Here is a 104,549-nt window from a genome sequence, read left to right on the forward strand (position 1 = left end):
TAAGCCCACCAGCGTTCCGGGGAGTACTGGAGTGCGCGAGCCTCTGGGAAATCCGGTTCGCCGCCACCATTCATACCTTTCACAGCCCACTCAGGAGAGATATCTCTCCCGAGTGGGCTTTCTCTATTTATACAGCGTCAGCGTGACGAGTGAGTATGCAGGGGGACAGCGGCAGCACCATCCGGTGCGGATGGATATGAACTATTAATACTCCAACAGCGTCGAGTTAATACATGGGCGTTGTAAGTATCTCGATGCCGGACGAGTTGGAGGAGCGAATCGACACGTTTGCGGATGAACACGGGTATACGGGTCGCAGCGAGGTCGTTCGGGAAGCGGTTCGGAATCTGATGGGGGAGTTCGAGGACAAGCGACTGGAGGATCGCGAACTGATGGCGATCGTCACCGTGTTGTTCGATTACGAGACGACCACGGTCGAGGAGAAGATGATGCATCTCCGTCACGACCACGAGTCTATCGTCGCGTCGAACTTCCATAGCCACGTCGGTGATCGGTACTGCATGGAACTGTTCGTGCTGGAGGGTCAGCTGGAGGACATCTCCGCGTTCGTCGGCAAAGTCCGTGCCACGAAGGACACGCTCTCGGTCGATTACTCGGTGTTGCCGGTCGACGATATCAACATGTTCTCGTAAGGCATCGGCGACACTGGAAAGCCTTGCCGCGTGTCGGGACTCCGCGAACCGTTTGAGACCTTCAGTAGGCGTTTAAGTCGGGGCCGCGTAGGCGGCGGCGATGAAAGACTCTATTCTCGATACAATCGGGTCCCCACTGGTCTCGGTTCGCGCACCGGAGGGGGCGACCGTTGCAGCGAAGATCGAGTCGTTCAACCCTGGCGGGTCCGCGAAGGACCGGCCGGCGAAGTACATGATCGACGACGCCGAGCAGAACGGGACACTCGAACCGGGTGATACGCTCGTCGAACCGACGAGTGGCAACACCGGCATCGGGATGGCGATGGTCGGGGCGACAAAGGGGTACGACGTGGTGCTGGTGATGCCGTCCTCGAAGTCGCCCGAGCGCCGCCAGATAATGAAGGCCTACGGTGCGGAGATAGAGTTAGTCGATGGCGACATCTCCGACGCGAAAGAGCGCGCGGACGAACTGTGCGAGCGCGACGACTACGTCCAGCTCCGGCAGTTCGAGAACCCGGCGAACCCGAAGGCCCACTACGAGACGACGGGTGAGGAGATTATCGAGCAAGTGGGCGACCGGGCGGTCGACGCGCTGGTGGCGGGCGTCGGAACCGGCGGCACGATCACCGGCACCGGCCGTCGACTGCGCGAGGCGTTCCCCGAGATGGATATCGTCGCGGTCGAACCGGCGGACAACGCCGTCCTCTCGGGGATGGAACCGGGTACCGGCGAGGACAGCTTCCAGGGGATGGGGCCGGGTTTCATCAGCGACAACTTGGACACCGACCTGCTGGACGACGTGGTAACAGTTGAACTCCCGGACGCGGAAGACGAGTGCCAGCGGCTCGCTCACGAGGAGGGCATCCTCGTCGGCCAATCCTCGGGTGCGTCGAACCTCGCGGCAAGAGAGGTCGCTGAACAACTCGTCGCGGATGGCGTCGACGACCCGCTTGTGGTCACCGTCTACTGGGACAGCGGGGAGCGGTACATGTCGACCGGGATGTTCGACTGAGAGCGGTCTGTTCTACGTGAGCGATGTGACCCGAATCAGGCCCCGAACTCCGATTCGGTCACTCTGACGACGAGCGTGTCGTCCACGTCCCGCAGGTCGTATTCGGGAATCGTCTCCCCGGTCCGCGTCAGGAGCATCGGCTCAACGAGTTCGGGCGGGCGCTCGGTTTCCACCGCCTGTGTGTCGGACGTTGATTCTGACTCTCTTTCCGACGAGGCTTCGTCATTAGAGTCACTGTCGACGTCCGACTCGACGATACCGTACACTTTGAGAAAGCGACCGGTCTCCTCGGGCGCAACGTCGTCGTCCCGGATCGCTGCAGCGAGGTTCCGCGAGAGCCACTCCGTCTCGCTGATCGAGGGATCGCGGACGAACGCGGCGTCGGCGAAGCGGACGAGATACCAGTTTAGGTCGTTGAGCAACGCAACCGCCGCCCCGAGACTTACCGTGTCGACGGTGACGGTGTTCGCGAACGGTTCCTGCAGGTCGTAGGTGGCGAGCGCGTTCCGCGCGGTCTCGCGCGAGAGGAGTTCGTACCGGAGGTTCACGCCCTCGCTCCCGACGAGACAGACCTGCGTCATGGCTCAACCCTCGCCCGCCCCGGAAATTTAGCTTTCGATGGGGATGACAGCACGGCCCTGTGCACAGGCTTTGGCGCGTTCGAACAGGTCGTCGGGTTCGGCCGCTCGAACCGCTTCGAGCGAGGCGTTCGTCTCCGGGTGCGACGGCGCGACGCGGTTACAGCCCGTGTCTATCGTCGAGTCCTCGAAGGTCCCGATGGTCCGCGCGTGATTGGTTATCTCGGATTTGTCAACGGTGAGGTTCGGGCGGTGCACCGGGAGCGTCGTCGCGGCGTCCGTGACGGCGATGTTCGCGCTCGTCTGGCTGGATTTCTGTCCGATAGCCTCGCCGGTGACGATGCCGACAGCGTCGTATTCGTGTGCGATAGCCTCGGCGACTGCGAGCATGAACCGGCGGAGAACGAGCATTCGGAGCGATCCGAGGTTTTGAGAGAGGTCGGTGACGACGTCACCGGCGTCAACGACGCTGATGGACAGGTCGTGTCCGGGTGCGTATGAGGCGAGTGTTTTGACTGTCGAAACGGCTCGTGCCCGGTGATCGGGGCCGCCGTAGTCACCGAGGTCGACGTAGACCGGGATCACGGGCGCGCCGCGCTTCATCAGTTTCCAGGCGGCGACGGGCGAGTCGATACCGCCGCTGACGAGGGCGACAACGGGCCGCTGGGTCCCGAGCGGGAGGCCGCCGGGCCCCGCGCGTTTCTCACAGAAGACGTACGCCTCGTCGGCGCGACACTCGACGAACAGTTCGAAATCGGGGTTGTCGAGGTCGACAGCGGGCTTGTCGCCCAGTTCTTCGATTGCCTCCCAGACGGCGGTGCCACCGTCGGACTCGATATCCGTACTCGAAAAGGGGTGTGCCTCTGCTGGTCCTGCCCGGCGGGCGTTGACGGCGAAGGTACCGCCGTCGTACTGCTCTCGTGCGGTTGCAGCCAGTGCATCTCCGATTGCGGATAGCGTCGGGTTAACGGTCGTGACCGCCGAGGCAGAGGTGACGCCGAACGTGTCGGCCGCGGCCGCGGTCACGCCCTCCGGTTGGTCAGTATGGATGAACAGCCGGTTCCGTCGCTGTTCGAGGTCTCCTGACAAGTCGCGCGCTTCGAGCATTGCTCGGAGGTTGTCCGCCAGTTGTCCCTCCATCTTCCGGCGGACCTGATCGCTCTTGACGCCGAGTTCTCCGTGGCGAACGAGCACGCTGTCGGCGTCTGGCGGATTCATACCCGCGAGTTGACTATCGGTGAGTAAAGGGGTGTCGCCTCGCTGTCTCAGAACGTCGAGAGATTGCCCTCAATGACCTGCCGCGTGATGTCGGTCACGTCGGCCAGTTCGTCGTCGATTGTGGCCTGGATGTCCGCTTCGACGTCACCGACTGCGACACCGTCTTCGGTGATAACCGTCGCGTCGGCGACGTGGGGCTCGTCGATCGGCGAGCCGATCTGGGAGAGCAGGCGCATCTGGACCTGCCGGATACCGTCGACCTCGCTCGCGACGGACTGGGCGATCTCCGTCGAGAGGAGGTTGTATATCTTCCCGATGTGGTTGACGGGGTTCTTCCCGGATGTCGCCTCCATGCTCATCGGCCGGTTGGGCGTGATGAGGCCGTTCGCGCGGTTCCCGCGGCCGACGGAGCCGTCGTCGCCTTGCTCGGCGCTGGTGCCGGTGGTCGTGAGGTAGATCGACTCGGCGTCGTAGTCGTCGGCCGTGTTGACGTGGACCGTTACGTCCCGGTCGGTGTACTCCTCGGCGAGGTCGGTGACGAACGCTTCCACGTCTGAGACGGCGGATTTGTACGCCTCGAGGTCCGGAACGTGTTCGTCGACCATCGCAACGGCCACGGTCACGTCGATGTGGTCACCCTCGCGTTTGCCCATCACTTTCACGTCCTGACCGACGACCGGGTTTGACTCGGCGTACTCGCCGGTCAGTTTCTGCTCGGTGTTGCGGACGATCTGTTCGGTCTCCGTCAGCGGGGCGTGACCGACGCCGTAGCTCGTGTCGTTTGCCATCGGGACTGTCGCTTCTTCGCCAAACACGGTCTGGAGGTCGCCTGACCCTTCGCCGAACTGCACGTCGACGATGACGTCGGACCCGAGGTCGAGGTGCGGGAACTGCTCGTCGAGGTAGTCGCGAGCGGCCCGGAGGGCGATGCTTTCGGCCGGGATACGCTCGCCGTCGAACTTCTTCGTCGCCCGACCGACGACCAGAATGTAGATCGGCTCAAGCACTTCGCCGCCGCCGTATGCGGGGGCGGCAGTGCCGGCGACGAGTTGTGTCTCATCGGTGTTGTAGTGCAAGACTGTGCCGAATCGGTCGATGTACGTCTGTGCCAGCGCACGCGACACTGTCTCCGCGATACCGTCACAGATAGAGTCCGGATGGCCGATACCCTTGCGCTCTACGACTTCGATATCCTGATCTTCGACGGCGAGCCCGCTCGCAGGTTGGACGTGGATGTTCCGCTCGGTCATTGCCTCGACTTCGTCTGGCCGGGTTCTATAACTTACGGGAACAGATAGCGGCTGAATGATTACTCGTTCGCATCGCTAAGTAGCATGCCGAGATAGGAGGTCTGCTGTTGATCGTTCGGGTCCAGACCGATGTCCCGAAGTACCTCGTATGCCCCCTCTCGAACCGGTTCGATGTCGCCGTCGGTTTCCTGTTCGACTTCGACGAACTCGCCGACATCGTCGACAGCGTCGAGCGTGACATCGTACTCCCGGACCTCGTAGATCCGGCGGTTCTTCCGAACGGTCGCCGCCGGCTCGAAGCCGAGGTGCTGGACGATAGCGTCGATGTCATCACCGTTCTCGACGCCGGTTTCGAACTCCTCTCTGCTCTTGGACTCTGCTTCGAGCAGCGGTCCTTTGTATGTCACTTTCGCGTTCGTCTCACCCTTCCTGGTCTCGCGCCGGACCCGGAATGCTTCGTCTGTCTCGGCGAAATTCCGGTGGGGCGCATCGTAATACGTGTCCGTCTGGATCACCGTGTCGACTTGTTCGGCCCCGAGTTCGTCGAGTCGCTCCGCGACAACCTCGATGTCCGCTGGCACTTTCACCTCGACTTCGTACATACTGTGGCGCTGGGCCGGGCCGCTGAAAAACGCTCCCGTCGACCGCGCCATTTACTGTGTCCGCTCTCTCGGGTAGTAGTATGGCCGGTCGCTACGAACCGATCGATTCCCCGGATGAGACGACCCTCTTTCCGTACCATGACCTGACGCCGCCGACAGTTGCAACGGTCGCGCGCGCCCGGCAACGCATCCGACAGCACCTCCCGGAGACGCCCCTGGTCCGCAGCGAAGCCCTCTCCGAAGCCCTCGACGCGGATGTTCTGCTCAAGCGAGAGGATACCCTCCCGACCGGCGCGTTCAAAGTCCGCGGCGGCGTGAACCTCGTCTCGTCGCTTGACGAGGAGTTCCGCGACGCCGGCCTGCTCGCTGCGAGCACGGGCAACCACGGCCAGTCTATCGCCTGGGCCGGCCGCGAGTTCGACGTGCCCGTCACTATCGGCGTCCCGGAAGAGGCCAACGCCGGAAAGGTCGACGCGCTGGAGCAACTCGGTGCAGAAGTCATCCAGTACGGCGAGGACTACGACGAGGCCCGCGAGCACATCGAGGACTTGGCGGCCCAGCGTGCGGCGCGCTACATCCACTCGGGCAACGAACCGAAGTTGCTTGCCGGCGTCGGCACAGCAGGCCTCGAAATCCTCGATGAACGACCAGACGTTGACCGCGTGTTCTGTCCTGTCGGCGGCGGCACCGCCGCGGCCGGGTACTGCATCACGCTCGGGGCGATGACTGACGCCGCTGTCGTCGGCGTGCAGGCCGCGGGCGCGCCCGCGGTGTACCGCGCCTGGCAGGAGGAGACGCTGGAGGCTCTCGACAGCGTCGACACCATCGCCGAAGGCGTCGCAACCCGGGTTCCGTTCGCGCTCCCGACCGAAATCCTGCAGGCGGGGCTCGCCGATTTCCGGCTCGTGTCCGAAGACGCCATCACCGACGCTGTCGCTCGCCTGTTCGAAACAGACCGCATCGTCATGGAGGGTGCCTGTGCGACGGCTGTCGCTGCAGCGCTTCAGGCTGGTGACGAACTACGGGGTGAGACGGTCGTTCTCCCCATCTCAGGGCGGAACATCGACCGCGAGAAGTTCGACCGATTGTTGGCTGAAAGCGAGTACTGACTGTCTCCTTCCGAAGTTGCTTGGCCGCTGCTGACCGGGAAACGTTGTCCTTAAGAGTGCCACGACTGACGAACAGGGTATGAGCAACGAGTCTGAGACTGACGTAGACGAGGAGACCGCAGACGAAGAAGAACAGGCGGAGGGACTCCAGAAGGGCGATGTCGTCAAGCTCGCCTACACTGCCCGCACCGTTGACGGCGGCCAGCTTGTCGATACGACTGACGAGGAAGTCGCCGAGGACGACGGTATCGACACCGAACAGCAGGAGTTCGGCCCGCGCACCATCGTACTGGGTGAGAACCACATCTTCCCGGATGTCGAGCAGGACATCTACGGGAAGGAGGTCGGCGACGAGGGCAACGTGACCGTTGCGGCCGCCGATGCCTTCGGCGAGTACGACGAGGAAGAGGTCCGGACGGTCTCGAAGGACAAGATTCCCGAGGACGACCGCTACCCCGGTGCGCACGTCGACATCGAAGGCGAGCACGGCCACATCGAGACCATCATCGGCGGGCGCGCGCGAGTGGACTTCAACCACCCACTGGCCGGCGAAGACGTCGAGTACGACTACGAAATCCTCGAAGAGGTCACGGACCGCGAGGAGAAGGCCCAGGGCATCATCCAGATGATGCTCGACATGGAGCTCGACGTGTGGTTCGAGACTGACACCGTCGAGGAAGAACAGCTCGTCGAGAGCGAGGACGACGAAGACGAGGACGAAGAGTCCGAGCCCGAGTACGAAACCGTCGAAGTCGAGAAGGAGACGCTCTACATCGAGGCGACGCCGCAGCTGACGATGAACCAGCAGTGGATGATGGGCAAACAGCAGATCGCCCAGCAGCTGACCCAGCTGCTCGACATCGACCGCATCATCGTACAGGAGGAGATCGGTGGCGGCGGCATGGGCATGCCCGGCATGATGGGCGGCATGGGCGGTGCCGGCGGCGCTGACATCGAGGACGCGCTGGAAGACGCCGACGTTGACGCCGAAGAGATCGTCGAAGAGATCGAAGGCGCTGAAGAGTAACTGCACCGCGAACACGCCCAGCGGTTCTGGAGTGCTGAGCGACAGCGATTAGGTCCGCGATACCGCGGTTCCACGCGATAGCGGCCGCTACTTCCTGACGGACAGTACGGGAGAACCATTATACGCACGACACGTCATCACTACCCATGCGAGTGTCGCTGGTGTACCCGTCACTGCTCGCGCTTCCGCCGGGAATCGCGTTCGGCATCGGCACAGTCGTGCTGACTGGAAGCACCGGAACCGGACTGGCAGCGGGCATCGGCGTCGGCCTCGGACTATTCTTGTTGATACTCATCGGAACGGAGTTCGGGTCGACGGACAGAGAGCCACAGCCCGGCGGCGAATAGAATCAGGCGATGTCGCGGCTGGTGTCGATGCTGACCTCTTCGACGAGATTGAGTTTGATGATGTCAGTGGGGGCGCGCCCGCCGCGGAACTTCGGAATCGCGAGGCGGTTTTCCACCTCGTCACCGGCCGTCGTGGTGTTGAGCTGGAACACCACGTCCGCGAAGTGCTCGGTCGTGTCCCGAAGCGGTGGCACCTCACGGCCGTCCAGACAGTGGACGATAGCGAGGCTCCCGGTGTTGACGATGTGGTTCTGCAGGTCGTTCATGAACGCGCGAAAGCGTGAGTGTGGCTCCTGGGCTTCCAGCACGTCGAGGGGGTCGACGATGAGGTTCGAGGTCTCCGGCAGCGCCGAGACGAGCTTACCGGCGTTGTCCAGGGGTGCCTCGCCGGAGATATGCCGCACCGTCGGGTCGCCGGTGTTGGCCGGCGTCTGTTCGATGCTTGCGATGACAGATTCGGCAGTCCGGTCGAGTGACAGCCACAGTGTCCCGCGCGTGGCGGTGAGTTCGTAGAGGAACAGCTCCGCCTGGCTAGCCGGCTGGGCAGAGAGCACGACGATACTCCCCGCAGGGATACCGCCATCGAGCTTTCTGTCGAGGACATCGATGCCCGTTCGCAACCGGTTGGCCATACCACTGAAGAATTATTTAGCCACGAGATTAAGTATTCCGCTTGGCGAGAACGTTCGCTATCTCGACGTATTTTGCCGCCGCCCGGTCCGATTCCAGCGGCTTCGACACCGACGGAACGTGAACGGTCTCTGGGCAGGACAGCAGTGGCGATGGGTCTACGGACCCGTCACTGCCGACCAGTACCGCGATGGCGGGTGGGGCGCCGAGTGAACGAGCCATCGCCGCAGTCTTGGCTGCGTCGGTGAGGCTCTGACGGGTTGGTTCGCTCACGAGCACCGTCCTGTCAGCCGCCCGCAGGGGCCGGGCAGCGTCCGGGCCCGCTCCGGCCGGACAGTCGAGTACCACGGGGCGATCACGCCGGGGCAAGCTGCCAATAGCGTTGTCGACGACGCCCTCGGGTGCAGTCTGACAGGGGAGTACGTCGACGTTTTCGACGGCCGTCGCGCGCTGGGCAACTGCCGTTGGCTCAGTCGAGGCCGTGATATCTGCGATTCCGGGTGTCGGATCGACCCCAGCACGACGGTGGAGGTTCGGCATATCACGGTCGGTGTCTACGACCAGCGACGGTTTGGTCGGCGTCCCCAGTGCCTGACCGACGCCGAGGGCGATGGTCGTTTTGCCACAGCCACCCTTGCCGCCAGCGATTGCGAGCATACTGTGGATGGACCGGCTATCGGTATTGAAACCTTGTACTGGAGTCGAGAACATTGACAACCGAACTGGGCCGAAAGGACTGGCTTACATCGGTTGCCCGTTCCCTACTCTTATACGGTGATTATACGCTGTACTCCCTATGTCCGCAGCAGGCCTGTGTTTTCAACGGCGACGGTTCCAACAGCCGAACCGTTCGAGCCCGTTCTCAATAAGGCCTGATAGCGTGTGTGTAACAATATTGGTGACACCGCGACTGTGAGTATGGGTAGTGGACCGAACACAGCCCTTCAGTTATACAGTATCCGCACCCTGTCCGAACCGCTCCCCGAAATCGTCCGCCGTATCGGCGCTGCAGGCTACGACGGGGTCGAATTCGCTCACCGGTTCCACGAGGAACCGCCCAAAGATATCGCAGCAGCGCTTGATGACGTTGATCTCGAACCGGTCGCCGTCCACGCAGACCTCCCGGAGATTGAGGCTGCGCTGGACGGAGAGTCAGACCTGCTGGTCCGGTGTCGAACCGTAGGGTGTGATACACTCGTTATCCCGCATTTGTCGGCGTCCGAGTTTCGAACTCAAAGCGACATCCGCTCGCTCTCCTACCGGCTTCGCGACGTAGCAGCCGGCCTCGAAGCGTGTGATATGCAGCTCGGGTATCATACGGGACGACGGACGTTCCGACCCTTCCTTCCGGACGCGGTGGGCAAACTCATCGACGAAACGCCGATACCCGCAGCCGTCGGGGAGTACACACACCAGGTGCTGACTAACCTTCGGGTAACCGACCAGACGACGATACCGAGCGAGACGCCCATGTGGAACCTCCTTGCTCGAACCCCGCCGGCGGCGCTCACGTTCGAACCGGAGGTCGCTGAGATCCGCGAGGCCGGCTGCGACCCGACCGCGCTCTTCTCACTCGGCGGTGAGCGTATCGAGATGGTACACCTCCGGGATGTCGCTCCAATCGGGCCGTTCCGGGGCTACACGAACGTCCCACACGGGGAGGGCGTTGTGGATATGGAGGCAGTTCTGGACGCCGCCAGCGACGCTGGCGTTGACTGGGTGATCTACGAAAACGAACTCGACAGCGACCCGACGGCGAAGATCGATCACGGGAGGGAAACGCTAGAGCATCTCCTCGACGAGAGCAAGCCGTCGCACAGTTCCACACGGCTGCCCGCCACGAGTTCGTGACCGCTGTCAGTCGGTGTTAGCCCGGCTATAACAATACCGATGCACCCGAACGGCTGGGACATGAACCTCCATCACGAGCGCATCGAAGCCTCGCCGCCGGCGAGCACGATGAGCTTCTGTCTCACGACCGACCTCACGGGGAACGGTCGGCCAGATGTTATCGTTGGAGCGCTCGGCGACGAGCACGAGGTCCAGTTCCCACTCGTCGACAAGTCAGTCGACTTGCTGTCCGTGTTCGGTATGGGGCCGCTGGCCCGCTGGCTCCAGACGAACGTGTTCTGGTACGAAAACCCCGGCTGGGAGCGACACGACGTTGCCAGCGCACCGGAACTCTCCGTCGGCGGCTCGCTCGGCGATATAACGGGGAACGGTCGGCCGGACATGGTTGCTGGCCAGAACATCCACCAGCACAAACTGTGGTGGTTCGAGATCCCGGACGACCCGCGAGAGCAGTGGACGCGGCGGCTCATCACCGACGACTTCGAGAAGTATCACGACACCGCCGTGGCGGACGTGGACGGCGATGGCCAGAACGAGGTCGTCGGACTGTCTCAGGAGTCCAAGACGGTGTTCTACTACGATATTCCCGAGGACCCGACGCGGGAACCATGGCCGGTTGCGAACCGCCATGTCGTCGCTGAGGACCTCGATGTCGAGGGTGTCGCTGTCGAGGATGTCGACGGGGACGGCGAGGTCGAAATCGTCGCCGGCCCCAACGTCTTCCATCGGACGACCGACGGCTGGGATAGAGAGCCTATCGCCGACGACTGGCAGTGTACCCGTGTCGCCATCGAGGACATCGACGGCGATGGGGAGCTTGAGATTATCCTTGTCGAGGGCGACGAACCGTATCTCGACGACCGCCCGGCCAGGCTGGGTGTGTTCGACCCGCCCGGGTGGGATCTGACGCTGCTGCACGACGACCTCTCGAACCCGCACAGCCTCGACGTAGCGGACTTCGACGGCGACGGCAACCCCGATATTTTCGTCGCGGAAATGGGGCTAGAAGACGGACACGAACCGCGACAGTTCGTGTTCCACAACGACGGGGCGGGGCACTTCGAGCAGAAGGAACTGAGTGCCGGCATCCCCACCCATGAAGCGAAGGTCGTCGACCTCGACGGCGATGGTATCCCCGACATCGTCGGCAAAGCATACACCGAGCCACGCGTCGATGTCTGGCAGAGCAATCCCTGACTAGTCGTCCCGTACTGCTATTTCGGCCGCTATGTCTTTCTGACCCGTTTTCGAACCCGCTGCCGCTGCTCCCGGAGCCGAACTTGCTGATGTAAGCGACCGTTCAATTCCCGTGTCGGGGGATTCAAGACCGTCCGGAGCGCGGTACCGAGTGAAATGCGGCACGACCACATCATCAGCGCGAAACAACTCTCGCGGGGCGACATCGAGACGGTGCTCGACCACGCGGCCGACATCGCGGCTGACCCGGGAGCGTTCGCGGACCGGCACAGCGACACGCTGCTTGGGCTCCTCTTTTTTGAGCCGAGCACCCGGACAAAGATGAGCTTCACAACGGCGATGAAACGCCTCGGCGGCGACATCGTCGATATGGGCTCTGTCGAGTCCTCCAGCGTGAAAAAAGGCGAGTCACTGGCTGACACTGTCCGCGTCGTTGAGGGGTACACCGACGCGCTCGTGCTCCGGCACCCGATGGAGGGCTCCGCGAAAATGGCGAGCGAGTTCGTCGACGTGCCGCTCGTCAACGCCGGCGACGGAGCCGGTCAGCACCCCACACAGACGCTGCTCGACCTCTACACGATCCGTGAGAACGCGGGCTTCGACGACTTGACTATCGGCATCATGGGCGACCTGAAGTACGGGCGAACTGTCCACTCGCTGGCCCACGCACTCACGACCGTCGACGCCAGCCAGCACTTCATTAGCCCGGAGTCGCTCCAGCTTCCGCGCTCGGTCCGCTACGACCTCCACGAGGCCGGCGCGGGCATCCGAGAGCACACCGAACTCGACGAGATACTCCCGGAACTGGACGTGCTCTACGTCACCCGTATCCAGGCCGAGCGGTTCCCCGATGAGAGTGAGTACCGCGAAGTCGCCGGCCAGTACCAGATCGACGCCGACACGCTGGCGGCGGCCAAAGACGACCTGACTGTGATGCATCCGCTCCCGCGCGTCGACGAAATCGCCCACGACGTCGACGAGACCACCCACGCACAGTACTTCCAGCAGGCCCACAACGGCGTCCCGGTACGGATGGCGCTGCTCGACCTGATGCTCGGAGGCGACCAATGAGCGACAAGGACCAGCAACTCCGCGTCTCGAAGATCCAGAACGGCACCGTCATCGACCACATCGCGGGTGGACAGGCGTTAAACGTCCTGGCAATTCTCGGCATCGACGGCACCAGCGGCGACTCCGTCTCCGTCGCGATGAATATGCCCTCTGACCGTCTGGGGCACAAAGATGTCGTCAAGGTCGAGGGCCGCGAGCTCTCCCAAGACGAGGTCGACGTGCTCTCGCTCATCGCCCCCGCGGCGACGATCAACATCATTCGCGACTACGATGTCGTCGAAAAAGGCCGTGTCGAGCGACCGTCGGTCGTCGAGGGCGTCCTCGAATGTCCGAACCACAACTGCATCACAACCGAGAACGAACCAGTCGACTCACGCTTTGCTGTCGGCGACGACGGCGTCCGCTGTGAGTACTGCGATACGATCATCCGCGACGACCTGCCGGCACACATTCTCGCAGAGTAGAGGGCCGGGTCTGCCCCGATCTGGCTACTGCAGCCAGATGCTCGCAAACGAGTCGAAGTAGTCTTCGCCAGTATCGACCAACACATGGTCCGCACCCAGTGCCGTAACGCGGTTTGACACCGAGTCGATGTGGGCATCGAGCCGTGACTGGTACGTTTCGGCTAGCGAGCCGCTGAAATACGACCGGCGTTTCTCGTCGCTTTCGGAGTCGGCAAACAGCACGTCGCCGACGACGCCGGGATCCCGTTCTGCTGGGGCGACCACGCGGACAAGTAACACGTCGGCATCGTTGCGTGCGAGCGCGGCGATACCCGATTCGAGTGCCTCCGGGTCGGTCAGGCAGTCGCTGAACACCACGACGAGCGAGCGCGAGCGGATCCGTTTGGCGTACGCCTCCAGCGCGGATTCGAAATCTGCCGTCCCGTCGGGCGTTATCTCGTTCAACTGGTCGATGAGTGAGAGGAGTTCCCCCCGGTTCGACTGACCTGTATCGATCCGGTCCACTCGGTCACGGAACGTACAGAACTGGAAGTCGTTGTTCTCCTCTGCAGTGAGGTAGGCGAAGCCGAGCCCGAGCTTGGCGGCGTACTCGAACTTGTGACTCGATGCGTCGCCGTAGTCCATCGATGCGCTCGTGTCGACGAGCAGGTGGACGGTCAGGCTCCGCTCTTCCTCGTACTGCTTGATGAAGTATTCCTCGGTGCGGGCGAACAGCTTCCAGTCGATACGGCGCGTGTCGTCCCCCGGCGAGTACCGCCGGTAGTCGCTGAACGTGAGCCCCTCGCCGACCCGCGGGGACTGCTGATCACCCTGCCGAATCGAGGTCGTCTGGCGGTTCAGCGCCGCGGTGAACCGGCCGAGTTCGTCCAGAAAGTCCGGCTCGATAGTCACGGCTGTCCCTCCCACCCTCGCTGGCCCGCCGCCGACTGAGCTGAGGTCACTGGGTGTCTCATTCCAGCAGGGCCGCGATGAGGTCGTCCGCCGTCCGTCCCTCCCGCTCGGCCCGGAAGTCAACGATAATCCGGTGGCGGAGCACGGGCGCGGCCAGCGCCTCGATATCCTCGCCGGTGACGTGCGAACGGCCGTGGAGGAACGCCCGCGCCTTCGCTGTCTGGACGAGCGCCATGCTCGCTCGCGGGCTGGCCCCGAATTCGATGTCGTCGGCCTCGCGGGTCCGGCGAACGAGCTGGACCGCCCGGTCCCGTAGGTCGTCGGCGATAGGCATCTCGCGGACCAGCTGCTGGATCGCCTGAATCTCCGTGCGGCTCAGCGAGCGCTCGACGGGGACTTGCTCCGCGCCGGCGGTGTACATATCGACGATTGTCCGCTCCTCGTCGTAGTCGGGGTAGTCGACCAGCAGCTTCAGCATGAAGCGGTCGGTCTGGGCCTCCGGGAGTGCGTAGGTCCCCGACTGGTCGATGGGGTTCTGGGTGGCCAGAATGAAGAATGGACGCGGCAGTTCGTAGGTCTCGCCCGCGGCGGTCACCTGTTTCTCCTGCATCGCTTCCAGCAGCGCGGCCTGTGTCTTCGGCGTCGCCCGGTTGATCTCGTCGGCCAGCACGACGTTGGCGAACACCGGCCCCTTCTCGAAGACAAACTCACGCCCGCTGTCAGTCTCGCGGATGATCTCGGTCCCCGTGATATCGGAGGGCATCAGGTCCGGAGTGTTCTGAATCCGGGAGAACTGGAGGTCGGTCACCTCCGCGACGGTCCGGACCATCGTCGTCTTCCCCAGTCCGGGGTTCGATTCGAGCAGGGCATTGCCGTCAGCCAGGATACAGATGAGTAGTTGCTCCAGTACCTCTTCCTGGCCGACGATTCGCGTGGCGATCTGTTCACGTGCGTTCGCGATCTTCTGCTGTAGTTCGTCGATGTCTTGCTCTGGGCTCATGGGTCGGTGTCCTCGTCGTCTGTGTCTTGGTCTCGAATCCTGAGATTGTACTCGCGGATGAGGTCCGCGTCCTCGACGTCTTCCTGGCCGGCGAACCCGGCCTGCTGGCTGTCGACCGTGCCGCCGCCGCTCCCCGGTTCCCCGGCGTCCGGCGACGATGGGAACGACTGGTCCCGGTCGATTTCCTCGTCGCCGCCCGTCGAATCGATCTGGGCGGTAAGGTTCTCGTCGCCCGCCTGCACGTCCTCGCTGTCGCCGAGTATCGCGTCGCCGTCTTCGAGGCCCTCGTACTCGCTGGGCCGGTCGTTCGGCGATTCCGTCTCGACCGGGTCGCGGTCGAGCAGACCAATGTCCACGACGGCTATCTGCACTGTCGCCAGACTCAGCAGGATAACGACGATAAGCGTGCCGAGCAGTCGCCGGCTATCGACAAGGGCGACGCTCGAACTCTGTTTCAGGCCCGAAAGCACGTCTTCGTAGAGCCTGGCCGCCATCCGCGTTTCGGCCCCGTCCTCGACCGCGTCCCGTGCCGTCCGGAGCGCATCGGTGATGTTCTCGTTCGCCGCCTCGAACTGCTCGACGAGCGGCTGGCGGACCCGGTATAGGTACTCGCCGACGAACCAGAGCACGCCGGCGACAATGCCGACGACTGCGCCCGTGGGGAACGATAGCGCAGGTATCGAGCGGCCGACAGCCGCCCCGACCGGGTCCGTCACAGCCGTCGGAACTGACAGCTGTGTCGGGAGTTCAGTCGGCGAGAGGACAGTCAGGAAGATGTTTACCAGGAGAAAGATCAACACCGCGTCGACGATGGCGTAGACGAACGCGGCCTTCTTGCCCTCGCGTCTGACCTCGGCGATGGCGTCTGCCATGCGTTCACGTGCCTGTGCCCGTCCGTTTTCAGGCGGCTCTTCGTCGCCGTTCTCTCCGGTATCTGTGTCGGGATTGTCCATCAGTAGTCCTCGCAGGTCGGGTCTGGTGTCTCCATCCTGTTACAGATGGTCTCGATATCGTCTCTCAGCGCCTCGTTCTGCTCTTCGAGTTCGGTGATGTCGCTTTCGAGAGAGGAGATCCGTGATTCCAGACTGTCGATTTCGTCCTGCAGGTCCGACACTTGGTCCTCTAGCTCGTTGCGCTCGTCCTCCAACTCCTCGTTTTCGCTCTCCAGGTCGCCGATTGTCGACTCGAGGTCATCAACCTCATCTTGGAGATTGTCGCGTTCGTCCCGAAGGTCGTCGACTGCCCCCTCTAGCTCTTCGACGCGGTTCTCGCTCTTGCGGAGCGACTGCCGGGTCTCTGACAGTTGGCTCTCCGTGGCGTTCAATTGCTCCTCCGTCTGGTTCAGGTTGGTTGCGACCTGATCGACGTCCTCCGACCGCGTCTCCAGTCGCTCTTCGAGTTCATCGACACGGGTCTGGGTGGATTCCAGCTCATTTCTGGTGTCGTCCAGATTCCCCCGAAGTTCGGCGTTTTCCTGCCTGAGATCCTGGTTCTGCGAGCGCAGTTCGCTCGCGGAGTCCTGGTACAGTACCGTCGTTCCGCCGGTGCCGACCATCGAGAGGACGATGAACACCACGAGTCCGAGGTTGATTCGGCGGCCGATTGCGCTCACGGGAGACCACTCTCCAGGGAGGTGCGACCGCGGTACACTTGAACACGCCGGGCGACCACCTCGCCGGTGAACAGCAGGAGCGCGCCGAGCAGGGCGAGCCAGTCCCAGGTGTCCCGAACGGTCCGGACTCGGGTGGACTTCTGGCGCGCCTCTCTGGCTATCTGTTCGCCCTGGTTCGGGCTGAAGGTCTGCCCGCCCGTCGTTTCGACGAGTGCATCGAGGCTGTCACTCGGGCCGAAGGACGCGTACTCGGCGGGATAGTTCGCCGCGTACTCGGTGTCGAGTGCGGTCTGATACCCTGCCTCCCGAGGCGTGAACTCGCCGCGATACCGGCCGTCGCCGATCTGGCGGAAGGAGATGTTCGCCGCCTCCGGGCGGCTATCACCCTGGTAGGTCAGCGTTGTCGGACGCCCCACACGGGCGTCACCGACCGCTGTGACGCCGGTCTGCGTGCGCATGGGATCGCCTACCGCGTAGTTGACCGACTTCGTGACGACCAGCGAGTCCGGCCGGTCGAGCAGGCCGCCCATCGTGTTATCCGAATCGTAGGCGGTGATCGAGACCACGCGGCCCAGCCCGAACCGCCAGGAGGTGATGGCCGGCTTCCCGTCGGCAGTGGCGACCTGGTAGTCGGCTCCGGGCTTGACCTGAACGTTGTTTGCCTGGCCGGGGTTGGCCGTCAGCTCCACACCGGAGGTGATGAAGGTGTCTTCGGTGACGATTGTGAGATTTTCCCCCTGGTAGCGCCGTGATGAGCCGCCAAAGAGGAGCCGCAGCCGCTCGGTCTCGTCGGCCGCGAAATACGAGCCACCGGACTCGCTTGCGATCTGGCGCATCGTCGGGACGCCGACGCGCTTGCCGACGCCGACCGAGACGACGCGGGTCCCCTCACGGCCCAGTTGGTTGGCGACGGCCGCCGGCGGCCCGAGCCGGTCCTGTCCGTCACTGAGGAGGATGATCGTCCCTTCGCGGTCGCCCAGCAGTTCGTCGGCCCCCTGGAGGCCGACGGCGATGTCCGTCGCGCCGCCGCTGTTGAGCCGGCGTATCTTGTCGGCAGTCTCCTCGCGGTTCTGGCCGAGCGCTTGCATCTCCGAGACGCGATATGCGTCGTGGTTGAATGCGACGACACCCACCTGATTCTCGTCGCCGAGCTGGTCAAGCACGTCAAGCGCGACGGCTTTCTGTATCGAGAGGCCACTCTCGGCGCTACCGGACACGTCGACGAGGATGACGATGTTCGACTCGCCGCCGGTCGCATTCCCCACCCGGACCGGGAGCATCGAGGCCACCGATGAGGTTTCGTACCCACCGTTCTCGTAGGCGTTGTCGCCGCCCGCGACGACCAGCCCGCCACCGTTGATGACGAAGTCCTGCAGGGCGGTGGCGTTCCCGATATTGCCCGACGGTGTGTCTTGCATGACGACGGCGGCGTAGTCGTCGAGGTCCGCCGGAACCGATGAGGCCGTCGAGACGTTGTACAGCGAGTCGAGATAGTTTCGCAGCGGGTACTCGCCCTGTGAGACGTACAGCACGTCGGGCTGTTCGACGACGCGAACGCTCTTGTAGAACACGTCGTTTCGCGCGTATTCGTCGTCGCCGGACAGCGTCGCAGTCACGCGGTGTGACCCGATTTCCTCGAACGTGTGGTCGACGGTGAGCGTCCCGTCCGACCGGAGTTCGCCCTCAGTGACCGTCTCGCCGTCGATGGTCACCTCGACTGGCACCGCTTCGATGACACTCACGCCCTCCATCGAGACGGTGTATTGGGACTGGACGCCGCGGCTCACCGTCGACGGTCCCGCTATCGCCACGGCGCGCTCGGTCCGTGGGGACTGTGGGGCGACGCTGTGGACGGTCGCGTTGAGCCCGGCGGCGTCTTCGGCGGCCGTCGCCAGGCTTCGACCCTCCGTGACGCGCCCGTCGGAAACGACGACGACCGTCCCGTTCTCTTGAAGATTCGCCGCCACGCCGTCGCCGAGCCGCGAGTTCGACCCGCTGCCGATCGTCGCTCGCGTCACTGGGACCCCCTCACCTTCGATGTCCTGTACCAGTTCGTCGGTCGTGTTCGGGTAGATGCCCATGCTCGCGGATTCATCTGTCAGCAGTGTCACGCCCGGTTCGCCCGGTGTCTCGCGGGTCTGGACGGTGTACGGTCCCATCGCCCCGAGGACGAGCAGGCAGACGATGAGCACGCGGGTGGCAAGGAGGAGCCGGCGGCTCCGGTTCGAGGCCGACCGTGGCCCGCCGTCGCCACGCCGGATGAGATACGCGAGGAGGCCGACGGCGACCGGCAGGGCAAGCAGCGGCCAGAGGTGCTCGACGCCGACGGTGAGTCCCTCCGCGAGGGTGTATGAAACTGCCATCAGAGATCACCTCGCCGGCGCAGATAGCCGACCTCGACTAGCGCGAGCACTAGTCCGCCCAGCGCGAAGTACTCGGTCAACGGCTGTGGCACCGACCGCTGTTCGGTCCGGGTGAGGTTCCCGGCCGTTCCGGCGCGCTGGTCGAGTGCCTCGACGTTGGTGTTTGACTCGCTCTCGTCCAGCAGTGACGCACTCACCTGCCGGCTTTCGCTCCGGTAGAGGCCGGCCCGCTGGAGCCAGACCGAGTTCCCGGAGACACGGCCGGCCGGCCCCTCAACGGTGGTGTTACCGAACCGGACGGTCTCACCGGTTTCGTGGTTCAGCGCCGGGAGCGGTTCCCTGTCCGCGAGGTAGTACACTGCCCGTTTCCAGAACACGGGGTACTGGTAGTTGAACTTGAAGCTGGACCGGTCCTCGATGTAGCCGTAGTACATGATGCGGCCACCATCTCGGTCCTCGGTCGCGATGAGCGGCGTTCCGTCGCCCAGTTGCACCTGTGCCGACCCGGAACGCAGTGAGCCCGAAACGTACTCGTCCGGAGGCTGGAAGTCAATGCCACGTGTGAGCTGTGTCTGTGCCGTCTGGCCCACCGTTGCACCTCCCTTGGTCTCGCCGGGTTCGATGAGGAGGAGGTCCCGATACCGCTGTGGAAGGTTGTCCTGTGCCAGCACCGCGACGCCGCCACCGTCTTCGACCAGCTCGCGCCCGCTTTCGACGTTGCCGGGCAGCAGTGAGTTCGGGTCGACGTTGCTGTACAGGATGACGTCGTAGTCGCCCTGAATCGTCGTCGGCGGCTGCCTGACCGTCACGTTCACCCGGTCGACGACCGACAGCGCGGTGGTCAGGTATTGGTTCCGGTCGTTTGTCAGCACCAGTACGTCGACAGCCGTGTCCGCCGGTGCGGCGACGTGGACGCTGTTGTCCGTCGCGAAACTGTCACCCGGACTAAGCCGGGCTTCACTCCCGCCGGCCGGGACCGGTAGCGTCACCGAGCCAACGTCATCGGGTCCGAGCTGTAGTTCTCGCTGGGTGTTGCCGAGCTGAACGGTCCGGGTGACGGTCGAGTCGCCGTAGTTTTTCACCGACAGGGTCACCGCCGAACTGGAGAACCGCCGGTCGATGAACCCGACGTTCGCGTCGCCGCCACCGTCGAACTGCTGGAGATCGACCGAGAGACCGCGCCCGCGCGCCGTCGTGACCGCGGTGGTCCACTCCTCACCAGCGAAGTCGCTCAGAACGACGATTCTGGCGTTTTCGCCGGCCAGCGAAGCCGCCTGCGAGATAGCACCGCTGAGTTCCCCCGGCGCGTCCGTCGGAGTAAGTCCGTCTATCGTCCCCTGCGCTGCTGTCGGCGTCCCGCGCTGGAGCACCACATCGCCACCGTTGGTCGTGGTGACGATAGACGTCGTTCCCGTCACCTCCTCCCGGGCGGCCGCGACGGCCCGCTGGAAGCGCGTCTGTCCGTCGGCGTCTGTCTGCATGGACGCGCTCGTGTCGACGACGATGACCGTCTCCTCGACCGTCGCCCGCTCGGAGACGGTAACGTACGGTGTCGCCAGTCCGACCGCGAGCACTAGCACGACCAGCACCTGCAACAGCAGGAGGAGGCTGCGTGAAATCCGTTCGAGAAACGGCGTCGCTGACTGCTGGCGCTCTCCGGCGACGAGAAACTGGAACGTCGGCAGCGTGAGTTCCTGTGGGTCCGGTCGAATGAGGTACAGCACCACAATCGGCACCGAAAGAAGGAGGGCAGCCAGTCCCAGGGGGGCAAGCAAAACGTCCGAGAGGACCATTGTTGGTGTATCAGGCGGAGGAGGCATTTATCTTGTGACTTTGGTGACACCACTGCACGGGCACCAGACGGCGTCGTCTATTTGCGTCCCGGCGTCGAACGCTCTGTATGCGTTTCAGTCGTGCCCGCACGGAGGAGGTTCTGCGGGCTCTCGTTCACGAAATCAGGGCGGAACGGCTCACGTTTATGGCTGGCTCGATAGCCTACCACGCGTTCCTGTCGATTCTCCCGCTGTTATTGCTGGTACTGACGTTCGTCCAGCGGACGGAGAACGTCACGCTACGGGCCTCAATCGTCGGTATCATGGAGGCCGTCCTGACGGTACAGGCCAGCGGCATCATCCAGCAGGGGCTGACCGAGGCCGATGCGTCCGTGTCGGCGTTGGGCGTGGGCTTTCTCCTCTGGGGCTCGCTGCGAATCTTCCGGGGGCTGGACACAGCCTTCTCGGATATCTACGAAACGGGCGCGTCCAATACGTTCATCGACCAGCTCGGCGACGGGCTGTTACTGCTCGTGACCGTCGCCGTGGCAATACTTAGCGCCAGCGCGCTCGGCAGCGTCCTCCCTGCGCCCGGCAGCGGCTTGCTGTGGGCAGCCGTTGGTGGGCTTGTCCGGGCCGCCGGCCTGTTCGTCGTCTTCTATCCGATGTACTACGTATTTCCAGACACGGATGTCTCACCGCTTGAGGTCGTCCCGGGTGTCGCCTTCGCTGCCGGTGGCCTCACGATTGCACAGGTCCTCTTCACGGCGTTCAAATCCGGCTCGACGGGCGGGAACATCATCGCCAGCATCCTCGTCCTGCTGAGCTGGCTGTACATCATCGGCTTGGTGATACTGCTCGGGGCGGCGATCAATGCGGTCCTCTCGAACCGCTCCGAGGATGTCGATATCGACCCTGTCGTCGGCGAACATGGCCAGCAGAACACCGTTCGGATGACGACAATGTCCCGGGAGGCGCTGCTGGCCGAACTTGATACACTCGCGGACCACTTCCAGCAGGGACAGGGTACAATCACCGTCGAAGTCGGGGACGAGCAAACCGAAATCGACTGCCCGGAAACCGCGACTGTCGACCGGTCGTCGGACGTGTTCGGTCTGGACCAGTCGGTCGCGCTCACGCTCAGGTGGTGGCCGAACGAGAAGTAGCGCCGGTCTACTGTGCGTCGCGGCGTTCCCACGCCTGAATCGTCGGGAGCGACCATCCGCGGCCGATGCCCAGCCCTCGGGCCAACAGCACCGCGAGTGCACACCCGGCTGATGCCATGCTGACCGTCACGCCAATCTGTGCCAGCGCCCAGAAGGCGAGGCCACCGATGACGGCACAGGACGCGTAGAAGTCCTCGCGGAGGATAAAGGGCGTTCGGCCCAACAGCAGGTCCGATATCGCGCCGCCGCCGGCCGCGTTGACCGTCGCCAGCGCGACGACGGCGAACACCGGGAGGCCGGCCTGGTGGCCCAGCAGCGCTCCGGTGGTCGAGAAGGCCGCCAGCCCGATGGCATCGGCGGTCAGGACGACGGGGTGCTGGTGGCCGTCGTCGAGGAAATGCACCAGCAGAACGGCGGCGGTGACACCGAAGAGCGACAGGGCGACTTCGCCGGGGGACTGCAGGGAGTTCGGAACTCTGTTCAACAGCAGGTCCCGCGTCGTCCCGCCGCCCAGCGCCGTCATCACGCCGACGACCGTGACGCCGAACACGTCGTAGCGCTCCTCGATGGCTTTCGCCGCGCCGACGAACGCGAACCCGACCAGCCCGATAGCGTTCATCACCGCAAACGCGTCTGTCACACTGCCCCTCCAGCCTGTCGGGACCTGCCACGTGAGCGACCACGCGCGAGCCGGGCCGCCGCCACGAGTATAGCGGTCATTACCGTACTACTACGGGTGGGGATAATTATGCCTTTAGTCCTGCTCCGGCGGCCTGTTATTGATTGTCAATCCTTGCTGCCGGCGACCATACCCTACGGCTTGACCGTCTCCAAGATCCAGGCCTCTGGTGTTTCCCGGCGGACCTCAAACGGGTCGAAGGCCTCCCGTGGGGCCTCCGCGAGCCGGCCCAAGAACTGCCCGACCGGCGTCGGGTCGCGGTCGCTGACGAGGACGAACGGCTCGCCGCTGTCCAACGCGGTGAACCGTTCGCGAACCCGGTCCTTGCGTTCCTGTGGGGGCAAGTCACGGATATCGACCGTGGGGTCGACCGACACCTCGCCGGCGGTGGCGAGGGCGGACTCGACGGCGCTGCCCAGTTCGCTGACAGCGTCGGGCACGCTGTCGGGTGCTGGCGTCCCCTGCAGGTCGTGTGAGAACGGCAGTTCGGCCAGCACTTCTGCATCGAGGTCGGAAAGCGCATCGCCGGTGAACAGGTCGTTCGGCTCGCCACAGCAGTCACAGACGTATTCGGCCATGTTGACGACGGTTCCGAGAACCGGCACGTCGTTGTCCCGAAACAGCTCGACCGTCCGGCTGGTGTCGCTGACGCTCGCGTGAAACGGCGTCGTGACGACGACGACGCCGTCGACGGGGACTTCCTGCAGCGTCGTCAGCACCACGTCGCCGGTCCCTGGTGGCAGGTCGAGCACCAGTATCTCATCGTTGCGCCAGGCGGTGTTCTCGAACAAGTCATCGAGCGCATCGTGGGCCATCGCGCCGCGCCAGGCCAGCGGCGCGCCGCTCTCCATCAGGCCGACGCTCATCACATCCATCGAACCCGCCCGAACCGGGAGCGGGTCGCCCTCTTCGCTGGAGTGGACCGGCCCGCTCACCTCCAGCAGTTCGGGCACGTTGGGTCCGTGGATGTCGGCGTCGAACAGTGCCACGTCGTTGTCGGCGGCCAGCGCACAGGCCAGATGCGTGGCGACCGTGGACTTGCCGACGCCGCCTTTCGCGCTGGCGACGGCGATAACGTGGTCGAAGGACTCGACACCGGCCTGGCCCTCGCTCGTCGGTGTCGTCCGCTCGACGTGGACACTCTCGACGCCGTCTACGTCGTCGACCGCGTGGAGCATTGCCTGAACGACCTGCGTGCTCGTCTGGCCGTCCAGTGCGGTCAGGTCGGCCTCGATTGTCACCTCGCCGTCGGCCGCGTCGATGTTCTCGACGAAGCCCGCGTCGAACACGGAGAGGTCGGCGTTCGGGTCGCGCACGTCTCGCAGTGCGGCTTCGATGCGGTCGGTCAGTGTGGTGGGCGTTCCGTCAGTCATCGTCAGAGGTCGGGCATCCGATTGAGTCTGTCTTCGCCGGGCAGCAGTCGAGCGTCGTTCTCCAGCGCACCGCCGAACTGCCGGCGGAACCGTCCGGGGTCCGCTTCGAGTGACCGCTCGGCGGTCTGTCGGACCACGGTGGCCGGGTCGTCGGTGAGTTCGCGCAGTCGCTCGCGGGCGCGGTCCTCGTCGACGCCACCGAGCATGTGAGCGGCCCACTCGCGGACCCGCTCGCTATCGTCGCGGCTCTGTTCCAACAGCAGGTCGGCCATCGCCTCGCCGCGGAGCTTGAACAGCGAGATGGCCGCGTTGCGCCGGACCGCGTGGTGGTCGTCGTGGACAGCGCCTTCGATGTCGTCCTCGTGAGCCTCGCGGTCGACGTTGTCGAGCGTGACGACGGCCTCGGCCCGGACCCACGGGTCGGGGTCGTCGAGCAGTTCCACCGCTACTGCTGCGGCCCGCTCGCCGCCATGGGTGGTCAGCGCCTCGACGGCAAACTGGCGCACATCGCTGTCGTCGTCGGTCGTCGCAGCGCGGGCCAGCGCCGCCACGATATTGTCCGTGGTCGCGCGGTCCTTGAGTTCGAGAGCGGCGCGGCGGCGGTCGGTCTTTTCACCGTGTTCGATGTCGGACAGCAGCGACGCCACCGCGTCGTCCTCGACGGGTTCGGTGTCGCTGGCGGCCAGTTCCTCCGGGGTCGCCTCGCCGATTGTCACGTCCTCGCGGCTCACCTCGATGTCTTCTAGCGCTTCGATATCGGTGTGCAGGCCCGGACTCCGTTCGGGGTCCAGTTGCGGGTCCGGGTCCTCTTCGAGGTGCTTCTCGAACTTGTCGTCGTCGTGACAGCCCGTCATTGCGCTCCCTCCTGTGCGGTGAGTACGGCAATGCCGAGTGCGAACGGGAGCGCCCGCGGAAGCGACGCCGGGACGCCGGCGAACGCGACCAGCGCGACGCCGGCCAGCAGCGGCCACCGCCGCGTTCGACTCGCGGCGCTGGCCGTCGTCACCGCACCGGCAGCGGCCAGCGCGATGACCGGCAGGCTCGTTCCGACGACACCGGTTCCTGTGAGCGTGACCGCGCCCGTGACGAACGGGACGGCGCGACCGACGCTCAGGACGACAGCGAAGGCGGCGAGGCCGCCGAGTATCGCGCCCCAGTCCGCCGTCGACAGCGAGCGCCAATCCGTCGCAGCGAACGACGGCGTCGACGCGATTCCGAGCAGCGCCACGGTCGAGGCCGCCGGTCGGAGGCCCGTCCAGCCACCGACACCGCTCGCTAGTCCAATGCTCAGCGCCGCGACGAGCAGGGCGACCGCGGTGGCTGAAACGAGGTCCAGCCGCCGTCCCGCGACGGCAGCGATGGTCGCCGTCCCGAGGACGACTGCGGCGGCTGCCGGCAGCGCCGCTGCGCTACTGAGTAGCGACAGCAGACCGAACACGCCGACGAACAGCAGCCCGATGCCGGTGAGTGGGTCGGCATCGGTGACGGCCACGGCAATCGCCGCGGCGGCAACGACGGCCGTGGATACACCTGTCGCCAGGCCGGGCGAGACCGGGACGCCACCGTACCCCGGCGCGTTGACGAACAGGACAGCAAAGTACCGGACGGCGACCGCGACGGCCGCAGCGCCGACCGCCAGGTTCGCGAGCGAATGGCTCCCACCGTGTAGCAGCGGTCTGACTCGTTGCTGTAGCGCCGCTGTCATCGTCGGTCCTCCAGCCGGTCCGCGAGGTCGTTGCGGTCGGCCCGGACGAACGCCTCCAGCAGTTCGCCGAAGCCGCCGTAGATGTCGGTCCCTGGTTCGTCGGCCAGCCGGTCCGCGACGCCCGCGGCCGCGTGGCCGAGGTGGCGGTCGTGGAAGTCCAGCCGAGCGATCGCAGCGTCCTCGCCGACGGCGGCTTCTCGCCGGGCGAGGTAGCCCGCGAACTCCAGTTCGTAGGTCAGGGCGTCGTGGTTGTCCCGCTCGTCCTGGTCGATTTCCAGGCCGTAGTGGCTGTAGGCTCGCGAGAGGTCTAGGTTCACGTCGTTCCAGGAGTGGTCCGGCCGGTACTTGGACTCGTACAGCGGGACCGGCGGCCCTTCTGCTTCGAGTGAGCCGTCAGTCCGGTCCGTGTACTCGCTGTAGCCGAGTTCGAAGATGTCGTTGTAGCGAGCCGCGAGCGTCTTGTAGTCGTCGTCGGTGGTCAGCGACGGGACGGCCACGTTGAGGCCAGTCCGGTCGAGACACGCTCTCAAATCGGCTTCCAGCGTCCCGTCGGCCGCTGCGCTGTGGAACGATTCCTCGGGGTACTCGAACGCCTTGGCGAGCGTCGCGTACACTGCGCCGCGAGCGGCGGCGTCCTCGTCGATGTCGTCCATCGGGTCAGTTGGCGTAGTCGCCATTACTCGGCCCCCCGCGTACGGTAGATACCGAAGCTGGTGACGCCGACGACAGCGACGATGGCGATGCCGGCGAGGGTCCACAGTAGCGTCTCGTAGGGTGGTCCTTGCGGGCCGCCGCTGAACGGGTAGTAGTGCCACTCGCTGACCGCTTTCTGCCCGGACCGCTCGCCGTTGGAGCCGTTCCAGACCGCGAAGGCCACGTCGAGGTCGCCGTCGGTCCGCAGGTCGGTCCGGTTCTCGCTCGACGCATCAAGCTGCCGCGAATACACCACCGTCCAGGTAGCGTTCCCGCCCGTACCGCTGTGACTCGTATTCGCCTGCACGGTTGGGTTCTGGAACGGCGTGGTCGAGCCAGCGCCGCCGGCCAGCAGTTCTTGCGTCCCGGTCGACCCGCTCCAGTACCAGACGTTGACGCGGTTGTCGGGACCGCCCATCGCTATCGGCGGCCGGGAACTCGTGTTGACCGGGAACTGGACCGCGACTGCGTCGGCGAACTCCCGCGTAGCGCTGGCGTTCATGTCCCGGGTCGCGTCCTGCCACTCCAGACGGACGTACAGCCGCTGGTCAGTGCGAGCCGCCTGCACGTCGACCGTCTCGATCGACGTGTCGTCGGCGTTCGGGACGCTACTCGGGGCGCTCGAAAGCGGCACGTCCGAGGCCGGGACCTCCTCCCAGCCGTCGGCGTCCGGTTCGGCGAGGTCGGCCGTCGATACCTCCGAAACCGGGATCTCGTGTGCTGGCCGGGCGCTCACCATCGGGGCGGCCACCGTCGAGACGACGATGAGCGCCGAAAGCACCGCCGTGAGTGCGAGCGTGCGCCGGTGGTCAGCCATCGTTGCCCACCCCCTGAGCACGCTCCGGCGCGGTCAACTGGGGCCGCTCGCGGGCATCGCCCGCTCGCGTGTCCGAGCCGCGTAGCGGCTCGCTACTCATCGTCGAACACCTCCAGCCGGTACTGTTTAGCCGGGTTTTTGTCCTGAAGCAGTTCCATCAGTTCGCTATCACCACCCTGTCGAACGCGCTGCCGGTGGGCGTCGATAGTGTCGAGCGCTTCGTCGACGCCGTCGCCGAACAGGTTCCGGAGGTACTGTCGGGGAATCCGGTCGATGTCGACCGTCTCTCCGTCCTCCGTGTGCTGGCCGGGGGCGAAGGGTGGGATGTAGTAGACGTTTGGCTGCGTGCGGAACTCCGGATGCAGCGGCAGGGCCACCTCGTACTCATTGACGAGCTTGTGAATCGGTCCCTCCTCGTCGTCGAGGAAGCCGACCAGCCGGAGCTGTGGCGGGCACTCCTCGGCACAGGCCGGGGCGAACGTCTCCCCGTCGGGGCCTTCCCCCTCGATACGGGGGTAACAGAAGATGCACTTCTCGGATTTCTTCGAGACGGTGTTGTAGTACACCTTCTTATACGGACACCCCTCGACGCAGTAGCGGTAGCCTCGGCAGCGGTCCTGATCGACGAGGACGATGCCGTCCTCCTGGCGCTTGTACAGCGCTGAGCGCGGGCAGGCCTCGACACAGGAGGGGTGGGTGCAGTGGTTGCAGATGCGCGGCAGATAGAAGTAGTAGCTGTTGGGGTACTCGCCGGCACCCTGGTCCTCGTCCCAGTTCGGCCCCCACTCCGCGCCGTCGCGGGGCCGTAGCGGCTCGTCGCTGCCCTCGTACATGATTTCCTCGTGGTTGAACTCCCAGGCGCGGCCGTAGTCCTCCTCGTCGGGGATCTCGCCGGGCGAGCGGTCCGAATGCTCGCCCGATTCCCAGCCGCCGCCGGAGTCCTCCCAGCCCCGCGGATACCCCTCGCCGGGCTTGGTCTCGACGTTGTTCCAGTACATGTACTCGCTGCCGCCGTCCTCCGTCCAGAGGTTCTTGCAGGCGATCGTACACGTCTGGCAGCCGATGCACTTGTTCAGGTCCATCACCATCGCGACCTGGTGGTCGACGCCGTCGGCGACGTTGACCAGCGTGTCCTCTTCTCCTTGGTCGTCCTGTTGATCGGTACTCATTCGGTGTCACCTCCGCTCGGTCGGATATCGACACGCACGTCGCTGTTGACCCCGGTCGGCCCCCAGTAGTTCGGGAAGAAGTGCAGGTGTTCCCCGGTGTCTTCCGGGTACTGGACCAGCTGGGTCGGCTTCATGTACATCGGGACGAGCGTGTTGAAGTTGTCCCGGTCGGGGTACTGGAACTTCTCCCAGGAGAAGAAGTGCCGGACAGTCCCCGGTTCGCTGGAGGGGTAGATCTTCGCCTGCACCTCGACGCTCCCGAGGTCGTTGTACACCTCCACGGTGTCGCCGTCCTCGATGCCCCGCTCCTCGGCGTCCTCGGGGTTCAGATACACTACGGGTTCGCCGCGCTGGAGCCTGAGCATCTTCGTGCTGTCACGCCAGGTCGAGTGGATCGACCAGCGACCGTGTGGCGTGTTGTACGAGAGCGGGTAGTCACCGCCGGTGTCCTCCGGCCCTTCCTTGTGGGTCGGCAGCTCCTCGCCGAGTTCGAGGTACCAGTCGTGGTCGATGTAGTACTGCTGCCGGCCGGTGAAGGTTGGCCATGGGTTCTTGTCGTGGACGTAGTCCTGCCACGGGACGTAGGCTTCACCGTCTTTGATGTCTGAAGTCCAGTGGTCGCCAGCTTCGAGGAACCGCTGTGGTTGCTCGTCGATGTCATCGAAGGTTATCTGCTCGTCGCTGCCCTCGGGGTTGGTCTCCTCGGAATGTTCGAGGATGAACTCCGCCGCGGCTTTGTCCTCGACGAGCCCTTCTTCTTCGCCGGTCTCCCAGTCACGGACGTAGTCATCGTAGATGGTCGTGAGGTCGATAGTCCGGTCGAATTTGCGGTCCTCGACCGGCTCGACACCGCGTTCCTGAGCGCGCTCCTGTATCTTCTCGGCGAGCAGGCGGAATATCTCCCAGTCGGTCTTGGCCTCGCCGAGCGGCTCGACGGCCGGCGTGAACGGGTGCACGTACGTGTGCATGTCCGTTTCCGAGAGGTCGTACTTCTCGTAGTGGCTGGCGGCCGGCAGGACGATGTCCGAGTACATCGCCGTCGAGTCCATCCGGAAGTTGATGTCGACGACGAGGTCGAGTTTGGGCCAGAGCTGTTCTTCGAGGGCGACGTTGCCCTTGGCCTGGTTGAAGTAGTTCCCCCGCCAGACGAACATCGTCGATGGGTCCGGCCGGTTCCCGTCGTCCCGTTCCTCGGGGTAGACCGGCATCCATCCCTTGTCGATGGACTCGCGTATCTTCTCGGCGGTGTCCGGGTCCGTGTTGTCGAGGATGCCCGCGTGGAAGTACGTCCACAGCGTCGTCGGGACGCCGCGGACGTTCCCGGTCGGGAACGAAAGCACCTGCCAGCCGTGGAACGACCAGATCTTCTCCTGGCCGACGTAGTGGTCCAGCCCGGTACCGGGGTCGCCGAGGTTCCCCGTCAGCGTCACGAGCAACTGGATTGCGCGGTTGCCAAGGTCGTTGTGATACCAGTCGTTGACGCCCTTGCCGTGGATGATTTTGGCCGCGTCGGCCTCGGCGAACTCGCGGGCGATCCGCTGGTAGGTGTTCTCGCCGACGCCGGTCTCCTCGTGGACGACAGCCGGCGTGTACTGGCTGAGTTCGTCGGTGAGGTTCTCCCAGACTGAACGGACTGCGACGCTACCCTCGTCGGTGTCGACGCTTCGCTCGACCGATAACTGTGGGTCGAAGTCGAGTTCGATGCTCTTCGAGTGGTCGTGCTGGCCGTCCCGCTCGCCCAGCGAGCCGGGAGCACGACGGAGGTTTCCGTCGGCGTCGACCATAACGAACACCTTCTCGGGATCGTCGGCGTCCTCCGCGAGGCCAACCTCGCTGGCCCGGAGGAACTTGCCGGTGTCCTCCCGGACGAGCAGCGGCATGTCGGTCTGCTCTTTGAGGTGTGCCTCGTCGTGCAGCCCTTCGTCGACGATGGTCTGGGCCATGCCCAGCGCGAGCGCGGTGTCGCTGCCGCCGTGGGGCGAGAGCCACTCGTCGGTGTGGATGGCCGTCTGTGAGTAGTCAGTGAAGACACCGACACGCTTTGCGCCCTCGTAGCCGGCGTCGAGGAAGTACTTCGCGTCGGGGATGCGCGTGACGTTGATGTTCGACCCCCAGGCGATGATGTAGTCCGAGTTGTGCCAGTCAGCGGATTCGGCGTTGTCCGTCTGGGTGCCCCACGTGATCGGCTGGCCCGGCGGCAGGTCCGAGTACCAGTCGTAGAAGCTGTGCGAGACGCCGCCCAGTAGATTGACGAGCCGGCTCCCGCTGGCGAAGGAAACCGGTGACATCGCCGGAATGGGCGTAAAGCCCGAAATCGCGTCGTACCGACCCGCCTGCACCTCGTCGATGACGTGGTCGGCGATCTCGGTGAGCGCCTCGTCCCAGCTAATCCGCTCCCACTGGCCCTCGCCGCGTTCGCCCGTGCGACGGAGCGGATGGAGCACGCGCTGGTCGGCGTTGACGTAGTCCGTGTAACAGGCCCCCTTCTGGCACCCGCGCGGATTGGGGTCCGGGAGGCTCTCGTCGAAGGTCGGGTAGTCGCCGGCCTGTTCCTCGCGCCAGACCTGCCCGTCCTTGACGTAGACGTTCCACGAACAGGAACCGGTGCAGTTGACGCTGTGGGTCGAGCGGGCGACGGAGTCCCAGTCCCACTCGTCGCGGTACAGGTCCTCCCAGTCCCGATACGGGTAGTTCCCGATAGGGTCGTCGACCGCTTCGAGACCGTCCATGCCGTCGTCGGCGAAGGACAGCCCCGTCGCACCCAGCAGCGACGCGGCACCGAGGCCGCGCACGAAGTCGCGGCGACTGATTCCAGCACTGTCCGCCTCGTCGTCGGTCAGGTCGTTTCTACTCATTGGTGATGAACACTGTCGCAGTCGCGCAGGCAGTGCCGGCCACGGCCAGCGCGATGCCGGCGAGCGTGCCGCCGCCGACTTCGAGGCCGGCGGCGACCAGCACGAGGCCGACCAGCTTGCTCGTCGTATCCAGCAGGCGATACTGCCGCTCTGTCAGTTCGACGCTCGCAGTCATGCGTCTCCCTCCGGTTCGGTGCTGTCCGGTTCGTCCCCGACGGAGCCGCCGTCCGCGGCCACGTCGCCCTCCTGTGACGGGGCGGGCTCGCCGTCGCGCAACAGCAGGTAGGTGATGCCGCCGAAGACGGGTGGGACGATGAGCAACGCGGCCGTCAGAATGGGGTTGACCACGTTCGTCGTCGTCCCAAGCACCTGGTCCGCGAGAATGTTGTTCATCCCCGCGATGGAGGCGATCATGATGAACGCAACGGCGGCCACCCCCACTCCGGTCTGCCAGGCCCGATCCAGCGGGTCTGCGGTGAAGTGGATCGGCCCGGTCCGGTCGATGAACGGCCAGACGGCGACCGCGGCAAACACCAGCCCCGGAAGGACGATGCCGCCGATGAACTCCCCGTTGATGTGAGCCGGTCCGATGCTGAAGCTGATCTGTGGCAGGAGCTTCAGGAAGCCGTACACCCACATCAGGAACCAGTCCGGCATGATGAGTTCCGGCGTGGCTGCGGGGTCGTTCGGCCCGTACTCGGCGACGTTGTGGACCGGCAGCAGGCCCGCAAGCGCCGACAGCGTCGCCGCGGTGACGAAGAACACCACCGCGGAGACGGCGGCCTGGTTCGGGAACGCGGGTAGGCCGATGATGATGTCGTCGTCTTCCTCGTCGACAGTCTGGCGGCCGGCCGTCACGTCACCGTCCCGCGGGGCCTCGGTGTGTTTCTGCCGGATGAGGATGGCCATGTGGACGGCCAGGCCCACGGCGATGGCCGCCGGTATCACGAGGATGTGCAGGAAGTACAGCCGTGGGATGGTGGCACTGGACGGGAATTCACCCCCGAACACCACTTGGCCGAGGAAATCACCTAACAGGGGGATGGATATCGTGAGGTTGTAGCCGATGCCTGTCGCTGTGGCAGCGAACTCGTCGAACGGCAAGGCGTAGCCGGTGTACGCCGCACCCATCGAGAGGGCCGCCAGGCCGGTGCCGACGATCCAGTTGGGCTCCCGCGGATTGCGGTATGCGCCGGTGAAAAACACCCGTAACATGTGCAACCCTATTGAGGCGACAAAGAGGTGGGCCGCCCAGTGGTGGAGCCGGCGGATGAACATCCCGAATGGCACGTCGTAGGTGATGTGCAACACCGAGACGAACGCTTCGGGCATCTCCTGGCCCTGGAACTTCTGGACGCTGCCGTCGTACTCCACGTCGGAGGTCGAGGGTTCGAAGAAGAACCCGAGGAAGATCCCCGACAGGATCAGGAGGAGGAAACAGAACAGCGCCACCTCGCCCAGCAGGAACGAGTCCTCTGCCGGGAACGCCTTGCCGAGGAACTTCTGACCGTTCTCCAGATCGAGGCGCGTGTCGAACCAGTTGTAGACGGCTTCGGCGCGGGACATCACTCACCCCCCGGGCCGATTGGCCCCTCGAAGTCGCCGGTGGCGACGAGGAATCCGTCGCTGGTCATCGTAATCGGAAGCTGTGGGAGCGGTCGTCCCGGTGGGCCGCCGCTGACCGCCGCCCCTTCCAGAACGTTGAATTTCCCGAAGTGGCAGGGACAGACGACCAGGTCTTCCTCCCGATCCGAGACCATACAACCGGCGTGGGTACACACCTTGGAGAAGGCGGCGTAGCCGTTGACGGTGAACCCCTCCGAGATGTCGCTGCCGTAGTCCGACTCGGCATAGCGCACCAGCAGCGTCGGTGCGTCTTCGATGCCAGGCCGGGGCTCCGGGAACACGGTCATGTGTTCGCCCTCGGAGAGCCGACCCTCGGTGATGCGCTCGCCTTCGCCGTCGACGAGGTGGATGCCGTCGGAGTACACAGGTCCCTTGTACCCTCGCTCGAACACCTGCGTGGTGCTGGCGAGGGGTGCGGTGAGGCTGGCGACGGCGGTCAGGCCGCCGACGGTTGCGAGGAATTTCGCGAAGTCCCGGCGGCGGAGTTCTGCGCGGGCGTCCCCGTACAGTGTTGGGGACGTACCGGTGGCCCCGTCACACGAGCAGTCGTCGCCCTGTTCCTCGTCGTCGTCATCGGGTTTCGGATACTCTATCATTCGTGCCCCCTGATTTCGGCGACTTCGACGTGTGGCATGAACCAGGCGTAGTACGCGACCGTCGAGAGCGCGAGCGAGAGGAACATTCCGGTCGCGTACAGCCCGAAGTACTGGGTGCGGGCGAGCGTGAGGTACTCGCCAGTGAACAGCGCCGCGAAGGCGATAGACAGGACTGTCAGCCCGCTCATGGCGACTAGTCCTTCTATGGCGTCCGAGGCGTCGTGGTACTCGACGACCCAGCGGTGTTCCGTGTTGAGCCACGGCAGCGAGACGGTTCCGCCGTCGGTCACAGGTTCGGCCTCGTCGGGTGGCCGGACCGCCCTGTTCATGAACTGGTGGGCGGCCGTGAGCACGCCAACCAGACCGAACAGGGCAACCCAGACGACGACGCCGACCTGGCTCGGCGACAGCTTGTTCGGCGTCTCTATTGGGCTATCGAGCGGCCGGATGTCGCTGACGCTCTCGTCGATAGCGATTTCCTCCGACGGTGGCTCGCCGTGCAAGGCGACGTACCACATCGGCAGCAACACCGCTGTTATCAACAGACCGATGAGTATCGTGTTGCGTCTCATAATCTTGTGTTATCTCGATTCGCCAGCGATTCGAACGGCTACGCTGTGTCGCTGTGTTCGGGGTTTGTTCCAGAACCCGGATGAACTGCCAGCCCGACATCTTAGGTCCATTATATGGCGGTTTTTTGCACGAACATGTTCGCATGCCATTTCTTATGGCAGCCGAGCCATTTACCGTGTATGTCGGGCCGAATGCTCGCCGAGGTCGAAGTGTTCGGTCCTCGGTCCTGTCAAGTACAGCCACACGCTGACGAGGAGTGGTCAGTGTCGTCGGTCTCTCGGAGCGCAACGAGTGGCGATGCCGACCGCGTTCTCGAAGAGTTCACGCTCAAGGGTGGTGAGGACCACCCGGGAGCGGTACAGAGCGAACACCCCAATGTGAACCATGTCTTCGCTTACGACCAGCGACACGTCTTTCAGTTGTCTCGGGCGGCCGAACAGGGTTGTGTCTGTGAACGTATCGAAGCGGCCGGCTGTGTCGTCCAGAAGTTCACGGCGGATACCGAATCCATCGTTGTCACGTTTCTCGTCGACGATATGCCGACTCTGCGGGAGATCGTTGCCGACCTCCAGTCGGAAGGTGAGACTGTCAAACTTCGTCGACTGCTCGAAGACACGTCCACGGAGACGGACCGGCCGGTCGTGCTTGACCGCGCGAAACTGACCAACCGCCAGCGTGAGGTTCTGAGCCAGGCCCACCAGATGGGGTACTTCGAACATCCGCGCGATGCGACTGCCGGTGACGTGGCCGACGCGCTGGACATCTCCACCTCGACGTTCACCGAACATCTCGCCGCCGCCCAGCGGAAACTCCTCGACGACCTGCTTGACTCCCGCTGAGTGGGACCGCGCCGCGTCATGTCAGCGATACAGATGCATTTCACAGCAGTTATTCCAGCCGGCACGCGAGGTGCCACCGCCGTCAATGACACAGGAACTAGGTCCCCTCGCTCGAACGCTGTCGCTGCCGTACTACGAAGACGCCCTCCCTGCACACGATCAGTTTCACGCCAAGCGAGTGCGAGACATCGCACTTCGGCTCGCGGGCCACTGCGACGGCTCGGTCGACCGGAATGTCCTCGCCGCATCGGCGTGGCTCCACGACATTGGCCGGCCTCTGGAGCGGACCGGTGAAATCGATGACCACGACGAATGGGCCACGGCGGAAGCCGCGCAACTACTCGCGGCCGAGGGCGTGGAACCCGACCGAATCAGCCGTATCAAACACTGCATTCGAGCACACAGTATCCGCGCAAGTTCTCCGGAGCCGAAAACGCTGGAGGCGAAACTCCTCTTCGATGCGGACAAACTGGACGCTGCCGGGGCGCGCGGGCTCGTCCGACTGGCCTGTATCGTCGGCGAGCGGTCTGGGCGTACGGGTGAGAAGTATGCCGTCATCGATGATACGTCAGCGACCGCCCTCGAACCGTCGGAGTCTCCGGATATCGAACTCCTTCAGGACTGGGCTCAGGAACGGTTAGATACGCTGTACACTCAACCGGGCCGGCATCTCGGTCGGACGCGTCAGGAATTCATGGACGAGTTCTTTACCCGATTCGCCGGTGAAACCGGGGTTACTGGGGAGTGGTAAACGGTGTCCCCGGAATCACAGAACCCTTTACCCTCGCCCCGGCGACACTGCACCCATGACCGAGTTCGACGCCGAGAAGTTCGACGAAAAATATGTCCACTACTTCGAGGAACTTGAAACGGCGTACTCGAACGCCTATCAGGAGCTGCACGGGCAGTACGACTCCGAGGTCCTTCGCGGGATCGACCGACAGATTCTCAGCGAGAGCGAGCCGGTGTATGAGGGGGACGGGACGTTCAGCATTCGACTGCCTGACAACACTGCAGCGCGTGCAAAGTCTCTGCCGGGCGACGAAGCGACGTTCGACACAGTGCTGTCGGCGTTCACTGACGCTATCGAGCGCGAACTCCGCCGGCTGTTCGAGTTCGAGTAATCCACGATTTCTACCCGACGGATCACTCGATAGCGGGCGTGTACAGCCTGTTTATCACCCCTTCTAGCAGCATTCGGCCTGGCGGATCGAAAACACCAGAATCAATGCAGTTCCGGTGCTAGCCCAACCAATTATACTAATGGCGACCGATTCAGATCTTCACTGTCTCTTTACCGCACCCGTCGAGGAGAAGAACGACTCGTACGTGGTCGAGATTCCGAAACAGGAGGTCGAACTGGGGACGCTGTCTCCCGAGACGCTGTACCGGATCGCACTGTTCAAGTCGGCGGCTGAGGCACCTACGTCCCAGTCACCGGCCGGTTCCCAATCCAGATCTGATCCGCAGTCCAGTTCCCACTCCAAGTCAGAGCCGCAGTCCAGTTCCCAATCCGGGCCACAGTCCGATTCGCAGTCCGGCGGGCCGAGCCGGGAACCGGAGTTCGGACCGTCGTCCCCGCCCGTTGCCGAGGGTGAGACGCGCGTAGTGGAAATCGAGAACATCGGCGACAAAGGCGACGGCGTCGCGCGTATCGACGGTGGGTACGTTGTCATCGTCTCCGACGCGGATGTCGGGGAGCGTCTCCGCGTTGAGATGGATCAGGTCCGTGAGAACGTGGCCTTCGCGGAAATCGTCGAGCGCCTGCCGTACTACGAATAAGCCACCCGTTCTCTCGGCTGGTTCCTACCTTCGCACTCTGTTGAGTTAGCCCGCTGCCGGTCAGACAGCCGAGGGTATATTTCCCCACCGACTGTCATCCCCGGTATGGGACACGACCACGACGAAACGACCGGCCACGACGGGGCAGGTCACAGCCACGGCGAGCATGAACACGGAGAGCACGGCCACGACCATGGGGAGCACGAGCACGACAGTGGCCACGAGCACAGCCACGGAGAACACACCCACGATGACCATCACGCTCACGACGCCGAAGGAGTTGAAATAGGGGTTCTCACTGTCTCGACATCGAGAACACTGGACGACGACCCGGCGGGTGACATCATCGCCACAGCCTGTGAGGACGCGGGCCACGAAATTGCCGAGCGCCGCCTCGTCGCGGACGAGATGGACGCTATCGAGGACGCCGTTGCCACCCTGCTGGATGGCGGCGTCGACGTAGTTCTGACGACCGGCGGGACCGGCCTCACGCCCGACGACGTGACCGTCGACGCTATCGAACCGCTGTTCGACCGACCGGTTCCCGGCTTCGGCGAGCTGTTCCGGTGGCTCTCCTACGAGGAGGTCGGGCCGATGGCGATGGCCTCGCGGGCGACCGCCGGCGTCGTCGACGACCGTCTGGTGTTCTGTCTGCCTGGCAGCGAGAACGCCGCTCGGACGGGCGCGGAGAAACTGGTCGCGCCCGCTGTGGGCCACCTGCTCGGTCTCGTCCGCCGGTAACGGGACCCGCACGGTTTTGGGTCGGGGTCGGCTACGGGTAGCTATGTCCGAGGAGTTCACCCACGTCGACGAAGAGGGGGACGCACAGATGGTCGATGTCGGCGACAAGGACGAGAGTCAGCGCCGCGCGGTCGCACGCGGACAGATCCGACTCACCGAGTCCACACTCGCCGCCATCGACGCCGACGAGGTGGAGAAAGGCGACGTGCTGACGACGGCCCGTATCGGCGCGATTCAGGCGGTGAAACATACCTGGGAGACGGTGCCGATGTGCCACCAGATCCCCATCACGAACGTCGAAGTCGAATTTACCATCGCTGACGACGCCGTCGAAATCACCGTCGCCGTCGAGACGGTCGGCAAGACCGGCTGCGAGATGGAGGCCCTAGAGGGCGTGACGACCGGCCTCAACGTCGTTTGGGACATGGTGAAGGCCAACGAAAAGGACGAAGACGGCGAGTATCCCGTGACGGCAATCCAGAACGTCCGGGTCGTCGAGAAAACCGTCGACCGCTGAGCATAGCTAGTGACGGTGGAGACGCCGCTGCCATGAAAAAGGTCTATCTACGTCGCCCTGCTACTGGTGTGCATGCAAGTCCTCGGTATCGTCGGCCACTCCGAGTCGGGGAAGACCACGCTGGTCGAGCGGCTGACCCAGCGGCTCTCCGGGTCCGGACGTGTCGCGACGGTCAAACACTGCACGCACGCGCCGGACGTCGACACTGACGGGAAAGACACGGCTCGACACCGCGACGCTGGCGCGGCCGAAACGGTCGCGCTCACCGACGACGGCGAGTGGTACGCGACGGGGCAGTCGCGGACCCTGGACGAGACGCTGGACGCCCTCGCACCCGACTACGACTACGCGCTCGTCGAGGGGTACTCCGAGGCGGCGATACCCAAGGTCGTCCTGGGCGACCGCGATGTCGCCGATCCCGTCGTCCATCGCGCGCCCCACGGCGCGGACGCTACTCTCGACGACATCATCGCTGCGATGGAGGAGCGGGACCCCTACATCACGCTGGAGACGCTCGTGGCGGACGTAAAGCGGGACCCCGACGAGGTGTACTCCGGCGCGATTGCGACCTTCACCGGGCGCGTTCGCGCCCAGGAAGGACCGGAGGACCCGCCGACGGAACTCCTAGAGTTCGAGCGCTACGACGAAGTCGCCGCCGAGAAGATGGCCGCGCTCCGCCGGGACCTCGAAGCCCGTGACGGCGTCTACGCGGTCCGACTGCGCCACAAGACCGGCGTGGTCGAGGCCGGCGAGGACATCGTCTTCGTCGTCATCCTGGCCGGCCACCGCGGTGAGGCGTTCCGCGCCGTCGAGGACGGCATCAACCGCCTGAAGGAGGAAGTGCCGCTGTTCAAAAAGGAAGTCACCGTCGACGAGGAGTTCTGGGCGCACGAGCGGTGAGTCGGCAGCGCTGTTTTCACGACACCGGCTACCGCCACGGCGTCGCCCGCAGGGCGTGGACTATCAACAGCGTCCCGAGCGCGACGCCCAGCAACACTACTGCCACGGGCAGCGCTGCGTCCAGGCCGTCCGAGATGAACGAGGCCCAGATCTGGACCGGCAGCGTCCGCGGGTAGTACGCCAGCATCATCGTCGCCCCGAACTCGCCCATCGCGCGTGCGAAAGTCAGCACGAGGCCGGCGAGCAGGCCGGGCTTTGCGAGCGGAACCGTCACCGAGCGCATCGTCCCGACCCAGTCGTGCCCGAGCGACCGCGAGGCCTCTTCGAGGTGGTCGTCGATGCCGTCGAAGGCGGCCTTGGCGGTGACGACGAAGAACGGCGACGCGACGAAGGTCTGGGCGGCGACGACCCCCAGCAGCGACCGCGTCAGCGCCAGATCGGTGAGGCCGCCCAGCCCGTTCGGGCCGACGACGGTCAGCAGTAACATCCCGCTGACGACCGGCGGGAGGACGAGCGGCAGGACGACGGCCCCCATCGCGGCGGTCGCCAGCGCGCCGGTGTTCTTCGAGAGCCAGTAGGCCAGCGGCAAACCGAACACGACGGCGATGGTGGTACTGCCGAGCGCGGCGACGAGGGAGGTGACCGCGGCGTTGATGACGTACGTCTCGGTCAGACTCGTCAGTAGCGCCGTCGGGGAGTACGTGAGCACGAGCACCATCACCGGGACGACGAAATACAGCAGTAGCACCGCTCCCAGGACGGGTACGAGTTCGCGCACGCCGACCGTGTGGCCGGCCGGGGTCTTACTGCGTGACAGTACTCGGGACATCTCCCACTAGTCGAGGATACGCCTGGCGGACAGTAAATCCGTGTGGTGCGAGCCAGTCGCCGGACAGGACTGCCTCGAAGGCTGTGCGCGTCGCTTCTTGTTCGTCGCGGCGGACGGCTCCGTACTCGATTGGGTTGCCGGTGATTGCCGTGCCGTTTGGCAGTTCGTAGCTGGTGGTCTGATACTGCTCCGCGTATGTGGGGTCACCGAGGTGTATCTCCGGCGGGAACTCCCGGAACGGGTAGTCTCGTTCGACCGCCATACTCCGGTAGACGAACGCGGCGTTGACGGCTCCCGTCTCGAACTGCGCGAGCAGTTGCGTCTCCGGATAGGTCTGGTCCGGCGAGAGAACCGCATCAGCCAGGCCGGGTTCGTCGTAGTAGTCGGCTGCGAGGGCCAGCACGAACAGCGTCCGGTAGCCAAGCGGGTCGAGCGTCGGGTCGGTGCGGCCCAGTGAAACGCTGTCCCCCCGGAGCGGGTCGTACCATGGCTCCGCGTCCGCGACGCGCGTCCCGCCGTCGGTCTCTGGGTTGTATGCCAGCACCATCTCGTTGCTCGCGACCACAGCGTGCCAGGGGGTGTTCATGACCCGGTTGAACAGGGTCGGGTCCGCCAGCGCGACGATAGCCGGGTCGCGCTTCCCGTCGGCGACCAATCGCGCGGCCTGAACAGAGCCGCGGGCTTCGACGGCGAGCTCGACGTCCGTCTGGGTCTGGAGCGTCTCACTGGCCGCTTTCTGCAAACTCCCCGCGACCAGCACGTCCACCCGTTCCCGACCGAACGCCCCACAGCCTGCCGTCGCGGCGATACCACTCCCCAGCGCCGTGAGTACTGCGCGGCGGGTCCGGCGGGCCATTGTCCGTCTATTTCCCGTTCGCGTACATCGGTGTTGGGGTCCATCCCAGTATTGACAGGGTCTCTTTACCGCGACCGATCACCACAATTATATAATTGAGTAATACAACCTAGTGATTATGACGCAGCTAGCAGCGGCCCGGAACGGGACCGTCACCGAGGCGATGGAGCGAATCGCAGAGCGCGAAGGTGTCGAACCGGGGTTCGTCCGGCAGCAAGTCGCCGACGGACAGGCGGTGATTCCCGCAAACGTCGGTCACGACTCACTGGACCCGATGATTATCGGCCGGGAGTTTGCGACGAAGGTCAACGCAAACATCGGCAACAGCGAGGAGACGAGCGACATTGAGGGGGAACTGGAGAAGCTCCACACCGCCGTCCACTACGGCGCGGACACGGTGATGGACCTCTCGACGGGGAGTAACCTCGACGAGATACGGTCGGCCAACGTCGAGCATTCGCCAGTCCCCATCGGGACGGTCCCCATCTACGAGGCGGTCAAGCGCGCCGGTGACGCGAACGAGATTACCCACGAACTGCTGCTCGACGTCATCGAGAAGCAGGCGAAACAGGGCGTCGACTACATGACCATCCACGCCGGCGTCCGGATGGAACACCTGCCGCTGACCGACGGCCGGAAAACGGGTATCGTCTCCCGTGGCGGATCTATCCTCGCCCAGTGGATCGAGGAGAACGGGATGGAGAACCCGCTGTATACGAAATTCGAGGACATCTGCGAGATATTCCGCGAGTACGACGTGACCTTCAGCCTCGGCGACGGCCTCCGTCCGGGCTGTCTCGCCGACGCCGGCGACGACGCGCAGTTCGCCGAACTGGACACACTCGGCGAACTCACGCGGACCGCCTGGGACCACGACGTGCAGGTGATGGTCGAGGGACCGGGCCACGTCCCGATGGATCAGGTCGCCGAGCAAGTCGAACGCCAACAAGAGGTCTGTGACGGCGCGCCGTTCTACGTGCTCGGCCCGCTCGTGACCGACGTTGCGCCGGGCTACGACCATATCACGAGCGCTATCGGCGCGACGGAGGCGGGGCGTGCCGGTGCGGCGATGATCTGCTACGTGACCCCCAAGGAGCATCTCAGCCTCCCGGAGAAATCCGATGTGCGGGACGGACTTGCGGCTTATCGCATCGCTGCCCACGCCGCTGACGTGGCAAACGGCCGCGAGGGGGCACGGGACTGGGACGACGCCCTCTCGGAAGCCCGGTACGCCTTCGATTGGCGCGAGCAGTTCGACCTGGCGCTGGACCCCGACCGCGCCCGCGAGTACCACGACCAGACGCTCCCCGGTGACAACTACAAAGAGGCGCGATTCTGCTCAATGTGCGGCGTGGAGTTCTGTTCAATGCGCATCGACCAGGACGCGAGAGAAGACGGCGAGATGGAGACGATCGAGGCTGACGTTGACGACCGGACTGCCCTCGAAGAGTCGTCAGCGGCGGAGGTAAACCGGCCGCCCGTCGGTACCCACGACGAGGCCGATATCCCCGGTCCTGACGCCGATATACCCGCTGATACAGAGGGTCGTGCCGACGATTAGCACGGCGATAGTTCTTTATAACCGGTGTTCGTTTATTGAAACGATGCAAAAGAAAGTCATCGCCCTCGTCGCGGTCATGGCGCTTGCCCTCGTGTACGTCGTCAAGCGATAAGGCTGTACGAATCGACTGTATCGCCCTCTGAATCTACTGTCGGCCGCCCTGCCCACTGGTCCTCAACGGCGTCGCATGGGGTGGGGTACCCCGATGGCCGGCAGTATTCTCTCGGTTTCTGCGCTGTCAGCGGCAGCGCCGTCGCTTTCCGAACCCTTACCCGGCGAACCGCCGTACGAGCGTGCATGTACGGCGTCGTCACCCGTAACGAGGAGGAGACGGAGTGGTCCGAGTTCGACCGGGCGTTCTACGAGGTCAAGGACGTGACCGGCCGCGCTGTCGAGCCAATCGCCGGTGCGGTAAACATGGTGTCCTGTTTCGGCGACAACGCGGTCGAGAGCGAGGAGGACCTGCTCGCGTTCGACGACGAGGGGACGCCGGCGACACGGAATCAACCGTACTTCGACTGGACGTACGTCTGTCCGACCCACGACCGCTACCGTGAGGGTCTGCTCGACATCATCGAGGATGCGGCGGCCGTCAACGAGGACGTTCGTCTCGACGACGTGGGCTTTCCCCGGGACGAATACTGCCACTGCGACCGCTGCGAGCAGCGCTTCGCCGACAGCGAGTTCGACGACTGGTCGGCCTGGCGAAGCAACGTCATCACGGAGTTCGTCGCCGAAGCCCGCGAGCGCGTACCCGGTGAGATGTACCTCACGCTGTATCCGGACCCCTACCCCGGTCACCTCGAAGCCCGCTCCGGCGTCGCCGTCGACGATATCGCCGAGTACGTCGACGAGTTCGTCGTCCCGATCTACGACATGGCGTACTCGACGACCTACTGGCTGGAGATTCTCGCCAAGGGATGGCAGGACCGACTCTCGACGCCCTTTAGCATCGAACTGTACGCCGTTGACGTGGATGTCGACGACCTCTCGAAGGCCGTTGAAGTGGCCGAGGAGTACGCCGAAACCGTGCTGTTCGGCTACGACGCCAGCAACGCCCGTGCGACCATCCGGCGGATGAACGCCGATGCGCGCGAGGGGCAGTCGTTCGGGCCGGAGTAGCGCCCTCCACCTCGACCGATTACGCCTCGCCGCCGAACCGCTGTCCGCGCCATTCTAAAATCTCCTCACGGTCGCGTGTGTCGGCCGGCAGTTCGTCGAACCACCGGGCCTCACTGATTTCGTGATCCGGGTCGTCGACAGCGATATCGGTCGTCTCCGCTCGCGCCTCGTACACCGGCAACACGCCCCAGGCCATGTTGCCGTCGCAGTAGAACTCGATCCGTCCGAGCATCCCAAGTCCCTCAATCGTCGCCTCGATACCACTCTCCTCGCTTAATTCCCGTAGCGCGGCCTCCTGAAGGGATTCGCCTTCGTCGAGTTCGCCGCCGGGCAGAACCCACATATCGACGCCCTCATGACGGACAAGCAGGAGTTCACCGGTAGATCGGTAGGCGAGCGTGTGCGCGCCGTAGGGCGCGCCGTGGTCGCGGGCGGCCATGGCGACGTCCCGAAACCGGTTTCGCGGGACGTTGCGATGGCGCGTGAACTCGACGTAGCCGCTGTAGCGCTCCCGGAGCTCGTGATACGTCTGCTCGGCGGTCTGACACGCGCCGTCGGCGAGAAACCACAGGTCGTCGACGCTCGTCATCTGTCCGAACGGCGCGTAAGTGCCCGCCGTGGCGGCGACGAGTATCCGGGGACCCCTACCGTGCTGCTCATGGCAGGCCGTTGGCGCGAGGTGCCTATAAGCCTTCGACACCGAATCAGTCCCTTTTTGACGAGCCACCGAGTACCGCCGGGTATGGCATTCGAAGAGGACGACAGCGTTATTCTCCACGACGAGCACAGCGACTACGACGGCGAGGAAGGCACCGTCACGCAGGTCGTCGAGACGATGTTCGGCGACGCCAACTACACGGTCTCCTTCGAGGACGGCCAGGAGCAGGGCGTCCCCGAGGACAACCTCGAAGCCGCAGAGGACGAGTAGGGCCTCCATGTCGTCGGTTCCGTTCCACTACGTCGACCTCCGGACATTCTGCTACGCGACAGAAGACGACAAGCGCGTCGAGGGGGCGCTCCGGACGTTCCTGCCGGAGGACTACCCCATCGAACGCGCAAAGAGCGAGGGGCACTACGGCGACCGCATCATCGTCCTCTCGGCCCGCGTCGAGAACGCGGACGACATCCGCCACGTGCTCACGCAGGTAGCGTCAGCGCCGGACATCGAGGCAGTGCGTGCGGAACTCGACGACCGGGTCGACGACAACTGTTCGTTCTTTCTCACCTTCGACAAGCAGGCCGCCTTCGGCGGCGATGTCGAACGCGGCGACGGCATCACACTCCGGGCGAAAGTCGAGGCCTACCCCGCAAAGCGGGAGAAGGCAGTCGCAAACGCCCGCGAACTCCTAGAGGAGTTGTGATGTACGAGGCCGTCTACGCCCATCCCGACGGCGGCAGCACCGTCGCCCGACAGGCGCTGACGGCCGCCGACTCGGGCTACGACGGCATCGTCGTCAGGAACCACGGCGACGAGCAAGCGGACTACGACACCGACGCCGTCAGCGACGCGTACGGCATCGACGTCGCGGTCGGTGTCGAGGTCCGGGCAGACGACCCTTCGCGGGCGAGCGGCTTCGTCGGGAACTACCGGAACGACCGGACGATAGTCGTCGTCCACGGTGGCGACCGACGCATCAACCGGTTCGCGGTCGAACAACCGACTGTCGACGTGCTCGCCCACCCGATGCGCGAGGACGGCGATTTCAACCACGTGCTGGCGAACGCAGCGGCCGACAACGGCGTCCGCATCGAGTTCGACTTCGGCCCGGTGCTCCGGTCGTCCGGCGGCAGTCGCGTTCGCGCCATCAAGGAACTGCGGAAGCTCAGGGAACTAGTCCAGGACGCCGGCGCACCGTTTGTCGTCTCGGCAGCCCCGAGCAACCACCTCCAGATTCGCGCCCCACGGGACGTCGTCGCCGTCGGAGAGACCATCGGATTCGACGCCGACGCCGTCCGCGAAGGGCTGGCAGAGTGGGGACGGGTCGCGGAGCGCAACCGCGAGCGCCAGAGTGATGACGTCATCGAGCCGGGCGTTCGGCTGGAAGACAGTGACCGGCGAAGCGACGACGAATAGACTGCACAGTATCGCTGCGTACGTAGCGAAGAGATTTCTCGGACGAGACCCTCGGAGACGTATGGATAGCCGTCCGCGAACTGTCGCCGGTCGTATTGTCGAGTCCGTGGCAGGGACTGAACGCCGTCGTCTGCTGGTGGTCGTCGGGGTTCCGGTCTTGTTCGTGGCGCTGATCGACCTCACGGCTAACTTCGGAGTCCTCGTTCTTTTCCTTGCAGCGGGTCTGGCGGCGTTTCTCTACACGCGACCGACGGGCCAGCAGACGGTGGCAGCCAGCTGTTACGGAGTCGGCGTGCTGCTGATCGGGCTCTTTTTGCTGGAGCTGTATTGGAACGGAGTGCAAGGCAGTACGGAGCCACTATTCGGCACAGCAACGCGGCTTCTCTGGCGGGCAGTGACGGGGACGTCGTTGATCGGACTCGGGCTATGGCTTCGACAGCGTGAGCTCTGAGGCATCTATCAGGTCCACCGGTCGCCACACCGCACCGCTCATTGTTCTCCGCGCCAACGCTGGCGTATGAAACACCTGCCGAAACACCTCCGGCCACGCTGGCGCTATCTCGCCGTCGGTATCGAGACGTGGCCGAACGCCTCCTTCGGCCGGCGGGCGTTCCAGCGCGAGGTGTGGTACGCCGCACAGAACCTGCTGGGCGACACCGGCAGTGCCGAGACGGATATGACTGTTCTCCAGTTCCACGACTACGAGGGCACAGCCGAAGCCATCGTCCGGACCCGACGCGGCCAGACGGACCCGGCGCGGGCCGCGCTTGCCTGTGTGGACAGCATCGACGACGACGAGGTTCGGGTCCGTGTCCGGGGGATTAGCGGCACCGTGCGCGCCTGTGAAGAAAAGTATATACGCGGGCCGCCGGAAGCCACTGAACAGAGACACGTCGTGTTCGAGAACGCAGACCGGGGGGCTACGGTTCGGCCGCCGCGCTACGATGTCGAAACGGCCTCCGACGGCCCGTTCGTCGGCGCGACAGCACTCGATTTCCGATAACTATGCAGGGACAAAACCAACAGCAGGCCTACGACCGCGGGATCACTATCTTCTCGCCGGACGGACGCCTCTACCAGGTCGAGTACGCCCGCGAAGCGGTCAAACGCGGCACAGCAAGCATCGGCGTCAGAACGAGCGACGGCGTCGTCCTCGCCGTGGACAAGCGCATCCGGTCGCCGCTGATGGAGCGCTCCTCGGTCGAGAAGATCCATAAGGCCGACGACCACATCGGTATCGCCTCGGCCGGCCACGTCGCCGACGCCCGACAGCTCATTGACTTCGCCCGCCGACAGGCGCAGGTGAACCAGCTCCGCTACGGCGAGCCAGTCGGCGTCGAGACCCTCACCAAGGAAATCACCGACTACATCCAGCAGTACACCCAGGTCGGCGGCGCGCGCCCGTTCGGCGTCGCGCTCATCATCGGCGGCATCGTCAACGGCGAGCCGCGCCTGTTCGAGACTGACCCCTCCGGGACGCCCTACGAGTGGAAGGCCCTCGCCGTCGGTGCCGACCGCGGCGACATCCGGGACTACCTCGAAGAGCACTACGACGAGGGGATGGACCTCGACGAGGGCGTCGACCTCGCGCTGGCCGCCCTCGCGTCGGTCAACGACGACGGCCTCACGCCGGAGGGCATCGGCGTCGCCACGGTCGATGTCGAAACGGAGACGTTCGGCCAGCTGACAGACGAGGAGAAGGAGGCCCACCTTGCGGAGGCTGACCTGCTTGATACCGGCGACGACGCGGACGAGGAAGGCGAAGGCGAAGACACCGAGGAAGAGTAACGCTTCCGACGGCCTCTGTGGACGATTGGGTCCTTTTCTGTTCGACTACGCAGTAAGGCCTTTAACTGGCCCACTGCTACCGACGGGTATGATATCGCTTGACGAGGCGGTGACGGCGCGCCTCGAATCCCACGGCCAGCGGTTCGAGGTACTGGTGGATCCAGACGCTGCGCTAGCGATAAAACGTGATGACTTCGACGGCGATCTCGAGGACGTTATCGCAGCGGAGGACGTGTTCGAGGACGCCTCGCGGGGGGACCGACCGCCCGAGAACATGCTCGAAGAGGTGTTTGACACCACCGATCCGATGGCTATCATCCCCGAGGTCATCAAGCGGGGAGAGATTCAGATCACGGCTGACCAGCGCCGCGAGATGCAGGAACAGAAGCACAAACAGCTCATCCAGCGGATCACGCGCAACGCGGTCAATCCGCAGATGGACGACGCGCCACACCCGCCGGAGCGCATCGAGTCCGCCCTGGAAGAAACGGATTTCCGGGTCGACCCGATGGAACCCGTTGAAGCGCAGGTCGACGACGCCCTCGATGCGCTCCGGCCGGTCATCCCGATCCGGTTCGACGAGGTCACCGTCGCCGTACAGGTCCCCGCAGACTACGCCGGGAGCGCACAGGCACAGATCCGGCAGTTCGGCGACCTCGAACGCGAGGAGTGGCAGTCCGATGGCTCGTGGGTCGGCGTCATGACGTTCCCGGCCGGCTTGCAGAACGACTTCTACGACGTGGTGAACGAACACACCAGCGGCGAGGCGGAAACCCAGATAATCAAAGACGAGGACGACATCAGTACGCGCGGCTGACGCCGCGGCGGCGCGTTACCCCTTCTTGAACCCGACGAGGAAGCCGGCCGTGAAACCAGCACTGACAGGCAGTGCCGAAAGCAGCGACGTGACCCAGGACGGCGGTTGCGTCGCCGCCGCATTCCCAGCAGGACCGGTCGCGTTCTGTGCGGCCCCACCAATTGCGTCCCAGTTCACTTCGAGAATACCGCGCGTCTCAAGAAACTTGAACAGCGCCAGCTCGATGCCGATGATAACGGCGATGAGCTTTGCGATCTTCTTCGCGGCGAATCCGATTATCCCGCCAATGAGGCCGCCGCCACCGAATTCGAGCCCCATCTGCTGGAGACCCAATCCATCTAGTTGGAGTACGAAATCATCCATACCGCGTACCTGACTGCCTGTTTTTAAATCTTTTGTGCTCCCTCTGGCGTATTCACTGTTATACACAGCTTCTGCTACAGAGATGTGGCATCGTTGCTACCCGGGTGTCCCAAAGAATTCAGGGAATTATTTTCCACACGGTGCTATTTCTTTACTCATATCCAAAGATTTGTATTCGAGGGACGAATCCTTCTTACTGTTAAGATGGCAGAAACACCGAATTCCGATATGAGCAGCGCCGCAGGCGGACGTTCGAAGCGACCAAAATCTAACCAGGACTGGTGGCCAAATAAGCTGAACCTCGAAATCCTTGACCAGAACACCCGGGATGTCGGCCCGATGGAGGATGACTTTGATTACGCGGAAGAGTTCCAGAAGCTCGACCTCGAAGCGGTGAAGTCGGATCTCGAAGAGCTGATGACGTCCTCCCAGGACTGGTGGCCGGCTGACTACGGCCACTACGGGCCACTGTTCATCCGGATGGCCTGGCACAGTGCCGGGACGTACCGGACCGCCGACGGTCGCGGCGGCGCGGCTGGCGGTCGACAGCGCTTTGCACCGATCAACAGCTGGCCGGATAACGCGAACCTCGACAAGGCGCGACGGCTGCTCCTGCCGATCAAACAGAAATACGGCCGCAAGATTTCCTGGGCCGATCTGATGATCCTCGCAGGGAACGTCGCTATCGAGTCGATGGGATTCAAGACCTTTGGCTACGCTGGCGGCCGCGAGGATGCGTTCGAGGAGGATAAGGCTGTCAACTGGGGGCCAGAAGACGAGTTCGAGACCCAGGAGCGCTTCGACGAGCCGGGCGAAATCGAAGAAGGGCTCGGTGCCTCTGTGATGGGTCTCATCTACGTGAACCCGGAAGGGCCGGACGGCAACCCGGACCCGGAGGCGTCGGCGAAGAACATCCGGCAGACGTTCGACCGGATGGCGATGAACGACAAGGAGACAGCCGCGCTCATCGCCGGCGGACACACGTTTGGCAAAGTTCACGGCGCTGACGACCCCGAAGAGAACCTCGGTCCCGAGCCCGAAGCAGCCCCCATCGAGCAGCAGGGCCTCGGGTGGCAGAACAAGAACGGCAACAGCAAGGGCGGCGAGATGATCACGAGTGGTATCGAAGGGCCGTGGACCCAGTCGCCGACCGAGTGGGACATGGGCTATATCAACAACCTGCTCGATTACGAGTGGGAGCCGGAGAAGGGTCCCGGCGGCGCGTGGCAGTGGGCACCCAAGAGCGAAGAGCTGAAAAACAGCGTGCCGGACGCCCACGATCCGTCCGAGAAGCAGACGCCGATGATGCTCACGACAGATATCGCCCTGAAGCGAGATCCGGATTACCGAGAGGTCATGGAGACCTTCCAGGAGAACCCGATGGAGTTCGGGATGAACTTCGCGAAGGCCTGGTATAAGCTGACCCACCGCGACATGGGTCCGCCCGAGCGATTCCTCGGTCCGGAGGTTCCTGACGAGGAGATGATCTGGCAGGACCCGCTCCCGGACGCTGACTACGGCCTCATCGGGGACGCAGAAATCGCCGAGCTCAAGGAAGAAATCCTCGACTCGGATCTCTCCATCACCCAGCTCGTCAAGACCGCGTGGGCGTCAGCATCGACCTACCGCGACAGCGATAAGCGCGGCGGCGCCAATGGCGCTCGTCTCCGACTCGAACCCCAGAAGAACTGGGAAGTCAACGAGCCGGAGCAGCTGGAGACGGTTCTGGAGACGCTCGAAAACATCCAGACGGAGTTCAACGACTCACGCTCCGACGGGACGCAGGTCTCGCTTGCTGATCTGATCGTGCTGGGCGGCAACGCGGCCGTCGAGCAGGCAGCAGCGAACGCCGGCTACGATGTCGAAATCCCGTTCGAACCCGGCCGAGTGGATGCCGGGCCGGAACACACTGATGCCCCCTCCTTCGACGCCCTCAAGCCGAAGGTCGACGGGGCTCGAAACTACATCCAGAACGACATCACGCGACCAGCCGAGGAAGTGCTGGTCGACAACGCGGATCTGCTGAACCTGACGGCCTCGGAACTGACGGCGCTGATCGGCGGCATGCGTTCGATCGGTGCGAACTACCAGGACACCGACCTCGGCGTCTTGACCAACGAGCCGGAGACGCTGACCAACGACTTCTTCGTGAACCTGCTCGACATGGGCACGGAGTGGGAGCCGGCAGCGGACTCGGAACACCGATATAAGGGTCTCGACCGCGACACCGGCGAGGTCAAGTGGGAAGCCACACGCATCGACCTAATCTTCGGTTCGAACGACCGACTCCGAGCGATCTCGGAAGTCTACGGCTCTGCTGACGCGGAGGAGAAGCTCGTCCACGACTTCGTGGACACGTGGAGCAAGGTCATGAAGCTCGACCGCTTCGACCTCGAATAGAGCAGAGTAAACGTCACCGCAGTGGTGGCTATCGCGAAACAGGGCGGTCCCACGTCAGCAACCGACCCCGCTATCCCGCCGAATCTGTCGTTTTATTGCCGAACCACCGGCTCACTGGCCGTTACTGTGAACCGCCCGGGGGGTTAAATAATCGGACACCGTATCTTCACAACGAGTGACGGCGACACACACCACCGAACGAGCGGTCATCGCGAAGCGCGTCGACAGTGGCACCGCCGACACCGAAGAGATCCGGGACCTTGCCCGGGCGGCCGGGTACGATGTCGTCGACGAGATCACACAGACCAGGACGGAGGACCCGGCGTACCACCTCGGCGAGGGGAAGGTAACGCGACTGAGCAACGCGGTCGCCCGTGAGGGAGCCGCTGTCGTCATCTTTGACAACCAGCTCGGCCCGTATCAGACGTACAACATCGGGAACGAACTCCCCGAGCGTGTGCGCGTCATCGACCGCTTCCGGCTCATCCTTGAAATCTTCGGCCAGCGGGCCCAGACACGGAAAGCCCAGCTGCAGGTCGAACTCGCAGAGCTCCGCTACGAACTCCCGCGTGCCGAGGCCAAGGCGAGTCTGGCCAAACGCGACGAGCGCCCGGGATTCATGGGGCTCGGCGAGTACGACGAGTCCCGCGAAGAGGACATCAAAAAGCAGATCGCCAACATCCGGGACGAACTGGAATCCATCGAGGAGACCGAGCGCCATCGCCGGGAACAGCGCCGCGAGTCCGGTTTCGACCTCGTCGCGCTGGCCGGTTACACTAACGCCGGGAAGTCGACGCTGCTGCGCCGCCTCGCAGATGACCTCGACGTGGACGAGAACGACGATCTACACCCCGACCTCGACACGACGGCAGAGAGCGAGGACCGCCTGTTCACGACGCTCGGGACGACCACTCGCCGCGCCGAAGTCGGCAAGCGCGAGGTACTGGTCACCGACACAGTCGGGTTCATCCAGGACCTCCCGCACTGGCTCGTTGAGTCGTTCAAGTCCACGCTGGGGTCGGTGTACCACGCCGACCTCGTCTTGCTCGTCGTCGATATTTCGGAGTCAGTCGAGGAGATCCGCGAGAAGTTGGTGACGAGCCACGACACGCTGTACGAGCGCAACGAGGCCCCGATCGTCACGGTCCTCAACAAGACCGACATGGTCGACGACGAAGAGGTCCGTCGCAAGAAAGACGCGCTCTCCTCGCTGGCACCGAACCCCGTCGCCGTCAGCGCCGAGCAGGGGCTCAACATCGACGACCTGGCGGAGCGCATCGACTACGAACTGCCTGATTACGAGCGCGAGCGGCTCGTGCTCCCGATGAACGACGACACGATGAGCCTCGTCTCGTGGATTCACGACCACGCCAGCGTCGAGACGGTCGACTACGGCGACCAGGTGGTCATCGAGTTCGAGGCGCGGCCGGCCATCATTGAGCAGTCCCGGTCGAAAGCGGGAGACTTGGTCGGTGCGTCGGCCTGATACAGACGCTACGTTTCTGCTTCGCGCTGCCACAGGACGCTCGGTATCTCGTCTAGCAGGTCTGTTGCGACCAGTCCGTAGCCGCGGTCGTCGACGACGCGGTCACCGACACTGCCGACGGTGTAGGCAGCGATGGCGGCGGCGTCAATCGGGTCTTGGACGCAGGCGAGCGCGCCCGTCACGCCGGCGAGCACATCGCCGGTTCCGCCGACCGTCATCCCGGGATTGCCGGTTCGGCCGACGCGTGCCCGCTCGCCGTTGGAGACGATGTCGTACGGGCCTTTGACTAGCAGCGTCTGTCCGATCTCCNGATGCGAAGGACTCAACGAGATCCGCCCGCTCTTGCCAGTCTTCGGATGTCTCACCACCCATACCGAGAAGTTCGCCCTGATGGGGTGTGCAGATGAGTTCCGCATCCGTTTCGGTGTCGGGCACCACCGACAGCGCGTCGGCGTCGACGACGGCGGTCCCCTCGAACGCTGCAAGCAGGTCCCCGACCGCCTCCAGGGTTGCGTCGGCGTCCCCGAGCCCCGGTCCGACGACGAGCGTGTCATGGGCCGCCGCCAGTTCGGCGAGATGGTCGACGTGGGGCGGTGCGAGGTGGTCCCCGTCGAACGGTCGCACGATGAGGTTCTCGCTGTAGGACTGGACCTCGCGGGCCACCACGGCCGGGCAGGCGACCCGGACGAGGTCGGCACCCGCTCTGAGCGCGGCTTGGGCTGCGAGCGCCGGCGCGCCGGTGTAGGGGCCGCCGCCGACGACCAGCACTTCGCCGTTGTCGCCCTTGTGGCTCGCGGGGTCCCGTTCGAGCCGCGTGAGGTCGCCCCGCTCGATGAACAGTTCCGCAGCGTCAGGGATGCCGATGTCGCCGACGGTGACCGGTACGTCGAGGTCCGGGAGCCCGGGCTTGGTGTCGTGGAACGTGACCACGTGATCGGCCTCGACGGCGTTCTCGGCCAGCCGTCCCGTTTCAGCGTCGAGGCCGGACGGGACGTCCACCGAGAGAACGGTCGCGTCGCTCTCGTTCATCGCCGCGGCGGCCGTCGCCGCCGGTTCCCGGAGGTCGCCGGTGATACCCGTCCCCAGCATCGCGTCGACGACGACGTCGGGGGTTCCGAGGGTTAGTGCCGAGGAATCCTTGACCGTCTCCGTCGGATACTCGGCGTGCTGGAGAGCATCCCAGTTCTCCCTGGCAATCGTCGTCGAGATGTTGTCTGGGCGACCCAGCAGCAGGACACGAAGGTCGTAGTCGTCGAGAAAGCGGGCGGTGACGAGGGCGTCACCGCCGTTGTTCCCCCGGCCGGCGACGATGGTGACCTGGTCGCCGGGGTCCGCGATGGTACGGACCGCCCGTGCGACGGCGTGACCGGACGACTCCATCAGCTGTTTGCGCGGGACGCCGAGCGTAGCGGCGTTCTCGTCGACGACACCCATTTCGGAGCCGGTGAGCATATCGGCGGGTTCGCCCGCCAGCGAAGTAACTTTACGGGACTGCGGCTTACCAGCGGACCTCGAACCCGTCGACACCCTCCGGGTCCTCGTACTCGACTTCGACGTCGGTGACGTTCGCGCGTTCACTCCCTTCGTGGCAGAACTCGATCATGGCGTCCACGTCGGCTTCGGGGCCTTCGAACACCGCTTCGACGCGGCCGTCGTCGAGGTTGCGGACCCACCCGTCGACTCCCTGGTCCTGTGCGCGCTCCCGCGTGGTCGCTCTGTAATAGACGCCCTGAACACGACCGGAGACGAATACGTGTGCTCGCGTGCGAGCCATAGCCGAGGGTTTGCCGGCGGACTCCGTTATACTGTCGCCTTCCACCATGCGTGTCAGTCCTCGTTGCTGCCCGTCCTGAGGTAGTGGAACAGATACGTCTGCGTGTAGCCGGCGAACTCCCCACCCAGTGCGGTCCGGATGGCCCGCGATGTGTCGGTGTAATTCCCGCGCTCACATTCCGGGTAGTACTCCTCGATGGTCGAGCGGATCCAGGTGTCTAACGGGACCGCTTCGAGGTAGTCAAGCGAGAACAGCAACACGCAGTCCGCGACCTTGTCACCGACGCCCACGAAGCGGGTGAGCGACTCTCTGGCGTCCTCGTAGTCGAGGCCGACGGCTTCCCCGGGGTTGGCCTCGCCGGTCGCGACCATCTCCGCCGTGCGCTGGACGTACGGTGCGCGATAACCCAGTCCGAGATCCCGTAGCCGCGCCTCTGTCGTTTCAGCCAGCGCAGACGGCGTCGGATAGGCGTTGTACGTTCGCCCGTCGAACTCGACCTCTTCGCCGAACGCGTCGCGGAGCGCCTGCTGCATACTGTGAATCCGAGCCACGCGCATTTGGGCCGAACAGATGAACGAGATGAGGGAGCCAAACGGAGGGTCCTGAACCAGTCGCATCCCCCAGAACGTATCGTATGCCGACTGGACTACGTCGTCGTCCGGTGCCGTCTTCCGAATCGCGGAGAGATTGTCCTCAAGCCGCAGGAGTCGCTTGAGGTCCGCCTTGGCGTCGATTGTGGACTCCCATTCGAGGACACCGTCCCGCTGCCGGACACGGATGACTGCTGGTGACCCGTCTCGGCGGACTGTCGTCCAGTACCATGCGTCGCCCCCGGTTGCACCGTCGCGCTGATACATCTCGCCGTCATCGCGGTCCCAGAGGTAGGACTGCCCGCTCTCGACAGTTGCCTGCAAATCGATACCGCCGGCCAGCGATTCGACATCGATGACGCCCTGTTCCATTGTCTGTGTGTACGGACCCGGAGGTAATGGCGTTACGAGTTCTGCTCGCACTGTGCTGGCACACACTGGCAACCCAGCAACCGGCGTTGGCCAATCTACCACTGTGTTCCGTCGTGGTGATGTTTTTCGCTGCCCGTCTGTGTACCACTCGATTCGGCGCTCCGTCTCTCTGACTCCTGATATCCGTGGTGTATGGGACGCACTGGTTCAGGGCTAACCTTCATTATATTGGGAAACAAACATACTACCATGAATTGCCGAGTTGTTGTCGAGGCCGCAGTCCCAGTGTACGACGTGGCATCTGCGGACGAGGCAGTTCGCATCGCCATCTCGAAGACGGGGGAAATGCTGAACCCCGACCTCAACTACGTCGAGATCAACATGGGCGACCGGCACTGCCCGCACTGCGGCGAGACACTGGAACCGGCTTTTCTCGCGGCTGATGAGAGTCTCGTCGCACTCGAACTGGAGATGACCGTGTTCAACGTCGAACGGGACGAACACGCCGCCCGAATCGCCCGCAAGGAGATCGGGCAACGACTCGAGAACATCCCGCTCGACGTACTCGAAATCGAGGAAATTCCGGAGGAATCCGACGAGACAACGGAAGACGATTCCTCGACTACGGAGTCGGAAGCTGAATCCGACGACCTGCCATCGGACCAGTCTGAGGACGAATCGGACGACGTGTTACCCGAGTTCGAGGAATTAATCGACGAGTAAGCTCACCACCGAGCGGCAGGGGCATCTGTGCTACACCCTCGGCGTATTGCAGCTTTGATATATGTCTGACAACGGTTATACGGTCACTAATCGCAGTGCTGGTCGGGAGAACTGCGTAGAAACTACGGAGAACCGTTAGTCCGCGGCGGCAGAAACAGGCTCTTTGGTTTCATCAGCCATCTCGGAGGCAATACCGTCAGCAATCGCAAAGACAGCGGCCTTGTGGTCTGTTTTCGACTTGTGAATCGATGTCGGCTTGACGCCCAGTTCCTCGTATTCGTCGTGGTCCACTTCTGTCCCGGATTCGGCTTCGTAGTGGTTCTGTACCTGTGCAAGCAGGCCGTGAAGGTGGATGAGCTCCTGCTTTTTCATAGTCAACCCAAGGTAACAACTCGAAGGTTATAGTACTACTCTGATGAAGGTTAACACACGTCTCTACTAATAATGCGTAATAGTTTATGGATAATTCCCCACATAGCGTATATTCTGGTGGTTTTACATTAAATTTTACCACTTCTCTAAAGACATTGTTGTGTGCTAGCAATGTGAGCGTACTCAACAACGGAGCGCGATAGACCGAACACTGTCACCTGAAACGTATTGCGGGTGTCTACGGCTGGTACCCAGAATTATGGGCTGTCTATACCTGCTACTGATATAGACCAAGCAACTCTCCCATCAGAAACCGAGATCGGCCGGGTGGCCCTAACTGTTGCTGATTTATAATCGACTGTCGATTTCTACCGAGATGTTGTCGGCCTCCATCACGTCGCGTTTCGCGTTCCATCGCGAGCGGCGCTGGGTGACGCACTCCAGCGTATCGACTCGGAGTGGACACTTGACGGCGCATCGGACCACGGTGTCAGCGAGGCGCTGTATCTGTCGGGCCCAGCCGGGAACGGCGTCGAGATATATCGGGACTTTCCGCGGGTGTCGTGGGGGGAGACACCGACGGGTCACGTCGAAATAGTGACTGACCCCCTCAATACGCGGTCAGTCGCGGCTGCCGGGACCGACGACCGGTCGATGTCCGCTGACTCCGATATTGGACACGTACATCTGGAAGTCTCATCAGTGGAAACAGCGCGGACGTTCTACGCCGACGTACTCGGATTACGCGTCAGAGCCATGTACGACGGTGCGGTGTTCCCCGCGGCTGGTGACTACCACCATCATATCAGGGCCAACGTCTGGCAGCGGCGGTCCAAGCCCCATGCCGGACAGGGACTGGCGTGCTTCGAGCTTCGGCTCCCCGACGAAGCGACTCTTGGTGCGACACGTGAGCGCCTCCGTTGATCCGACTACGCCGTCGCCGAGACCGACACCGGTATCGCAGTGCATGACGGCGACGACATCGAACTCCGCTTGTGAACCTGAGTACGGGACATTTAGACCGACTGACCGATGTGCCAAGTCAAGTGTCTTCGGGTGCTATCTGGGGTATGCACACGACACGGTGGCTGGCCACGGCGGCCGAGCGAACTGGAGGAGAAACCGACTGCGCGGGCGCAACAGGGCGAAGCCGACGACCGGGAGGAGCGCGATGAGCGGCCCCCATCAGGGCCAGCAGCTCGTGACCGCGGGAACCGCGCTGTCGGAGGCGAGCGCGGCGGTAGTGCTGGTCCACGGCCGGGGTGCGACGGCCCGGAGCATCGTCCAGATGGGGGCGGAGTTCCAGCAGGACGGACTGGCTCTCCTTGCGCCCCAGGCCGCGCGAAACACCTGGTATCCCAATTCATTCCTCTCACCGGTTGAGCAGAACGAACCCGGACGGACATCGGGACTGCAGGCTATCGAGGACGCCGTCACAGAGGCCGAGGAAGCCGGGATCCCGACTGATCACGTACTTGTACTGGGCTTCTCTCAGGGGGCCTGTCTCGCGAGCGAATTCGTCGCTCGTAACCCTCAGCGGTACGGTGGCCTCGTCGCCCTCAGTGGCGGTCTCATCGGCGAGACCATCGACGAAAACGAGTACGAGGGCGACATCGAGGAAACGCCGGTGTTTCTGGGCTGTAGCAATGTTGACCCACACATCCCCGAAGAACGCGTGCACGTCACAGCCTCGGTCTTCGAGCAACTGAACGGGGACGTGGAGGAGCGCATCTACGAGGGGATGGGCCACGGCGTCAACGAGGATGAACTGGCGTACGTCTCGTCACTGGTCGCTCCCCTCGCCGATTAGGCGGTCCGACCGCCGATAGCTGTCTGCATCCGGACGGCTGGGGAACTCCGATTTGCCGATATATGACCAGGTACCGATAGTTGGTACCCACAGGTGCTGGCTGCAGCAATTAAACGCCTATTACATAGTACCTACTACCAGAAGGCAAATAGTAGCAACAGGCTACCGGGCTGGGTAGCGGGTAGAACTTTTTTCCTTCGATCTGAGGGAAACATATAATTACTCCGTACGACCCATCTACCAGTATGACCGCTACTGTCGTGAGCGAGGTCAACCGACCCTACGTGCCGACGGGCGGGGCGAAACTGACCGCTGAAATCGAAGTCGAGCCCGGACGGTTGGAGGAACCACCCACGCGACAGATTGTCCTCTGTATCGACGCCAGCGGGTCGATGGCCGGCGACGACATCGAGCAGGCACGCGCCGGCGCTGAATGGGTGTTCGGGTTACTCGATGAAGACGACTACATCTCGATCATCGCCTTCGACAACGAGGTCACGACGGTGCTTGCGCCGACGCGGTGGGGAACTATTTCGCGCGAAACGGCAGTGGACGCGGTCGCCGACATTTCTGCAGGCGGGGGCACTGATATGTACAGTGGCCTGCTGGAAGCGAAGGCGTCCCTGCAGGATTTACCGACAGACGATAACACGGCCCGACGAGTCCTGCTTCTCTCCGACGGGAAAGATAATTCCCACGATCCGGAAGCGTTCGGGACGCTAGCACGCGAAATCGACACTGAGGGTATCAGAATCAAGGCGGCTGGCATCGGGAGCGACTACCGCGAGGAGACGATCCGGACACTCGGTACCGTTGCCCGCGGCGAATGGACACATCTGGACGCCGCCGGAGACATCGAGTCGTTCTTCGGCGACGCAGTCGAGGAAGCTGGGACCGTTGTCGCTCCCGACGCCCGCCTCGAACTCGACGCGGCAGACGGCGTCGAGGTGAGCGAGGTGTATCGCTCGCTCCCCCAGACGCAGTCCGTTTCTCCCGACTGGGAGGACAACGCGGCCGTCGTGCCGCTGCCCGACCTGCTTGATCGGGAAACCCAGCGGGTCGTACTGAAGATCCACGCCCCGGCCAATGACCCCCAGGATTCGGTGTCCCTAGCGGATGTCACGCTGCACGCCGGCGGCGAGACGACACATGAGTCGATCACCGTCGACTACACCGACGACGAGGCGAAACTGGCGGAGCACAACGAACAGGTCGACGTAGACCACCGACAGACCGTTATCAAGACGGAACTCGGAAAGGGCAACGTCGCCGAAGCCCAGACGCAACTGGAGCGGATGACGCGCATCCATGGCGAGGACACGGAGGCCGTCCAGACAGCCGAGCGAGAGACGCGCATCGTGATGGAAGGCGGGCGCAAGGAGCAAAACAAGGCGACGAAAATCGTCACCGACGAGGGTATCCAGAAGTGATCGTTTCGATCAATAGTGTCGGCAGGGCCGCTAGATGCTGGAGAGACGGCTGACGCATGGCCTGGGAACCCGAGAGCGGTAACGTCATCGCCGGCCGGTACGAGCTCGATGAGTTCCTCGGCAAGGGCGGGTTCGCAAAGGCGTTCCGCGCTACAGACATCGAGAGCGGCGAGTCGGTCGCCGTCAAATACCCCAACTACACTGAGTCCCAGAACGATCCCAACATCATCGAGGAGTACTTCAAGAAGGAGGTCGGCTCGCTGGAACGCATCCGCCGAGCCGGCGGCCACGAGAACGTGATGGACTACTACGACCAGGTCACAGAGCGTGACGTTCCGTTTCTGGTCGTCCAGTTGATCGTCGACGGGATCGAACTCGACGAGGTCATCGACCAGCACGGCCCGATCGACGACAGCGAACAGGTCCGTCAGATCGGTATCGACCTCTGTGACGCGATGGGCTTTCTCCACGAAAACGAGATCGTCTACCGGGACCTGAAACCGGAGAACGTGATGCTCACGCCCGACATCACGCCTACACTAATCGACTTCAATACGGCGACGGGCTTCGATGCGACTGAGGACCCGTCCTCCGGGAACACCGGGACGACAATTCTGGGGCCGTTCAAGCCCCGGGAAGTCGCCGAGGCCAGTCGAACCGATGTTCGGCAGGGTCCCTGGTCGGACGTGTATTCTATCGGGAAGATACTCCTGTTCCTCCTCAAAGGGAGCGTTCCGAAGAAAGACGGGGTGAACCCGCAGGCGTTCGGAGCCGACTGCGACGATTATCTGGCCGAGATCGTCGAACGGGCCACACAGTCACACTACCGCGACAGATACCGGAACGCGACGGTCCTCAAGGAGGTCCTCGAACGGCGAGACCCAACGCCGCCTGCGACGGCGTCGGTGACGTACATCCAGGCGGACAGGCAGTTCACTGTCGAACCGGGCGACACTATCGGGCGACAGGGCGCGAGCGGTCCCCCGGCGTCGATAACAATCGAAGACCCGCAGGGGGAGTACATCTCCTCGGTCCAGGTACAGTTCGACATCGAAGACGGCGACTGGCGCCTCCACGACCGGAGCCTCAACGGCACGTTCGTCCAGAAAGGGGCCGGTTGGCAGCGCGTCCTCTCCGAACCCGGGCGCAACCGTCTGCGCTCCGAGGGCGAGGACCCGACCGACAGACACGGCGACGTGCCACCTGAATCGGTGACACTGACCGATGGCGACCTGGTGTCGCTGGTCCATCCGACCTACGGGGTCACGTTCGAGTTCCATCCGGAGGAGTCATGAGATACAGTACGAACTACGATATCGGCGACAGGAAGCGAGGACAGGGCATCAACGAGGACAGCGTCTCGCTGACGGTGTTCGAGGAAGGCCATCGGGACGGTTATCGCGGGCAAGACAGGCCGCAGTCGCAGGATTCAGCCACGGCAGACGACGGCGAGACGGTGGATGTGACAGACGAGACAGCCGGTTCTGAGACGGCGGCGTATATGGCTGATGACAATGACACCGACGACGAAGATCCGTCCGAAACCGACGGCAACGGGCAGCCGATGAACCGCTCGGCCGGCGTATTCGTGGTCGCTGACGGGGCCGGTGGGCACGACGCCGGCGACATCGCGTCGTACATCACGACGACTATCGTGGCTGAACAGCTTGCTCCCGTGGCGATTCGAACGGCCCGAAGCTATCCCGGTGGCTTCGATGTCGATGTGGCCCGCGATGTCCTTCCGGACCCACCCGGTGAGCGGGAACTCGAAACTGCCGTGGCAGAGGCGATTACGGCCGCGCATCGCGAAATCATCCGGTACGCAAACGAGACCGGGACCCAATCCTACACGACGGTTGTCGCAGGGATCTACGCTGACGGCAAACTCCATTACGGCTGGGTCGGTGATAGCCGGGCCTACGTCGTCAACAGTGCCCGTGAGACCATCTCGCCGCTGACCAGAGACCACGCCGTCGTTCAGGAGTGGGTCGACAGCGATGAAATCGATCCCGTGGAAGCACATGTCCACCCCAATGGGAACGAAATCACGCGCGCGCTGGGCGGGTCCGGCTACGAGGACCCCGACGAGGCGACTGTTGGGGTGGACACACGAACGGTCAGGCTGTACGCAGAAGACACGGTGTTGGCGACCAGCGACGGGCTCATTGACGCACAGACCGACGCACCGGAGTTGTATGAGGAGTACGTCGATTCGGATCACGCCGATTCGGTGGCCGAGCGTATCCGCGAACAGGTCGTTACCGACGACGAGATCCGAAACGTGGTCCTTGATGCAGCGTCCCTCGACGCAGCGAGTCAGGAGTTCGTGTCACTGGCAAACGATCGCGGTGGGAAAGACAACATCTCCGTGCTCCTGTTTGCCGACAGTGCGCTCCCAGAAACGCCGGAAAGCGGTGGGATGCCAGTTCGAGATATCGATCCTGATCTCGACATTTCCGAACGTGACACAGTGATTATGACAGACGAGTAGAGAGAAAGTTTCGTGGGACAAGTATTTTATTTCTTGGCTCTGTAGGATCTAACGAAACCCATGCCTGAATCCGACCGCACGGTAAAATGCCCCATATGCGACGAGGACTTTGATCCGACAGTCGCGGGCGGATGGTGCACAAACCCGGACTGTGGTGAGTGGCAACACACCGACGAAAGCACCGCTGATTTTGACACCGACGATGGGGTGCCGGACGACGCCGACCTGATACCGGAAGGCACGGACGAGGCGGACCCGACGGATGGCCGGTCGGTGGGGGCTAGCGACGAAGCCGACGCCCCGGATGGCAACACTGGTGTCGATGATAGCGCCGACGAAACATCGATGGGTGGAGCCTCGGACACTGGGGTAACCGAGGCAGAGGATGAGACGGTGGAGATGGCGGAGACGGCGACTGAACACGAACCTGAACCTGAAGCCGACGCCGAGGCCGAAAACGGAACCGAGCCGAACGCTGCGGAAGAACCCGACGAGGCCGACGACACCCCGGACCAGTCCAGCGGTGACTCCGAAGCGGACGCCGAGGTCTCCGACGAAACCCCGGAAACAGATGACGATACGGCGACGATTACCTGTCCCGACTGTGACCACGAACTCGATGCCGATGCGAATTTCTGTGTCGCCTGCGGTGCCGACGTACAGGATATCACACCGGGGGACGACGGCTCGCTCGACGCGTGCCCGTCCTGTGACACCGCTGTCGACGACGACGCCAGTTTCTGTGTCAACTGTGGGGAGGACTTAGACGCACATCGCGGCGAGAGCGACACGTCGACGGCTGACTCGACAGGGCCGTCGACCGCCGACGAGACGGAGAGTAGGTCAGCAACCGCGGGCAACGCCGTCGACACACTCGCGTCACAGTCCACCGACGATGCGGCGGTACCGGACAAACTCGTCCTCTCGGTCGAGGGTCGAGACATCACCATCGAAGACGGGGACCGCATCGGCCGAGAGATCCGGGCCGCGCTACTGGATGCCGGGCGACCGGAAGACGAAGCGGTTCGGATCCACCGCGAACACGTCCGGTTCGACCGCCAGCCGGAGGGGTACTATCTGGTCGATCTCGGGGATAACCCGACGCGGCTGAACGAGACCCAGTTGCAGAAAGGCGACCGGGAACCGATCCAACCGGGTGATGAACTCGAACTGTCAGGTGTCGCTACGATGACGATTCGGGCGGCGTGACCACCCACAGTTAAGCGGTCGGTCGGGAAACATCAGGCTGATGAAGCGTGGTCGACTGGGGTTGGAACTCCGCGAGTCCACCGCACTACTGCGAGCTGAAACCTGGCTATTTGTGGGTGTGGGTCTGGCATGGCTCGTCTACGGTGGCTGGGTGCTCGCGACGGGACTGCTGTTAGCACAGTTCCCAGGGCTCGAAGGCACTGTTCTTGTGACACTTGCTGGCCGAACTATCTCAGTACGCACTGTGCTCGCCGCTGGCCTCTGGCTCTTCGGTCCGTCGCTGGCGACCGTTGTCCTCATCAATCGGCGGCTTCGGAACAGCTACGGCAACCTTGTCGACGCGTATCGGCTGGACCATCCGAGCCTGGTTCTCGCTATCCCGGGCAGTGTGCTCCTCGGCTGCTTGCTGCTCAGTGTCACGCTCGGGCAGCAGCGGCCGCTCACGGTCGTTGCACTGTTCGGAACGGTGCATCTCGTCGTCCGGACCGTCGCCTACGGACACCGCGTCTACACGTTCTCGGTCCCACCACTCCTGTCGCTGCTGGTGTTTGTGAGCGCCGCCGCTCTCGGGACTGGGTGGCTGACGCAGCCGGTCATCGCATCCGGCGTGTCGTCGCCCCTGTCCCCGTGGCTGGCGCGGGCCGGCGTCGGCCCCGTTGCCGAGACGGTACTACAACTGACGGGCGTACAGCCATCGCAAGCCACACCTCTGTTCATCGCCGTCCCCGGCGTATTAGCAAGTGTGTACCTCCTATTCCAACTGCTCGCTGGAATCGTCGTTCGAATCCGCGCGCCGCTTTCGAACCCGCAGCGCCGTCCGGACCAGCGGTTCCCGATTATGCCACCGGTCAGGACGGCGGAAAGCGGCAACGAGCGTCCAACTACCGAACGGGCTGTCGACGCTGTACCGGAGGCACGGGAACAAACCGAGGACGGGACTGACACCGCGGATACTGGTCGCGACGAAGAGTCACCGGGACACACCGGGACCCGAGTGTTCTCACCCGACGAGGTCCCGGCGGCGGAACCGTCCGCTCACGAATCGGCACCGGACAACGCACAGTCATCGGAAAGTAAGGAAGAACCGGAAACGGCAGATGACGACAGCGAGACAGACACGGGTTCGGAGGCAGCCGGGTCCGACGATACGAATGAGACTGCTTCAGCAACCGACGAAGCGTGGATGGATGATACGTCCGTCTTCACACCGGGCAGCCGCGACGCCGGCCAGTCGTACTGTGGCGAGTGTGGCGAGTCACTCCCGCCCGATGCTGACGCCTGCCCGTCCTGTGGCGACCCCGTGGACGGGCGAGACGGTTAGCGGTTCGAAACGGGGATGTCACCGAGCGCAACGGTGTATTGTGTCGATTGTACTGAGCCCTCATCCGGATACACAAACACTGTTACAGAGACGGTGTCCGGTCGTTCGCCGGGGGGCAGTAGCCACGATTTGGTCACGTCGGCAGTCTGATTCACTGGTAGCTGTCCGGTGCTTGCGGATTCCGCAATCGTCTCCCCGTTGCGAGCGGTGACGCTGTCGAGACGAACTGCTGTGGGGTCTGACCCGGTGTTCGTTACGTTCACCGTTAGCGTGAACTCCCACCCCTCGTCAGCGGTGACGACAGACGCCGCATCGATGCGGGCTGAGACGTTCGCGGATTCCAGAATCGGGTCGCCGACGCCGGCACCGGCCGGCTCCGCAGTCGGTGTTTCGGGGGCCACCTCACCCCCGGTGCCCCCGGTCAAATGATGCCCCATCATACTCCCGAAGGTAACGACCTCGATGAGGATCGGCAAGCCGATTCCGACGATGATGAGGAGTCGTAGCAGCGTTTTCTGCTCCGGACCGTCGACGTCGTCGAACATGATGAGAGAGTAGTGAAGTGGTGTTAGACCGGGATTGGCGGGCTACCGGGCGCGAACAGTCCATCAGCGACCATGCTGGCGAGTGGTGGTCCGTAGGCAATGACGATGAGCAGCAGGGCAATTGCCGTCCAGAGCTTGTAGTTGTCCAGGATGCGCGGGCTGTGGTCCGCGCCGGACAGCGGCTCCGGGATGTTGCTGTTGACCGACAGCGTCCCGCCGCGGCGAGCGAGCAGGGTGTCGGCCATGACGATGAGGAACATCGCTGCACCGACGAACAGCAGGAAGCCGCCGATGGCGATCTGGATTCGCATCTCGCCGACTGTTCCGGCGACGCCCTCGAACGCGAACTCGTCGTACGTCGGTTCGGCAGTCCGTCGCGGAATGCCGGCGAGGCCGGCGCGGTGCATGGCGTTCGACATCAACGCCATGCCCACGAACCAGACGTACGGCTGGAGCGTAGCGATGGTACGCTGTTGGAGTTTCTTCCCGGTGATCTGTGGGACCAGCCAGTAGCTGATAGCCATCGCCGTCAGCGCGAACGCGGTCCCGACAGTGAGGTGGAAGTGGCCGGGCACCCAGATGGTGTTGTGAATGAGGTAGTTGATGTTCATCCCGGCGTTGATCATGCCGGAGAACCCTCCCGCGGCGAACATCAGGCCGGCGAGCATACAGCCGGCGAAGGCCGGCTTGCCCCACGGCAGATTCCGAAGCCAGGAGAGGTAGCCCTTTGCACCCCGCTGGCGAGCGCCATGTTCGACCGAGGCGACCACGGTGAACGCAGTCAGCAGCGAGGGCAACAGCAAGAACATCGTGTTCGTCATCGCGATGAACTTGTAGCCCGAGGGGATGCCGGGGTCGGTGTACTGGTGGTGGAAGCCGACCGGAGTCGAGAGCAGCAGGAAGGCGACGAAGACCACGCGGGCCAGCGGGTCACTGAACAGTCGCCCGCCGGCCAGCTTCGGCAGGATCGTGTACCAGACGAGGTACGCCGGCATGAGCCAGAAGTACACGACCGGGTGGCCGAAGTACCAGAACAGCGTCCGCGTCAGCAGCGGGTCGACGTTCTGAATGAGCCCGAGCGACCATGGAATGAGGAATGCGACGACCTCGACGGCGACGCCGATGGTCGAGATATACCACATCAGCATCGTCGTCAGGACCATGAACGTCTGCAGGGGAATCCGCTCACCCGGGTTCTCCGAGCGCCACTCCCACAGCGCTTTGAAGTACGCGAGGCCAGCGATCCACGAACCGACGATGATGAGCGCCGCGCCGATGTAGAACGCCGGATGCGCCTTCAACGGGGTGTAGAAGGTGAACAGCACGTCCGCTTTGAGGTCGTGGCCCAGAATCGACGGCGCACCGACGAGACCGCCGATGATGGACACGGCCGCAAGCACTGTCCCCGTGAGCATTATCCAGAAGGCCGACCAGGCGATGCGGTGTGGCAACTCTCGTTCGAGGCTGTTTGAGACGGCCCACGCGAACAGTCCTGCGATGAAGAACGTGGTAAACACGAGCGCCAGCAGGACGCCGTGGCCCGTCAGAATCGTGTAGTAGTCGGCGGAACTGACAAAGCCCCGGAACACGCCGGTACGGTGAAGCGCCTGAACGACACCGAACAGCGCTCCGATTCCGAGGGCGACGAACGCCACAATGAACTCGCTACGGACGAGCTTTGACGTTTTCGGATAGGAATCGACGAACACCATTACTGATCCGCCTCCTCTTGGGCCTGTGCATCAGCTGCGGACTGGTCGATGTTCTCTTGCTGCATATCGTACTCCTCTGGCGGGACGACTTCGACGGAGCCACCCATCGTGTGATGGGCCGCCCCGCAGTATTCGTGACAGACAAGCCCGTAGGTGCCGGGCTCGTTGAACCGGGCCGAGACTTCGGAGACTTGACCCGGGATGACCATCGTGTTGATGTTGGTTTCAACCACGGAGAAGCCGTGTGTCACATCCGCACTGGTCACTCTGAACGTGACGTTCGCACCCGCGGGCACGCGGATCGGCGTGTCTCCGGTCCCGGGAACGAACTGGAACTGCCGAGCGACGACGTACACGGTGTACTGGTCGTCACCCGTCTTGACGACACCGGGGTCGTCGAACTGCGTGCCAGTGTTACCGTTCTGTACAGCTTGCGCGCTGATCTGTCCGCCCGAATCGTCGACCATCCCGACGCCGACGCCGACCGACCCGTACGCGATCGTCGCGATGAACCCGACGATGAGCAGTATCGCTGCACCGAGCCAGACTTTTTCGAATCTATGAACCTGCATGGTATCACCCGATTATTGAGACTCGGCCGAGGAATTCGACGAAGTACATGAACACCCACAGCAGGCCGATCAGCACGAAGTAGAAGGCGACCAGTGCCGCTGTTCCCTTCGGGTCGTACTCGTCGTGGCCCAGTTCGACGGCCGGTTCAGTTTCCGCGGCCTCTTCAACCGGCTCCGGGCCAGTCGCCCGCTGCGGCTCGCCACCTTCACCCGTCTGTGGCGGCCGCCCGTTCTGACGGCGGCGCATCGCGACTGCGAACAACAGCGGCGAGAAGAACGCAAGTAGAACCGAGCCCGAGAGAAGCCACTGCGGGCCGGAGAGTTCGATATCGCTCCCTCCCTGTCCGCTTCCGCCACCATTGCCGCCACCGCTGCCACCGAGCGGGCCACCGACAACGACGGCGCCCTTCATGCCGAGGGATTTGTGGGGCGTACAGACGTACTTGTACACGCCCATCTCTTCGAAGGTATGGCTGTAGGTCGTTCCAGCCTCGCTGACCGGGCTTCCGGAGTCAAGCGGCCCGTCACCGTCCGAAACGACGTTATGGCCACCGCCTTCACCGGTCCAGGACCACGTCACTTCAGTGCCGGGTGTCACCCGTACCGCTGGCGGGTCGAAGGCGAACGCGCCGTTGTTGCCCTGCGCGCCGACCGATATCTCGACGCTGTCGGCGTCGGTCCTGTCGACGGTTGTTCCGTCGTAGTTCGAGACGCTGTCGAACCAGCCGCCGTAATCTGGGTTCTCGGGTGGGCCTTGCTGCTGTTGCCCGCCGGAGCCGCCGTCACCGGAGCCACCGCTTCCGGGCCGAACGACGACGGCACCCTTCATCCCGAGCGATTTGTGCGGGACGCAGACGTACTTGAACATCCCCTCTGAGTCGAAGGTGTGGCTGTAGGTTGTTCCGGCTTCGCTGACCGGGCTGCCGGAGTCAAGCGGCCCGTCGCCGTCCGAGACGACGTTGTGGCCGCCGCCTTCACCGTTCCACTCCCAGACGACCTCTGTGCCCGGGCTGACCATCACTGCGGGCGGGTCGAAGGCGAACGCGCCGTTGTTACCTTGCGCGCCGACGGTGATCGTAACGGTGTCCTGGCCTCGCTTGTCGGCGGTCCCGTCGAAGTTCGAGACATCGTCGAACCAGCCGCCGTAGTCCGGTTCCTCCTGTGCTGTCGCCGTGCCAGTCGCGGCCAGCGCCGCTGTCCCGGCTGCGGCACCGACGAACTGTCGCCGACTCAGCGCCATTGTCGCACCCCCACCGCGTCGTGCGAATCTGGCAGCTGACTGCTTCTAGCTTCGTGCTGTACCATATCTGGGAGAATAGCAGATTACCTAAAAAAACCCCTGATGGTGTTTTCAGCCGGCAGGAACGACCCGTTTCTTTTTATAAGCCCTCTAACGTACGGCCAGATATGTCTGCGTCAAGCCCTCGGCTCGTGACATTGCTGGCGCTGCTCGGGCTCGCACCGGTCGCGTATTACATGCAGGGAACCGGCCGCACCATCGTCGCACTCTCGCTCGTCAGCGTCGTTATCATCGCCAGCAGTTTGTTCCTGATGACAAAACCCGCAGAGTCGAGTTCCGTCTGATATGCCGTTCGGGACGGCGGGACTGAGTTCCGGTGAAACGGCCGGCATCGCGGCGTTCGTCGGGCTTGGACTCGTCGGGAGCGTCCACTGCCTCGGGATGTGCGGGCCGTTAGTCACCACCTACGCCGATAGACTTGACGACGGCGGACCGGTGTCAGGCCATGAAATACGTCAGCACGCGCTGTTCAACGCTGGACGGACGCTGAGCTACGCGCTCGTCGGGACCGTACTTGGCGCTGCTGGCAGTGTGCTGTACGACGTCGCTGGCCTGGCACGTCTCGGAACTGCCGTCCGGGGAACCGTCGGGATTTTCGTCGGACTCGCTATCATCACCGTCGGCCTGGGGTATCTCTCCCGTGGTCGCGCCGTCGATGTGGCCCGGTCGCTACCGCTGGTGGGGAACCTGTTCCAGCGCCTTTCGGCGTCGCTCGTCGCTAGGGTCGATCAGTGGGTCGACGGCCCGGGGATGGTCGCACTGGGCGCGATGCACGGCCTGCTTCCCTGTCCGCTGCTCTACCCGGCGTTCCTGTACGCGTTTGCGACCGGCTCTGCGCTCACCGGTGGACTCTCGCTGGCCGCGCTCGGCCTCGGGACGTTTCCGCTGGTGTTCGCCTACGGGACCGCCTTCGGAACGCTGTCGCCGGGCCACCGCGCGACGCTGCACCGGGCACTTGGCGTCGTCTTCATCGTGCTTGCGCTCGTCCCGCTGTCGAACGGCCTGGCAGCGTTCGGTATCGCCATTCCGAAACCACCCCTGCCGATGCCCTGGACATGACCCACTGTACGCTCTGTGACCTGCCGGTCGATACGCCGGTCACCGACGACGCGGTCGAGGGGACGTTCTGCTGTCGCGGTTGTCTAGAAGTCGCGCGGACGCTCGACGACCCGGCGACGGAGACCCGCGACGCGGCCGATACTGGATCCGATCCGGACGACGCCGACGGGGAGACGGCTTTCCTCTCCATCGACGGGATGCACTGCGCGACCTGTGAGACGTTCCTCGAAGCGCGGGCCACGGACCACGACGGCGTCACCGCCGCGGCCGCCAGCTACCCGACGGGAACGATGAAACTCACCTACGACGCCGACGCACTCTCGGAGTCGGACCTCACAGAGGCAGTGGCCGGCACCGGTTACGATGCCAGCCTGCAGGCCACGGAAACCGACGACGAGTACGAACTTGAGGGACGTCTCATCGTCGGCGGCTTCTTCGGGATGATGACGATGCTGTGGTACATCCTCTTTCTCTACCCGGCCTACCTCGGCGTGGATCAGTCCCTGTTACTGTTCGACCCGGCGGGGCAGGCGGGGAGCTACCTGCTGTGGAACATGGCTGTGATGACCGGCGTCGTGGTCGGCTACACCGGGTGGCCGTTGCTTCGCGGGGCCTACGTCAGCCTCCGGGCTGGCCGGCCGAACATGGATTTGCTGGTGGCGATGGCCGCCGTGACCGCCTTCTTATATAGCGTCGCCGCCGTCATCCTGGGCCATACAGAGGTGTACTTCGACGTGGCGACGGTCATCGTCATGGCCGTCTCGGTCGGTGACTACTATCAGGACCGGGTCCGGCGGCGCGCGCTGGACCGGCTCACGGAGTTCACCACACAGCGGGCCGATAGCGCTCGACGGCGCACTGACGGTGGTCATGAGGAGGTCGACGTGGGGGCACTGTCGGCCGGCGACGAAGTCGTCGTCCGCTCCGGCGAGCGAATCCCTGTTGACGGGACTGTACTTGAGGGGACCGCAGCCGTTGACGAGTCACTCGTCACCGGTGAGTCGCTGGCTGTCCGGAAGACGGACGGCGACGAGGTCATCGGCGGGTCGCTGGTCACGCAGGGTGGTGTCGTCGTGCGGGTCGGGCCGGACGCCGAGAGCACCGTCGACCGGCTGACGAACCTGCTGTGGGAGGTCCAGAGCACGCGCGGCGGCGTTCAGCGGCTGGTCGACCGCATCGCTGCCGTCTTCGTCCCGCTGGTGGTCGTTCTGGCTGTACTCGCCACCGGCGGACACCTCGTCGCTGGCGCAACACTGACCGACGCGATGCTGACCGGGCTGGCGGTGCTCGTGGTCTCCTGTCCCTGTGCGCTGGGGCTGGCGACGCCGCTTGCGACTGCGGCGGGCATCCGCCGGGCACTCGACGGCGGGACCGTCGTCACCGGCGATGCGGTGTTCGAGACGGCGACCGATGCGGACGTGGTCTCCTTCGACAAGACGGGCACACTGACGACCGGCGAGATGGAACTGCTGGAGCGGGCCGACGAGGGAGCGATGGCCCGGGCGGCTGCAGTCGAGCAGTTCGCGGAGCATCCCGTCGCCGAGGCCGTGACGGACGCCGCGCCGGTCCCGGACGCGGCGGTCTCCGGATTCGAGCAACACCCGGGGCAGGGGGTCAGTGCGACGGTCGACGGAGAACACGTCGCCGTTGGGACGCAAGCACTCTTCGACGACCTCGGGTTCGACGTGCCCGCCGACCTTCGGAGCCGGTGTGAGCGCGCGACGGAGAACGGCCGTGTCCCAGCGCTCGTCGGATGGAATGGCGAAGCGCGGGACGTGCTCGTTGCGGGCGACAGGCTCCGCTCACACTGGGAGTCAGTCGTCTCAACGCTCGCTCGTGACCGTGACGTGGTTGTCATTACTGGCGATCGCCCGGAAGCCGCCGCCCCGTTCGAGCGCCACGACGGCGTCGACGAGGTGTTCGCAGGCGTCCCGCCCGAGGCGAAAGCCGAGGTCGTCGAGCGACTGCAGTCCCGTGGGACTGTCGCGATGGTCGGCGACGGGAGCAATGACGCCCCGGCGCTGGCTACCGCCGACGTTGGCATCGCTATGGCATCGGGCACGTCACTGGCCGCCGATGCGGCAGACGCGGTCGTCACGACGGACGACTTGCAGGCCGTCCCCGACGTGTTCGCGGTGACGGCCGCAACCCGAACCCGGGTCCGCCAGAACCTCGCGTGGGCGTTCTGTTACAACGCCGTGGCGCTCCCGCTCGCACTGCTCGGCGTCCTGAACCCGCTGTTTGCGGCCCTGGCGATGACGGCCAGCAGCCTGCTCGTCGTGGGCAACTCCACACGGACGCTGGCGGACACGGCCTCACACGGCGAGATGAATGCTGATGAACCGGACACACCGCAACAGCCAGCAGCGGCCGACTGACACCATGTTATCGGTTGCGACCGTATCAGTGACCGCTGATCTTTGTTATTTGGTATCACGTCTGAAACAGATTTAATATATCACCGATTCTGATCACATATACGTCGCTTTCACCGACGTGGTGACCCATGACTTACGCACTTCCCGTTCCCGCGCCAACGTCGTTCGCTCGCTGGCTGTACAGCGGGCGGTCGGCCATCGAACGTAGCCTCGACGCTACGGTCGAGTATGCACCCCTTATTGGGGAACGGGCCGCCGCGGACACCTGTTCGGTGAAGATTCCGCCCGTGGCACCATAGACTGGTTCGCCGCCGTGGGACCGGGGCCCCACTCACGGACGCCGCACTGCGGCGGCGATTCGATCTGGCTCACTGTCGAGCGGCGGAACTCTACCTACCGCTTGGCTGCTCCGCCTGATAGGCTACACCGCCCAGTGTAGTCTGTCGACGTGTCCCCGTTCGCCCTTGAGCCTGTACCGTATCGTGTCGCTATCACGCTGTCCAGCCCTCGGGTTCCCCATCGTCCCGGTGTGGGAATCCTCTACCGGCCGTTCCCGGCCGGACGTACGTGCCCGCCACCCGCGCAGTTCCCGACCGACGCGACTCAATTGGCGAGTGCCCTCGTGGCCCGGTTCGATTCCGGCCGTCGGCGTTATGTCGCTGCAGGCGACCCCCCCGACCGAGGTATCGGCCGACGTATCACTGCGCGTTCCGCGTGGCGGGTCCGAGACCCTCGAAGCCGGTGTCGCAGGCGTCCTCGCGGCCGTCGACGGCGTCGAAGATGTGGCCGTCGACCGCGTGACCAGCGTGCGGCCCACCTGGACGGACATCCGGGTCGACGCCGACGTGTCGTTGACGATGCAGGTCGACGACGACCGGAACACTCCGGACGGCCGAACCGAACTCCTCCAAGAGGGGTTCGGGGTGATGACCGTCAACCGCGTCGACGTGACCGGTGATGCGTAAGCGCGGCCCTCCACTCTCGCCACCGGGACGGACAGGTGGCGACGCGACTCCAAGAACCGAGAACAGTCACGCCACGCCCGACGGCTGCAGCCGCCGAAACCGGGCGCAGTCGTTTTCGACCCTCGACTGGCCTAGCGGTGCTTGGCGGCCGAGCCTGTAAGCTACTGCAGCGCGAAGCAGGACGCATGACGGTCCATACGTCCGGCGACCGCTGGCTCGATGCGCCAGTCGAGACGGTGTTCGCGTTCATGGACGAGCCGTCGAACCAGGCGGCCGTCACGCCGAGTCTGTCCCGCGCCGAACGTATCGAACGCCTACCGAACAGTGGCAACCGCGCCGCCTACGAGTACAGGATGTTCGGTGTCTCGTTCACCGGTGAGGTCCGCGCGACGACGTACGAACCGCCCGAGCGCATTGTCTACGAGATGCGCGGCGACCTGACGGGGCGGATCGCCTGGCGGTTCGAACCGGAGCGGGGAGGCACGCGGCTCACGTACGCGGCCGACTACGAGGTACCGGGTCCGCTCCCGGAGTTTCTCTTCGCGCCGGTCATCAGGTGGTACAACCGACGGGAGGTGCGACGGTTGCTGGAAAACGTGGAAGAGGCGGTCGCCGGCGAGGAGCGGGCCACTGCCAGCACGGCGTAACGCTACTCGTCGGTCCAGAGCGCGTCCGAGAGCGTCCGCTGGACCGCTTCCTCGCCGACGGCCGTGGCGAGCGTCTCGAACCCGTTGCGCTCGACGGGGTCGGCGGCGTTTGCGACCAGTCGGGAGACGATGAACTCCGGTGTGGATTTCCCGACGGTCCCAAAGCGGGGCTGGTAGTCGACCTGCAGGTCGAGGTCCTGATTCAGCCCTTCGGCGAAGATGCCGTCGACGCGGGCTTCAGTTGGGAGGGGTTCGAGGTCATCCGCGAGGTGGGTGACGAACACGCCCAAGGCGTCGCGGTCGACGGTCAGCGTCACGAGCCCGTGGAGGAGATCGGCGGCGGAGCCGGGTTCGGTGATGGCCTCGAACTCGTCGACGAGCATCAGCGTCCGGTCGCTCTCGGTCAGCGGCGGCACGACCGAGCGCAGCGTCGATTCGAGGACGCCGGCGTTGAAGGAGGCGTGCCGGCGGTGGAACACGACAGTGTCCACGATGCCCACCTCAGCGGCCTCGGCTGGGACCGGCAGCCCCATCTGGGCCAGCAGTTGCACCTGACACAGCGTCTCCAGCAGGGTCGTCTTCCCACCGGAGTTCGCGCCGGTCAGGACGGCCACCCGGTCGCCGCTGGGCGGCTGGTTCGCCCGGTCCAATTCGAGCGTGTGGTCGCCGATGGCGTAGGTAATCGGCTGGACGCTGTCCATATCGGCGATGGTGAGGTTCCGCGCGCGTTTGACTGCGATTGTCTTGCGGTCCTCGACGAAGGTGGGCCGCGTCAGGTCGAAGGCGATGGCGAAGCGGGCGAGCGACACCGAAAAGGCGATGTCGTCCACCGTCGCGATAGCTGCGTCGATATCCTCGCGGGCGTCCGCGAGATCGTCCTCCAGCCGGTCGGAAACGGCCTGCTCGCGCTCTTGTACGTCGCTTCGTAGCGTACTCCGGAGTTCCCGGAGCGCCACGTCGACGAAGTCACGGGCATCGGTCGCTTCGCGGGGCATCGCATCGCGGACCCGCGCCGCGTCGATACCCGTCTCGGTCGTGACGTGCCGGACGAGCGCGTCCTGGAACTCGTCGGGACGGCGCGCGCCGTCCTGGACGGCCTCGACGACCTCCATCGATGCTGCTGCGAGGTCCTCTATCTGCCCCAGTTGGTCGCGCAGGCGGTCGAGTTCCTCGTCGGCCCCCTCGCCGACGGACTCCCCGTCGCCCGCGAGGCCGGCGAGCGCTGCCCGGCCGGCTGTCAGCGACTCGCCGTCGAGGGCCGCCAGCGGCTCGAACACGCCGCGCTCGATGCCGGTGTCCCGGAGCGCGAGCGCCACGTCGACCGCGGCCAGTTCGCCCCCGTCGGCGTCGTAGGCGTCGAACGCGTCGAGGACGGCCCGCTGGTCCGCTTCGGCGAGGTCGGCCCAGGTGTCCCGCGCTTCGAGCACGTCGTCCAGCCGCTCGTCCATCGCCTCGCGGGTCGGCAGCGGCGTCAGCACGCGGATGCTGTCCGCCGCACCCTCGGTGACCGCGTACTCCTCGGCGAGGTCCAGCAGCTCCTTGTACACGTCGCGGGTGTCCCTGGTGGCGAGCAGGTCCATCGACTCGGCACCGGTCGCCCGCCGGAGGATGCGCGTCGCGCGCCCCCGGGAGAGGCCGGCCGTGGTTAGCGCTCGTGTGTCCGCCGACTCGATGGCCTCGATGGCCCGCTCGACGCCCAGCTCCTCGGAGAGCAGTTCGGACGTCTTCGGGCCGATGCCCCAGTACTCCTCCAGTCGCATGCACGGGTTGAGAACGGCGGCCCGCTTAGGCGTTTTCAGTTACCGGGCTCGTCGTCGTCGACGCCGAACCGCTCATGCAGCGGCCCCGGTTCCCCGCGGGCCTGTCGGTCTGCCCGCTGGGCTGCACGGCGGGCGATGAGCGCTCCCAGCGTGGCCGGAACCGCGAGTACGAGCGACACGAGCGCAGTCTGGTCGGAGACGACCGACGGTCCGTCGGACAGGAGCACCTCGTAGCCGACCGAGAGCACGACCACGGCCACGCCGGCGACCACGAGGTACAGCCCGTGGGCCAGCACCTCGCTCGGGTTGCGCAGCCGCGAGAGATACGCGGCCGGGCCGAGCCAGCCGGCCAGCAGGACGCCGACGGCCACGGGAACCGAGAGATCGCCGGCGAGAATGATGACGGCGTACAACACGAGCGGCGCGATAGCGACGCCGAGCGAGAGCCCGGTGAGCGCGACGGCCCACGTCGGCGCGCCGGCGTCCATTGACTCCAGCGTCTCCGTCAGGCGTTCGTCAAGCATTTCGGCCTGCTCGTCGGTGAGCAGCGACGCCTCGCAGTGCGGGCAGGCCATCGCTGTCGGCTCCAGCGGCTCGCCACACTCCGGGCAGGTCGGGTCCGACGCCTCGCGCCAGTCGGCCATACCACCCGTTGCGTGTCAAGGGGCTTGAGTTACCCGGCGGTCGCTGATTCTTTCGTCCATAGTCCTCCCTGAAGTTTATACGACATGACGGGCGAATTGCACAATAGCAATGAAAGACGTGCTCTCCAGAATCGGGATTGGCGCGGCCACGGTCGATACGGTACTGCCGACAGACACCGTCAGAGCCGGCGAGTCGGTACAGGTTGAGGTCCGCGTCGAGGGCGGGTCGACGGCCCAGGAAATCGACGCGGTCTACTTCGCACTGGAAACTGAGTACAAATCCGACGAGGGATACAAGGACGCGATCATCGACCAGTGGCAGCTCACCGAGCCGTTCACCATCGAGGCCGACGAGGAACGCCGCTTCGAGACCACAATCGACATCCCGCGCGAGACGCCGGTGACCACGCGCTCGACGGCCGTCGAAATCGAGACCGGCCTCGACATCTCGATGGCAGTCGACCCCGGCGACGAGGACTACATCGAGGTCGAACCCACGCCCCGCACGCAAGCGGTGTTCGACGCGCTCGATTCGCTCGGCTTCTCGCTCCACGCCTCGGCCTGTGAGGCGACGGCCGGGAGCCTGTTTATCACCTCTGCGACCTTCGTCCAGGAGTTCGAGTTCCGGCCACAGTGCGGCGAGTTCGACGGCCAGGTCGACGAAGTCGAAATTGTTCCCGTGTTCGGTGACGACCGGCTGACGGTGTACGTCGAGGTCGACCGCAGCGGCGGACTGCTCTCGGAAATGACCGATACCGATGAGCGACACACGAAACTCACGGTCGAGGCGCCTGATCCCGACCCAGGCGCTGTCGAACCGCGACTCGCGGAGTCGATCCGGGACTTGAGCTGAAACACAGGCGTCCTTGTTAGCCCCAGAACGACTGCGTCCGTGCGTACTCCCGCTCTTGGCGCAGAATGTCCCGGTAGAACTCGTCTTCGTCCTCCCGCAGGCGGTTGATGATTCGGGCGGCGTTGTGCGGTCCGACGCCGCGGGCCGCGAGCGCGATCACCGCCCGCTTCCCGTGGCTCTGGACCAGCGACCCTGAGCGGTAGGCCCGCTCGGTCATTTTCTCCTGTTCCTCGTCCTTGTCGTCGGTCCGGACAGCTGAGACGACTTCCTCGGCCCAGGGATTTAGCGCGGCGATGCGGGTCGAGCCACACTGCGGGCAGGAGGGCTGGTCGCGCACACGTTTGACCTGCTGTTTCCGGTCCCAGTCCTTGCAGTGGAGGCACATGAGAATGACCCGGTCGCTCTGGATGCGCTCCTTGACGGTCTTGATGACGCTCGCGTCGGCGTTCTCCGGGGAGAGCAGTTCCCGCCCGGAAGAACTCCCGCCGGTCCCGATGGCGGTGTGCTCGCCGACGGTTTCCAGCGCCACGTCGCCGCTCTGGATGTCCCGGAGGAGGGCGGCCGTCGCCTCGATAGCCAAGTCCTCGTGGCGCACCTCGCGCAGGGCTTCGTCGTACATCGGCGTGTCCTCCAGGGCCGCCAGCAGGCGGTCGCGGCCGAAGTCCGTCGAGCCGCGGCCGCGCCAGCGCTTGAGCGAGCCGAACTTCGTCGCCACCTGCGCGAGCTTGAACTTCAGCGCGTCGGCGTTCTTGAGGCTGAGTTCGACCAGCGCCGGGAGGTGGTCGGGGTCGGTGTCCTCGATGACCTCGATGACGTCGCCGGCGGTGATACGTCTGGGGACCTCCAGGGTGATCCGGTAGGGATCGACGTCCATCGCGACCGACGAGCCCGCTCGCTGGCCGAGCAAGGCCGAGAGGACCCGCCCCAGCGTCTCGTTGATCTTGTGGCCGTAACAGGCGTTGACGATGACCTCCCGGCCGTGGAACTCCACCACGACGGTCGTGTCGTCGGGGATCGGCCCCTCGTGCTTTTCGACCTGCGAGAGCCCGTCGGCGACGGTTTCCGGGCCGGCGGCGTAGCGAGTGGCGACGTCCTTGGCGACGGCGTCGGTGTCTGCCCCGTCCTGTAGCTGTCGACCGGCGACTCGACGCAATTCGCCGACTTCCGCGGCGACGGCTCTGGGAACGGGGATCTCCTGGCCGACCCAGGAAGGAACCTCGCCAGCGGGGTCCTCGATGGGCGAGACGGTCACGACCTCCTCCTCTTCGTCGATATTCGTGATGCGCCACATCTCCCCGCGCTGGACGAACACCTCGCCGGGCGTGGCGAAGTTGACGACGAACTTTTCATCGAGGGTTCCGACCTGCTGGCCCGAGGCCACGTCCTCCACGTCGTAGGTGGCCTCGTCGGGAATCATCGAGAGGTTCTGGTAGAAGTACTGCCAAGTCCCGCGGCGCTTCTCCAGGGTGTCCCGATCCTCGTCCAGCCAGATGACGTTGTTCGCCGCGAGTTCCTCGATGACCTGCTTGAACTGGCTCTCGTCGAGGTCCCGGAACGGGTACGCGCGGGTCAGTATCTCGAAGGCCCGCATCGCCCGGATTTCGCCGGTATCCATCACCAGCCCGGCGATCTGGTTGGCGACTGTATCGAGGCTGCCGTCGTGGATCTCGGCCGGCTCGACGTCGCCGGCTTCGGCCTGTCTCGCAATCGCCAGCGCCTCCAGCGTGTCGTCGGTGTCCGTCGTGACGACCGTCCCCGAGGAGACGAGGTCGCGGCGGTGGCCGGCGCGGCCGACCCGTTGGACGAGGCGGGACACCTGCCGGGGGCTGCCGTACTGGACGACGTGGTCGACGTGGCCCACGTCGATGCCCAGTTCCATCGAGGAGGTACACAGCAGGGCGTCGAGGTCGCCGGCCTTGAACCGGTCTTCCACGTCGATGCGGGCCTCCTTCGACAGCGAGCCGTGGTGGACGCCCAGATCGGTTCCCAGCTCTTTGAACCGCGAGCCCAGCGCCTCTGCCGTCTGGCGGGTGTTGACAAACAGCAGGACAGACTCGTGGTCGTCGATGAGGTCCGCGATGTAGCGGACGTGGCTGGCCGTCCCGGCATCGGTGACGAGCGTGCTCGACAGCTCCTCGTCGCGGTCGGTAATCTGAGGCCGGACTACTTCGATGTCCAGCCGACTGCCGATGTCTACCTCTACGATGGCACACGACCGACCGCCGGTGAGAAACCGGCCGACCTCGTGTGGGTCGCCGACGGTCGCCGAGAGCCCGATGCGCTGGAACCGCCCGGACAGTTCCCGCAGGCGTTCCAGACCGACCGTCAACTGTGCGCCGCGTTTGGCCGCGGCGAGTTCGTGGACCTCGTCGATGACGATATGCTCGACATCTTCCAGCGCTGTCCGGAGCTTCGACCCGGTGAGCATCGCCTGGAGCGTCTCCGGCGTGGTCACGAGTACGTCCGGCGGGTCGTCAGCCTGCTTCTGGCGCTGGTAGTCCGTCGTATCTCCGTGGCGAACGTCGACTTCGAGGCCAAGCGTCTCGCCCCACCAGTCGAGGCGCTGGCGCATGTCGCGGTTCAGCGCTCGGAGCGGCGTGATATATAGCGCGCCGATACCAAAGCGGTCCTCGGACTCGGCTAGCGCGTCGAAGACCGGCAACATCGCTGTCTCCGTCTTCCCGGTTCCGGTCGGGGCGACGACTAGCGTGTCCCGCCCGGCGGCCAGGGTGGGAATCGCCTTCCGCTGTGGGTCGGTCGGCGTTGTGAAGCCCCGCTCGGAGAGGGCGCTCCGCACCGCTGGCCCGAGCGCAGTGAAGGCGTCATCGCCGCGAGCGACCCCGTCAGTCATCGACCCTCTCTAGCGACTACACCGGGTTAAACACGTTGTGTCACCCATTCTCGTACGCGGTCGGTAACCGGGGCGCTGTGTGCGTTGCGGGTGCTCGGCGGATACAGCCTTATGTCGCTGCCCTGGGATATGTCGACTATGACTGACGCCTGTGTAACTTCGGCCGGTGATGGTCCGTGAACACGCTCGACGAGATCGAACGGGCGGTCAAGGATACGGCGCATTACGTCAGCGGCAACCTGGCGAACTACGCCAACAGAGCGGCCGGTGAGAACCCGAGCGGGGAGAAACAGGTCGGTGGCGACGTGTGGGCCGACGACCTGTTTTTCGACGCACTCGCGTATATCGACGGTATCGGCGCGTACGCGAGCGAAGAGCGCAGCGACGTGGTCGACTGCGGCGAGGGCTACAGCGTCGCCATCGACCCGCTCGACGGCTCCTCGAATCTCGCCTCGAACAACTCCGTGGGGACGATAATCGGCATCTACGACGCCGAACTGCCAGCGTCGGGTCGGGAGATGGTTGCGTCGCTGATGGTGCTGTACGGCCCGTACACGACGCTGACAATCGCTCGATCCGACCGCGATGTCGTCCAGGAGCACCTCCTCCGAGACGGGCACAGCGAGCGCTGGGGGCAGTTCAAGCTACCATCTGAGGCGACAGTAGTCGGTCTAGCGGGCAAGACTGGCGAGCGCAGTGATGCGTTCAACGACATCGCGCAGTCCTTCGAGCGGGACATGAAACTCCGCTACGGCGGGGCGACCGTTGCCGATCTGGCGCAGGTCCTCGAGTACGGTGGGCTGTTCGGATATCCGGCGACGTCGGGGTACCCGAACGGCAAACTCCGGGTCCACTTCGAATCAGCGCCGCTCGCGTACCTCGTCGAGGCAGCCGGTGGCGCTTCCAGCGATGGGTCGCAGTCCTTACTCGACGTCGACCCGGACGGTATCCACGACCGGACGCCGACGTTCCTCGGTAACACCGAACTGGTCGACGAACTCGAAGCGGCGCTCTCAGACGGATAAGCGGGTACAGCCAGCCGGCTCAGACCTGCCGGTAGGCCCCTAACCGCGTGCCATCGAGCAGGAACGCCTCGGCAGCCGCCATGCCCTCGGGCAGGAACGGTGCGAGGAACTCCTGCCCGTCGACGTTAACCCACGTCCCTCCGGAGCGGTCGTTAAACGCCGGGAAGACGACGATATCCGGCGCGTCCTCGACCGGCTGGCCGAACTGCTCGGAAAAGGGCGCACTCGCCAGCGAGCCGCGGAGCCAGGCCCGCTCCTTCTGGGCCCCGCCGACACTGTCCTCCAGTCGGACGACCGGGTGCTCGTGGCCCACACAGAGAACGTCTGCTCCGAGCACGTCCGGCGCGGGCCAAGTGTGGCCGTGGGCGAACCCGACCGGACCGATTCGGGTCCCGTGTCCCGGCGTCACCTCGATGTCGGCGTCGAAGTCGTTCAGGACCGACTCCAGGCTGCCGTCGTGGTTCCCCTTCACCAGCGTCACCGGCACCTCCAGCGCTTCGAACAGCGTTTCGAGTTCCGCCCGCTCGTCGTCGAACGGGTCGCCGATGGCGTGACCCAGGTCGCCGACGATCACCAGCCGGTCGGCGCGGGCACGGTTTAGACACGTCAGCAACTGCTCCCGGCGGTCCTCTGCGGCCGACTGGAGTTCGACGCCCTCGTATCTGAGCCCCGCCTCGATGCCGGCGTGGTAGTCCGCGACCGCCAGCAGTCGCTCCCCGTCGGCGTCGACTGTCGCGGCTGGCACGCCGGGAAGCGGTTCGACACGCATCGCTCCTGTGTTGGCCGTCAGGCGAGAAAAGCACCGCGGCTCGGTTCCAGATCGATCTCGGAACCGGCTGTGCGCCGTCGTTCGTTTATATCGGTTTGAGCTTGCCGTCGTCGGGCTCGTAACACCGACCGCCCATCAGGGCGTCCTGAATGGCATCGTCCACCGCATCGGCGTCGGCCCCGTAGCGGTCGACGACCGCCGCCAGCAGTTCCTCGCGGTCGGCCCCGCTGCCGTCGTCGAGTTCGTCCATGACCTCCATCACGGCGTCTTCGAGGTCCACGTCCTCGGCCGGCTCCGCGTCGCCGTCGTCCGCCCCGTCACTTTCGGATGTGGGTTCTGTGTCCGTTTCCGTCTCGGATTGGGTCGTTTCAGATTCTGACGCCGGTGCCGTCTCTTCTTCCGGTTCGGGCTCTGGCTCCGGCGTCGCCTCCGTCGTGGGCTCCGTTTCCGGCTCACTCTCTGCCGACGTGCCCGCGTCCGCCTCGGCGGGCACCTCCTCGTCGGGGTCCGGCGTCTCGATGCCGGCCTCGCCGGGTTCGTTGACCTCCGTACCGGTCTGGAAATCGGTGCCGTACTCCTGCTCGATCTCCTCTCGCTCGTCCTCGTCCAGTTCGAACTCCGGATCGAACTCGCCAAGGTCGTCGTCCGCGTCCGTCGTCGCCGTGTCGCTGTCCGTTGCCGTCGACGTAGCTGTCTCTGGCTCGGTGGAAGTGGCGTCGGAATTGCTCACATCCAGCGACTCGCTGCTCGCATCGACGCCGGTGTCGGACGACGGCTCCGGCTCACTTGCTGACGCAGCCGCAGTCGATGTTTCGGGTTCGCTGTCCGCCGTTTCGGTTCCGGAGGCTGAACTCGTCTCCGAGGCCGTCGGTTCCGCATCGGTTGTCGTTTCAGCCGTGGCGTCCTCGGACGCCGTCCCGGTCGTCGGCCCGTCGGCTCCGATATCCGTGGCCGTGTCGCTCCCGGTCTGCTCGGTCACTGACTCGTCAGCCGTCGTCTCCGCCGCCGGTTCGCTGGCTCCTGACTCCGTTGCCGGTGCGTCAGCCGTCTCCGTGCCTCCCTCGTCCGCCGTCGTCTCCGGCGTGGAAACGTCAGTATCGAGGTCGAGGGAGGAAAGTAGCGGTATCGGGTCGTCGGTCCCGTCGCCCGGCGACAGCGACAGCCCCTCCGCTTCGTCCGTGTCGCCAGCGACGACGCGAGCGGCGTCGAGCGCCGTTGTTCGGAGCGCGTCGAGGTAGTCGCCGGTGGTGCCGTAGTGATCCAGCGCGAGCGTGATTCCGGTCGCGGCGCTCTCGTCGATGCCCTGGTCCAGCAGCGCGAGCCTGAGTTCGTCGCCGGTCAGGCCGGCCTGCTTCGCGCTGGCCATCCGGCCGATGCGCGAGACGGTCTGTTCGGCGGCCTGCACGACCCAGCGGTCGCGCGTGTCCGCGTCGACTTCGCTGATACTCTCGGGCCGCACCGAGGTGAACACCCTGTCGCTGTCGTCGGGCTGGAAGGTGCGGGCCTTGCCCGTGACGGCGACGAACATCGGCGGGTCGGCGGCTTCGAGGAAGGCCAACTCGTCGGGCTGGTACTGGCCGGCGTAGATGACGAACGGGCCGGTCGGGTCCACGACACGGGCGCGCAGCACGTCGTCGTTGACCTGTTCGAGTTCGGTGAGGACGCCGACGAGGAACAGGCGATTGACCCGCGCACCGGTCGGCGTGACGACGTAGTTCGGGGCGCGCTCCTCGTCGGACTCCGAGTACGAGAAGTCGGCGTCGTCGAACTCCGCGGCGAACAGCCGATGGGCGACCTCCCGACGGCCGGGGCCGCTGTCGCCGGACTCGCTCATGTATCTGCCTCCTGTAGGAGGGTCCGCGCACGCGTTGCGGGGTCGTCGTCGGCCTCGGCGAAGGTCGAGGCAGTGAGGTTCGCACCGTACTCGTCGACCGACAGCGACCCGCGGACCACGTACTCGCGGCCGACGATGCGGTCGCTGATGCGCTCAGCAACGACTTCCTTATCCATTTCGTCGCGAGCGTGCTCGCGGGCGTCGTCGAGGTCGCCGCCGTACACCCGGGCGGTGAGTTCGTCGTCGAGCACCGCGGTGACGGTGTCGGTCCCGTCGTCGAGGATGGCCTTCGTCCGCAGGTCGTCCTCGCCGTCGACCGCGCCGTGGGAGCGGCACTGGCCGTTCTGAATGACGCGGCCACACTCCGGACAGCGCTCGATGAGGCCGGAGCCGTCCCGCACCTCGATGACGTTGCCGGCCAGTTCCACGTCGAACAGGCCGCCGCTCTCGACGGCCTCGCGGATGGACATCCGGGGTGCCGATTCGGCGACCTCGACCGTGCGGTCCAGCGCGGTCACCGTGGAGAACTCGGAGACGTTCACTGACGGCGCGCCGCGGAACTCGCGGACGAACGTCTCTTCGAGGCGCACGGACGCCCCTTCCTCGATCTCGTCGTGGGGCTCCCAGTCGGTGAACGGAAGGCGGCCGCTCTCGTCGCCGAGGACGCCGCTGAGAATCGTCGTCTCGCCGTCGCGGCCGTCGATGACCTTCTGTTCGCATTCCAGCACCTGCACCTCGACGGTGATCCCACGGTCGCCCGGTGCGAGGTCCTGTAGCGCAGCGCGGCCGCCGACCTCGTAGTCGATGTCGAGGGTCTCGTCGACGACTTCGGGGTTGGTGCTGTCGCCCAGATTAAGCTCCGGCTGGCCGTCCCACTCGCGGACGCCGGCGTTGCCGAGCCGGACGGTCTGGCCGGGCTGGAGTTCGCCCGAGAAACCGTCCCAGGCAGTGTAGGATATCTTCCCCGTCTCGTCGGCGAGTTCGCCCTCGCGGATGACGTGCTGTTCCCCGTTGTACTGGATGGACCGGCGGCCCGACGTGAGCACCACGGCCGTAACTGTCACGTTCGAGTCGTCGGTCGAGACCTCGTTGATGGCCTTGCTCGACGGCGTGCCGTCGCCGCCCGAGCCGCCGTCCCCGTACTTCCGCCTGAGGCTCTGCTTGGCCTCGTCCATCGGGACGGAGTAGTTCACGAGGTTTTCCAGGTCGCGTGTGACCTCCTCTTTGTCAACACCGAGGTCGGAGGCGAGCTCCTCGGCATGGTCTTCGAGAGACATCGACCGACGGTTCGACGGGAGCACTCAAAAGCGTTTTCGGCCGGCCCTGTGCGACACGGTGGTTCACACCTGGGCAAAATCGCCCACAATTCTTATTTGTGATACTGTAATCTCTCAGGATATGAGCGCTGACTGTGTTGGGACGTTTCAAACGGCCAAAAAGTCCGTTATTGGGGATAGTCGGCTAGTCGGTGAGCGTGGTATCGAACGCAATAACGAAAGCAGCCTCTCGGGGGCCTGACTATGGGCAGTATGTTCGGGTCGAAGCCGTCGGAGGCACACGTCATCTGGCGGAGCGGTCGGAACAACGACGGCAAGAAGAAGTTCGATTTCGAGTATCTGGAGCTGTGGGCCGCCCACTTCGGCGTCGACTTCGAGCAGTGGACCCGCGTCGACCACGACCGTGCGGACGAACCCCGCGAGCAGTTCGCCTGTGTGTTCCGCTGGTCGAAAAGCGGCGGGCAGGAACTCTCCATCGGCGACAAGGAGTGGACGATGGGTTCACAGCGCAAGCCTCGGACGTTCCTCGAAATCGACGAGGAAGGGCTGGTCAGACTCCGGGGCTGGACCACTGAAACGACGCTTGACGTCGAAGAACTGGTGCTGAAAAAGACGGTGCTGAAGCTGAAAACTACCGACGGCACGGTAAAGAAACTCGACGTCCGAAAGCTCTCGAAGCGCCCTGAGACGACCTCCACCTGAACGTAACCCAAAAGCCGTTTGACGTATCGCCGGCACGAACGAGTATGCACGTCGTCGTCAACGCCGCCATGAGTGCCGACGGGAAACTCTCTTCCCGCCGCCGCGAACAGATCGCCATCTCCGGCCCGGACGATTTCGACCGCGTCGATCAGCTCCGAGCCGACAGCGACGCTGTGATGGTCGGTGTCGGCACGATTCTCGCCGACGACCCCTCGCTGACGGTCGACGACGCCGACCGTCGCGCTGCCCGGGCCGACCGCGGCGACCCGGAAAACCCAGCGCGCGTCATTGCCGACTCGCGTATCCGTACGCCACCGGACGCCACAGTGCTTGACGGCCGCGCACAGACCTACCTCCTCGTCAGCGAGGCCGCCCCGCCGGACTTTATCGAAGAGATGGAAGACGCCGGCGCGTACGTTATCGCTGCCGGGCAAGACCGGGTCGATCTGACGACGACGCTCGCGAAGCTAGAAGGCGACGGGATCGACCAGCTCATGGTCGAAGGCGGCGGCGAACTCATCTTCGGCCTGTTAGAGGAGGCGCTGGTCGATGAGCTATTCGTTTACATCGGTCCGAAAGTCATCGGCGGCCGCGACGCGCCGACGCTGGCCGATGGCGACGGCTTCATCGAGGACTTCCCGGAGCCGGAGCTGGCCGGCGTCGAACGAGTCGACGACGGCGTGGTACTTCACTGGGAGTTCTGAGAACTGGCCGGCAGAATTAGTGGTCGTGGCCGGTCAGCTCGGCGAAGGACTGGCCGAAGCGCTCCTCGAACAACTCGCTGGTCTCCTCTTCGAGCGCGACGATCTGCTCGTCCGGCTCGCCCTGTGCGTGGTGGACAGCGCTGTGAATCCGCTGGGTCATGCCGAACATCGCGATGTCGCCGACGACCTGCGGGTCCGTCTCGTCCGGTGACTCGCGGAGGATATCCACGAGTTCGCTCGGGACTGTGAGTTCGTCGGTCTCTTCGCCGTCGTCGATAGTCAGCGTGACAGTGTCGGTTGCCATGCCATCGATTCCGGGGGCTATCCTAAAGGGTCTGTGGATGTGGGAACGGGGAAGCAGGTGCCTTAGTCGTCGGCTTCCACAGTGGCTTCGGACCCCGCCTCGGCTGCGGCCTCGGCCTGTGATTCGAGGTACTCGTCGGCGTCGATAGCAGCCTTACAGCCCATCCCAGCGGCGGTGACGGCCTGTTGATAGTGGTAGTCGACCACGTCGCCGGCACCGAAGATACCGTTCACGTCGGTTGCGGTCTGGTCGCCGCCGGTGCCGCCGTGGGTCTGGATGTAGCCGGTGTCGTCCAGTTCGACACCGGTGTCTTCGAGATAGTCGGTGTTCGGGGTATGGCCGATAGCGATGAAGACTGCTCCGACGTCGAAGTCGAAGGTTTCGGTCCCGTCGTCGTCGAGCTTCTCGCTGGGATGACCCTCGTCGTTCCGTGCGAGAGTGACGTGGTCGACCCCGTCCTCGGGGGAGCCGTGCATTTCCAGCAGTTCGGTGTTGCGCATGATCTCGATTTCACCTTCGTCGACCTTCTGCTGGACGCGGTCGATCCAGTAGTCCTCTGCGCGGAACTCCTCGCGGCGGTGTGCGATGTAGACGGTGTCGGCGAACTTCGTGAGGAAGTGGGCCTCTTCCATGGCCGCGTCGCCGCCGCCGACAACGAGCATGTCCTCGCCGCGGAAGAACGCGCCGTCGCAGGTCGCACACGTCGAGACGCCGTAGCCCATCAGCTCGTCCTCGCCGGGGACGCCCAGCGTCCGGGCGCTGGCTCCGGACGCGGCGATGAAGGCGTCACAGGTGTAGACGTCGCCGTTCGACAGTTCAACGCGGAACGGCCGTTCGCTGTCGTCGATATCGGCGACGATACCGTGTTCGAGTTCAGCGCCGAAGCGCTGTGCCTGCTCTTTCATATTGTTGATGAGGTCCGGACCGGAGAGACCCTCCGGGAAACCGGGGAAGTTCTCCACTTCGCTGGTCAGCGTGAGCTGCCCGCCGGGTTCGTCGCCTTCCAGAACGAGCGGATCGTTGTTGCTTCTGGCGGCGTAGATGGCCGCTGTCAGTCCCGCTGCGCCCGTGCCAGCGACGATGAGTCGTCGGTGTTCGACCGATTCTGTCATTAGCCAAGTTAGACTACCGGGCCGTATTTAGCTTGTGTTGTCGTGCGCCGAACTCGAACCGTGGCGACACGCTTAGGCCGCTGCCGCCACTCGCTGGGGGTATGGCCGCCGATCTCGAAGAGAAGACCGACCGCTACGAGGGACTGCTCGCGGAGGCACTTGACGCGGCATCAGTCGCACCCCCTGAAGGGACGCCAATGCACGACGCGGCCCTGGACTGTGAGGAGATGGCGGCGTCATATCTGAAAGATGGGCGTCACTTTAGAGACGACGACGACCTCGTGAACGCGCTGGCGTCGTTCTCGTACGGGCACGCGTGGCTGGACGCAGGCGCACGCATCGGCCTGTTCGACGTGCCGACCGAGGGACACCTATTTACGGTCTGAAACTATGGTCGAATTTGGGTCCCAGTTCGGAAACCGATTAAGTGTCAACAATCCTCTGACTCGCATGGGTTTCCATGAAACGGACCAGACGCGGTGTCCTACGGAGTATCGGTGCCGGAACAGCGGTCGCAGTCGGTGGCGTCAGTACCGTGAGTGCCGCGCCGCCGAGAGACGGCGAGACGATTGCTGACATTGCCTCGAATGACGGCCGATTCAAGATTTTGGTTGCGGCACTGGATGAAGCAGACCTTGTGGAGACGCTCGACGGAAACAGACAACTGACAGTGTTTGCGCCAACCGATGCGTCGTTCGACAACTTGCTGAGTGACTTAGGTATTAGCAAGGAGCAGCTGTTGAACCGAGACGACCTCGCGGAAATCCTTACGTACCACGTTGCGCCGGGCCGCCGTGACGCCGAATCGGTCACCACCTCCGACGAGGTGCCGACACTGAACGGAGCGAAAATATATGTCGATGGGACTGTTCTCAACGGCGGCCAGGCCAAAATCTTCGAGACGAACATCGAAGCCTCGAATGGATACATCCACGCGATCAACGGCGACAACGTCGATGGCGCCGGTGTCTTGCTCCCATAGGCCGGGGCACACTACAGTCTGCGTGGTCATGACAACTGACCGGAACGGCTCTCTCCCGATGTCTACCTACCCCTTGCTCCGCCGGATCGACCCAATCCCCGTCACTTCCGCTGATGTCTGGCTGCCCCGGTTTCGGTCGTAGGCAGCTATCATGGATTCGGCCAGAGGATATACGTGTGACCGGAGAGATAGGTTCGCTGATGGAGGGTGTCCTCTGGTACGTTCTCTCCGGGACCCGTGGGGGGCCAAACAGAGCCCGTATCCTCAGGGCCCTCAAGCGACGGCCCCGGAATGCCAACCAACTGGCGGAGGACCTCAACCTTGACTACAAAACTGTCCGGCACCACCTCGACGTGCTGTTGGACAACGGCGTCGTTGACAACACCGGCGGCGACTACGGTTCAGTCTACATGTTGACAGACAGGACCGAACAGTACTGGGACACCATTGAGGAAATTATCGCGGAGATCGAGTGACAATGGCTGAAAGCAAGAACGGAGTTTTACCACGAGCCGGCATAGGGGGGCACAGATGGCAGTCTGGATGACCGCGGCGAGTGTCGCCTCCGCGCTTAATATAGCTGTGCTGCTGGTGCTGCTGTCAGTCTGGGCCCGGAACTACCTAGCGGTACGCTCAAAACACGCGCTGGGACTGACCGTCTTCGGCCTCCTGTTGCTCGCCGAGAACTGCCTGTCCGTCTACTATTATGTCCTTGATCCGGAGGTCGCCGTGTTGTTGCGAAGCGCCGCCCCCGTCGCCGGCCGCGCGATGACGTTTGTCGCGATACTGGAACTCGGTGGACTACTGTTTCTGGCGTGGATTTCGCTCGACTGAGCAGTCACCACGATACCCCTCAGACGGGGGCTGTCGCTGCATGAATGTATGTATCTGGTGCGTAATTCTAACCAAGCTGTATCGACTGGTAACATCGCTTTTTATATCTCATCACTCCCCCACGATGTGCGGAACCACACTGTGACTCCCGCTGACCCGGTAATTCCGGGACCCATTCGCCGTTCTCACCAGAGTGACTGTCACAGTGTGAGGGATGGCCGTTCAGCAGGGCACCGACAGAGTCACGCGGCGTTGCAGTCCCCCGATTGTGCGGTACGCACGGCTGGTGGCAGTAACCGCCAACGTTATATACCTCTTCACCAGGTCATGTTATACCCTATCACTCCGCTGTCCCGCGGTTCGGTCCGAAACACGGCGAAAGATTTATATACTTTACGGACTAACTATAGGGTAAGACAAATCCCCAAACAGTCTTAAAATTTCTGCACCCGGCAGAACAGGACTTCCAATCATGAGTGAATCAACAACGCGGACAAGCACACGAGAACGAGACGAGCAAATCACCGAATCGACAGAGCAGGAGGCTGTAGAGACCTGCCCCGAATGTAGTGGGAACGTCGTTACGGACACTGAGCACGGCGAAACAGTCTGTGAAGACTGTGGGCTGGTCGTCGAGGAAGACGAGATCGACCACGGACCGGAGTGGCGGGCGTTCAACTCCGCAGAGAAGGACCGCAAATCCCGCGTCGGCGCGCCGACGACGAACATGATGCACGACAAGGGCCTCTCGACGAACATCGGCTGGCAGAACAAGGACGCCTACGGGCGCTCCCTCTCCAGCGAGCAGCGCCAGAAGATGCAGCGGCTCCGGACTTGGAACGAGCGGTTCCGGACCCGTGACTCCAAGGAGCGCAATCTCAAGCAGGCGCTTGGCGAGATCGACCGGATGGCCTCTGCACTGGGGCTCCCCCAGAACGTCCGCGAGACATCCAGCGTCATCTATCGCCGCGCGCTCGGTGACGACCTGCTTCCGGGTCGCTCCATTGAGGGCGTCGCCACGTCCGCGCTCTACGCGGCCGCCCGTATGGCCGGGAATCCCCGGTCGCTGGACGAGATGGCCCGCGTCTCCCGCGTCGAAAAGATGGAACTCACGCGGACCTACCGCTACATCGTCCGAGAACTCAGCCTCGAAGTCCAGCCGGCGGACCCGGAACACTACCTCCCGCGGTTCATCTCCGACCTCGGACTCAGCGAGGAGACCCAGCGACAGGCCCGCGACCTCGTCGAAGGTGCTCGTCAATCGGGGATGCTTTCGGGCAAATCGCCAGTCGGCATCGCCGCTGCGGCCGTCTACGCCGCCGCGTTGCTGACCAACGAGAAGGTCACACAGAGTCAGGTCAGCGACGTCGCTGACATCTCTGAAGTGACTATTCGAAACCGCTACAAGGAACTCCTCGAAGCCGAAGACCTTCCGGCCTGACGCCCGGGTGAAGGCAGACTAATGGGGAGACGACAAGGCTTTTTATCATTGGCTATGTGTGTGAGTAACATACATGGAGGAAGCGTACGTGCGATTGCTCTGTCCTGAGTGTAAGAAAGACTGGGAATCGACGCCGACAGATTTGCCGCGACACGACACGACGTTCCACTGCCCGAACTGTCACGCGAGCCATCGGCTCGCTGTTTTCACCCGCACGGAAAACGACTTGCAGACGCTGAAAGGACTGCAGTAACTACTCGCTCGTCGCCGAGCGTGCGCCACACGCCTCACAGCGGAGCAACAGCGCACCCTGTTCCCGTTCCAGTTGCGTGTCCGGCAGTCCACACTCCGAGCAGAGCACGAACTCGTCGACGTACTCGTCGATGGACGCCTGGATACGGTCGGCATCGAACTCACCGGTCAGTCGTGCTCGATCGCTCTCGTCGATGTGGCCGCTTGTCCCGAGGTCGTTCTGGAGGAACTTCATCACGTGATCGTCCTCGCGTCCGAGCCGGGAACACGTCGACTGGAAGTTCTCGTAGACGGTGACGTTCCCTTCCTGCCGGACGTCCGGATCGGGGACCTCGAACCGATCGCTTGTACCGTCGATCTCGGGCGTCTCCTCCATCGCCCGGTCGAGCATATCGTCGTATTCCATACTCCTACGTCACAGAGCGGTCAACAAAAACTTTTCATACGGATTGTTGGGGCGATTTACCGGTCCGGGTCGACCTCAAGGCTGGGACTATCCGGAAGTGATCCACAACAATCCGTATCAGCCAGTGGTCGTCCGCTATCGCCAGGCTGTAAGTGTACAGGTCTCGTCCGCTACCATCGAAATCCAGGTGTCATCGTGGGCAATATCGGCGATGACGAACCGCTGCTGGCCGTCGACATCGTCGACAGCACACATCACATCAGACGCAGTTCCCGACCGACGGGTGGGACGTTCAACCTCGTAAGACACAATTGTTCATCTAGGATGTGCGGTAATGAATGTGTCGTACTCGTTTCGTCTTTTGATACTCCGAAATCCGACCGCTTACGCAACAAAACACCTTGAGTATTGCTATTGCCGTTGTGAGTATCAAGGTCGATTCGACAATCGACGGTGCTCTCAGCCGGAGACAGCCGTTCTGAATTACCACGAAACGTGCCGGAACTGTCAGGGGGCGAGGCGGTTCTTGCGCCCCTTCATCTCCCGCTCGTAGTACTCGAAGGTCTTGGGACACCAGTCGGCGGCCAGGTCGAGCATCTCCTCGGTCATCTCCCGAATCTCCCACTGTGCGTCCGCCGCGGCTCGCATATCCGCGACATGCATCAGCATCCGGGCGTTCATCGACATCACGATGTTCACCTTGGTGCCGATAGGCAGCACGAACCGGGCGTCTTCCGGCGGCATTCCGAGTTCAAGGAGTTCCTGATACGATTCGACCGCCTGCTCAATGGTGTCTTTGAATATCTCCGTACGTTCTTCGAACTCCTCGTCCGAGACGCTGGCCTTCTGCTGATTCCGGCCGATCCAGTCCGGGTCCGTCGCGGACGGCGGCGTCACGACCAGCTCCCCCTCACGGACGGCTTCGGGGTCCACGTCGTCGAAGGAGACGTACCGCATCGACTGCACGTCGAAGGAGACGTGCCGGTGACGGGTGATTTGGGCCATACAGGAGCGGGAAACGCCTTCCACGGCGAAGGTGGCCTGTGCGTGTTCGAAGGGGCCGAAGTGGCCGTGGTCGAGCAGATGCCCGATGAGCGTCTCCTTTTTATCGTCGAGGGTGTCGCCGTCGACCTCAGCCATCGTCGCTTCGAACGACTGGCTGCCGACTGAGGTGTCGCTGTAGTCGTTGCGTGCTGCCTTGCAGATGAGATCCTCGGGGTCGTCTGTGGCTTCGAGCAGCTTTACGTCCATATCGGGTGGGTGAACCGGAGCGGCAAAATACTTCCTTCCCGGACCGACAGGGCGTTCGGACCACCTGTGGATGGCTCCGTGCTTAGATATCCTGCCAGTCGGTCGGCTCGCCGGCGAGGCCGAGCACGCGGGCCTCGCGGCCGCCGCCCTCGGCGTCGCGCACGTCGATCATTCCGTCGAACGCCTGCTTGATGACCTGCAGGGTCTGGTCGTCATGGGCTCCCGAATCGATGGTGAACACGCCGATGTAGCCCGCGGAGTCCAGCCGCGAGGACAGCACGTGACAGAACTTGAACACGGTCTTCTTGTCCGTGTACGTCAGCATCGTCGACAGCGAGACGAGGGCCAGACGGCCCTGTTCGTTGCCGGCGTTGTGCAGCCCCTCCAGTGCTTTCGTGATGCCGATACCGATGCCGGTGAGATCACCGGGTGAAGAGACGTGGTGTGTGTGTGCGTTGCCGATTGCCTCCTCGTCCGTGCCACCCTCGCCGCGACAGTCGATGACGCCGAGCTGGGAGTCGTCGAGGTCGGGCACGAGCGACCGGAACTCCTCGACGACGCTGCCCGCGCCGTCACCGGTCGTCACGACCACCGCGCCGTCACCCTTGTCCAACCCGTCGGCGAGAATATCGTATGCGAGTCGTTCCTTCCCGCTCATTGCTGGGCCGGAGATCAGGATGCTAGACCCTGGCCGGACCTCACTGAGCGCATCGAACTCTAGTACTGAGGTGAGATCATACATTGTTTGTCGCTCAGTTGTCTTCATCGTCGCTCAGTCCGCGAAGCGTTGCGATGAAATCGGAGTCGTCTTCGATGCCACCGAGTGTCTCCGAGAGGTCGTCTCGCATCTCCGTGACTCTCTGGGTTAGTTCGTCGTACTGACCGCTCTCCGCCAGCTCTGCGCTCGACTTCGTCGCTTCAAGCGTCGCCTGCTTCTCGACGAGTGCGTAGTACTCCTGCAGCAGGGAGTCGTACTCGGAGCGGTCGAGCAGATTGTCGACCGTCTCGTGGAGCTGTTCGCTCCGGATCGGCTTCGAGAGGTATGCATCAAAGCCCATCTCCAGAATATCGAAATCCGGCTCGACGGCGGTGACCATCGCCACCCGGCAGCCAAGGTCACGCTCGCGAATGCGCTCAAGCACTTCATCCCCGGAGAGGCCGGGCATCATCCGGTCGAGCAGCACGACGTCGACATCCGCGTCCAGTTGCTCCAGGCCCTCGTCGCCGTTCTGTGCCATGCGGACCTCGTACTCCTGTTGTAGCCACAGTTTGTACGTCTCGGCAACATCTGGTTCGTCTTCGACGATAAGCACCACAGGTAGGTCCGAATCTGACATAATGTTCTACTATCCCCCGTTTGCATATCCACGTACATAGCCCTGTGGGTGCGGGCGTGTAGCGCGTCTCGGCCGGTGACAGAACGATACCCACATCCGGGGCGACAGTCAATAGGCGGGTAATGATTCGAAATCTCGCCCGTGGGCAACAGGCCTTCACGAGCAACGTGTTCCTCGTCACCGGGGACCGAACCGTGCTGGTGGACGTCGGCAACGAGTTCGACGTGGTGTCGGCTGTCGAAGAGCAGGTCGACGGCATCGACGCTGTCGCCGTCACCCACACCCACTACGACCACGTCGAGAACCTCGACAGCGTCGTCGACGCCTTCGACGTGCCGGTATACGGCTACGACACAGAGCAGGACGGAATCGAACACGCTATCGACGACGACGAGACGATACAGTTGGGCGACCACGACTACCGGGCGCTGCACACGCCCGGCCACAAGAACGACCATCTCTGCTTCTACTCGGATGACGCCGGCGTCCTGTTCGCCGGCGACCTCGTGTTCGCCAACGGGAGCTTCGGCCGGACGGACCTCGATGAGGGTAACCGGGACCTGCTCGTCGACAGCATCGAGCGGGTGCTGTCGGTCGTCGACGAGGACCTACAGGAGATGCATACCGGTCACGGACCGAGCGTTACCGACGCGCCGTATCAGGACATCGAACTGGCGCTACAAGCTGCGAAGTTCTGAGGCCGGCTCAGCGCACAGTTTTCAGTCGAACGCACAGGCCAGTAGCGCATCGTAGGCGTGGTCGTACGCACCGGCGACAGCCGCCGGGTCACTGCGCTGCTCGCTGTCGAGCGCGGGGAGTCGTACTGCCGCGACCTGCTCGATGAGGTCGACGACGTTTGGCACCCGTTCTTCCAGTTGTCCGTCACCGGGGCCGCCGGTGGCGATCTGACAGGCCTTGGTGTACCTGTCGCCGTCGTAGATACGCGCTCGGCCCGGTTCGACGATGGCCACGGCGTCCGGTTCGATGCCCGACAGCGGTCGGGCCACGTCGCCATAGGACTCGACGACTGCCCGGTCCGTCGCTTCGATATCTGCTGCGAGCGACTCCAGTGCTTCGACGTGCATCACCCGCATCAGGTCATTGAAATCGGCGACTGAGGTGACCCGTGGCGCGTTAGCAAGTGGGAGTCGTTCAGAAACGGACTCTGGAATGTCGACGGTCCCGTTGACGACGTACTCGACGCCCGTCTCGGAACTCGGGTGGCCGACCCGGTCGACGACGAACTGCTGGTTTTCCTTGCCGAGCAGCCCCGTCTCGGCCCCCGGCGAGGGGTGCCAGAGGCGGTGAATCGGGTTGATCTCTTCCGGTGCGACATCGCTCGGCGACGCGGCCGCGAGGCGCTTTGCGTCCTTACCGTACAGCCGCCCTTCGTTCGTCGCTCGCTGATAGTCGTCGTGGTCGAACCAGTAGTTGTTGCCCGCTCTGGGCTTGAACCCCTGGGCGCTGGTCCGTTCCAGCAGGCCGACGCTGAACGTGGTCTTGCCCGCGTCGACGCGGTCACTGCCGGCGACGAGGAGCTTCATGACTCGGCGAGACCGTACAGCCCGACAACGTCGTCGTCCTGGGGGTCGGCTATCACGAGGTCGTCCTGATTGAAGATCATCCACGGGATCGCCCAGTCGATGAACACCGATTCGTTCGCCTCGCTGAGTTCGGCATCAGCCGGGAGGCCCTGCAGGAGGCGGGCGATTTCTGGGATGGTGTACAGTTTGTCGGCATCGAGAATATCGGCGGGTTCGTGGAGCTCGAACGACAGTATCTCGTCGAACTCCTGCTTGTCTACAGGCATACCCGCCGATATGCCGAGCGAGTGGGTAAATCCCTCGAACTGGCCGGAACCCATTTACTCGCTGGGCCGGATTGTTCAGTAATGGCCACGCTGCTCGTTGCGTACGCCTTTTTTCTGCTTGTCGTGGCCGTTGTCCTCGGGACGCTTTCGGTGTACGCGTGGAACCGGCGTGACTCTCCCGGCGGGACCGCACTCGCGGTTCTGCTTGCCGGGCTCTCGATCTGGAACCTCTGTGTCGCGGCCGGTGTCTTGACGCGCGGGACAGAGTTGGCGCTGCGTTTCGCGTACGGCGTGTTCGTCGGCGTGATGCCCGCGATAGCCGGCCTGTTCGTGTTCGCGCTGGCCTACACTGACCGCGACCGCTATCTCGGCTGGCGGACCGTCGCGTTACTGTCTGTCGAACCCCTCGTGTTCTTTGCGGCACTGTTTGGCGGCCCCGATGGTTTGATATACCGGATTTCCGGCCCTACAGACGCTGCGATGTACGGCTGGGGGATTACAGTTGGGCCTGTTTTCTGGGGACATCTGGTGTACTCCTACGCACTCATCGCCGTGTCGAGTGCGCTCATCATCCACTACGCACTCGTCTCCGGCGATCTGTACCGGAAGCAGATGTACGCCGTTCTGCTGGCCATCGTGCTCCCGTGGTTCGGGAGCGTCGTCAGCATCTTCGGCGACACCGGCATCGAACTCACACCGCTGTTGCTGGCGGGAACCGGAATCACTCTCACGTGGGCGTTCTTCAGGGGACGACTGCTGGACATCTCGCCGGTCGCCTATCGAGAGGTCGTCGAGTCGCTCAACAGCACCGTGTTCGTCGTCGACACGAACGATACGATAATCGAAGCCAACGACGCTGGCCGCCGCCTGCTCGGAGACGAAACTATCGTCGGGCAATCCGTCGAGGACGCGCTCGACACGTCGCCCGCGCTACTCGAAAAGTACCGCGGTCTGAACGACGATGCCGAGGAAACGCAGGCCGTCATCGAACAGAGCGACCGGTTTTTCGACGTCCAGCTCACTCCGCTGCATGACGCCCGTGACGCGCTGGTCGGGCACGTCTTTCTCGTCCACGAGATCACTGAGCAGAAACAGCGGGAGCGAGAGCTCGAACGCCGAAACCAGCAGCTCGACCAGTTCGCCGCCGTCCTCTCACACGACCTTCGGAACCCGCTGAACGTAGCTTCGGGCCGACTGGCGCTGGCCCGGGAACGGAACGACCCCGAGGAGTTCGACCGCGTCGAAGCGGCCCACGACCGGATGAGTAGCCTCATCGACGAGGTGCTCGCCTTCGCCCGCGATGAGAAGACAACAGACCGGGTCGAGCTACAGCTTTCGGCGCTGGCGAAGGCGGCCTGGGGCCACGTTGACACCGGAGCGGCGACCCTGCGAATCGACGGCGATAGGGAGATCACCGGCGACCGCGACCAGCTTCTCCAACTGTTCGAGAACGTGTTTCGGAACAGCGTGGAGCACGGCTCCACGAACCGGTCGTCCAATGGAGTCAAGTCCGACGCGGCGGTGACGATACGTGTCGACGCCACCCCGGACGGGTTCACAATCAGTGACGACGGTCCCGGTGTGCCGCCCGAGGAACGGGAGGAGATATTCACGCACGGCGTCACCAGTTCCGAGTCGGGAACCGGTCTCGGACTGGCCATCGTCCAGCACGTCGTCGAGTCCCACGGGTGGGACGTCGAGATGAGGGAGAGTCGATCCGGCGGCGCAAAACTCGTTATTTCAGGGCTCGAAACAAGGCCGACACAGCTGTCTGAGACCCCGTCCTAAGCAGTCGACAGTATAAGGCCCGCCCGACCGTGAACCCCGATATGGCTGACGACGATCACATCGAGGCGTTGCTCGCCCGACTGTCCCGCACACAGAAACTCGCCCTCGTCCGCGGCGCGGCCGATCCGGAGGGAACGGCGACGGGGTACCTGCCGGGGGTCGAAGCGGCCGGCATTCCGCCGTTTCGCCTTGTCGACGGGCCGCTGGGCATCCGGGCAGAGGGACAGCGTGCGACTGCTTTTCCGGCATCGATTGCGACCGCGGCGACGTTCGACACCGACTTGGCTCGGCGACAGGGCGCGGCGATGGGCCGCGAAGCGACGGCGCTCGGCCAGGACGCGCTGCTCGCGCCGGGCGTGAACATCATCCGGGTTCCACAGTGCGGTCGTAACTTCGAATATCTCTCCGAAGACCCCGTCCACGCCGGCGCTGTCGGCGCTGGCCTCGTCGACGGCATCCAGTCCGCGGACGTCGTCGCCACGGTGAAACACTTCGTCGCTAACAACCAGGAGACACACCGTACCACCGTCAGCGCCGAGGTGGACGAGCGGACGCTTCGGGAGCTGTATCTCCCACCGTTCCGCGCGGCCGTCGACGCCGGCGTCGGGTCAGTGATGACGGCGTACAACCGAGTCAACGGCACGCACATGAGTGACCACGAGCGCCTCGTCGGCGACGTGCTCAAAGGCGAGTGGGAGTTCGACGGCTACGTCGTTTCGGACTGGTATGGGCTGGAGAGTACCGTCGGCGCGGCGAACGCAGGTATGGACGTGGAGATGCCCGGGGTGGCGGCCCCCGGAGCAGCGGACGCCGCCGACAGCGACACCGCGGATGACGGCGAAGATTTCGAGTGGCCCGACGGCATCCCGGACGCGACGCATGCGGGCCTGTTCGGCGACCCGTTGGCCGATGCCATCGACAGCGGCGAGGTTCCGGCTGCACGCCTTGACGACATGGTCCGGCGGGTTCTCGGACAGATAGACCGATTCGGACGACTGGATGGCGACCAGACTGCTGTCGAAGACGGTGAAAGCGACGATCAGGCGGGCGAACTCGACAGCCAGCGCCACCGTGATATCGCTGCGGACGTGGCGGCCCGCGGGACCGTGCTGCTGGACAACGATGGCGTCCTGCCGCTGGCTGACGGAGCGGACGTGGCTGTCATCGGCCCGAACATCGACGAGCCGAAACTGGGGGGCGGGGGCTCTTCCGAAACGACACCGGTCCACTCGGTCACACCAGTCGAGGGAATCGAATCCCGTGCCGAGGGCGCAGTCACGACAGCGTTCGGCGTCCCGCAGATAGAGTCCGTTTCGCTGTTCGACCTCCTGCCGTTCGTCGGCGAGGACGACGAGGCCGACGGTTCGGCCGAGGACACCACCCGACGGGAGCCGTCGCTCGACGACGCCGTCGACGCGGCCGCGGCAGCCGATGTCGCCGTCGTGTTCGTGCGCGACGCGACGACTGAGGCGCGGGACCGGAACACGCTTGCACTGCCGGGCCGGCAAGACGAACTCGTCTCGGCCGTCGCCGCAGTCAACGAGAACACCGTCGTCGTCGTCCGCTCTGGCGGCCCCGTGGAACTCCCGTGGCGCGAGGACGTGGCCGCGGTCCTCGAACAGTGGTACCCCGGGCAGGCGGACGGCGACGCGGCGGCCGCTGTCCTCTATGGCGACCGCGACCCGAGCGGTCGGCTCCCGGTCACCTTCGCCCCGCAGAGCGAGTACCCTACCGTGGGGGCCGAACGCCGTTACCCCGGTGTCGACGATGAAGTCTACTACGACGAGGGCGTGTTCGTCGGCTACAGACACTTCGACGACGCAGACACGGACCCGACCTATCCGTTCGGCCACGGCCACTCGTATGCGACGTTCGAATACGGCGATGCCGAAACCACGGGCGACCAGACTGTCGCAGTCCCCGTTGAGAACGTTGCCGACAGGCCGGGCCGGGAGGTCGTCCAGGCCTATGTTCGGCCGCCGTCCGTGGCTGGCGTCGACCGGCCACAGCGCGAACTCGCCGGGTTCGAGGCCGTGCAGCTGGACGCCGGCGAACGACGGACGGTGGAACTGGCGCTGGACGACCTGGCGTTCTCGCGGTACGGCCCGGACGCCGGCTGGACGGTCGATACCGGGGCCTACACCGTCGAGATCGGCCGGTCCTCGCGTGACATCCGGACGACCGCGTCGGTGGACCGCTAGGACAGCCGCCCTTTCGACTGAAACAGCGGTTCGTCCGCTGGAACGCGCCTGAATAGGGAAATCTCCGGCCGGGGATTTCAAGCCCCCTGAATACATATAGCCAGTCATGAGTCAGACGCTCGAAACCATGGAGCCGAATCCGGTGTGGGTCGAAGACGCCTACGCCGACACCGTCGATGTCCTCACGCGCTACGCTGACGAGTTCGAGTACAAGATCTGGGGCGGCGACTGGTGTAAGGACTGCCGGGCACAGCTCCCCGACTTCGGGGCGGCCCTGAAAGCTGCTGGCGTACCCGACGGGCAGGTCAACCACTACCCTGTCGAGAAGGAAGACGACGGCTCGAAGACCGGACCGGAGGTCGAGGCGTACGACATCGAACTCATCCCGACGGTCGTTGTCGAACACAACGGCGAGGAGATCGCCCGATTCGTCGAGGAAGAGCCGGTTCCTATCGCTGTGTATCTCGCCGACAAAATCGAAGCCGCGATGGCGTAATCTTATTCCGAGTCGTCAGTTGTCGCGCCCCAGTTTAGGGCCGTCCCGAGGACGTGTTTCGGCGGCGAACAGGCGAAGTTCCGGCAGGCGTACACCGTCGGTTTGCCGTCTATCTGCTCGCGGCCGGCCCAGATCGGCGGCGACTCGTCCAGTTCCAGCGCGTCGAGCCACTGCTCGAAGCGGCCCTCGTCGGCTGGTCGGTGAGCCAGCAGGCGGCGCGGGACGTACCGCTCGGCGAGGGTCTCCGTCCACTCGCTCGGGTAGTCAGACCGGTCGCCGACCAGCGTAAGTTCCAACGCGCCCTGCTCATAGGTGTCCGTCGCTAGCGTGAGCGATGCGTGCTGGAGCGGGTTCGAGGAGACGCGGTCGGCGTGGGTCCGGATGACCCGCTCGGCGACTTCCTCGAAGCGGTCGTCATCGCTGAAATGGGATAGCGACAGCAGGAGGTCGACGGCGACGCCGGTACTGGAGGGGGTTGACTGGTCGGTGAGTTCCTGGGGACGGGCGACCAACGATTCGCCGCCGGTCGGGGTAAAGAAGAGCGTGCCCTGCTCGTCGTCCCAGAACGCCTCCGTGATGGCCTGGCCGAGGTCCATCGCGAACGCGAGGTGCTCCACGTCGCCGGTCGCCTCGAACAGTGTCAGCGCGCCGCGGCCGAGAAACGCGTAGTCCTCCAGGTAGCCGTCGATGGCCACGTCGCCGTCCTTGTACCGGCGGTTGAGCCGGTTTTCATCCTCGTTCCACAGGTGCTCTCGGACGAACGAGAGGGCGTCGGCGGCCACGTCAGCATACTGGTCGTCGAGCACAATCGCGCCCTCGGCGAGCGTCCGGATCATCAGCCCGTTCCAGCCGGCCAGCACCTTCTCGTCGCGAGCTGGTCGCGGGCGCTCTGTGCGGGCCTCGAACGTCTGGTTCAGGGCGCGCTGGAGGCTGGCCGTGATTTTGTCTTCGCTCTGATCGTACTCCTCGGCCAGCACAGATACCGGCTTCCGGACGGCGAGCACGGTCGCGCCTTCGAAGTTACCCCGCGCCGTGACGCCGAAGTAGTCACAGAAAATCTCGGCGTCCGTCTCGTCGTCGACAGCGTCGCGGACCTGCTCGGGCGTCCAGACGTAGAACAGCCCTTCCTCCGTCTCGCCTTCAGGCTCATCTATCGGCGCACTTTCGGCATCCAGCGTGCTGAAAAAGCCTCCGTCGGGGTGTTGCAGCTCGCGCTGGACGAACTCGAAGGTCTCCCGAACGACCGAGGCGTAGCGCTCCGACCCGATGGCCTGGTAGCCGGCGAGGAAGGCCCGCGGGATCTCGGCGTTGTCGTACAGCATCTTCTCGAAGTGCGGCACAGCCCACTGCTGGTCCGTCGCGTAGCGGTGGAAGCCGCCGCCGACGTGGTCGTACAGCCCCCGGTCAGCCATCACGTCCAGCGTCTCCTCGACGACGTTCAGGTAGTCCTCTTGGCCACCGTCAGCATGAGCCCGCAACAGCGCGTGCAGCCGCCCGTTCTGGGGGAACTTCGGCCCGCCGGAGCCCCAGCCGCCGTCCTGTCGGTCGGCCCCGCGGTGGGCAATCGTCCCGGCGGTCTGGATGATATCTTCGGCTGGGTCCTCGGGGTCGGCCGGCGTCGCTTCGAGGTCGCTCTCGATGGCCTCAGTCCACTGCCGGGCGCGGTTCTCCATCTCCTCGCGCTGCTCGGGGTCCGACCACGAGTCCGCCAGACGCTGAAGCAGGTCGCCAAAGCCCGGCTGACCGCGCTTCTCCTCGGGCGGGAAGTACGTCCCGACGTAGAACGGTTCGCCCTCCGGCGTGAGCCAGGCCGACAGCGGCCAGCCACCGCCGCCGGTCACCTGCTGGCAGATGCTCATGTACACCGAATCGAGGTCCGGGCGCTCTTCGCGGTCGACCTTTATCGGGACGAAGTCCTCGTTGAGTTGTTCGGCGATGGCCTCGTCCTCGAAGCTCTCTTCCTCCATGACGTGACACCAGTGACACGCCGCGTAGCCAATCGAGAGGAAGATGGGTACGTCCCGCTCCTTGGCGGCCTCCAGGGCCGTCTCGTCCCAGGGTTGCCAGTTGACGGGATTGTCCGCGTGCTGGCGGAGATACGGGCTCTCCGCCTCGTCGAGTCGGTTTCGGGCTGTCGGGTCCGTGGCGTCGCTCATACCCGTGGCTGGGAGCGCCGCGGTGAAAAGGAACGCGACGCCGGCAGCGAAACCTCACTCGCCGGCCAGCCGGATTCCACGAGCGATGACGTACATGAGGACGACACCGGCTCCGACGGCGAGGATGAAATTACCGAGCAGGGCCAGTACTGCACCCAGTGCGGAGTTTTCCGCGCCGAAGAGCACGATGGCATAGAGCGGGAGGCTCCCAGCGACGAACACGCCGATGAGCTTCGCAAGTGGAACGGCCTCCGAGAGTATCTGGGTCGTGTCTATCTCATCTGTCGCGGGATCGATGAATGGGCGGGGAGGGGACATGTACCCGTGTGTCAGACGGTCGGGTGAAGTAGCTCCCGGTCTCCGTCCGGCGGACCGTACACGACGGCGCTCCCGGCATGGAAACGACCGTCGTAGTCAACGAGAACCGGAGAAAAGACAATACTTAGGTGAAAGCCAATCCGGCCTTCGAGTATGACAGAGACAGTGCTGCTCGTGGGTGGCGGCGGCCGGGAACACGCGATTGCGCGCTCGCTCGCGGACTCGCCGGGAGAGCTGTACGCCTGTGCCAGCAACCGGAATCCGGGCATCGTCGCCCTCGCCGACGGCTTCGAGGCACTGGATACGACTAATCCGAAGGCAGTAACGACCTATGCTCGAGAGGTCGACGCCACACTTGCGGTCATCGGCCCCGAGGCGGCCCTCGCCGCTGGGGTCGCCGACGCGCTGGACGACGCCGGGGTCTACACCTTCGGGCCACGGGAGCAGGAGGCTCGCATCGAGACGGACAAGGCGTTCCAGCGGCGGTTCATGCGGGAACACGACATCCCCGGCTGTCCGGACTTCGAGACGTTCGAGGACATGGACGCCGCCTGCCAGTACATCGACGAGTACGACGGCGACCTCGCGGTCAAGCCCGCCGGCCTCACCGGCGGTAAGGGCGTCCGGGTCATCGGCGACCAGTGTACCGCTGAGGAAGCCAAGGAGTACCTCCGGAGCTCCGACTACGACCGCGTCGTCCTCGAAGAACGCCTCGTCGGCGAGGAGTTCACCGTCCAGGCCTTCGTCGCTAACGGCCAACTGCGGGTCACGCCGGCGGTGCAGGACCACAAGCGCGCCTACGAGGGCGACGAGGGGCCGAACACCGGCGGGATGGGAAGCTACTCCGATTCCAGCCTCCACCTCCCGTTCATGGACGAGGACGACTACATGGACGCCGTCGATGTGCTCCGGGCGACCGTTGAGGCGCTCGACGGCTACAAGGGCGTTCTCTACGGGCAGTTCATGCTCACCGAGACCGGGCCGCGGGTCGTGGAGTTCAACGCCCGCTTCGGCGACCCTGAAGCGATGAACACGCTGCCGGTGCTCAACACGGACTTCCTCGACGTGCTGACCGCCGCCCGTGACGACGATCCCCTGCCACAGCTCTCCTTCCGCCCGATGGCGACCGTCTGCAAGTACGCTGTCCCCGACGGCTACCCGACCGATCCCGACGCCGGGGCGAAGGTGACCATCGACGACGACGTCATCGCGGAGGTCGTCGCGGAGCACCGCGAACAGTCCGCTGATGACGCGGAGACAGCCCCTGAAGCGCTGCTGTTCTACGCCAGCGTCGACGACCGCGAGGACGGCATCTACACGACCACCTCCCGGTCCTATGCCGTTGTTGGCCTGGCAGAGACGATTAGCGACGCGGAGGCCGTCGCGGAGAAAGCACTGGAGCGGGCCGGCACGGAGGGGCTTCGGGTCCGTCACGATATCGGCAAAGCCGACCTCGTTCAGCAGCGTATCAACCATATGGACGATATTCGCGGCGGCGCGGACTGAGTGTGCGGCATCGGAGCCGCCGGGTTTGAGTACCGCGGCCCCGTACGAGACGGACGTGAGTGGTCCACGACATGACCGGCTGCGCCAGCACCCGACGCCCGGCCCGCACAACTCGCTGTTCCCGTGGCCGGACGCCAAACACCCGCTCCAGGTGATGGTCAACTACGTCGTCATTCTCGTTTGTCGCATCTCGCCGAGCCTCCGGCTCAAGAACTGGCTGCTATCGCGGCTCGGTGTCACCGTCGGCGACGGCGTCGCTTGGGGGCTGGAGTCGACGCCGGACGTGTTCTGGCCCGAACTCATCACCGTCGAGGACCACGCCATCATCGGCTACGACGCGACGCTGCTTTGTCACGAGTTTCTGCAGGACGAGTACCGGACCGGCGAGGTTGTCGTCGGCGAACGGGCGATGATCGGTGCGGGCGCGATTGTGCTGCCCGGCGTCGAGATCGGCGCGGGCGCACAGGTCGCCGCCAACTCGCTTGTAACTGACGATGTACCGCCGGAGACAACGGTCGCCGGCGTCCCGGCCGAACCGCTGAGTTCCGACAAACAGGCGGCCGAGCGAACGTAACCAGTCAGCTCCGGATACGGACGATGCCCGCGTTGAACACGCGCTTGTTCGGGATGATGTACTCCTCGCCGTCGCTCTCGATGCGCGTGACGAGGATGTCGACCTCCTGGACGATACC

At 64.3% G+C, this 104,549-nt stretch carries 112 protein-coding genes and 1 pseudogene; 58 read left to right on the forward strand and 55 right to left on the reverse strand.

The features are described from left to right. Positions 1–233 precede the first annotated feature (233 nt). Both C444_RS08860 and C444_RS08865 read left to right on the forward strand, forming a co-directional pair. Positions 234–653 (forward strand): CopG family ribbon-helix-helix protein, encoded by a 420-nt coding sequence (locus C444_RS08860; protein ID WP_004592383.1) that lies wholly within the window; start codon positions 234–236, stop codon positions 651–653. A gap of 100 nt (positions 654–753) precedes the next feature. Beyond that, positions 754–1,665, forward strand: a complete 912-nt coding sequence (locus C444_RS08865; protein ID WP_004592385.1) for a PLP-dependent cysteine synthase family protein — start codon at positions 754–756, stop codon at positions 1,663–1,665. 35 nt (positions 1,666–1,700) lie between these two features. On the opposite strand, the gene C444_RS08870 is transcribed toward C444_RS08865, so the two are convergent. From C444_RS08870 to cyaB, 4 genes are read right to left on the reverse strand one after another with little or no spacing between them, the layout of a single operon-like run. Then, a complete protein-coding gene (locus C444_RS08870; protein ID WP_004592387.1) occupies positions 1,701–2,246 on the reverse strand; it encodes a DUF5804 family protein in 546 nt (181 codons plus the stop codon). Between the two features lie 27 nt (positions 2,247–2,273). Further along, positions 2,274–3,461 carry a tRNA sulfurtransferase gene (locus C444_RS08875; protein ID WP_004592389.1) on the reverse strand — a complete coding sequence of 396 codons (1,188 nt, stop codon included), beginning with the start codon at positions 3,459–3,461 and terminating at the stop codon, positions 2,274–2,276. Positions 3,462–3,508: 47 nt separating this feature from the next. Continuing rightward, on the reverse strand, positions 3,509–4,711 hold the full coding sequence (locus C444_RS08880) for a methionine adenosyltransferase (protein ID WP_004592391.1): 1,203 nt from the start codon (positions 4,709–4,711) through the stop codon (positions 3,509–3,511). Between the two features lie 59 nt (positions 4,712–4,770). Then, positions 4,771–5,313 (reverse strand): class IV adenylate cyclase, encoded by a 543-nt coding sequence (gene cyaB, locus C444_RS08885; protein WP_049909368.1) that lies wholly within the window; start codon positions 5,311–5,313, stop codon positions 4,771–4,773. 80 nt (positions 5,314–5,393) lie between these two features. Between cyaB and C444_RS08890 the strand changes: the two genes are divergently transcribed. From C444_RS08890 to C444_RS08900, 3 genes are all read left to right on the forward strand, one after another. Beyond that, positions 5,394–6,422: a threonine ammonia-lyase gene (locus C444_RS08890; RefSeq protein WP_004592395.1), complete on the forward strand. Its 1,029-nt coding sequence runs from the start codon at positions 5,394–5,396 to the stop codon at positions 6,420–6,422. A gap of 79 nt (positions 6,423–6,501) precedes the next feature. Beyond that, the gene (locus C444_RS08895; protein ID WP_004592396.1) at positions 6,502–7,449 is read left to right on the forward strand and encodes an FKBP-type peptidyl-prolyl cis-trans isomerase; all 948 of its coding nucleotides are present in this window, start codon (positions 6,502–6,504) and stop codon (positions 7,447–7,449) included. A gap of 146 nt (positions 7,450–7,595) precedes the next feature. Next, positions 7,596–7,796, forward strand: coding sequence for a hypothetical protein (locus C444_RS08900; protein ID WP_004592397.1), 201 nt, complete (start codon positions 7,596–7,598; stop codon positions 7,794–7,796). 2 nt (positions 7,797–7,798) lie between these two features. Here the strand turns inward: C444_RS08900 and C444_RS08905 are convergent, their stop codons facing one another. Next, a complete protein-coding gene (locus C444_RS08905) occupies positions 7,799–8,428 on the reverse strand; it encodes an RAD55 family ATPase (protein ID WP_004592398.1) in 630 nt (209 codons plus the stop codon). 28 nt (positions 8,429–8,456) lie between these two features. Continuing rightward, complete coding sequence (locus tag C444_RS08910; protein ID WP_004592399.1) at positions 8,457–9,083, reverse strand: MinD/ParA family ATP-binding protein; 627 nt, start codon at positions 9,081–9,083, stop codon at positions 8,457–8,459. A 261-nt stretch (positions 9,084–9,344) separates the two neighbouring features. On the opposite strand from C444_RS08910, the gene C444_RS08915 reads away from it, so the two are divergent. From C444_RS08915 to pyrI, 4 genes are all read left to right on the forward strand, one after another. Continuing rightward, the gene (locus C444_RS08915) at positions 9,345–10,277 is read left to right on the forward strand and encodes a sugar phosphate isomerase/epimerase family protein (RefSeq protein WP_004592400.1); all 933 of its coding nucleotides are present in this window, start codon (positions 9,345–9,347) and stop codon (positions 10,275–10,277) included. Between the two features lie 39 nt (positions 10,278–10,316). After that, a complete protein-coding gene (locus tag C444_RS08920) occupies positions 10,317–11,474 on the forward strand; it encodes an FG-GAP repeat domain-containing protein (RefSeq protein ID WP_004592401.1) in 1,158 nt (385 codons plus the stop codon). Between the two features lie 156 nt (positions 11,475–11,630). Further along, a complete protein-coding gene (pyrB, locus tag C444_RS08925) occupies positions 11,631–12,545 on the forward strand; it encodes an aspartate carbamoyltransferase (RefSeq protein ID WP_004592402.1) in 915 nt (304 codons plus the stop codon). Further along, on the forward strand, positions 12,542–13,009 hold the full coding sequence (pyrI, locus tag C444_RS08930; protein WP_004592403.1) for an aspartate carbamoyltransferase regulatory subunit: 468 nt from the start codon (positions 12,542–12,544) through the stop codon (positions 13,007–13,009). The genes pyrB and pyrI overlap by 4 nt, the downstream gene beginning before the upstream one ends. 24 nt (positions 13,010–13,033) lie before the next feature. On the opposite strand, the gene C444_RS08935 is transcribed toward pyrI, so the two are convergent. From C444_RS08935 to C444_RS08960, 6 genes are read right to left on the reverse strand one after another with little or no spacing between them, the layout of a single operon-like run. Beyond that, positions 13,034–13,900 carry a DUF58 domain-containing protein gene (locus tag C444_RS08935; RefSeq protein ID WP_004592404.1) on the reverse strand — a complete coding sequence of 289 codons (867 nt, stop codon included), beginning with the start codon at positions 13,898–13,900 and terminating at the stop codon, positions 13,034–13,036. 58 nt (positions 13,901–13,958) lie between these two features. Continuing rightward, a complete protein-coding gene (locus C444_RS08940) occupies positions 13,959–14,900 on the reverse strand; it encodes an AAA family ATPase (RefSeq protein ID WP_004592405.1) in 942 nt (313 codons plus the stop codon). After that, complete coding sequence (locus C444_RS08945) at positions 14,897–15,853, reverse strand: DUF7502 family protein (protein WP_004592406.1); 957 nt, start codon at positions 15,851–15,853, stop codon at positions 14,897–14,899. The genes C444_RS08940 and C444_RS08945 overlap by 4 nt, the downstream gene beginning before the upstream one ends. Then, positions 15,853–16,512 (reverse strand): hypothetical protein, encoded by a 660-nt coding sequence (locus tag C444_RS08950; protein ID WP_004592407.1) that lies wholly within the window; start codon positions 16,510–16,512, stop codon positions 15,853–15,855. The genes C444_RS08945 and C444_RS08950 overlap by 1 nt, the downstream gene beginning before the upstream one ends. Further along, positions 16,509–18,875, reverse strand: coding sequence for a VWA domain-containing protein (locus C444_RS08955; protein ID WP_004592408.1), 2,367 nt, complete (start codon positions 18,873–18,875; stop codon positions 16,509–16,511). The genes C444_RS08950 and C444_RS08955 overlap by 4 nt, the downstream gene beginning before the upstream one ends. Next, positions 18,875–20,668: a vWA domain-containing protein gene (locus tag C444_RS08960; RefSeq protein WP_004592409.1), complete on the reverse strand. Its 1,794-nt coding sequence runs from the start codon at positions 20,666–20,668 to the stop codon at positions 18,875–18,877. The genes C444_RS08955 and C444_RS08960 overlap by 1 nt, the downstream gene beginning before the upstream one ends. 107 nt (positions 20,669–20,775) lie before the next feature. Between C444_RS08960 and C444_RS08965 the strand changes: the two genes are divergently transcribed. Next, positions 20,776–21,813, forward strand: coding sequence for a YhjD/YihY/BrkB family envelope integrity protein (locus C444_RS08965; RefSeq protein ID WP_004592410.1), 1,038 nt, complete (start codon positions 20,776–20,778; stop codon positions 21,811–21,813). Positions 21,814–21,820: 7 nt separating this feature from the next. Here C444_RS08965 and C444_RS08970 read toward each other — a convergent pair whose 3' ends face one another. The 12 genes from C444_RS08970 to C444_RS09025 form a co-directional block, all read right to left on the reverse strand. Further along, on the reverse strand, positions 21,821–22,453 hold the full coding sequence (locus tag C444_RS08970) for a trimeric intracellular cation channel family protein (protein WP_338036205.1): 633 nt from the start codon (positions 22,451–22,453) through the stop codon (positions 21,821–21,823). Positions 22,454–22,626: 173 nt separating this feature from the next. Then, a complete protein-coding gene (locus C444_RS08975) occupies positions 22,627–23,865 on the reverse strand; it encodes a P-loop NTPase (protein WP_004592412.1) in 1,239 nt (412 codons plus the stop codon). 2 nt (positions 23,866–23,867) lie between these two features. Then, positions 23,868–24,719: a HEAT repeat domain-containing protein gene (locus C444_RS08980; protein ID WP_004592413.1), complete on the reverse strand. Its 852-nt coding sequence runs from the start codon at positions 24,717–24,719 to the stop codon at positions 23,868–23,870. Continuing rightward, positions 24,716–25,570: a hypothetical protein gene (locus C444_RS08985; RefSeq protein ID WP_004592414.1), complete on the reverse strand. Its 855-nt coding sequence runs from the start codon at positions 25,568–25,570 to the stop codon at positions 24,716–24,718. The genes C444_RS08980 and C444_RS08985 overlap by 4 nt, the downstream gene beginning before the upstream one ends. After that, positions 25,567–26,247: a molecular chaperone TorD family protein gene (locus C444_RS08990; RefSeq protein WP_004592415.1), complete on the reverse strand. Its 681-nt coding sequence runs from the start codon at positions 26,245–26,247 to the stop codon at positions 25,567–25,569. Before C444_RS08990 ends, C444_RS08985 begins: the two co-directional genes overlap by 4 nt. After that, entirely contained in the window at positions 26,247–27,080 is an 834-nt protein-coding gene (locus C444_RS08995; protein ID WP_004592416.1) for an ethylbenzene dehydrogenase-related protein, read from the reverse strand. The genes C444_RS08990 and C444_RS08995 overlap by 1 nt, the downstream gene beginning before the upstream one ends. Before the next feature lie 92 nt (positions 27,081–27,172). Beyond that, the gene (gene narH / locus C444_RS09000; RefSeq protein ID WP_004592417.1) at positions 27,173–28,249 is read right to left on the reverse strand and encodes a nitrate reductase subunit beta; all 1,077 of its coding nucleotides are present in this window, start codon (positions 28,247–28,249) and stop codon (positions 27,173–27,175) included. Further along, positions 28,246–31,104, reverse strand: coding sequence for a nitrate reductase subunit alpha (gene narG, locus C444_RS09005; RefSeq protein WP_004592418.1), 2,859 nt, complete (start codon positions 31,102–31,104; stop codon positions 28,246–28,248). Before narG ends, narH begins: the two co-directional genes overlap by 4 nt. Next, entirely contained in the window at positions 31,097–31,279 is a 183-nt protein-coding gene (locus C444_RS09010) for a hypothetical protein (RefSeq protein ID WP_004592419.1), read from the reverse strand. Before C444_RS09010 ends, narG begins: the two co-directional genes overlap by 8 nt. Beyond that, positions 31,276–32,670, reverse strand: a complete 1,395-nt coding sequence (locus C444_RS09015) for a cytochrome b (RefSeq protein WP_004592420.1) — start codon at positions 32,668–32,670, stop codon at positions 31,276–31,278. The genes C444_RS09010 and C444_RS09015 overlap by 4 nt, the downstream gene beginning before the upstream one ends. Then, positions 32,670–33,326 carry a QcrA and Rieske domain-containing protein gene (locus C444_RS09020; RefSeq protein WP_004592421.1) on the reverse strand — a complete coding sequence of 219 codons (657 nt, stop codon included), beginning with the start codon at positions 33,324–33,326 and terminating at the stop codon, positions 32,670–32,672. Before C444_RS09020 ends, C444_RS09015 begins: the two co-directional genes overlap by 1 nt. Beyond that, positions 33,323–33,898, reverse strand: a complete 576-nt coding sequence (locus C444_RS09025) for a hypothetical protein (protein WP_004592422.1) — start codon at positions 33,896–33,898, stop codon at positions 33,323–33,325. The genes C444_RS09020 and C444_RS09025 overlap by 4 nt, the downstream gene beginning before the upstream one ends. 180 nt (positions 33,899–34,078) lie before the next feature. Here C444_RS09025 and C444_RS09030 point away from each other — a divergent pair, with 180 nt between their 5' ends. From C444_RS09030 to C444_RS09060, 7 genes are all read left to right on the forward strand, one after another. After that, positions 34,079–34,738, forward strand: a complete 660-nt coding sequence (locus tag C444_RS09030) for a helix-turn-helix domain-containing protein (RefSeq protein WP_049909375.1) — start codon at positions 34,079–34,081, stop codon at positions 34,736–34,738. Between the two features lie 85 nt (positions 34,739–34,823). After that, positions 34,824–35,489 (forward strand): HD domain-containing protein, encoded by a 666-nt coding sequence (locus C444_RS09035; RefSeq protein WP_004592424.1) that lies wholly within the window; start codon positions 34,824–34,826, stop codon positions 35,487–35,489. 55 nt (positions 35,490–35,544) lie between these two features. Further along, on the forward strand, positions 35,545–35,862 hold the full coding sequence (locus tag C444_RS09040; protein ID WP_004592425.1) for a DUF5783 family protein: 318 nt from the start codon (positions 35,545–35,547) through the stop codon (positions 35,860–35,862). A gap of 139 nt (positions 35,863–36,001) precedes the next feature. Beyond that, positions 36,002–36,520, forward strand: coding sequence for a TRAM domain-containing protein (locus C444_RS09045; protein ID WP_004592426.1), 519 nt, complete (start codon positions 36,002–36,004; stop codon positions 36,518–36,520). A gap of 105 nt (positions 36,521–36,625) precedes the next feature. After that, positions 36,626–37,261 carry a MogA/MoaB family molybdenum cofactor biosynthesis protein gene (locus tag C444_RS09050; protein ID WP_004592427.1) on the forward strand — a complete coding sequence of 212 codons (636 nt, stop codon included), beginning with the start codon at positions 36,626–36,628 and terminating at the stop codon, positions 37,259–37,261. A gap of 43 nt (positions 37,262–37,304) precedes the next feature. Next, positions 37,305–37,778 (forward strand): cyclic pyranopterin monophosphate synthase MoaC, encoded by a 474-nt coding sequence (gene moaC, locus C444_RS09055; protein WP_004592428.1) that lies wholly within the window; start codon positions 37,305–37,307, stop codon positions 37,776–37,778. 72 nt (positions 37,779–37,850) lie between these two features. After that, the gene (locus tag C444_RS09060) at positions 37,851–38,678 is read left to right on the forward strand and encodes a molybdopterin synthase (protein WP_004592429.1); all 828 of its coding nucleotides are present in this window, start codon (positions 37,851–37,853) and stop codon (positions 38,676–38,678) included. A gap of 28 nt (positions 38,679–38,706) precedes the next feature. On the opposite strand, the gene C444_RS09065 is transcribed toward C444_RS09060, so the two are convergent. Then, positions 38,707–39,507 (reverse strand): ABC transporter permease, encoded by an 801-nt coding sequence (locus C444_RS09065; RefSeq protein WP_049909377.1) that lies wholly within the window; start codon positions 39,505–39,507, stop codon positions 38,707–38,709. Next, positions 39,482–40,363 (reverse strand): extracellular solute-binding protein, encoded by an 882-nt coding sequence (locus C444_RS09070; RefSeq protein WP_004592431.1) that lies wholly within the window; start codon positions 40,361–40,363, stop codon positions 39,482–39,484. Before C444_RS09070 ends, C444_RS09065 begins: the two co-directional genes overlap by 26 nt. A gap of 118 nt (positions 40,364–40,481) precedes the next feature. On the opposite strand from C444_RS09070, the gene thiC reads away from it, so the two are divergent. Together thiC and C444_RS09080 are read left to right on the forward strand one after the other, a co-directional pair. Next, positions 40,482–41,924 (forward strand): phosphomethylpyrimidine synthase ThiC, encoded by a 1,443-nt coding sequence (gene thiC, locus C444_RS09075; protein WP_004592432.1) that lies wholly within the window; start codon positions 40,482–40,484, stop codon positions 41,922–41,924. 297 nt (positions 41,925–42,221) lie between these two features. Next, complete coding sequence (locus C444_RS09080) at positions 42,222–43,046, forward strand: hypothetical protein (RefSeq protein ID WP_004592433.1); 825 nt, start codon at positions 42,222–42,224, stop codon at positions 43,044–43,046. A gap of 19 nt (positions 43,047–43,065) precedes the next feature. Here the strand turns inward: C444_RS09080 and C444_RS09085 are convergent, their stop codons facing one another. Next, entirely contained in the window at positions 43,066–43,635 is a 570-nt protein-coding gene (locus tag C444_RS09085) for an NUDIX hydrolase (RefSeq protein WP_004592434.1), read from the reverse strand. 153 nt (positions 43,636–43,788) lie between these two features. On the opposite strand from C444_RS09085, the gene C444_RS09090 reads away from it, so the two are divergent. The 7 genes from C444_RS09090 to C444_RS09120 all read left to right on the forward strand — a co-directional run bounded on the left by C444_RS09090 (position 43,789) and on the right by C444_RS09120 (position 47,725). Continuing rightward, positions 43,789–43,974: a hypothetical protein gene (locus C444_RS09090; protein WP_004592435.1), complete on the forward strand. Its 186-nt coding sequence runs from the start codon at positions 43,789–43,791 to the stop codon at positions 43,972–43,974. Between the two features lie 7 nt (positions 43,975–43,981). After that, entirely contained in the window at positions 43,982–44,407 is a 426-nt protein-coding gene (locus C444_RS09095) for an RNA-binding protein (protein ID WP_004592436.1), read from the forward strand. Beyond that, the gene (locus C444_RS09100) at positions 44,407–45,120 is read left to right on the forward strand and encodes an RNase P subunit p30 family protein (protein WP_004592437.1); all 714 of its coding nucleotides are present in this window, start codon (positions 44,407–44,409) and stop codon (positions 45,118–45,120) included. Before C444_RS09095 ends, C444_RS09100 begins: the two co-directional genes overlap by 1 nt. A 61-nt stretch (positions 45,121–45,181) precedes the next feature. After that, positions 45,182–45,571 carry a hypothetical protein gene (locus tag C444_RS09105; protein WP_004592438.1) on the forward strand — a complete coding sequence of 130 codons (390 nt, stop codon included), beginning with the start codon at positions 45,182–45,184 and terminating at the stop codon, positions 45,569–45,571. 66 nt (positions 45,572–45,637) lie between these two features. Continuing rightward, complete coding sequence (locus C444_RS09110) at positions 45,638–46,123, forward strand: Rpp14/Pop5 family protein (RefSeq protein WP_004592439.1); 486 nt, start codon at positions 45,638–45,640, stop codon at positions 46,121–46,123. Between the two features lie 2 nt (positions 46,124–46,125). After that, positions 46,126–46,908 (forward strand): archaeal proteasome endopeptidase complex subunit alpha, encoded by a 783-nt coding sequence (psmA, locus tag C444_RS09115; RefSeq protein ID WP_004592440.1) that lies wholly within the window; start codon positions 46,126–46,128, stop codon positions 46,906–46,908. A gap of 88 nt (positions 46,909–46,996) precedes the next feature. Further along, on the forward strand, positions 46,997–47,725 hold the full coding sequence (locus tag C444_RS09120; RefSeq protein ID WP_004592441.1) for a ribosome assembly factor SBDS: 729 nt from the start codon (positions 46,997–46,999) through the stop codon (positions 47,723–47,725). A gap of 15 nt (positions 47,726–47,740) precedes the next feature. On the opposite strand, the gene C444_RS09125 is transcribed toward C444_RS09120, so the two are convergent. After that, complete coding sequence (locus C444_RS09125) at positions 47,741–48,088, reverse strand: FUN14 domain-containing protein (protein ID WP_004592447.1); 348 nt, start codon at positions 48,086–48,088, stop codon at positions 47,741–47,743. 204 nt (positions 48,089–48,292) lie between these two features. On the opposite strand from C444_RS09125, the gene katG reads away from it, so the two are divergent. Both katG and hflX read left to right on the forward strand, forming a co-directional pair. Then, positions 48,293–50,488 carry a catalase/peroxidase HPI gene (katG, locus tag C444_RS09130; protein WP_004592448.1) on the forward strand — a complete coding sequence of 732 codons (2,196 nt, stop codon included), beginning with the start codon at positions 48,293–48,295 and terminating at the stop codon, positions 50,486–50,488. 175 nt (positions 50,489–50,663) lie between these two features. Then, a complete protein-coding gene (hflX, locus tag C444_RS09135; RefSeq protein WP_004592449.1) occupies positions 50,664–51,974 on the forward strand; it encodes a GTPase HflX in 1,311 nt (436 codons plus the stop codon). Between the two features lie 8 nt (positions 51,975–51,982). Here the strand turns inward: hflX and C444_RS09140 are convergent. The 3 genes and pseudogenes from C444_RS09140 to C444_RS09150 all read right to left on the reverse strand — a co-directional run bounded on the left by C444_RS09140 (position 51,983) and on the right by C444_RS09150 (position 54,710). Further along, positions 51,983–53,426, reverse strand: a pseudogene (locus C444_RS09140) (NAD(P)H-hydrate dehydratase). 46 nt (positions 53,427–53,472) lie between these two features. Then, complete coding sequence (locus tag C444_RS09145; protein WP_004592450.1) at positions 53,473–53,796, reverse strand: acylphosphatase; 324 nt, start codon at positions 53,794–53,796, stop codon at positions 53,473–53,475. 5 nt (positions 53,797–53,801) lie between these two features. Beyond that, positions 53,802–54,710, reverse strand: coding sequence for a DNA-3-methyladenine glycosylase family protein (locus tag C444_RS09150; RefSeq protein WP_004592451.1), 909 nt, complete (start codon positions 54,708–54,710; stop codon positions 53,802–53,804). 249 nt (positions 54,711–54,959) lie between these two features. On the opposite strand from C444_RS09150, the gene C444_RS09155 reads away from it, so the two are divergent. Beyond that, positions 54,960–55,433 (forward strand): DUF555 domain-containing protein, encoded by a 474-nt coding sequence (locus tag C444_RS09155; RefSeq protein ID WP_004592452.1) that lies wholly within the window; start codon positions 54,960–54,962, stop codon positions 55,431–55,433. A 135-nt stretch (positions 55,434–55,568) separates the two neighbouring features. Here C444_RS09155 and C444_RS09160 read toward each other — a convergent pair whose 3' ends face one another. Next, positions 55,569–55,805 (reverse strand): UPF0058 family protein, encoded by a 237-nt coding sequence (locus tag C444_RS09160; RefSeq protein ID WP_004592453.1) that lies wholly within the window; start codon positions 55,803–55,805, stop codon positions 55,569–55,571. Positions 55,806–56,153: 348 nt separating this feature from the next. Continuing rightward, entirely contained in the window at positions 56,154–56,393 is a 240-nt protein-coding gene (locus C444_RS22750) for a hypothetical protein (RefSeq protein ID WP_239641281.1), read from the reverse strand. 9 nt (positions 56,394–56,402) lie between these two features. Here C444_RS22750 and C444_RS22755 point away from each other — a divergent pair, with 9 nt between their 5' ends. The 7 genes from C444_RS22755 to C444_RS09195 all read left to right on the forward strand — a co-directional run bounded on the left by C444_RS22755 (position 56,403) and on the right by C444_RS09195 (position 64,066). Continuing rightward, complete coding sequence (locus C444_RS22755; protein WP_239641282.1) at positions 56,403–56,729, forward strand: VOC family protein; 327 nt, start codon at positions 56,403–56,405, stop codon at positions 56,727–56,729. A gap of 247 nt (positions 56,730–56,976) precedes the next feature. Beyond that, positions 56,977–57,615, forward strand: a complete 639-nt coding sequence (locus tag C444_RS09170) for an alpha/beta hydrolase (RefSeq protein WP_004592455.1) — start codon at positions 56,977–56,979, stop codon at positions 57,613–57,615. A 245-nt stretch (positions 57,616–57,860) separates the two neighbouring features. Further along, positions 57,861–59,045 carry a vWA domain-containing protein gene (locus tag C444_RS09175; RefSeq protein WP_004592456.1) on the forward strand — a complete coding sequence of 395 codons (1,185 nt, stop codon included), beginning with the start codon at positions 57,861–57,863 and terminating at the stop codon, positions 59,043–59,045. A gap of 56 nt (positions 59,046–59,101) precedes the next feature. Continuing rightward, positions 59,102–60,340 carry a serine/threonine protein kinase gene (locus C444_RS09180; RefSeq protein WP_004592457.1) on the forward strand — a complete coding sequence of 413 codons (1,239 nt, stop codon included), beginning with the start codon at positions 59,102–59,104 and terminating at the stop codon, positions 60,338–60,340. Beyond that, the gene (locus tag C444_RS09185) at positions 60,337–61,536 is read left to right on the forward strand and encodes a PP2C family protein-serine/threonine phosphatase (protein WP_004592458.1); all 1,200 of its coding nucleotides are present in this window, start codon (positions 60,337–60,339) and stop codon (positions 61,534–61,536) included. Before C444_RS09180 ends, C444_RS09185 begins: the two co-directional genes overlap by 4 nt. Positions 61,537–61,596: 60 nt before the next feature. Continuing rightward, entirely contained in the window at positions 61,597–62,745 is a 1,149-nt protein-coding gene (locus C444_RS09190; protein ID WP_004592459.1) for a double zinc ribbon domain-containing protein, read from the forward strand. Positions 62,746–62,785: 40 nt separating this feature from the next. Continuing rightward, the gene (locus tag C444_RS09195) at positions 62,786–64,066 is read left to right on the forward strand and encodes an ICP22 family protein (protein ID WP_004592460.1); all 1,281 of its coding nucleotides are present in this window, start codon (positions 62,786–62,788) and stop codon (positions 64,064–64,066) included. Here C444_RS09195 and C444_RS09200 read toward each other — a convergent pair. Genes C444_RS09200 through C444_RS09215 form a run of 4 tightly spaced genes read right to left on the reverse strand, consistent with a single transcriptional unit; the run spans position 64,063 to position 68,135 of the window. Then, positions 64,063–64,611 (reverse strand): hypothetical protein, encoded by a 549-nt coding sequence (locus C444_RS09200; RefSeq protein WP_004592461.1) that lies wholly within the window; start codon positions 64,609–64,611, stop codon positions 64,063–64,065. The two genes, C444_RS09195 and C444_RS09200, sit on opposite strands and share 4 nt — an antisense overlap. 23 nt (positions 64,612–64,634) lie before the next feature. Beyond that, positions 64,635–66,323 carry a b(o/a)3-type cytochrome-c oxidase subunit 1 gene (locus C444_RS09205; protein WP_004592462.1) on the reverse strand — a complete coding sequence of 563 codons (1,689 nt, stop codon included), beginning with the start codon at positions 66,321–66,323 and terminating at the stop codon, positions 64,635–64,637. Then, positions 66,323–66,895 (reverse strand): cytochrome c oxidase subunit II, encoded by a 573-nt coding sequence (locus C444_RS09210; protein ID WP_004592463.1) that lies wholly within the window; start codon positions 66,893–66,895, stop codon positions 66,323–66,325. The genes C444_RS09205 and C444_RS09210 overlap by 1 nt, the downstream gene beginning before the upstream one ends. Before the next feature lie 4 nt (positions 66,896–66,899). After that, positions 66,900–68,135, reverse strand: a complete 1,236-nt coding sequence (locus C444_RS09215; protein ID WP_004592464.1) for a halocyanin domain-containing protein — start codon at positions 68,133–68,135, stop codon at positions 66,900–66,902. A 167-nt stretch (positions 68,136–68,302) separates the two neighbouring features. On the opposite strand from C444_RS09215, the gene C444_RS22310 reads away from it, so the two are divergent. The 6 genes from C444_RS22310 (at position 68,303) to C444_RS09235 (ending at position 73,244) form a co-directional block, all read left to right on the forward strand. Beyond that, entirely contained in the window at positions 68,303–68,479 is a 177-nt protein-coding gene (locus tag C444_RS22310) for a hypothetical protein (RefSeq protein WP_004592465.1), read from the forward strand. Position 68,480: 1 nt separating this feature from the next. Beyond that, entirely contained in the window at positions 68,481–69,254 is a 774-nt protein-coding gene (locus tag C444_RS09220) for a sulfite exporter TauE/SafE family protein (RefSeq protein ID WP_004592466.1), read from the forward strand. Beyond that, positions 69,251–71,632, forward strand: a complete 2,382-nt coding sequence (locus C444_RS09225; protein ID WP_004592467.1) for a heavy metal translocating P-type ATPase — start codon at positions 69,251–69,253, stop codon at positions 71,630–71,632. Before C444_RS09220 ends, C444_RS09225 begins: the two co-directional genes overlap by 4 nt. A gap of 128 nt (positions 71,633–71,760) precedes the next feature. Beyond that, on the forward strand, positions 71,761–71,931 hold the full coding sequence (locus C444_RS22315) for a hypothetical protein (protein WP_167320811.1): 171 nt from the start codon (positions 71,761–71,763) through the stop codon (positions 71,929–71,931). A gap of 354 nt (positions 71,932–72,285) precedes the next feature. Further along, positions 72,286–72,597 (forward strand): hypothetical protein, encoded by a 312-nt coding sequence (locus C444_RS09230; protein WP_004592468.1) that lies wholly within the window; start codon positions 72,286–72,288, stop codon positions 72,595–72,597. 185 nt (positions 72,598–72,782) lie between these two features. Next, positions 72,783–73,244, forward strand: coding sequence for an SRPBCC family protein (locus C444_RS09235; protein ID WP_004592469.1), 462 nt, complete (start codon positions 72,783–72,785; stop codon positions 73,242–73,244). A 2-nt stretch (positions 73,245–73,246) separates the two neighbouring features. On the opposite strand, the gene C444_RS09240 is transcribed toward C444_RS09235, so the two are convergent. Continuing rightward, the gene (locus C444_RS09240; RefSeq protein WP_004592471.1) at positions 73,247–75,004 is read right to left on the reverse strand and encodes a MutS-related protein; all 1,758 of its coding nucleotides are present in this window, start codon (positions 75,002–75,004) and stop codon (positions 73,247–73,249) included. 35 nt (positions 75,005–75,039) lie between these two features. Then, on the reverse strand, positions 75,040–75,648 hold the full coding sequence (locus tag C444_RS09245) for a zinc ribbon domain-containing protein (RefSeq protein WP_004592473.1): 609 nt from the start codon (positions 75,646–75,648) through the stop codon (positions 75,040–75,042). Positions 75,649–75,757: 109 nt separating this feature from the next. Between C444_RS09245 and C444_RS09250 the strand changes: the two genes are divergently transcribed. Continuing rightward, complete coding sequence (locus tag C444_RS09250) at positions 75,758–76,501, forward strand: sporulation protein (RefSeq protein WP_004592475.1); 744 nt, start codon at positions 75,758–75,760, stop codon at positions 76,499–76,501. 16 nt (positions 76,502–76,517) lie between these two features. On the opposite strand, the gene C444_RS09255 is transcribed toward C444_RS09250, so the two are convergent. After that, the gene (locus C444_RS09255; protein ID WP_004592477.1) at positions 76,518–79,352 is read right to left on the reverse strand and encodes a DEAD/DEAH box helicase; all 2,835 of its coding nucleotides are present in this window, start codon (positions 79,350–79,352) and stop codon (positions 76,518–76,520) included. 176 nt (positions 79,353–79,528) lie between these two features. On the opposite strand from C444_RS09255, the gene C444_RS09260 reads away from it, so the two are divergent. Continuing rightward, positions 79,529–80,377: a class 1 fructose-bisphosphatase gene (locus tag C444_RS09260; protein WP_004592479.1), complete on the forward strand. Its 849-nt coding sequence runs from the start codon at positions 79,529–79,531 to the stop codon at positions 80,375–80,377. Positions 80,378–80,396: 19 nt separating this feature from the next. Here the strand turns inward: C444_RS09260 and C444_RS09265 are convergent, their stop codons facing one another. The 3 genes from C444_RS09265 to C444_RS09275 all read right to left on the reverse strand — a co-directional run bounded on the left by C444_RS09265 (position 80,397) and on the right by C444_RS09275 (position 84,257). Next, complete coding sequence (locus C444_RS09265) at positions 80,397–81,146, reverse strand: metallophosphoesterase (protein WP_004592483.1); 750 nt, start codon at positions 81,144–81,146, stop codon at positions 80,397–80,399. Between the two features lie 85 nt (positions 81,147–81,231). Beyond that, positions 81,232–82,980, reverse strand: coding sequence for a hypothetical protein (locus tag C444_RS09270; RefSeq protein ID WP_004592484.1), 1,749 nt, complete (start codon positions 82,978–82,980; stop codon positions 81,232–81,234). Next, complete coding sequence (locus C444_RS09275) at positions 82,977–84,257, reverse strand: Single-stranded DNA binding protein (protein ID WP_004592485.1); 1,281 nt, start codon at positions 84,255–84,257, stop codon at positions 82,977–82,979. The genes C444_RS09270 and C444_RS09275 overlap by 4 nt, the downstream gene beginning before the upstream one ends. 243 nt (positions 84,258–84,500) lie before the next feature. Here C444_RS09275 and C444_RS09280 point away from each other — a divergent pair, with 243 nt between their 5' ends. Both C444_RS09280 and C444_RS09285 read left to right on the forward strand, forming a co-directional pair. Beyond that, positions 84,501–84,959, forward strand: a complete 459-nt coding sequence (locus C444_RS09280) for a hypothetical protein (RefSeq protein ID WP_004592486.1) — start codon at positions 84,501–84,503, stop codon at positions 84,957–84,959. A 44-nt stretch (positions 84,960–85,003) separates the two neighbouring features. Beyond that, positions 85,004–85,663, forward strand: coding sequence for a 2,5-diamino-6-(ribosylamino)-4(3H)-pyrimidinone 5'-phosphate reductase (locus C444_RS09285; RefSeq protein ID WP_004592487.1), 660 nt, complete (start codon positions 85,004–85,006; stop codon positions 85,661–85,663). Between the two features lie 16 nt (positions 85,664–85,679). On the opposite strand, the gene C444_RS09290 is transcribed toward C444_RS09285, so the two are convergent. Together C444_RS09290 and C444_RS09295 are read right to left on the reverse strand one after the other, a co-directional pair. Then, positions 85,680–85,967: a DUF7545 family protein gene (locus C444_RS09290; protein WP_004592488.1), complete on the reverse strand. Its 288-nt coding sequence runs from the start codon at positions 85,965–85,967 to the stop codon at positions 85,680–85,682. A 62-nt stretch (positions 85,968–86,029) separates the two neighbouring features. Further along, positions 86,030–87,079, reverse strand: coding sequence for an NAD(P)/FAD-dependent oxidoreductase (locus tag C444_RS09295; RefSeq protein WP_004592489.1), 1,050 nt, complete (start codon positions 87,077–87,079; stop codon positions 86,030–86,032). 101 nt (positions 87,080–87,180) lie between these two features. Between C444_RS09295 and C444_RS09300 the strand changes: the two genes are divergently transcribed. The 6 genes from C444_RS09300 to C444_RS09325 all read left to right on the forward strand — a co-directional run bounded on the left by C444_RS09300 (position 87,181) and on the right by C444_RS09325 (position 90,589). Next, positions 87,181–87,465 (forward strand): DUF357 domain-containing protein, encoded by a 285-nt coding sequence (locus C444_RS09300; protein ID WP_004592490.1) that lies wholly within the window; start codon positions 87,181–87,183, stop codon positions 87,463–87,465. A gap of 74 nt (positions 87,466–87,539) precedes the next feature. Continuing rightward, a complete protein-coding gene (locus tag C444_RS09305) occupies positions 87,540–88,061 on the forward strand; it encodes a fasciclin domain-containing protein (protein ID WP_004592491.1) in 522 nt (173 codons plus the stop codon). 200 nt (positions 88,062–88,261) lie between these two features. After that, positions 88,262–88,537 carry a winged helix-turn-helix domain-containing protein gene (locus C444_RS09310; protein ID WP_004592492.1) on the forward strand — a complete coding sequence of 92 codons (276 nt, stop codon included), beginning with the start codon at positions 88,262–88,264 and terminating at the stop codon, positions 88,535–88,537. Positions 88,538–88,592: 55 nt separating this feature from the next. Further along, positions 88,593–88,895, forward strand: coding sequence for a hypothetical protein (locus C444_RS09315; RefSeq protein WP_004592493.1), 303 nt, complete (start codon positions 88,593–88,595; stop codon positions 88,893–88,895). Positions 88,896–89,367: 472 nt separating this feature from the next. Further along, the gene (locus C444_RS09320; protein WP_004592494.1) at positions 89,368–90,336 is read left to right on the forward strand and encodes a transcription initiation factor IIB; all 969 of its coding nucleotides are present in this window, start codon (positions 89,368–89,370) and stop codon (positions 90,334–90,336) included. 73 nt (positions 90,337–90,409) lie between these two features. Then, a complete protein-coding gene (locus C444_RS09325; RefSeq protein WP_004515550.1) occupies positions 90,410–90,589 on the forward strand; it encodes a DUF7836 family putative zinc-binding protein in 180 nt (59 codons plus the stop codon). Here the strand turns inward: C444_RS09325 and C444_RS09330 are convergent, their stop codons facing one another. The 5 genes from C444_RS09330 to C444_RS09345 all read right to left on the reverse strand — a co-directional run bounded on the left by C444_RS09330 (position 90,590) and on the right by C444_RS09345 (position 93,582). Next, on the reverse strand, positions 90,590–90,994 hold the full coding sequence (locus C444_RS09330) for a translation initiation factor IF-2 subunit beta (RefSeq protein WP_004592495.1): 405 nt from the start codon (positions 90,992–90,994) through the stop codon (positions 90,590–90,592). It lies immediately after the preceding gene. Between the two features lie 135 nt (positions 90,995–91,129). Continuing rightward, the gene (locus C444_RS22320) at positions 91,130–91,303 is read right to left on the reverse strand and encodes a DUF7556 family protein (RefSeq protein WP_154021034.1); all 174 of its coding nucleotides are present in this window, start codon (positions 91,301–91,303) and stop codon (positions 91,130–91,132) included. Between the two features lie 198 nt (positions 91,304–91,501). Further along, positions 91,502–92,245: an FAD-dependent thymidylate synthase gene (gene thyX / locus C444_RS09335; RefSeq protein WP_004592496.1), complete on the reverse strand. Its 744-nt coding sequence runs from the start codon at positions 92,243–92,245 to the stop codon at positions 91,502–91,504. 82 nt (positions 92,246–92,327) lie between these two features. Next, positions 92,328–92,987, reverse strand: a complete 660-nt coding sequence (locus C444_RS09340) for an RAD55 family ATPase (RefSeq protein ID WP_004592497.1) — start codon at positions 92,985–92,987, stop codon at positions 92,328–92,330. 10 nt (positions 92,988–92,997) lie between these two features. Then, positions 92,998–93,582 (reverse strand): response regulator transcription factor, encoded by a 585-nt coding sequence (locus C444_RS09345; protein ID WP_004592498.1) that lies wholly within the window; start codon positions 93,580–93,582, stop codon positions 92,998–93,000. A 122-nt stretch (positions 93,583–93,704) separates the two neighbouring features. On the opposite strand from C444_RS09345, the gene C444_RS09350 reads away from it, so the two are divergent. Then, complete coding sequence (locus tag C444_RS09350) at positions 93,705–94,280, forward strand: MBL fold metallo-hydrolase (RefSeq protein WP_004592499.1); 576 nt, start codon at positions 93,705–93,707, stop codon at positions 94,278–94,280. A gap of 21 nt (positions 94,281–94,301) precedes the next feature. Here the strand turns inward: C444_RS09350 and C444_RS09355 are convergent, their stop codons facing one another. Both C444_RS09355 and C444_RS09360 read right to left on the reverse strand, forming a co-directional pair. After that, positions 94,302–95,126 (reverse strand): hypothetical protein, encoded by an 825-nt coding sequence (locus tag C444_RS09355; RefSeq protein ID WP_004592500.1) that lies wholly within the window; start codon positions 95,124–95,126, stop codon positions 94,302–94,304. Further along, positions 95,123–95,446, reverse strand: a complete 324-nt coding sequence (locus C444_RS09360) for a DUF5827 family protein (RefSeq protein ID WP_004592501.1) — start codon at positions 95,444–95,446, stop codon at positions 95,123–95,125. The genes C444_RS09355 and C444_RS09360 overlap by 4 nt, the downstream gene beginning before the upstream one ends. A gap of 27 nt (positions 95,447–95,473) precedes the next feature. On the opposite strand from C444_RS09360, the gene C444_RS09365 reads away from it, so the two are divergent. From C444_RS09365 to C444_RS09375, 3 genes are all read left to right on the forward strand, one after another. Beyond that, entirely contained in the window at positions 95,474–97,180 is a 1,707-nt protein-coding gene (locus tag C444_RS09365) for a histidine kinase N-terminal 7TM domain-containing protein (RefSeq protein WP_004592502.1), read from the forward strand. Between the two features lie 41 nt (positions 97,181–97,221). Further along, positions 97,222–99,381, forward strand: a complete 2,160-nt coding sequence (locus C444_RS09370) for a beta-glucosidase (protein WP_004592503.1) — start codon at positions 97,222–97,224, stop codon at positions 99,379–99,381. Between the two features lie 106 nt (positions 99,382–99,487). Then, entirely contained in the window at positions 99,488–99,877 is a 390-nt protein-coding gene (locus tag C444_RS09375; RefSeq protein ID WP_004592504.1) for a thioredoxin family protein, read from the forward strand. A gap of 2 nt (positions 99,878–99,879) precedes the next feature. On the opposite strand, the gene C444_RS09380 is transcribed toward C444_RS09375, so the two are convergent. Then, positions 99,880–102,033, reverse strand: a complete 2,154-nt coding sequence (locus C444_RS09380; RefSeq protein WP_004592505.1) for a thioredoxin domain-containing protein — start codon at positions 102,031–102,033, stop codon at positions 99,880–99,882. Positions 102,034–102,087: 54 nt separating this feature from the next. After that, the gene (locus tag C444_RS09385) at positions 102,088–102,351 is read right to left on the reverse strand and encodes a hypothetical protein (RefSeq protein WP_004592506.1); all 264 of its coding nucleotides are present in this window, start codon (positions 102,349–102,351) and stop codon (positions 102,088–102,090) included. Between the two features lie 153 nt (positions 102,352–102,504). Between C444_RS09385 and purD the strand changes: the two genes are divergently transcribed. Both purD and C444_RS09395 read left to right on the forward strand, forming a co-directional pair. Further along, on the forward strand, positions 102,505–103,857 hold the full coding sequence (gene purD / locus C444_RS09390) for a phosphoribosylamine--glycine ligase (protein WP_004592507.1): 1,353 nt from the start codon (positions 102,505–102,507) through the stop codon (positions 103,855–103,857). 25 nt (positions 103,858–103,882) lie between these two features. Further along, positions 103,883–104,431 (forward strand): acyltransferase, encoded by a 549-nt coding sequence (locus C444_RS09395; protein WP_004592508.1) that lies wholly within the window; start codon positions 103,883–103,885, stop codon positions 104,429–104,431. 4 nt (positions 104,432–104,435) lie between these two features. Here the strand turns inward: C444_RS09395 and C444_RS22760 are convergent. Further along, on the reverse strand, positions 104,436–104,549 hold a 114-nt coding region (locus C444_RS22760), incomplete at its 5' end, for a mechanosensitive ion channel domain-containing protein (RefSeq protein ID WP_004592509.1).

It is taken from the genome of Haloarcula japonica DSM 6131 (assembly GCF_000336635.1).
Lineage (GTDB): Archaea > Halobacteriota > Halobacteria > Halobacteriales > Haloarculaceae > Haloarcula > Haloarcula japonica.

Bases quoted from the DNA above. Each gene is read 5' to 3' on its own strand.
- psmA (WP_004592440.1), top strand. From the start codon at position 46,126: ATGCAGGGACAAAACCAACAGCAGGCCTACGACCGCGGGATCACTATC.
- pyrB (WP_004592402.1), top strand. From the start codon at position 11,631: ATGCGGCACGACCACATCATCAGCGCGAAACAACTCTCGCGGGGCGAC.
- C444_RS09010 (WP_004592419.1), bottom strand. From the start codon at position 31,279: ATGACTGCGAGCGTCGAACTGACAGAGCGGCAGTATCGCCTGCTGGAT.
- C444_RS09100 (WP_004592437.1), top strand. From the start codon at position 44,407: ATGTACGAGGCCGTCTACGCCCATCCCGACGGCGGCAGCACCGTCGCC.
- C444_RS09125 (WP_004592447.1), bottom strand. From the start codon at position 48,088: ATGGATGATTTCGTACTCCAACTAGATGGATTGGGTCTCCAGCAGATG.
- C444_RS09120 (WP_004592441.1), top strand. From the start codon at position 46,997: ATGATATCGCTTGACGAGGCGGTGACGGCGCGCCTCGAATCCCACGGC.
- C444_RS08875 (WP_004592389.1), bottom strand. From the start codon at position 3,461: ATGAATCCGCCAGACGCCGACAGCGTGCTCGTTCGCCACGGAGAACTC.
- C444_RS09245 (WP_004592473.1), bottom strand. From the start codon at position 75,648: ATGGCCGACTGGCGCGAGGCGTCGGACCCGACCTGCCCGGAGTGTGGC.
- C444_RS09195 (WP_004592460.1), top strand. From the start codon at position 62,786: ATGAAGCGTGGTCGACTGGGGTTGGAACTCCGCGAGTCCACCGCACTA.
- C444_RS09025 (WP_004592422.1), bottom strand. From the start codon at position 33,898: ATGAGACGCAACACGATACTCATCGGTCTGTTGATAACAGCGGTGTTG.
- C444_RS08860 (WP_004592383.1), top strand. From the start codon at position 234: ATGGGCGTTGTAAGTATCTCGATGCCGGACGAGTTGGAGGAGCGAATC.
- C444_RS09035 (WP_004592424.1), top strand. From the start codon at position 34,824: ATGACACAGGAACTAGGTCCCCTCGCTCGAACGCTGTCGCTGCCGTAC.
- C444_RS09185 (WP_004592458.1), top strand. From the start codon at position 60,337: ATGAGATACAGTACGAACTACGATATCGGCGACAGGAAGCGAGGACAG.
- C444_RS09280 (WP_004592486.1), top strand. From the start codon at position 84,501: ATGGGCAGTATGTTCGGGTCGAAGCCGTCGGAGGCACACGTCATCTGG.
- C444_RS22310 (WP_004592465.1), top strand. From the start codon at position 68,303: ATGTCTGCGTCAAGCCCTCGGCTCGTGACATTGCTGGCGCTGCTCGGG.
- C444_RS09095 (WP_004592436.1), top strand. From the start codon at position 43,982: ATGTCGTCGGTTCCGTTCCACTACGTCGACCTCCGGACATTCTGCTAC.
- C444_RS09155 (WP_004592452.1), top strand. From the start codon at position 54,960: ATGAATTGCCGAGTTGTTGTCGAGGCCGCAGTCCCAGTGTACGACGTG.
- C444_RS09060 (WP_004592429.1), top strand. From the start codon at position 37,851: ATGCAAGTCCTCGGTATCGTCGGCCACTCCGAGTCGGGGAAGACCACG.
- cyaB (WP_049909368.1), bottom strand. From the start codon at position 5,313: ATGTACGAAGTCGAGGTGAAAGTGCCAGCGGACATCGAGGTTGTCGCG.
- C444_RS09205 (WP_004592462.1), bottom strand. From the start codon at position 66,323: ATGGTGTTCGTCGATTCCTATCCGAAAACGTCAAAGCTCGTCCGTAGC.
- C444_RS09285 (WP_004592487.1), top strand. From the start codon at position 85,004: ATGCACGTCGTCGTCAACGCCGCCATGAGTGCCGACGGGAAACTCTCT.
- C444_RS08985 (WP_004592414.1), bottom strand. From the start codon at position 25,570: ATGACAGCGGCGCTACAGCAACGAGTCAGACCGCTGCTACACGGTGGG.
- narG (WP_004592418.1), bottom strand. From the start codon at position 31,104: ATGAGTAGAAACGACCTGACCGACGACGAGGCGGACAGTGCTGGAATC.
- C444_RS09340 (WP_004592497.1), bottom strand. From the start codon at position 92,987: ATGTATGATCTCACCTCAGTACTAGAGTTCGATGCGCTCAGTGAGGTC.
- C444_RS09145 (WP_004592450.1), bottom strand. From the start codon at position 53,796: ATGGTGGAAGGCGACAGTATAACGGAGTCCGCCGGCAAACCCTCGGCT.
- C444_RS09380 (WP_004592505.1), bottom strand. From the start codon at position 102,033: ATGAGCGACGCCACGGACCCGACAGCCCGAAACCGACTCGACGAGGCG.
- C444_RS08915 (WP_004592400.1), top strand. From the start codon at position 9,345: ATGGGTAGTGGACCGAACACAGCCCTTCAGTTATACAGTATCCGCACC.
- C444_RS09110 (WP_004592439.1), top strand. From the start codon at position 45,638: ATGAAACACCTGCCGAAACACCTCCGGCCACGCTGGCGCTATCTCGCC.
- pyrI (WP_004592403.1), top strand. From the start codon at position 12,542: ATGAGCGACAAGGACCAGCAACTCCGCGTCTCGAAGATCCAGAACGGC.
- C444_RS09275 (WP_004592485.1), bottom strand. From the start codon at position 84,257: ATGTCTCTCGAAGACCATGCCGAGGAGCTCGCCTCCGACCTCGGTGTT.
- C444_RS09080 (WP_004592433.1), top strand. From the start codon at position 42,222: ATGTACGGCGTCGTCACCCGTAACGAGGAGGAGACGGAGTGGTCCGAG.
- C444_RS22315 (WP_167320811.1), top strand. From the start codon at position 71,761: ATGACTTACGCACTTCCCGTTCCCGCGCCAACGTCGTTCGCTCGCTGG.
- C444_RS09015 (WP_004592420.1), bottom strand. From the start codon at position 32,670: ATGTCCCGCGCCGAAGCCGTCTACAACTGGTTCGACACGCGCCTCGAT.
- C444_RS09040 (WP_004592425.1), top strand. From the start codon at position 35,545: ATGACCGAGTTCGACGCCGAGAAGTTCGACGAAAAATATGTCCACTAC.
- C444_RS08975 (WP_004592412.1), bottom strand. From the start codon at position 23,865: ATGACTGACGGAACGCCCACCACACTGACCGACCGCATCGAAGCCGCA.
- C444_RS09180 (WP_004592457.1), top strand. From the start codon at position 59,102: ATGGCCTGGGAACCCGAGAGCGGTAACGTCATCGCCGGCCGGTACGAG.
- C444_RS09220 (WP_004592466.1), top strand. From the start codon at position 68,481: ATGCCGTTCGGGACGGCGGGACTGAGTTCCGGTGAAACGGCCGGCATC.
- C444_RS09065 (WP_049909377.1), bottom strand. From the start codon at position 39,507: ATGTCCCGAGTACTGTCACGCAGTAAGACCCCGGCCGGCCACACGGTC.
- C444_RS09215 (WP_004592464.1), bottom strand. From the start codon at position 68,135: ATGGCGCTGAGTCGGCGACAGTTCGTCGGTGCCGCAGCCGGGACAGCG.
- C444_RS09150 (WP_004592451.1), bottom strand. From the start codon at position 54,710: ATGGAACAGGGCGTCATCGATGTCGAATCGCTGGCCGGCGGTATCGAT.
- C444_RS08940 (WP_004592405.1), bottom strand. From the start codon at position 14,900: ATGAGCCCAGAGCAAGACATCGACGAACTACAGCAGAAGATCGCGAAC.
- C444_RS08905 (WP_004592398.1), bottom strand. From the start codon at position 8,428: ATGGCCAACCGGTTGCGAACGGGCATCGATGTCCTCGACAGAAAGCTC.
- C444_RS09160 (WP_004592453.1), bottom strand. From the start codon at position 55,805: ATGAAAAAGCAGGAGCTCATCCACCTTCACGGCCTGCTTGCACAGGTA.
- C444_RS09330 (WP_004592495.1), bottom strand. From the start codon at position 90,994: ATGGAATACGACGATATGCTCGACCGGGCGATGGAGGAGACGCCCGAG.
- C444_RS08895 (WP_004592396.1), top strand. From the start codon at position 6,502: ATGAGCAACGAGTCTGAGACTGACGTAGACGAGGAGACCGCAGACGAA.
- C444_RS08965 (WP_004592410.1), top strand. From the start codon at position 20,776: ATGCGTTTCAGTCGTGCCCGCACGGAGGAGGTTCTGCGGGCTCTCGTT.
- C444_RS08955 (WP_004592408.1), bottom strand. From the start codon at position 18,875: ATGGCAGTTTCATACACCCTCGCGGAGGGACTCACCGTCGGCGTCGAG.
- C444_RS08990 (WP_004592415.1), bottom strand. From the start codon at position 26,247: ATGGCGACTACGCCAACTGACCCGATGGACGACATCGACGAGGACGCC.
- C444_RS09345 (WP_004592498.1), bottom strand. From the start codon at position 93,582: ATGTCAGATTCGGACCTACCTGTGGTGCTTATCGTCGAAGACGAACCA.
- C444_RS09300 (WP_004592490.1), top strand. From the start codon at position 87,181: ATGGCCGCCGATCTCGAAGAGAAGACCGACCGCTACGAGGGACTGCTC.
- C444_RS09230 (WP_004592468.1), top strand. From the start codon at position 72,286: ATGTCGCTGCAGGCGACCCCCCCGACCGAGGTATCGGCCGACGTATCA.
- C444_RS09270 (WP_004592484.1), bottom strand. From the start codon at position 82,980: ATGAGCGAGTCCGGCGACAGCGGCCCCGGCCGTCGGGAGGTCGCCCAT.
- moaC (WP_004592428.1), top strand. From the start codon at position 37,305: ATGTCCGAGGAGTTCACCCACGTCGACGAAGAGGGGGACGCACAGATG.
- C444_RS09325 (WP_004515550.1), top strand. From the start codon at position 90,410: ATGGAGGAAGCGTACGTGCGATTGCTCTGTCCTGAGTGTAAGAAAGAC.
- katG (WP_004592448.1), top strand. From the start codon at position 48,293: ATGGCAGAAACACCGAATTCCGATATGAGCAGCGCCGCAGGCGGACGT.
- C444_RS09225 (WP_004592467.1), top strand. From the start codon at position 69,251: ATGACCCACTGTACGCTCTGTGACCTGCCGGTCGATACGCCGGTCACC.
- C444_RS09090 (WP_004592435.1), top strand. From the start codon at position 43,789: ATGGCATTCGAAGAGGACGACAGCGTTATTCTCCACGACGAGCACAGC.
- C444_RS08995 (WP_004592416.1), bottom strand. From the start codon at position 27,080: ATGGCTGACCACCGGCGCACGCTCGCACTCACGGCGGTGCTTTCGGCG.
- C444_RS09085 (WP_004592434.1), bottom strand. From the start codon at position 43,635: ATGACGAGCGTCGACGACCTGTGGTTTCTCGCCGACGGCGCGTGTCAG.
- C444_RS09370 (WP_004592503.1), top strand. From the start codon at position 97,222: ATGGCTGACGACGATCACATCGAGGCGTTGCTCGCCCGACTGTCCCGC.
- C444_RS08920 (WP_004592401.1), top strand. From the start codon at position 10,317: ATGCACCCGAACGGCTGGGACATGAACCTCCATCACGAGCGCATCGAA.
- C444_RS09355 (WP_004592500.1), bottom strand. From the start codon at position 95,126: ATGAAGCTCCTCGTCGCCGGCAGTGACCGCGTCGACGCGGGCAAGACC.
- C444_RS08870 (WP_004592387.1), bottom strand. From the start codon at position 2,246: ATGACGCAGGTCTGTCTCGTCGGGAGCGAGGGCGTGAACCTCCGGTAC.
- C444_RS08910 (WP_004592399.1), bottom strand. From the start codon at position 9,083: ATGCTCGCAATCGCTGGCGGCAAGGGTGGCTGTGGCAAAACGACCATC.
- C444_RS09050 (WP_004592427.1), top strand. From the start codon at position 36,626: ATGGGACACGACCACGACGAAACGACCGGCCACGACGGGGCAGGTCAC.
- C444_RS09250 (WP_004592475.1), top strand. From the start codon at position 75,758: ATGAAAGACGTGCTCTCCAGAATCGGGATTGGCGCGGCCACGGTCGAT.
- C444_RS09105 (WP_004592438.1), top strand. From the start codon at position 45,182: ATGGATAGCCGTCCGCGAACTGTCGCCGGTCGTATTGTCGAGTCCGTG.
- C444_RS09175 (WP_004592456.1), top strand. From the start codon at position 57,861: ATGACCGCTACTGTCGTGAGCGAGGTCAACCGACCCTACGTGCCGACG.
- C444_RS09235 (WP_004592469.1), top strand. From the start codon at position 72,783: ATGACGGTCCATACGTCCGGCGACCGCTGGCTCGATGCGCCAGTCGAG.
- thiC (WP_004592432.1), top strand. From the start codon at position 40,482: ATGACGCAGCTAGCAGCGGCCCGGAACGGGACCGTCACCGAGGCGATG.
- C444_RS08890 (WP_004592395.1), top strand. From the start codon at position 5,394: ATGGCCGGTCGCTACGAACCGATCGATTCCCCGGATGAGACGACCCTC.
- C444_RS08865 (WP_004592385.1), top strand. From the start codon at position 754: ATGAAAGACTCTATTCTCGATACAATCGGGTCCCCACTGGTCTCGGTT.
- C444_RS08900 (WP_004592397.1), top strand. From the start codon at position 7,596: ATGCGAGTGTCGCTGGTGTACCCGTCACTGCTCGCGCTTCCGCCGGGA.
- C444_RS09305 (WP_004592491.1), top strand. From the start codon at position 87,540: ATGAAACGGACCAGACGCGGTGTCCTACGGAGTATCGGTGCCGGAACA.
- C444_RS09030 (WP_049909375.1), top strand. From the start codon at position 34,079: ATGTCGGGCCGAATGCTCGCCGAGGTCGAAGTGTTCGGTCCTCGGTCC.
- C444_RS09365 (WP_004592502.1), top strand. From the start codon at position 95,474: ATGGCCACGCTGCTCGTTGCGTACGCCTTTTTTCTGCTTGTCGTGGCC.
- C444_RS09170 (WP_004592455.1), top strand. From the start codon at position 56,977: ATGAGCGGCCCCCATCAGGGCCAGCAGCTCGTGACCGCGGGAACCGCG.
- C444_RS09255 (WP_004592477.1), bottom strand. From the start codon at position 79,352: ATGACTGACGGGGTCGCTCGCGGCGATGACGCCTTCACTGCGCTCGGG.
- C444_RS09295 (WP_004592489.1), bottom strand. From the start codon at position 87,079: ATGACAGAATCGGTCGAACACCGACGACTCATCGTCGCTGGCACGGGC.
- C444_RS09350 (WP_004592499.1), top strand. From the start codon at position 93,705: ATGATTCGAAATCTCGCCCGTGGGCAACAGGCCTTCACGAGCAACGTG.
- C444_RS09210 (WP_004592463.1), bottom strand. From the start codon at position 66,895: ATGCAGGTTCATAGATTCGAAAAAGTCTGGCTCGGTGCAGCGATACTG.
- C444_RS09045 (WP_004592426.1), top strand. From the start codon at position 36,002: ATGGCGACCGATTCAGATCTTCACTGTCTCTTTACCGCACCCGTCGAG.
- C444_RS09265 (WP_004592483.1), bottom strand. From the start codon at position 81,146: ATGCGTGTCGAACCGCTTCCCGGCGTGCCAGCCGCGACAGTCGACGCC.
- C444_RS09020 (WP_004592421.1), bottom strand. From the start codon at position 33,326: ATGATAGAGTATCCGAAACCCGATGACGACGACGAGGAACAGGGCGAC.
- C444_RS09290 (WP_004592488.1), bottom strand. From the start codon at position 85,967: ATGGCAACCGACACTGTCACGCTGACTATCGACGACGGCGAAGAGACC.
- C444_RS08880 (WP_004592391.1), bottom strand. From the start codon at position 4,711: ATGACCGAGCGGAACATCCACGTCCAACCTGCGAGCGGGCTCGCCGTC.
- C444_RS09385 (WP_004592506.1), bottom strand. From the start codon at position 102,351: ATGTCCCCTCCCCGCCCATTCATCGATCCCGCGACAGATGAGATAGAC.
- C444_RS08960 (WP_004592409.1), bottom strand. From the start codon at position 20,668: ATGGTCCTCTCGGACGTTTTGCTTGCCCCCCTGGGACTGGCTGCCCTC.
- C444_RS09375 (WP_004592504.1), top strand. From the start codon at position 99,488: ATGAGTCAGACGCTCGAAACCATGGAGCCGAATCCGGTGTGGGTCGAA.
- C444_RS09310 (WP_004592492.1), top strand. From the start codon at position 88,262: ATGGAGGGTGTCCTCTGGTACGTTCTCTCCGGGACCCGTGGGGGGCCA.
- C444_RS08945 (WP_004592406.1), bottom strand. From the start codon at position 15,853: ATGGACAATCCCGACACAGATACCGGAGAGAACGGCGACGAAGAGCCG.
- C444_RS09070 (WP_004592431.1), bottom strand. From the start codon at position 40,363: ATGGCCCGCCGGACCCGCCGCGCAGTACTCACGGCGCTGGGGAGTGGT.
- C444_RS09200 (WP_004592461.1), bottom strand. From the start codon at position 64,611: ATGTTCGACGACGTCGACGGTCCGGAGCAGAAAACGCTGCTACGACTC.
- purD (WP_004592507.1), top strand. From the start codon at position 102,505: ATGACAGAGACAGTGCTGCTCGTGGGTGGCGGCGGCCGGGAACACGCG.
- narH (WP_004592417.1), bottom strand. From the start codon at position 28,249: ATGAGTACCGATCAACAGGACGACCAAGGAGAAGAGGACACGCTGGTC.
- C444_RS09315 (WP_004592493.1), top strand. From the start codon at position 88,593: ATGGCAGTCTGGATGACCGCGGCGAGTGTCGCCTCCGCGCTTAATATA.
- C444_RS08980 (WP_004592413.1), bottom strand. From the start codon at position 24,719: ATGACGGGCTGTCACGACGACGACAAGTTCGAGAAGCACCTCGAAGAG.
- C444_RS09240 (WP_004592471.1), bottom strand. From the start codon at position 75,004: ATGCGACTGGAGGAGTACTGGGGCATCGGCCCGAAGACGTCCGAACTG.
- thyX (WP_004592496.1), bottom strand. From the start codon at position 92,245: ATGGACGTAAAGCTGCTCGAAGCCACAGACGACCCCGAGGATCTCATC.
- C444_RS09190 (WP_004592459.1), top strand. From the start codon at position 61,597: ATGCCTGAATCCGACCGCACGGTAAAATGCCCCATATGCGACGAGGAC.
- C444_RS09360 (WP_004592501.1), bottom strand. From the start codon at position 95,446: ATGGGTTCCGGCCAGTTCGAGGGATTTACCCACTCGCTCGGCATATCG.
- C444_RS09320 (WP_004592494.1), top strand. From the start codon at position 89,368: ATGAGTGAATCAACAACGCGGACAAGCACACGAGAACGAGACGAGCAA.